The sequence below is a fragment of the Williamsia sp. z71 genome (assembly GCF_059553375.1).
The window spans coordinates 57,672-171,444 of record NZ_JCANWX010000009.1 but is presented as its reverse complement, the minus strand read 5'-3'; the positions used below and the strand labels follow the sequence as shown (position 1 = coordinate 171,444).

Below are 113,773 nucleotides of genomic sequence, written 5' to 3'. Positions count from 1 at the left end.
ATTGAGGTTCAGGGAGGGATGACGGCGCGCGAGCGACTCCTCCAGCCACTGGAGAACGCCCTGCTGTTCGACGGTCAGATTCCCGGCGACCGCACCGTCGACCAGCGGAACCTTGGTGGTCGACGGCACGTGGGCGACCGCGCCCACCAAGTCGAGTTCTGGTGCGTACCGTCCGGCGATCTCGTCGGCAGCCCACGTCACGCCGCCGCCCTGCGAGATCCCGTATGACACCCAGGTTTCCGATATATCCGAATAGACCTCACCGATCGCGCGCACCGAATCGATCATCGTCCGGGCAGCGGCATACGAGTCGAGGTAGGGATGCGGGCCGCTGTTGGTGCCCAGCCCGGAGAAATCCGGGAACGTCACCGCGAATCCGGCGTCCAGGTAGCGCCTCACCAGCCCGGACAGACCGTACAGATTGTCGGTCAGCGAAGGCGCACAGTTGGTGTTGATCCCGGTCGAACCGTGCCCGACCGCCAGGACCGGCCATCCATCGGCGGGCGCAACGCCCTCCGGCTTGAAGACCGTCCCCGAAACGATCACGCCCTGATCGTCGACATCGGTTGAGCGGTACAGGATCTTGCTGCCGGAGATCTGCCAACCGGCGGCGGCCGACGAGACCCAGTCCTCGGTCTGCACCACTTCACCGGGCATCGGGAGCTTCACCTGCCAGTGCGCCTGCGGTACCGGTTGCGCCTGCTCGGACATCGATGCCGAGAACGCATCGCCACACCCGGCCAGAACCAATACGGCACAGATGGCGGCCACACCTCGCCTCGGAAATCCCACTGCCGCAATTTACCAGCGATCGCTACCGGCGACAGCGAGGTTGGTCCCGATCGGCGAGTGTTCCGCGATACACCCTGCCGGAGGTCGATTCGACCGCACACACCACCCGATCCGGGCGCACGAGAACGGCATTGGCGCCGCACCGGCGCAACCACGCCCCGACCTCCTGTGACGCCCCACCGAAGTCGGCGGGCACCGCAGACCGGCCACCGGGTGCCAGGCGCGACACCCCATGGCCCGGCGGGCCGATATGGACCAGCGCGAAGCCGTTGCCCAGTACTTCGTCGCTGCCCTCGAACGCGCCGGCCGGGCCCGACCGGACGAACTGCGGAAAGAGTCTGCCGACCGATCGCGCTGCGGGTGTGATCCGATCCCGCAGCCGCATCGACGACCTGCCGAGCGGCGGATAGATCACCCGTGGTCCCACCTGCGCCGAACCGGGCATCCGGTGGAGTCCGCGTAGTGCCAGGTCGAGGGGGCCGCGAGCGGGTGCGCGGACCGACATCACCCGGCCGATCGTGGTGGCCGCGGCCACCGCACGCAGCACGTGCGGCCGACGTTCGGACTGATAGGTGTCGAGGAACTGCTCGTCGGCGTCTCCGCCGAGCACCGCGGCGAGTTTCCACGCCAGGTTCATCGCGTCCCGCGATCCGGCGCCGAGTCCCTGCCCGATGAAGGGCGGTGTCGTGTGCGCGGCATCCCCGAGCACGAAGAGCGGTCCGCAGCGCCACCGCCTGGCAACCCGGGCGCTGTGCCGGTACGTCGCGGTCCGGACGATCTCGATGTCCGGCGCTTCGTGCTGCACCTGCGCCCGAATGGCATCGATCGCCCAGCCGTCGTCCGGACGCCCGGTCTTCTCCTCGCCGTATCTCCCGGCCTGGTCCGGGTCGCCGTGATCGGGCAACCGGAACTCCCATCGATACCGGTCGGCGCCGATCCGCATGAAGGTGGCGGCCTGCGCGCCCGCGCAGACCTGGTGCACCCCTGCCCACATCTGCAGGTCGGTCGCCGCCCGGACATCGACGACCAGCCAGCGCTGGTCGAAGCGGAGATCGATGTCACCCCCACCGATTTCGGCACCCACCACACTCGACCTGCCATCGCACCCGAGCACGAACCCGGTGCGTATCACCCGCTCCGATCCATCATCGTCACGTACCCGGACGGCCACCGACCCGTCGGGATCCGTCCGGACCCGCGTCACCGTGCACCCCTCGACGAGTGTTGTGGACCGCTGCCGCGACGCGGTCGCCCGCAGCGCCCGCTCGAGATCGGGCTGGTCGAACATCGTGCTCTGCCGCCACCCGGAATGACCGACCGGATTCTCGCGCCGGAACTCCATCAGAGTCCTTCGACGGCCGTCGACCAGACGCATCCCCCGGGCAGCGCACTCAAATGGAGCAAAATCCGGTGCCGCACCGGCACTTTGAATGATCCGGTGGACCTCGTCGTCGATGTGGACCGCCCGCGGCAGCGGGTAGACACCGCGCCGGCGATCGAGCACCACCGATTCGACGCCGTATTCGGCAAGCAGACAGGCGGTCGTCAGACCGGTCGGTCCCGCACCGACGATGACTACCGGGGCTGCCACGGGCCCGGGGCTTCGCGTGTGTTCTTCGGTGGACGGGTGAGCGCCTCGCTGATGCCGCGGGCACCATCCATCCCGGCCAGTTCCGCTTGCAGCGCCAGCGCCCGCTCGCGGTATGAGGGGTCGTCGAGGACCGTCTGCACCGCGCGCCGGATGGCCGACGGCCTGGCGGACCGCAGGCGGACACCGCTGCCCGACCGCACCACCCGGGCGGCGACCTCGTTCTTGTCTTCCGTGGAGCCGACGATCACCATGGGGACACCGTGCGTGAGCGCGAAATGCACACCGCCCCAACCACCGTTGGTCACCAGCACGTCCGTCTTCCCGAACATCAGATCGAATGGGACGAACTCGGTGACAACCGCATTGGCGGCGGTGGTCTTCACCGATGCTGCCGCAGGACCGCCTGTCGTCGCGACGACGACCATGCCGGTATCGGCAAGTCCGGCGATGGTCGGTTCGATCAGTCGACCCAGGTCTTCATTGTCGAGCGTCCCCTGGGTCACCACCACAACGGGTTCGGGCCCCTGAACCCGATCCCACCAGGGCGGCGGTTCCGGTTCGGGACCACCACGCCCCAGGATCGGCCCGACGAAGTGGAGCACCGGGTCGAGGTCGCGGCGCGGATACTCGAATGCGGCGGCGGTCAAGACGAAGATGTCGTCCGCCAGCAACGGCCAGTCCAGGACAAACGACGCGGCGGCGCACCCGACCGTCGTGCGTACGGCGTCGTCCGCGATCCGGTTGGCCCGCCGCAACACGAGCGACATCGACGTGGCGGTGAGCACCCGATTCCGCAGCATGCCCAAAGGTGTTGTCGACGGCGGGAATCCGAGTCCGAAGGGCGCGGTGTCGGCGCTGCCGGCCATCAGCGGAGAGGTGCACACCGAACCGACCCGGGGTCGGTCGCGGTTTGCGCTCAACAGCGGCAACACTCCCAGGAACAGATTCTCCGCCAGCACCACGTCGACGGCACCGTCGTCGAGCACAGCGGTCAGGCCGTCGTGCTGGTCGATGATTGCCCGGGCAAAGAGGTGCTCGAGGTCGAAGCGGGAGCGCAGGACGCCGGGCATCCGTGCCCGACCCGGGAAGTGCCCGTCCAGGTCTCGTTCGTCGAAGTCGCAGGAGGGCGGAAGCGATACATGCTCCAGACCGGCCTCTTCCACGCGGTCACGAAACCGGCTCCCCGTCAGCATCGTGACCGCCGCACCGTCTTGGACCAGTTGCCTGCCGATCGCGATCATCGGAGTCGCGTGTCCGGTCAGTGGGGCGCTACAGAGGACCACCTTCATCGCGTCATACCTCGGCTCCCATGTTGGCCCACATCTGCTTGCCTTCTGGCAACCAACTGCTAACCCGCTGGCGGACAGGGCATTTCCATTCGACACCATCACGGCCGAAACCGCGCCGACGCAAGCCGAAGAATCAGTCATCCGACGGACACCACTGTTGCGAGGCGGGCAGGACCCGACCTACGTTGGTGACGGTATCGGACAGACCAGGGCCACCTGAGTCAGACATGGGTTGCGACGGCGCGACTCCCCCAACGCTTTCGAACAAGACTTGGACCTCCTCATGCCAACTGCCTACGTCAACCAGATCAGCACTGCGGTACCGACATTCGACTGCCACGACCTGTTCGTCCGGTACGCCCCCGAGGTGATCGAGGAACGGGGCAAGAAGCTGCTGTTCAAGCGGATGGCCGAACGGGCGCAGATCAGCCACCGGTGGTCGTCGGTGGATGATCCGGTGCGGTTCTACGGCGCGAACCCCAGCTCCGTCGACACCGGGACCCGAATGATCGAGTACGAGGACAAGGCACCCGGGCTGGCGCAGAAAGCCGTCGAAGGACTGGATCTGGGCGATGCGGCCGCCGACATCACCCATCTGGTACTGGTCACCTGTACCGGTTTCTATTCGCCGGGTATCGACTACGACCTGATCGAGAACTGCGGCATCAGCCCGAACGTCGATCGCACCCAGATCGGCTTCATGGGCTGCTTTGCCGGTATCACCGGACTCAAGACGGCCAATAACATCGTGCGGGCAAACCCCGACGCCAAGGTGCTGCTCGTGAGGGTCGAGCTCTGCTCGGTCCACCTGCAGAAGCCGAAGAGCCTGGAGTCGATGTTGTCTTTCCTCATCTTCGGTGACGGTTGCGCGGCGGCGATCATCTCCGCTGACGAGACCGGCATCGCCCTCGATTCGTTCAAGCAGGTCATGGTCCCGCAGACCCGCGAGCTGATCACCTGGCGGATCGCCAACGAGGGCTTCGACATGGTGCTCTCGGGCAAAGTGCCCGGACAGCTGGGCAAAGCCCTCAACGCGGAGAACCTCAAGTTGATCCTGGCCGGCCGCACACCCGCAGACATAGACCTCTGGGCCATCCACCCGGGTGGCCGGACCATTCTCGACGCGGTGGAAAGCGCACTCGAACTCACACCCGAGCACCTGGCGGTGTCGCGTCAGATCCTCGAGAACTACGGCAACATGTCTTCGGCGACAGTGCTTTTCGTGCTGGCCGAGATGATGAGGCAAGCCGCCGACGGTGGACCGACGGGCATGGGTAGCGCCATGGCCTTCGGCCCCGGCCTGACCGCGGAGACCATGCTCTTCCGCCTCTGATTGCGCGGTTCGGTATCGTCCGCGCTTCGGCAGGGTCGGCGCGTGGGCTTTACTACTGGCATGACCGGTCGAGTAAAAGCGATGCCCACGGACAGCACGGCCCGTCCGGCGTACGGCGTACTGGTCGCACTGACCTCGGCGATCTGCTTCGGGACGTCGGGTCCGCTGGCCAAGGCGCTCATCGACAGCGGCTGGTCGTCGGCCTCGGTCACAGTCGTCCGCCTCGGGCTGGGGTCGCTACTCCTGGCCATTCCGCTGATCCTGTTGCGCCGCCGATTGTTCGAGAATCTGCGGCGCGCCCCGGTCTTGGTGGTCGCCTACGGGGTTCTCGGTGTGGCCGTCGTGCAATTGAGCTTTTTCAACGCCGTGCGGTATCTCGACGTCCCGATCGCCCTGCTCTGCGAATACTCGGGCATCATCCTGGTCGTCGTCTACGACTGGCTCGTCCGCAGGCGACGGCAGAGCTTGCTCACCGGACTGGGCTGTGTGGTCGCGCTCGGCGGCCTGTTCCTGGTGATCCTGGGCGGGGAAGGCATCGGTGACATCGACCCGGTCGGTTTGCTGTGGGCAATCGGTGCCGCGATCGGGCTGGCCGCCTACTTCATCCTGGCCACCGACGACTTCACGAAGTCCGGCACCAGCGTCGACCCGCTGGCGCTGGCCGCCGGCGGTCTGATGGTGGGAACCGTGGTGATCGCGATCTCCGGTGCGATCGGGGTGCTGCCGATGTCCGCCGCGACCGACTCCGCGGTCCTGGCCCACACGGAGATCCCCTGGTGGCTGGTGGCCCTGGCGGTGGCAGGCATCTCGACGAGCCTGGCGTACGTCACGGGGGTGCAGGCGGTCCGCCTGCTCGGTGCAACGCCCGCCTCGTTCATCGCGTTGGTCGAGGTCGTCGCCTCGGCCCTGTTCTCGTGGTGGCTTCTCGGCCAGACGATGGCGTTCGCCCAGCTCATCGGCGCGGGTGTGTTGCTGGCCGGGCTGGTCGCCGTCAACGCGGGCGGGCGTCGAGGAATATCAAGCGGCCCTAAAGACCTTGAACCAGGCAGTGCCCTGCAGACACCGGGGTGAAGCATCGACTCCGCCATTTACGCGCAAAGGAGCACACCGTGGCAGACATACTGTTCGTCCTGACCGGAGCCAAGCACTGGACACTCGCCGACGGGACCAAACATCCAACGGGTTTCTGGGCCGAGGAATTCGTCGCGCCCTACGAGGAGTTCACCAACGCCGGTTACCGAGTGGTGGTCGCCACGCCCGGTGGTGTGGTCCCGGTCGTCGATGAGGCCAGCCTGAGCCCGGATGTCAACGGCGGCCAAGAAGGCGCCGATACCGTCGCAGCCAAGGTGCGCTCCAACCAGGCACTGCAACAACCCATCCCACTCGACACCGTGAATCTGGACGACTACGCAGCCGTCTTCTATCCAGGTGGCCACGGGCCGATGGAAGACCTCGCGGTCGATGAGGTCTCGGGCCGGCTCCTCACCGAGGCATTGGATTCGGGTCGCCCCCTCGGTGTTGTCTGCCACGCCCCGGCCGCATTCCTCGCAGCTCACCGGCCCGATGGGACCGCGACCTTCGCCGGCTACCGGGCCACCGGATTCTCCAACACCGAAGAAGAGCAGGTCGGGCTCGCCGCGAAGGCAAAGTGGTTGCTGCAGGACCGGATGATCGAACTCGGCATCGACTACGAGCACGGCTCACCCTGGGAGCCCGAGGTGGTCGTCGACCGGAATCTCTTCACCGGCCAGAACCCGGCCTCCTCCGGACCGCTGGCGAAGGAGATCCTTTCCGCCCTCTCCTGACCGAGTGATCTCCCACCCACCGGGAACCTGCTGGAAAATCTCTGCGAAAACTGGTGATCTCGTCCGGTGACGTCAACGAACAGCGGTCCTGCTGACCTGCCGAAGAAGATCCTTCACACTGTCTCCCAGTATGTTTCGCTCTTGGGGACCGGGACAGCGGACGACATCGCCGCTCTCTACGCAGTGGAGGGAACGCTCGAAGACCCGGTGGGTTCCGAGCCACGCCGAGGCCGCGAGAACATCCGGGCGTTTTACTCGAAGATGGACGGTACGAGCTCTACGGCCGACCTGATCACCGTCCGGGTCGCCGGCAACTCCGCAGCGTTTCACTTCCGGGTCGCCACCACCACGGCGGATGCGGTGATCACCATCGAGCCGATCGATGTCATGACCTTCGACGACGACGGACTCATCACCAGCATGCGCGCCTTCTGGTCACCGAACGACGTCAACACTGTTCCACTGTGACCCCTCGCGGGTCCCGCGTGGCATTCCGGCGCTGACCAGGCTCACTCAGCTCGCCAACCAAGCACTTGCTAGGTTGGTCTGAGCAGACGTCTGGCGGCCATGTCAGCAAACCGACCACCGGCACGCCCGCGATGCTCTACGCGCTCACGTTTTTCGAAGGGACTCCCCATGCCAGAAGCAGTTATCGTCGCCACCGCCCGGTCACCGATCGGCCGGGCCGTCAAAGGTTCACTCAAAGACGTCCGCCCCGACGAACTGGCCCGCCAGATGGTCGAGACCGTGTTGAGCAAGGTCCCCGAACTCGACCGCGCCGACATCGACGACCTGCACCTGGGCTCCGGACAGCCCGCAGGCAAGGCCGGCTTCAACATGGCCCGCGTCGTCGCGGTCCTGGCCGGAATGGATCACCTTCCCGGTGTCACCGTGAACCGCTACTGCTCGTCCTCGCTGCAGACCACCCGCATGGCGCTGCACGCGATCCGCGCCGGCGAAGGCGATGTGTTCATCTCCGGCGGCGTCGAAAGCGTCTCGAACTTCGCCTTCGGCAGTGCAGACCGGTGGCCCGACACCAAGAACCCCGAGTTCGCCGTGGCGATGGAGCGCACCGCCAAAGCTGCCGAGGGTGGCTCCACGTGGAGCGATCCCCGTGAGCAGGGACTGCTGCCCGACATCTACATCCCCATGGGTGAGACCGCGGAGAACGTCGCCTCCTTCTCGAAGGTCTCTCGTGAAGACCAGGACCGCTGGGCCGTTCTCAGTCAGAACCGCGCCGAAGAAGCCATCAACTCCGGGTTCTTCGCCCGCGAGATCGACCCCATCACCCTGGCCGACGGCACGCTTGTCAGCACCGACGACGGCCCCCGCGCCGGCACCACCTACGAAAAGCTGAGTGGGCTCAAGCCGGTCTTCCGCCCCGACGGCACCGTCACCGCAGGCAACGCCTGCCCCCTCAACGACGGTGCCGCCGCACTGGTCATCATGAGTGACACCAAGGCCAAAGCCCTCGGCCTGACCCCGCTCGCCCGGATCGTCGCCACCGCAGCCACCGGCCTGTCCCCCGAGATCATGGGCCTGGGCCCCATCGAAGCGGTCCGCAAAGCACTACGCCACGCCGGCATGAGCATCGACGACATCGACCTGTTCGAGATCAACGAGGCCTTCGCCGCGCAGGTCCTCGGATCGGCCAACGAACTCGGCATCGACCACGACAAGCTCAACGTCTCCGGTGGCGCGATCGCCCTGGGCCACCCGTTCGGCATGACCGGTGCCCGGATCACCACCACCCTGATCAACAACCTCAAGACCTACGACAAGACCTTCGGCATCGAAACCATGTGCGTCGGCGGCGGACAAGGCATGGCGATGGTTCTCGAGCGCCTGAGCTGAATCGTCGGCCGACACCACCACAGAAAAGCTGCAACGATATGCGCCTTGGCATTTCAACACCGGTCCTGGTCCAGCACCCGAGCACCCGTTCGGCGTGGGAAGCCACCGCAACCATCGACGATGTGGCGGAGATCGCGCAATGCGCTGATCGTTTGGGGTTTCACCATCTGACCTGCAGTGAACATGTGGCGGTGCCGGTCGATGTGGCAGCCGAGCGTGGCGGGACGTATTGGGATCCGCTGGCCACGTTCGGCTACCTGGCGGCCCGCACTCGGCAAATACGGCTGGCCACACAGGTTTTGGTGCTCGGCTACCATCATCCGCTCGAAATCGCCAAGCGTTACGGAACTCTCGATCGCATCAGCGGTGGCCGTCTGATCCTCGGCTTGGGTGTGGGAACCCTCAAAGAGGAGTTCGAACTGATCGGCGCGCCGTTCGATGACCGCGGGGCCCGTGCCGATGACGCGCTTGCCGCAATTCGGATGTCCCTGTCGACATCGCAGCCGGAATATCACGGCCAGTTCTACGACTACGAGGGTTTCGTTGTCGAGCCACATGCCGCGGCGCAGCGGGTCCCGATCTGGATCGGCGGCCGCACCAAACGGTCGCTGCGCCGGGCGTGTGAACACGGCGATGGGTGGGTTCCGTTCGGGCTCAGCGCATCCGAACTCAAGACGATGCTGGAAGCCGTAACTCTCCCCGCGTCCTTCGAGGTCGTCCTGTCGGCCGGGTTCCCCCTCGATCCGCTGGATGATCCTGACAAGACCGTTCGCACCCTGGCGCGACTGCGTGATGCGGGAGCGACCATCGTCGGCACCTCACTGGTGGCTCAAACGGCCGAACACTACTGCGAACAGGCCGAAGAGCTCCATCGACTCGCAACGGACGAGGGCGTCGAGTTCACCGTCTGACCTGGTGAACTCGACACCCGCGCCGAGTCTGAAACTGCAGCTGTCAGAAGTGGACGACTCCGCGCAGGTTCTTGCCTGCGTGCATATCCGCAAAGCCCTGAGCGATGTCGTCGAGTTTGTAGGTGTTGGTCACCAGTTTGTCGAGCTCGAGCTTGCCCGAGGTGTACAGATCGATCATCCACGGGATGTCCGCCGTGGGCGCGCAGGATCCGAATAGCGAACCCTGCAAACGCTTTTGGTAGAGGGTCAGCTCCATCGGGCTGATCGGAATGCCCACGTCGGTCATCTTGCCAAGTCCGGTGACCACGCAGATCCCGGCCTTCCGGATCGCCGAGAACGCCGCCGCGATGTGCTCGCCCGTGGTGACGCCGACGGTGACGATCGCCGCGTCGGCCCCCTGCCCATTGGTGAATGACCGCGCGATCTCCGTGGCCTCCTCCATACCCGAAACTGCATGAGTGGCACCGAACTCCAGCGCACTGCTCCGTTTGAACCCGACCGGATCAACCGCGATGATGTGCGCGGCGCCGGCATGCGCGGCCCCCTGGACGGCGTTGATCCCGATACCGCCGATGCCCTCGACGATGACGGTTTGCCCGGGGTATACCTGTGCGGAATTGACCGCGGCCCCCCAACCGGTCACCACGCCGCAGCCGAGCAGGCACAGTACCTCCAAGGGCAGATCCTTGTCGATGATCTTGACGGCTGAATCCGTACTGACGGTGGTGTATTCGCTGAAGGTGGACAGACCGCAGGTCTGCGCCACCGGCGCCCCGTCGAGGCTGAGCCGGAAGCTCGTCGGATCATCCGGCCGAGTCCCTGCCATGATCGCCGCGCCGCGGTCACACAGGTTCTGCAAACCTTTTGCACACCAACGGCATCGGCCACAAGCGGCAACGAAGGAGAACACGACGTGGTCGCCTTCTGCCCAGCCATGGGTCTCCGGGCCCACGGCCACCACCACGCCGGCCCCCTCGTGACCACCGCAGATCGGATAGGAGGCAACCGCGTGGTCTCCGCAGGCAATGTGGTCGTCGGAGTGACACAGACCCGAGGCGACCATCCGCACGGTGATCTCACCCTGCCGTGGTTCGTCGAGGTCGAGCTCGGCGACCTCATAAGTGCCCGGGGCCTGGCGGATGATCGCGCCGCGTGTCTTCATGTGATTGTTCCCTTCGAGGGTGCCGGCGACGTCCGAGACGTCGGCCGGGTCAGGTGGTCCGAACAGTGGTCAGGGCGTGATCTGAGCGGTCATCGCCGCGACAAAATGGTCACCGTAGGGCGGCAGCATCCCCCACTCGCGCCGGGGATCGGCGGCCGGAGCGATGAATACCGTTCGGGCATGGCTGAATTCGAGGAATCCCTCGCGTCCGTTGTAGTGTCCGATCCCCGAGGCGCCGACACCACCGAATGGGGCGTCCATCATGCCCGGGTGCATCATTACGTTGTCCACGGTGACGCCGCCGGAGCTGGTGCGCCCGAGCACCGTCCGACGCTCGTCCTGATCGGCGCCGAAGTAATAGAGCGCCAACGGTTTCGGTCCCGCGTTGACGGTATCGATGACGTCGACGATGTCGTCGTAGGCCGACACCACCATCGCCGAGCCGAAGATCTCCTCCGTGCGGATCCGTGATTGTGCCGGTGGATCGACCACGATGCGAAGGGGCCTGCGCCGATCAGCCCGGGACAACTCCTCGTCCGGGGCGGTGACCACGCGGGCCCCGAGGTCGGCGGCCTCTCGCACATACCCGTCGACCCGTTCGAGGTGGCGCTCGTTCACCGCCGCCACGACGTCCGGGTTTCCGGACACTGTCGGATGAAGTTCCACAAACGCATCGGCGACAGCGCCCACGAACGCCTCGACGTACTCCCGCGGGACGTACACGGTGTCGGGGCTGACGCAGATCTGCCCACCGTTGGTGGCCTTGGCAATTGCGATCTTGGTTGCCGCGTCGGTCAGGTCCGCCGACCGGCCCACGATCACCGGGGACTTCCCGCCGAGTTCGAGTGTGACCGGGACCAGATTGCGCGCCGCATTGGCCATCACGGCCCGGCCGACAGTCCCGCTCCCGGTGACCACGATGTGATCGAACGGAAGGGACGTCAGCGCCTCGGCGACGTCGACTCCCCCGGTGAACACGGTGACCACCGCGGGGTCCAGTTCGGCTTCCACCGCCCGGGCGAACACCTCGGCGGTGCGACCGGTGATCTCCGACGGCTTGAGGACCGCACGGTTGCCGGCGGCCAGCACACCGGCCAGGGGGCTCAACAGCGTGAACAGCGGCGCGTTCCAGGTCCCGATGATCAGGATCGACCCCTTGGGCTGGAACTGGACCTCCGCGACTGCGCCGAGCGCGTCGTACGGCGCGAACGCCGGCCGTCCGTCGGGTTGCATCCACGACTCGAGGTGGTCCCGGGCGTGCTTGAGGGCCCCGAGCGAACCGACGACGTCATTCATGAGGGAGAACCCCCGGTGGCGGCCACCGAAGTCGGCGTCCATCGCCTCTGCGAGTTCTTCGTGGTGCCGAACCACGAGGTCGATAACGGCCTGGAGGTTGTCCCGGCGCTGCGCAGCCGTCGCGGGTCCGCTGGCGCGCTGCGCCCGTCGCTGCAGGTGAAGTGCGTCGTCAAAAGCAACGGTGGTTGTGATGTTCGCGGTCATCGCACGAGACTAAGATCACTCTCGGTGAACGGGCCGGGCGGTCTCGGTGAGCGGGACCCCGCTGCTCAGGCCGGACATCAGGGCCCGCAGCCGCCCGTCAGCAGAGCGTTCGGCGGTGGTCGGGGCGCACCGGCGCAGTCCCGCTGAACGGGATTGATTGCACAATCGCCATTGTGGCGCATACGAATAGAATTGATTCTATTCTGGAGACCAGGTAGCCATCCGTCTCCGACGCGGTCGCCGACGCCATACCGATCCGACGGGCTCACGCGGAGGCATCGAGCACGAGGGAGTGCAATGAGACTGCAAGGTAAGACAGCAATCATCACCGGTGGGGCCGGCGGAATCGGCGGGGCGATCACCCGCGTCTTCGCCGCGGAGGGGGCCAACGTCCTGTTCGTGGACATCGACGACGAACGCGGAGTCGCGTTGGAGAGCGAACTGGGCAGTGCGTCAAGGTTTCTCAACATCAACATCTCGGAATCCGGTGCGGCGGAGAAGATACGCGACGCCGCGGTGTCGACATTCGGATCGGTGGACATCCTGGTCAACAACGCGCACGCGTCTCGCCAAGCCCTACTCGTCGACCACACGGCCGAGATGTTCGAACTGTCCTTCAACACCGGCTTCTATCCGACCGTGCATCTGATGCAGGCCTGCTACGAGCAGTTGAAGGCATCGTCGGGTTCGGTGATCAACTTCGCTTCCGGTTCCGGTCTCGAGGGCATGCCGACCCAGACCTCGTATGCAGCCGCAAAAGAAGCCATCCGCGGTATGAGCCGGGTGGCCGCCAACGAATGGGCACCCGACGGCATCCGGGTCAACATCCTCTGCCCGTTCGCAGCCACCGAAGGTGTGCTGGCCTGGCAGAAGGCTTTTCCCGAGCGTGCCGCCGAGTCCGTGGCCAAAGTTCCACTACAGCGGATCGGCGACCCCGTGACCGATATCGCGCCCGTTGCCGTCTTCCTCGCTTCCGAGGACTCCAAGTACATGACCGGACAGACCCTGATGGCCGATGGCGGCATCATCAAACTTCGCTAGGCCCCGAGCACAAACAAGGAGCAGACATCGTGACAGACGGTTTTGAAGGACAGGTCGCACTGATCACCGGCGGCGCCCGCGGACAGGGGCGCAGCCACGCGATCGCCTTCGCCGAGCGCGGCGCCGATGTGGTCATCTGCGACAGATGTGAGGACAGCCCGGCGGTGGGCTACCCGCTCGCGACGGAAGCCGACCTTGCCGAGACCGTTCGCCTCGTCACGGCCACCGGACGCAGATGTATTGCCGTCAAGGCCAACACCGCCGACCGGTCCGCGATGGATGCGCTTGTCGCAGAGGCAGAGTCCGAGTTCGGGCGGATCGACATCGCGGTCGCCAATGCCGGTGTGTCCGTTGCGGCCCCGGTCCAGGCGATGACGCAGGCGCAGTGGTCCGAGGTCATCGCATCGAATCTGACCGGCGTCTTCAACACCGTCGGCGCGGTCTCACCGGGCATGATCGAGCGCGGGTTCGGTCGCATTGTCACCATCTCGTCCATGCTCGGCCGGGCCGGCAACACCAATATGGTCGGCTACGCGGCCGCCAAGTGGGGCGTCATCGGCCTGACCAAGAGCGCGGCGCTTGACCTCGCAGGCCACGGGATCACCGTCAATGCGATTGCGCCCGGCAATATTTCGACCCCGATGATCCACAACGCCCAGCTCTACTCGATGATGCGGCCCGACCTCGAAACGCCGACTATTGACGACGTGGCGCCCATCTTCACCTCCCTTCATGCCCAGCCCGTGCCGTGGCTGGAAGCCGGAGAGATCACCCGTGTGGTGCTATTCCTGGCCGCACAGGGCAGTGCGCACATCAGCGGAACGGTCATCCCCGTCGACGCCGGCAACGCCGCACGCGTCACCGGCTGACGCCCTCCCAACCCTGCCTCCGCTGTGGCCTCTGGTGCTTCGATCACCGGAGGCCACAGCTCTCGGTCGCCTATCGGCGCGCCAGGCCGACTCCGCGGCAGGGTGGCGGTGTTGACCTAACGGCCCACCGCCACAACCGGTCTGAAGCTCGCATCTAGTTTCCACTCAGCGAGACTGAACCCCGTGTGTGCCCTGCGTCACTGTATTTGTTTAGGCACTCGGCGGTCACGTTCCGCCTCGGATACAGGTAAGGACCACACAATGCTGAACGGCACAGCACCGGCCCCACGGCTTCTGCTCCCACGGTGTTGCAGCGCGACGACCATGCCCATGACACGTCGCCTTCTTGGAGGAGTTCGATGACCACCATCCCCGATCCGATTGCTCCCCCCAAGCCGCCGCCACCGCTGCCCACCGGTGGGCGTTACAACCGGCGCCGCTCGGCGGGGTTCATCATCACCATCCTGGTGCTGGTCGAGATCATCAGCGCCTTCGAGACCTCGATGGTGTTCGCCGCGATCCCGACCATCATCGCCGACTTCGGCAGCGACGCAGCCACAGTCGGATGGGCAGTGACGGCGTTCCTTCTGGTCGCCGCCGCCTCGGCTGCGGTCTGTGGCCGGCTCGGCGACATGTTCGGACGAGAACGGGTCCTGGTGGTCATCCTGGCCATGGCCACGATCGGTTCGCTGGTCAGCGCCCTCGGCGACAGCATCACCGCGATCATCGTCGGTCGGGCGATCCAGGGCGTGGCAGGCGCGATTCTCCCACTCTGCCTCGGCCTGGCACGTGAACACCTCGCCAAAGAGAAGGTTCCCGTTGCGATCGCGATCATCTCGGGGTCGGCGGTGGCCGCAGGCGCCGCGTCCGCCTACGTCGCGGGCCTGATGATCGACCACTACAGCTGGCACATGATCTTCATCGTCGCGGCAGTCTACGCAGCGTTCACATTGTTGTTGGTGCTGTTCGCACTCCCGTGGCGCCCGCCGGTCGGCACCACCCAAAAGGTCGACTACATCGGCACCATCGTATTCGCGCCGGCCATTGCCGCGATCTTGCTGGGTATCAACAAGTCCAGCACGTGGGGGTGGTCTGATCCGAAGACGAGCGGCCTGATCATTGCCGGTGTGGTGGCCCTGGGGCTGTGGGTGGTCTGGGAACTTCGCGTGACCGACCCGATCGCCAACGTGCGGCTGTTCACCAACCGTAAGGTGGCGCTGACGATGCTTGCGACGCTGGCCGCGGCCATCGGCCCCTTCGGTGTCGGTAACATGGTCACGCCCTTGGTACTTCAGTCCCCGACCACGGCGCCCTACGGCCTCGGCATGTCGCCCACCGACGCCGGCCTGATGGCTCTGGTCGGCGCGCTGATCGGTTTCGCGTTCACGCCGCTCAGCGGCCGCCTGACGCGCACCGTGGGTTCACGCGCATCGTTGATCGTCGGTGGTCTGCTCTACGTCATCGTGGCGATCCTGCTGGTCACCGCCCACGATTCAAAGGGTGGGATGTTCGCCATGGTCACCACGGCTTCCATCGCAACCGCTTTCGCGTACACCGCTCTCCCGAACCTGATCGTGGAGGCCGTCCCGGTCAGCAACACCAGTGAGGCAACGGGATTGCAGACTGTTCTCCGTACCGCGGGCCAGGGTATCGGCACCTCGGTCGCGACGACGGTACTGGCCGCTTCAGCAGTGGCGGGCAGTGTTGCTCCCACTGTGGCCGGGCTCAATGCCATCGCCGGCATCATCTTCGGTGGGGCCATCCTCACCGTCGGCCTGGCACTGTTGCTTCGCCGTGGCAGCGTATACGCGCACTGATCTCAGCAAGGCTCCAACACAAAACAATCGAGGTTGCATCGCCTGGGCGATGCAACCTCGATTGTTTGTCTGTTCATGAAATACGCTGGAACCTCAGCCCCACCGCGACTGCCCACCATCGAGGGGAATCGTTGCGCCGGTGAGATATCCGGCGTCGTCGCCGACCAGGAAGACAACCGCACGCCCGATATCGGTCTCCGGATCTCCGACCCGGCCCAGTGGAATACCTGCGACGAACGCCGCCGACTCCTCCGGGTTGCGCTCCATCCAGCCCTCGAGCGCCGGCGTGCTGGCATGCGGCGCCACCGACAGCACCCGGATCTTGTCCACGCCCCACTCACAGGCGGCCGCTCGGGTCAGCGACCGCATGCCCTCCTTGATCGAGCCGTACGCGCCATAATTGCTCGCGTCCCAGCGCACCGCGGCCGAGGTCACCAGATTGATGATCACGCCCCCACCACGGGCTTTCATGTGCGGGTGGCAGAGCTGCATCAGGCGCAGCGTGGCCAACGGGCCGGTCGCGAACGACTTCATGTACTCGTCGTCATCGATCGACAGGATCGGTCCGGGCTTACAGTCGTTCGCGTTGTTGACCAGGATGTCCACCGAGCCGAGCACCGACACCGTCTTCTCCACGGCCGCCGCGACATTGGCGCGATCGCTGACATCACACACGACGGGCTCGGCGACCGCACCCAGGTCCGACAGAAGCGCACAGGTGTCGAGCAGCTTGGACTCCGTTCGTCCCGCGACCGCGATCGCCGCGCCCTCCTTCGCCAGCGCCAGCGATATGCCACGGCCGATTCCCTGACCGGCGCCGGTCACCAGCGCCACCTTGCCATCAAGCGTTCCCATACTTGCTTCCTCTCCGCGGGGGGTTGCCAAAAACCGAACGCCACAGTGCATCTGACCGTCAGACAGCGGCCTGCACTCGGGCGACTCACGCCATCGTCTGCCCCATGTCGACCACGATCTTCGAGCCGGTGACCGCGCGGGACAGATCCGAGGCCAGGTACACCACGGCCTCGGTGATGTCGTCGACGCTTGTGCGCTCCAGCGCGGTGAGCGGCCAGCCGTAGGACTTCATGTAGTCCGGGTGATCTGCGAACAGCCGGGCCACCTCGGGATCATTGCCCATCTCGGTGTCCACTGCGCCCGGGTGAACGGTGTTGACCCGGATGTTGTGGTCGCCCAGTTCGGTCGCGGCGGTCCGCGCCAAGCCGACCAATCCGTGTTTGGCCGCCGAATAGTGCGCGCAGCCAGGCGAGGTCGCGACTCCGGAAGCACTGCTGATGATGACGATCGAACCGCCACGACCGCCCTCGATCATCGCCGGAACAGCTGCGGCCATGGTGCGCCAGACCCCGTTGAGGTTGGTGTCCACCACAGTTGACCACTGCTCGTCGGACATCTCCCAGAATCGGTTCCAGTTCACGATCCCGGCATTGGCGATGACCACATCGAGTCGTCCGAAACGCTCGACACCGGTGGCGACGGCCGCGCGCATGGCCCCGAGGTCCCTGACGTCGGCGACCACCGTGACGATCTCGCGCCCTTCGGCCCGGACCAGCCGAGCGGTTTCATCGAGGTCTTCCACAGTGGCCGCCGCGTACCCGACATCATCTGAAATCGGTGCACACACATCGATTGCGATCACGTCTGCGCCTTCGCGCGCCAAGCGCACGGCGTGGTTACGGCCCTGCCCCCGCGCCGCGCCCGTGATCAGAACAACTTTTCCGGCAAACAATTCTGTCATCTCGGGCACGGTACCCAAGAGTTACCGAGATCACAGTGTTGTTCCCGTTGAACGAGATTCGGTCTTTTCAGAACTCCACGTTCAGGTGGTCGCTGATCGGACGCGCCTGGCAGGCCAGGATGTATCCGTCGGCGATGTCGTCGTCATCGAGGATGGAAGAATTGCCCATGTCGACCTTCCCGTCGACCAATGTGCAAGCACACGAGCCGCATTCACCTTCGCGGCAGGAGAACGGCACATCGATGCCCTTGGACAGCAGCACATCGACCAGGGTCGATGACCGCGGCCAGTTGTACTCGTGGGCTTCGCCGTCGAGGGTGACCGAGACCGTTGCCGCGTCTCCGGCTTCTTCCTCGGTGAGCTCGGGCAGGACCACGTCGGCGAACGGATCACCGGAAAGTGAGGTGAACACCTCGGCATGTACCCGGTTGCGTGGGAAGCCCGCCCGCGCGGTTGCCTCATGCACGGTGTCCATGAAGGGTTTCGGCCCACACATGAAGACTCGGCGGTCGCTGAACCCGGCGGCCAGGCAGGCCAACTGGTCCGCGGACGGCAGGCCCTGCAGGCTCTCGAGCCAGTGGATCACCGTCAACCGGCCGCCGTGTAGCGCGGTGAGTTCGGCCAGCTCGCGCGCGAAGATCACCGAGTTCTCGTCCCGGTTGGCGTACACCATGACGACCTTGCCTGCGCCCTGACTCAGCGCCGACTTCAGGATCGAGATCACCGGGGTCACGCCGCTACCGGCGGCGAACAACAGCAGATCGTCATCGAAGTTCGGTGGGGTGAAGACACCCGCGGGTGGCAACACCTCGATCACGTCACCGACCTCGACGTTGTCGCACAGCCAATGTGAGGCGTAGCCGCCCACGGTCCGCTTGATCGTCACCTTCGGCAGATCGTCGGCGAACGGCGAACTGGCCAGCGAGTAGCACCGCGCGACCGAACCGGTCTGGTCACTCGGAACTCGCAGGGTCAGGAACTGTCCCGGCTTGTAGGCGAACTCGTCCACGCGGTCGCTGGGGACCTCGAAGACCAGTGACCGTGCATCGCTGGTCTCTTCGACGACCGCCGCGACGGTCACCTTCGCAGAACGCGAGCTGTTCGACATTTCAGCAGTTGTCATCGCGAGCGCTGCCTCTCCATACGTGAACCGGACTCGACGACACTAGGGCACCAGAAGTGTCCGAGCACACCGACTTCTCGCTGAACGGGATCAACGGGTCGTGCCATGGTCATCGGGTGAAGCCGGCACGGCCACCGGAAATAGTCGCACTGCCGTCCTTGACGAGCTCGAATGCCAGGTCAGCCGCATCGCCCCACACGCGCAGGTCTGCGGTCTCGCCCGGGTGGATCGCCGAGGCGAAACGTCCCTCGAGGGTCGTCAGGTCGGCCGGATGAGCACCGGTCAGGCGCGCAGCGTCCACTGCCGCGACGGCCAGCGTGCACAGCCCGTGCATGATCGGGCGCGGTTGATTGATCTTGGCCGCGGCCTCGGGGTCGATGTGGATGTGATGACGGTCGCCGGTCAGGCGGTACAGCGCTGCCTGATTCTCCGTGGTGTGCACCACGCCTTCGAGCGCCGGATCGCCCTGCGGTCCCTTCGGACGGGCCGGTCCGCGGTCTCCCCCGAATCCGCCTGCGCCGGGGGCGAAGATCGACCAGGTTGCCACGAAGTAGTCACTGCGGACCACCACCTCGAACACCGCAGCCGCGCCCTTGTCCCAGACCTCTCCGACCGCGGCCGACAGGGTCACGTTGCCGCTACGTGGCAACGGTGCCAGGACCGTCAACTGCTGTGAACCGTGCAACGCGGTGGTCATGTCGAACGCGCCGCGTGCACCCAGTTCGTCAGGAGCCCACTGCGCCAACGTCAGTGCGAATGTCGGCAGTACCCGCAGCCGGTCCTCGAACACGAGGTCGAGTTCGGTGGCCCTGGCGCCCACGGCCAATGCGTAGAGGATGGCATCGCGCTCGTCGTAGGAGACGGTGCGGGTGCCCAGATCCTCACCGCGCCACTGCCCCGCGGTCTTGGCGGTTGTTCCGGTCATGCTGTCAGAGGTCACAGAGAAGCTCCTTGTCTCACGCGGCGCCGAGGATCAGGCCACTGGTGGGCACCGCGGTTCCTGCGGTGACGAGCACATTCTCCACACCGTCGAATTGATTCGTCGAGGTACCCCGCAACAGCCGCACGGCTTCGGCAATGCCGTTGACGCCGTGCAGATACGCCTCACCGATCTGACCACCGTGGGTGTTCGACGGGAGCCGTCCACCGATTTCCAGGTTGCCGTCGCGGATGAAATCTTTGGCCTCGCCCGGTGCGCAGAAGCCGAGTTCTTCGAGCTGCGGCAACACAAGTGGCGTGAAGTGGTCATACAGGATCGCGGCGTTGATGTCGGCCGGTGAGAGCCCACTCTGACCGTAGAGCTGTCGGCCGACCAGGCCCATCTCCGGGATCCCGGAGATGTCGGGACGGTAATAGCTGGTCATCATGTGCTGATCTTTACCGCTGCCCTGTGCGGCGCCCTTGATCAATGCCGCTGTGCCGGTGAGGGTCTTGGCCCGTTCGGCAGAGACGATCACCAGTGCCTGGCCGCCGTCGGTCTCCTGACAGCAGTCGAGCAGGTGCAGCGGTTCGGCGATCCACCGAGAGTTCTGATGGTCTTCGAGCGTGATCGGCCGCTCGTAGAACCAAGCGGCGGGGTTGTTTGCGGCGTGCTTGCGCGCCACCACGGCCACGCGCCCGAAATCTTCACTCGTGGCGCCATATTGGTGCATGTACCGCCGGGCGAACATCGCCACCCACTGCGCGGGTGTCGACAGCCCCTGCGGCGTCATCCAGGCGTATGCCGCACGGTCGGCGGTGCTGTCCATCGGCCGGTCGTGCTGGCCGAGGCCGTACCGCACACCCGAGCGTTCGTTGAAGGCGCGGTAACAGACCACGACGTCGGCGACACCGGTGGCCACCGCCATCGCAGCCTGCTGCACGGTCCCGCAGGCGGCGCCTCCGCCATAGCCGATGCGGGAGAAGAACTTCAGTTCGCCGAGCCCGCAGTTGCGGGCCACGAGCACCTCACCGTTCGTCTCGGCGGTATAGGTCGAGAGGCCATCGACCTCGGACGGATCGATTCCGGCATCGGCCAGCGCGGCGATGATCGCCTCACACGCCAGCTGGAGTTCGGTGCGTCCGGAGTTCTTGGAGAACTCGGTGGCACCGATTCCGACGATGGCTGCCGCGCCGGACAGGGGGCTGATCGCCATCTACAGACTTCCTTCCAGGTATGTGAACGTGACGGTGCCCTTGACATGGTCCCCGAGGCTGTTGGCGCCCCGGACCTGGACGGACACAAGACCGTCCTCGACGCTCGTCACCGTTCCGGTGAGCGTCATGGTGTCTCCGGGGTAGTTGGGCGCCCCGAGCCGGATCGCGACCTTGCGCAGCGATGCACGTGGTCCGGCCCAGTCGGTGACGAACCGGCCCACGAGCCCGTTCGTGGTCAGGATGTTCATGAACACGTCCTTGGAACCGCGCGAGACCGCGAGATCGGGGTCGTGATGCACATCCTGGTAGTCCCGGCTCGCGATGGCCGTGGCCACGATCATGGTCCGGGTGAGCGGGATGGCGAGTTCCGGCAGGACCTGGCCCACCACGATCGGGCCGGGAACGGTCTGCCCCACCGCGTCGTCGACGGTCATGATGCGACCCCGGCGGCGAGTTGTGCGCCGAGCCGGCTCAGGTCGGCACTCGAACCGCCCAGGGTTGCCGCGATCTGCTTGCCCCACAACAGGTGCCGGTGCACCGGGTAGTCGGTGTCCACGCCGATGCCGCCGTGCACGTGCTGGGTGCGATGCACCACGCGCTGACCACCGTCGGTGGCCCACCACTTGGCCACCAGCACTGCGGTTTCCGGGTCGTGGCCGTTCGCGAGCAACCATGCCGCCTGCCACAGGGTCACGCGCATGGCCTCGAGGTCGATGTAGCAGTCGGCGAGCTGATGGCTGACCGCCTGGAACGTGGACAGTGGACGACCGAACTGCTGACGATCGTTGAGGTAGGTCACGGCCTGCGCGACCGCACCGGTGCCGACGCCGACCTGCAGGGCGGCCAGGGCGACCTCGACCCGGTCGACGAGCCACTGCACCGCTTCGCCCTCGGCGAGCAACTCGGCCGGAGCCGAGTCGAAGGTCAGGTTCGACGCGATTGCGCGGGTCGTTGTCTCGTTGTTCTCCGATACCACCCCGGTACCGGTCGGATCGACCAGGAAAAGCCCTGTGCCCGAGGGCGTCGCGGCCGACACCACGACGCGCGTGGCGATGTGGGCGGCCGGGACCACGGCCTTGGCGCCGGTCAACGTCCAGGTTCCGTCGGCGCCGGCGTGCGCAGCCGTCGTCGGTGCGGTCGGGTCGGTGGGACCGAACTCTTCGAGACCGACGGTCAGGAAGATCTCACCGGCTGCGACCGGACCCACATATGCCTGCTTCTGTTCCTGTGTACCGAACTCCGCGATCGCCATGGCGCCCAGCGCGGTCTCCCACAGTGGCACCGGGGCGACGTTGCGGCCTTGCTGCTCGAGCAGCACACATAGTTCGGTCAAACCCATTGCACCGCCGTCGAACTCCTCGGGCAACGCGATCCCGACAAGCCCCGCCTGGGCAAGCTCGCGCCACAACTCACGGTCGATGCGTTCATCGGTGGACTCGACGGCCTTGACACGGTCGATGCCCGACTTGCCGGCGAAGATGTCCGCGGCCAGGTCACCGATCGCGGTCTGCTCTTCGTTGAAGGTGAAATCCATCAGTTCTCCTCGGGTGCGGCCGGCCGGAACGCGGGAAGCGTCAGATCCGGGTCGGCGTCGATCCAGTCCAGTACCACCGGCATGTCGACCTCCACCTGGTCCGGTTCGATACCGACCATGTTGGCGATCAAGCGGGTGCCCTCTTCGAGTTCGATGACGGCGACGATCAGCGGATAGTCGAACGCATCGATCTTGGGATGGTGGTTGACGACAAAGCTGTAGACAAACCCCTTGCCCGAGGCGTCCACGGTGTCCCAGTCCAGTGACCGGCAGTGTCCACACATAGGTCCCGTCGGATGCCGCAGCGTTCCGCATGCGGTGCACCGCTGGATGACCAGTCGGTGTTCCTTGGCGGCGTCGAACCAGAAGGCGTTGTCCTGGTTGAGTGCCGGCCGGGGCCGCAGCGCACGGGGTGCCGGCTTCTCCGCGGGACGGAAACGCAGTGTGCGCCACCGTTGGGTGGCCACGACGTCGCCCTCGGCGTTGCGGTAGGTCTTCAGCGTCGTCACGAAGTGCCCGGTACCCAGGCCGGTCTTCTTCTCCGGCGAAATCGATTCGATGACCTCGGTGACGTTGATCAGGTCGCCGGCCCGCAGCTCGGTGAAGTACTCCTGCTCCGAGTCGGTGGCGACCACCGAGGTGAACCCGGCGTCGGCCAGCAGACCGAAGAGTTCGACCGCCACCTCGGAACCGGTGCTGCCCGCCGCGGTTGCCGCATAGCCCCGCATGGTCCAGGCCTGCACCATCGTCGGAGGGGCGATCGCGCCATCGCGTCCGGTGCTGCGAGCCGCGTCGTCATCGAGATAGATGGGATTCTCGTCGGCCATGGCCTCCACCCAGTGCCGGATCATCGGTGTGTTCACCGGATCCTGTGCCCAGGTGGTGGGCACCAGCTCCTGACCGACCAGATTGCTCAGCGCCGCGTCGATCCCGCTCATTTTCCACGTCCCATGCGGGCGGTACCCAGGCCGATGGTCGCGACCATGTCCCGCAGCACCTCGTTCACGCCACCACCGAAGGTGTTGACCACACCCTGCCGGGAGATCTGCTCGATCTGGCCCGCCAGGATCGCACCCGGGTTGTCGGGCCGGATACGTCCTGCGGCACCGAGGATTCCGAGCAGGGTCCGGTAGACGTCGACGTGGGTCTCGGTGCCGAACACCTTGGTGGCACCGGCATCGGCGCCCGAGAGGGTGTCGGCGGCGACCGCGGCGGTCATCTTCCAGTTCATCAGCCGCATGGCGACCAACTTCGCATGCGTACGCCCGAAATCCTGCTGAACCCAAGGGATCTCGATGGCACCGGACTCCTTGGCCCATTCCAGCACCTGATGCCACAGGCCCTCGGTCCGCCCGCCGAGTGCGGCCAGGCCGATGCGCTCGTGATTGAGCTGCGCGGTGATCAGGCGCCAGCCGCCGTTGACCTCACCGACGAGGGCTTCGGGGCCGACCCGGATACCGGTGTAGTAGGTGGAGGTGACCATCAGACCGCCCACGGTCGGGATCGGCGACCACGAGAAGCCGGGATCGTCGGTGGGGACGATCAGGATCGAGATGCCCTTGTGCTTGGGCGCTTCGGGATCGGTTCGGCAGGCCAGCCAGACGTAGTCGGCGGTGTTCGCGCCCGAGGTGAAGATCTTGTTGCCGTCGACCACCCACTCGTCGCCCTCGCGGACCGCCCGGGTCTTGAGGGAGGCCAGATCGGTACCGGCGTCGGGTTCGGTGTAGCCGATGGCGAAAACGATGTCGCCGGAGAGGATTCCGGGTAGGAACCGGGCCTTCTGCTCCTCGGTGCCGTACTTCTGCAGCGTCGGCCCGACGGTGTTCACCGTGACGAACGGGAATGGCAGCCCGGCCCGCTGGACCTCGTCGAAGAAGACGAACTGATCCTCGATCGAACGGCCCTGGCCGCCGAACTCCACCGGCCAGCCGATGCCGAGCCAACCGTCCTTGCCGAGCATCTTGACGATCTCGCGGAAGCGGGGACCACCGACACCCTGCTCGCCGGCCGCACGGCGCTCCTCTTCGGGCAGCAGCGTGGAGAAGTATGCGCGCAACTCCCTCCTGAGCTCCTGCTGCTCGGGCGATTCAGTCAAATCCATCGTGGTTCTCCTATGACGTTTATGGCTATCGCTGCAATGTTCGCCGACGCTAACTGCGCGCCACGGATCGCGGTACCGAAGTCCCGCCTAGCGGGAGGAGGAATATCGAACCTGCAGACCGCATCGATCTGACCGCACTCGGCACTGGCACACCTGCACGCGACGTGGCATGTGACGTACCAGCAGACGGTGGCGCAGACCGGATCAGGGACAGCCGAGTTCCACCGGAATCACGATCCCGAGTTTCATCGCATCTGGCCTTTCGTCGGTCGTGGATTCACAGGAACCGGGCGCGACCGTGTTCTTCGAATTCCTTGGTGAGGGCTTCCCGATCGGCATCGGTCATCAGCGTGTATGTCGGCGCGCCGCGACCGACCCAGTGGTACACCGGTTCGTCACATCGCCAGCCTTCTGCCTGCAGTGCACGCTTGAGGACCTTGTTCGATCCGGTGACCGGGAGGGCGGTCGACACCCGGATGAACCGGGGAGCGGCCTTGGTTCCCAGGTCCGCCTGTGCGGCAAGGTAGCCCGCGAATTCTTCGGGATCGAAGTCGCTGTGGTCGGCGACCTCGAGAGCGGCCATGACCTGATCGCCCGAGCGCGGGTCGGGCACCGCGAACACACCGGTGGCGATCACCTTCGGATGACGTCGCAGGACATGTTCGATCATCAGCGCCGAGGTGTTCTCGCTGTCGACCCGGATCCAGTCCCCCTTGCGGCCGGCGAAGTAGATGAACCCGGCCTCGTCGACGTACCCGAGGTCGCCGGTCCAGTACCAGCCGTTACGAATTCGCTCGGCAACCGCCGATTCGTTCTTGTAATAGCCCTCGAAGCGTCCGGCGCCGGCCTTGTCGATCATCTCGCCGATCGCCTCGTCCGAGTTACGGACGTGGCCGTGTTCGTCCAGGATCGCCCGCGGGCATTCCTCGAGGGTCTCGGGGTTGACGATGACGATGTTCTCGTTGGCGGGCCGCCCGAGAGCGCCCGTGGGTGCGGCCGGATCGAGACGGATCGACCCGGCACCCTCACTGGAACCGTAGGCCTCGTACAGCTTTGCCCCGAAGCGGCGGATGAACTCGGCCTTGTCCCCTGGCGACGCCTCTGTCCCGAACCCGTGGGTCAGCGTGTTCTCCGCGTCATCGGGGGCCTCCGCGGTCGACATCAGGTAACCCAACGCTTTGCCGACATAGGTGAAATATGTTGCGCCGTAGTACCGCACGTCCGACATGAACCCGGATGCGGTGAACTTCGGGACCAGACAGATGGTCGCGCCCTGGGACAATGCCGGTGCCCACAGTCCCATCAGTGCGTTGCCGTGGAACAGTGGCATGCAGCAATAGCAGACGTCGTCCCGGTCGACGTCGTACTTTTCGCAGTTCGCATAGGCCAGACGGGTGATGCGACCTTGACTGCACCGCACCGCCTTTGACATCCCGGTCGTGCCGGAGGTGAACAGCAGCAGGAACAGTGTCGAGGCATCCACCCCGTCCGCCACCTGAGGCTCGGTGGCCTGGGCGGCAACCGAATCGGCGTACGAGGCGTCGTCGACCAGCACAAAGCGGTCGGCGCTGAGTCCGAGGTCGAGGCCGGAGAGCTTCTCCATACCGGCGCTGTCGGTGACGATGAGCTGACAGTCGACGTACCGGACCTCGGCTTCGAGCTCCTTGCCGCGACGGGTGGGGTTGATACCGACGATCGTCGCGCCGGTCAGCGCCGCGCCGCCCAGCCAGAAGATGAATTCAGGGGTGTTCTCGAGCAGGATCCCGATGTGAAAGGGACCCGGCTGCCGCAGTGACTGCGCGAAGGCGCCACGCGCCGCGCTCTCCCGGACGACCTCGTCCCAGGTCCAGTCCCGAGTACGGGTGCGCAGTCCGAGGTGCTCATCACCGAGCCGGTCCATCAGCATCTGCGCGACATCGTCGCGGGGAATTGTCGTGACGGGTGTGGTCGCGTTCAAAACTTCAGTCCTCATCGTGCTCGAAGCGCACAGTGTGTGCCGCCGTAAGTTGCCGTCATGGTGATACTCCTCCAACTGCGAATCTTCGCCGAACGGTATCGTCGCCAACGTCTGCATAAGAGCCCAGTCTCGCTGAGTGGTAACCGTCACCATGGATACCGCGGGTCGTGAGATTTTGTGGTGTACATCGCAGTACGTAACGAAAGGCTTTTGATGTCTGCCTCCACCGATCCGCAATTGCACATCACTGCGGTGATGACCCGTCTGACCGGCCCCGGCGGACCGTTCGAGCTGGTCGAAGAGGATGTACTCGGTGCATCCATGCAGGTGATGAAGAATCGTCGGCGCGCCGTGGCGGAGCATCTTCCACAGTCGCTGAACTGGGGCGATTCCGATTATCTCGTCACCACCGACCGTCGAATCTCGTACACCGAGCACGCCAGGTCCGTCGCCGCGCTGGCCACTGCGCTGCGCGACAAGTACGGCGTCGGCAAGGGCGATCGGGTGGGAATTCTCGCGGCCAATACGCCCGAATGGGTCATGACGTTCTGGGCCACCCAGGCCCTGGGCGCCATCACCGTCGGCCTCAACGGCTGGTGGGTGCCGCGTGAGGTCACCTATGGCCTCGAGCACAGCCGGCCCATGGTCCTCGTGGTCGACGCGAAGCGGGCCGCCTCACTCCCCGAGGTCCCCGGTACGGTCACCGTCTTGACCATGGAAGAAGACCTTCCCGCACTCATCGCCGAATACGACGGCGCCGATCTGCCAGTTCCTGACGTCGACGAGGACGACCCGTCCGTCATCCTCTACACCAGCGGCACCAGCGGGCGGCCGAAAGGTGCGCTGCATTCACAGCGCAATCTCGTGGCCGTGGTCGACTATCAGCGCTTCAGTGACGCGTTCATGGCCGAACTCGACGGCCAGACATACGATCCCAGCCGGCCCAGTCCCGCGCGTCACCTGCTGACCTCGCCGTTGTTCCACATCGCGAGCCTGCACAACCTGGTGGTGCCGCGTCTGGCGACCGGTGGCGCGGTGATCCTGAATCAGGGTGCGTTCGACGCCGACACCATCCTGGGTCTCATCGAGCGGGAACGGGTCACCAACTGGGGTGCCGTGCCGACGATGGCCACCCGACTCCTCGAGCACGACAACGTCGAGAAGTACGACCTGTCATCTCTGAAGTCGTTCGCACTCGCCTCGGCACCCTCCTCCGTCGCGTTCAAGGAGAAATTGCAGGCCAAGTTCGCGTTCGCCCGCAACGCACTGGTCGACAGCTATGGACTGACGGAGTGCAGCACGGCCATCGCCGTCGCGACCCCCGCCGACATCGAGGCGTTCCCCGGCACCCTGGGCCGCCCCATCGTCACCGTGAGCCTGCAGATCCGCGATCCGTTCGGGGAAGTGCTTCCCGAGCGCACCGAGGGTGAGATCTGCGTACGCAGTCCGTTCGTCATGCTCGGCTATTGGGAAGACGAGGCAGCCACCGCCGCCGCCATCGCGCCCGGACGATGGTTGCGCACAGGCGATTTCGGCCGCATGGACGGTGGACGGTTGCAGCTCACCGGCCGCCGCTCCGATCTGATCCTGCGCGGTGGCGAGAACGTCTACCCCACCGAGATCGAGCAGTGCCTCGACGAGCATCCCGACGTGGCCGAGTGCGCAGTGGTCGGCGTGCCTCATCCCGACCTGGGCCAAGAAGTCGCTGCCGTGATCGTCGCCCGGCCCGGAGCCTCCGTGACCGAAGACGACCTGCGCGCCTTCGCGACCGAGCGGCTCTCGTATTACAAGGTCCCGACGCAGTGGCGGATCACGGAACATCCGTTGCCCCGCAACGCAACCGGCAAGATGATGCGACGCGCGATCACGGTCTGACGAACCAAGGCTGACCACCGTGGTGTCGGCGCTCGGCATGTCCCGGCGCCGACACCACAGCCGCTCACACTGTGAAGTTGTCAAAGATGCGTGCGCGGTCCCGACACGATCTCGGGTGCGCTGGTGGGAAGCTTTGGTGAAGTGGTGGAGAGTTTGATCTGGTCAGGCGGCCAGGGTCAGGGTGCGTCGGTTGTAGGCCGGTAGAGGTTTTCGCTGCGGATCGATATCGGCCGGCGGGATCATCCACGGGTGTCCGTCCGAGCCCATGATCACGTCCCAGCCGGTGTTGTGGACCGCCATGTGGCAGGTGCGGCACAGCAAGCACCCGTTCTCCAGAGTGGTCAGACCGCCGTCGACGAAGTGCACGATGTGATGGCAGTCCGACCAGCTCGCATGTCCACCGCATTTCACACAGCAGGTGTCGCGAATGATGATGGCCTTGCGGACCAGACCGGTGAAGAGCCGTTTGGGTGGACTGAGATCGATCGGGACGTCCTGCCCGTCGAGGGTGATGGAGGTGATCGACGAATCACACGCCAACATCGCAGCGGTCGCTTCGGTGACCGGACCCATCCACGGCAGGGTGGCAGCCTCGGGATGATCGGCAGGCACGGTGACCATCACCTCGGTGCGCGGCGCTGACACCAGCGTCTGTCCACCACCGCCGCAGTCCAACAATTGATGTAGCGCGTCCGCGCGGCGTTGGGTTGGGGACCGCGGATCATCCGAACCATCTGGCTCAGGACGTGCCCGGGACCAGAGATCCAACGCCGAGTGCAACTTTTCCCCGATCACCGCATCAAGATCGAATGTGCCGACACAGCGGCCCTCGCGGACTTTGTATTCCAGACTGTTCAACGACCGGTCTTCGGCCGGCGGCGGACCACCAGTATCTGCGGCGATCTCGTTGCCCAGCGCGCGGGCTGCGGTGCTGATCTCCGCCGGCGGTGCTCCGGAGATGGCGTGGTTCAACAGTTTCCGCTCGAACCCGACCTGCTGCTCGGCGGCGACCGGATCCTCCGACCGCCCGACACATGGGCGACACCCTTGACTACCGCATCGACATGCTCAGAGGACAGAAACCCATCCTTCGAATACCCGGCCGTACGATCCAACCCGACCAAACCAAATCCGATGCGCAACCAGCGATACGCCGAACCTGGTGCCGCACCGTTGGCCTGCAACAACTTCGACGTCGTCGACCCGCCTCACGGGCAATGCCCGACTCGTCGATCACCGCCGCACACACCGCCAGCTGATGCTCGGTGGCATTACGCAGCGTGATCAGATCTTTCACCACCCCCAACACCGCGCTCGCGTCATCCGGGTATCGCCAGGTCGACCAGATCGTCGACCATCTCGAGAAGTCGCATAGCACAGCACCTTCCAAGGAGAGAACACACAAACCGGGGCGTCGACCGGGTGTCCCTGCGGGGAAGGCGTCAGATACGTGATGCTCGGGGCCGACTAATTACAGCCTAGTCGATCGAACATACGTTCGCAATGGTTTTTGTGAATCAATTCCGCTCGGACCCAACGCCTTTCGGTAGCAAGACGAAATATCTAACCTCAAGCTCGATCGAACAGCCCAATAGACAAGGTGTTGTAACTGCAGGAACCAATGCCGATTCGGCCTGCCCTGCACCAATTGCAGTAGTTTGTCGTTCTTTGGCGGAGTTCTCCAGTCGCAGCGTTTGCGTGGGCGGCCGTTGAGTTCAGGTACGACGTTGGCAAGGGTGCCGACCCCCGGATCAGCAGCGCCTTCCCCAATACCGTGGTAGCCCTCGAACCTCGACCTCACCGCACGCAGCGTGGACACCCGAGCCCGCGTTTGCCCGTTGAGGGCCGTCGCGCCAGAGATGAAAGACGCTGTTGCCGCTGGTAACCCGCCCGCAAACTACCCCGCTACTCATCCGCCAACACCTGGATCGCGTCACCCCGGACAGCCGCGTCGGCATCGATTCGCATACAGTCAGGTGTGTTCCAGCGGCACCCGCCGGGAACTCCGATGCACGCAATCTGACGTAGAGGCCGGCCGGTGGCATCATCTGACCTACTGGGTCTGACGGCGTCACTGACGTCGTCGACGCTCATCGTCGCGTTCGCTGCCGGACTGATGCCGCGACTCGTCGGTGACGAGCCGAATCCCGTCATGGGCATACGCACCAAGGCGACTTTGTCGAGCCCTGAAGCGTGGCAGTTGGCCCATCAGGTTGCGCGGCCGCTTCTGCGCCGGGCGGTCTGGACAGCCTTGGCGGGGTTATGCATACAGGTCGCGATCGGCGTCATCACAGGTTTCGGATCTGTGGTGTCAGCTGTCGCTGCAGCCGTCATGTTTCTGGTGGTGCTCGTCGTCCTGCTCTATTCAGCGGTGAAGGGCAACAACGCGGCGAAATCGCTGCGGCCGCGCAGGTAGCAACCGCAGGAGCCCGAAAAATGCCAGAGACGACCCTAATCGACCGCCGGCGCCCATTGGACACCGTTGATGTGGGCACCACCGTCGACGAAAAGGGTGTTGCCGGTGAGGTAACGGCTGTCATCACCGGCCAGGAAGACGGCAACGGGACCGATGTCGTCCAGCGGATCACCGATGCGACCCATGGGGTTCTCCGCGGCCATGCCGGCGGCCATCTCCGGGTTGGCCTCGACAACCCGCTTATAGGCCTCGCTCTGTGCACCCGGACAGATCACGTTGCAGCACACCTGATGCGGTGCCCACTCACGGGCCGCGGTCCGGGTCAGGCTGCGCAGGGCCTCTTTGGCAGCGTTGTATTGCACCGAGTACATGTGCGCGTTGACACCATTGAGCGAACACAGGTTGATGACGCGGCCGGTGCCGTGTTTCTGCAACTCGGGCAGGGCTCGTTGCATGGCCCAGAACGCGGCCATCACCGCCATGTCGAAACCACCGCGTAACTGCTCGTCGGTCATGTTCTCCAAGCGCGCATAGCCGGAGCCGCGCCAGGCGTTGTTGACCAGGATGTCGAGCCGCCCGAAACGTTCCACCGCAACGTCCACCATGGCCAGGACCTGGGCCTTGTCGGTGACGTCGGTGCGGACGAACTCTGCTGCCACGCCCCATTCGTCACGCAACCACGCAGCGGACTGTTCGCCTGCAGCGGTGTCGATTTCGGCAACGACCACCGAGGCGCCTTCGCGCGCAAACGCTCCGGCCATCCCTCGACCGATGCCCATACCAGCTCCGGTGACCACAGCCACCCTGCCGTCCAACTTGGCCATGAAGACTCCTTCGCCGGTTCCGCCTAACGAGGGCGGGGCACCGTCTTGTCGATGAACAATGCCTCAACCGACACACAGACTGTTCCGTCCGCGGTACGGATGTCACCCACTGTGGTGATCTTTCTGCCGTTCTCTTCGATCAACTTGCCGCGCACCGTCAACGGCTCGAACAGCGGGGTCGGAGCGTGATAGCGCACATTGAGCTGAGCCGTGGCACCACTGCGGCCGGACCAGGCGTTGGCCACACCGAGCGTGTGGTCGAGCAGCAACGCCGCCACGCCGCCGTGGACGTGTCCGGGCGGACCCTGGTACGGGAACGTCAGCGTCACATCACCTTCGACGTAACCGTCGTCGCGGCCGACCAGCGTCAGCGGCGGTGCGATCGCATTCTCGGGTCCGGTGGCCGGATCGTGTCGGGTGACACCTTCGCCGTGCCACATGTCGATCAGGCGGTCGGCGACCTCCGGAGCGTGTTCTTCGAGATGCTCGGCGATACTGTTCAATTCCTCGGCAACCCGCTGCAGGTTCGCGTTGCTGCGATCGGTACGCAACAGTGCATCCACAACGCGGCGCGCGGCATTGGCCGCGAGGTCGACCGGTTCACCGTTGGGCAGGGACGTCAGGACGATGCCGTCCGGCGCGTTTCCGACGGTCGGGTGCTTTGCCGGGTCCTGGCTCATCGGATGCCCATCGTCGCGTGGGTGAGGATCGGCTGCTGCTCGCGTTCGACGCAGACGGCCTGCAGGATCAACTGGTTGCCTTCCCGCCAGACGGAGGTCTCGATCGTCTCCCCCGGGCACAGCGATCCGGCGAACCGTACCGAATAGGACTGCACCGCTGCAGGATCACCGTCGAGGACGCCATCGATCACGGCCTTGCACACGACGCCGTACGAGGCGAGTCCGTGCAGGATCGGCTGATCGAAACCGGCCATCTCGGCAAACGCCGGGTCGACGTGCAGCGGATTCATGTCCCCACTGAGCCGGTACACCAGCGCCTGTTGTGCGGTCGTCGGGGTGACGAGCACCTTGTCCGCTTCCCGGTCAGGAATGGCGGTGGCCGCATCAGGACCGGCCGGTCCGCCGAAGCCGCCTTCGCCGCGGGCCCAGATCTGCATCGAGCTGGTCCACAACGGGTTTCCGTCGGCATCGGTGGCCGCCTGTTCGAGCACGATGACCGCAGCCTTGCCCTTGTCCCAGACATCGGAAACCCGCGATGAGATCTGCGCGGTGCCCGACGCCGGGATGGGCGCATGCAGTTGCAGCGATTGTCCACCGTGCAGGATCTTGCGCAGGTCGATGTCGATGCCCGGCAGGTTCATACCCGGCGCGGCAATTGCACCGGCCGAAACGCCCTGTCCGGCAACCATCGCGAATGTCGGGACCACCTGCAGGTTCTTCTCGTACACCCAGGCCAATTCGGCCGGATCCAGATTGTCCATACCCGCGCCGAGGCCCAGGTGATAGAGCAGGACGTCCCGCTCGGTCCAGGACACGTCGCGGACGGTCGGATCGGCGGACAATGCCACGTTCAGGTCGATACCCACGGCTAGGACTCCTTCTGTGTGGTCATGCCCGAACTGGTTTCGCGGGCTCCGGGTCGCGGGGCAGGCCCAGGATCCGCTCGCCGATGATGTTCAGCTGGACGTTGGTGGTACCTCCGGCGATCGACAGGCACTGCGAGTTCAGGAACTGCTGTGTAGGTGACCATCGATCCTGCTCGCCCAGGAGCGAGGACGGGCCGGACCACTCCATCGCGACCTCCCAGACCTGCTGGATGTGCTCGACACCGAGCAACTTTGCGATCGACGACTCGGCTCCCGGCTGCCCACCGGTGAGCGACCGCAACGTGGTCCGCAGACCCATCAGCCCGCCGGTCTGCGCGTCGCACAAAACCTTTCCCAGCACGGTCATCTGTTCGGAGTCCAGGCCGCCTGGCATGGTGGCCGCGAGTTCGAGCAGCGCTTCCCCACCGGAACCCAGCGACGAGTCGTTGGACAGCGAGACCCGCTCGTTGGCCAATGTGGTGCGAGCCAGCTTCCAGCCGTCACCGGGCTGCCCGACCAGCAACTCGTCGGGTACGAACACGTCGTCGAAAAAGACCTCGTTGAACAATGATTCGCCGGTGATCTCCCGCAGCGGCCGGATGTCGAGGCCTTCGCTGTTCCGGATGTCGATCAGAAAGTACGACAGGCCCTTGTGTTTTGCCACATCGCCGTCGGTGCGCGCCAGGCAGATGCCCCAGTGTGCGTCGCGAGCCATGGAGGTCCACACCTTCTGGCCCTGCAGTTTCCAGCCACCGTCGACCTTGGTCGCCTTGGTGCTGAGTCCGGCCAGGTCCGAACCCGCACCGGGTTCAGAGAACAGCTGGCACCAGACGATGTCGCCACGCAGCGACGGCGGGAGGAAACGCTGCAACTGTTCTTCGCTGCCGTGCGCGATCAGGGTGGGGACCACCCAGTTGCCGATGATCATGTCGTGCGGCTCGAGGTCGGCGGCCCTGAGCTCGTCGGCGATGACGAGCTGGGTGACGGCGTCGGCACCCTTGCCCCATGGGGCGGCCAGATGTGGTGCGGTGTAACCCTTGTCGGCCAGGAACGCCTTGCGCTCGGCGTCGTCCAACGAGACGGCTCCGGCGAGTTCGGCCCGGATGTCGGCGCGGATCTTCTCGGCCTCGGGCGGCAGTTCGATGCCCAGGACGCGACGGGCGCCATCGATGGTGAGGTTTGCGACCCGGCGACGCCAGGTGGCGGTCGAGCCCAACATGATCCGAAGCGTCTGGGCGCGACGCAGATACAGATGCGCGTCGTGTTCCCACGTGTACCCGATACCGCCGAGGATCTGAATGCAGTCCTTGGTGACGGTGAACGCGGCCTCGGGCGCCACCGCGCCGGCGACCGCCGCTGCCAGAGAACCCTCGACACGATCAGTGTCCGGGCCCATCGCACGCGCAGCGTCCCATGCCGTCACCCGCGCCTGCTCGGTGAGCCCGAGCATGCGCGCAGCCTTGTGCTTGACGCCCTGGAACTGGCCGATGACCCGGCCGAACTGCTGTCGTACCCGGGCATATTCGGCCGCGGTGGTGGTGGACCAGTCGGCCAGACCGGCCGCCTCTGCCGACAGCAGGGTTGCCGCGATGTCGAGGATTCGCTGCGAATCGAGGCCGAGTACGTCCATCTCGGACAACTCGAGACCGTCGACCCTGGCCTCGGCGTTGCGTCGAACCAGATCGTGACTCGGCAGGTCGGTGATGTCGAGGCGGTCCCGCGACACAACGACATACGCGAGGGAGCCGTTGTCGTCGGCTGCCAGCAGGAAGAGGTCTCCGACCTGTCCCCCGAGGATGTGGCTGGAGGTTCCGGACAGTGTCACGGTGCCGTTGTCCCGAGTCAGGCGAAGCGACCCCGGTTGTAGTGCAACGGCTCCGAAGATCGATCCGTCGGCGAGCCCGGCGAGTTCGGCGGTCCGGCCCGCTTCGTGCAGGACCGTCGAGACGACAACCGTCGGCAGGAACGGTCCGGGCACCATCGAGCGTCCGAGTTCCTCGGTGACGATGGCCAGCTCCACAAGTCCGACGCCGGCACCACCGAATTCTTCGGGCAGGTGGAGTCCGAGCATGCCGAGTTCGGCCAGTGACGGCCAATAGCTCGGGCGCAGTTCGGTTTTGGCTTCCACCGCATCCCGGATCACGGTCGGGGTCGCGTGACGCGCCGCCCATCCCCGCACGGAATCGCGCAGTTCGCGGTCGTCGTCGGTGAGTTCAATTCCCATGTCGTTCAATTCCCATGTTGTTCAGGCCGCTGCCGGGTCGGGCGAGTCAGGTGGGGGGGGGTGTCAGATACGTTCGATGATGGTTGCGGTCGACAACGCACCGCCGGCGCACATCGTGATCAGCGCAGTCGACTTGTCGCTGCGTTCGAGTTCGTGCAGCGCGGTGGTGATCAGCCGCGAGCCGGTCGAACCGACCGGATGTCCGAGGGCGATGGCTCCACCGTTGACGTTGACCTTGGACATGTCCGCCTGATGCACCTGCGCCCACGACAGGACCACAGACGCGAACGCCTCATTGATCTCGACGATGTCGATGTCGCCCAACGACATTCCGGTGCGCTCGAGCACCATCCGGGTGGAGTCGACCGGGCCGTCGAGGTGGTAGTACGGGTCGGAGCCGACCATCGCCGAGGAGACGATGCGTGCACGGGGGCGCAGGCCCGCCTGTGCGGCTTTCTCCTCGCTCATCAGCAGCACCGCCGCGGCGCCGTCGCTGACCTGCGACGAGTTGCCTGCGGTGTGCATGCCGTCCTCGATGACCGGCTTCAGCGCGGCCAGTCCCTCTGCGGTGGTGTCGCGCAGTCCGCCGTCACGGGTCACCGTGGCGATCTCACCACTGGGCGTGCCCTCCTTGTCGACAACCGGTGCCTGCACCGGCACGATCTCGCGGTCGAAGCGACCCTCTGCCCACGCAGCGGCGGCACGGAGCTGCGACTGCAGGCCCAGCGCATCGACGTCGCCGCGTTTGATGCCACGACGCTCGGCGATGCGCTCAGCCGAAGTGAACTGATCACGCATGTCGATGGTCCAGTCATCCGGGTACGGATTTCCGGTGCCGGGGGCATTCGCCTGGCCCAGGAACACCCGGCTCATCACCTCGACTCCACAACCGATACCGGCGTCGATCTGACCGGAGGCGATCAGGCCGGCAACCATGTGAACGGCCTGCTGCGAGGAGCTGCACGCACAGTCGATCGTGGTCGCAGCCGTCGTGTATGGCAGTCCGGCATGCAGCCATGCCTGGCGGGTGACGTTGTTCGACTGCTCCCCGGCCTGGGTGACACAGCCACCCACGAGCTGACCGACCTCGGCTGCGGGCAGGCCCGTGCGGTCGAGCACGGCCTGCTGAGCAGCACCCAGCAAGACGGCCGGATGAAGGCCTGCCAACGCGCCGCGACGACGACCGATCGGTGTGCGCGCTGCTTCCACGATGACGACATTGCTCATGTTCGCTCCTTTGGATGGCGCGAGGACTTCCAGCGCCAAGATCGATATTTCTAGAATGTATTCTATTTTTTGGTGCCGAGCAATGTGCCACCCACGGGTGCGTCGGTGAGTCTCAAATCTGGTGCGGCAACCGTTTTGGCACGGTCAACGGTGATTTCGGCACGCTCGACGGATGGGTGCTGGGGTGCGAGACGAGAATGTATTTCAGTCAGAAATCGCTGTGCGACATCCGAGCCTGGTCGCTGGGTGACATGCGCGCCAGCAGTAGGTCACACGCTGTGCGGATATCCGATTCCGCGTCAGGGATCGAGATCCGGCCGTTCAGGCACGACTGGATCACGCCGAGCCACAACTGCATCAAGAGTCGGACCGCGGTGTGGTCGTCTTCGGTGGGATGTTCGATCCCGGCCGCCGACATCACGATCTCGTGGAACAGCCGGTCCACCTTGCCCGCATCGGGCACGGTCGCCGCGTTGGCGGTGCTGCTCGACTGGATCATCGCCGTCGACAACGCCGGCCTGCGCAACAGACCTCGTGTCGACCGGACGAGCACTTCATAGATGGCGTCCTTGCCGCCGTTCGCCACCGGTGGGCGCTGCGCCAGATTGTCGCTGATCTGCTCGATCTGCTCGACCATCACGGCCACGAAAAGGTGCGTTTTCGAGGGGAAATACCGGTACAGGGTACCGATCGCCACTCCGGCGCGTTTCGCCACTTCCTGCATCTGGACGCGCGCGAATTCTTTCTCGTTCGCCAACTCCGCCGCGGCCTCGAGTATCCGGACATGGCGGGCCCGCTGATGGTCGGAACTGGGTTCCGCAGCGTCTCGCGCCTCGGCGATCCTGGGCACCGTCCAACCTCCTCATCGTGCGCTGCTGTGCGAACTGAACATCTGACTGTCTCACCAGACTAGGAAACGATCACATTCTGCCCACTCAGTGGGATCTTCGGTGTGTCTGAAGCGGGAATGCGATTGCGTGGGACACCGACTCGACCAGATGGAGGAATGACGATGCAAGACTGGACCATTCAATGCGACGTGCTCGTTGTGGGATCTGGCGGCGGCGCCCTGACCGGCGCTTATACGGCGGCAGCGAACGGCTTGGACACCATCGTATTGGAAAAGACCGGTCTGTTCGGTGGTACGTCGTCATATTCCGGTGCGTCGGTCTGGTTGCCCGGAACCGTCGTCCAGGAGCGCGCCGGACTCGATGATTCAACAGAGAAGGCCCGTACCTATCTCCGGGCCGTGGTCGGCGACAGCGAACTCGAGCGCCAGGAGGCCTACGTGACCACTGCCCCCGCGGTGGTCGATTTCCTCGAACGCAGCCCGAGCATCGAGTTCAGGTACCAGCCCTTCCCCGACTACTTCAAGGCACCGGGCCGGATGGATGCGGGCCGCTCGATCAATCCCATCGATCTGCCCAGCGACGAGATCGGCGATCTGCGGGAGCTGGTCCGGCCCGAACCACACATCGACCGGGCCGGACAGAAGCATCCGGACATGACCCTCATCGCCGGGCGTGCCCTCATCGGCCGGCTGCTGTTGGCGCTGAAGGCCACCGGCCACGCGGATCTGCGCACCGGGACTGCCGCGCGTCGGCTCTTGACCGAGGGCGACCGCGTGGTGGGGGTCGAGGCCGAGACCGCTGACGGTGAGGTCCTGCGCATCCACGCCAAGCGCGGCGTCCTGCTGGCCGCCGGCGGTATCGAAGGCAGCGCCGAACTCCGCGAGGCCAACCACACACCGGGTCGCGCGCAGTGGAGCATGGGTCCGCAGGGCGCCAACACCGGCGACCTGATCCGGGCCGCGGTCGCGGTCGGTGCCGACACCGCCCTGCTCGACGAGGCGTGGTGGTGCCCCGGCGTCGAAATGCCCGACGGGTCAGGCGCATTCATGGTCTGTGTTCGTGGCGGTGTCCTGGTCGACCAGGCCGGCAACCGGTACCTCAACGAGTCCCTGCCCTACGACCAGTTCGGCCGCGCCATGATCGCGCACGGCGCCGATACGTCCGTGCCGTCGTACCTTGTCTTCGATTCCGCCGAAGGCGGCCCGGTGCTCCCGTCGATGTCGATCCCCGCGGCCTCCGCCGACGAACACTTCGCCGCCGGCACGTGGGTGGCCGCGGACACCATCGAGGAACTCGCAGAGAAGATCGGCGCGCCCGCCGACACCCTGCGGCACACGGTCGAACGATTCAATGACCAGGCCAAGCGGGGCGTCGACGAAGACTTCCAGCGCGGCGAAGACCCTTACGACACGTTCTTCTGCCCGCCGAATCCGGAGCTTCCGAACGTGGCCCTGCGTCCCATCACGACCGGTCCGTACTACGCGGCCCGCATCATCCTGAGCGATCTGGGCACCAAGGGCGGCGTCCGTACCGACGCCGACGCCCGGGTGCTGCGCACCGATGGGACCGCGATCGACGGTCTCTATGCCGCAGGCAACACCAGTGCATCACTCAGCGGCCCGTTCTACCCGGGACCCGGTGTTCCGCTCGGTACCGCGATGACGTTCTCCTACCGCGCCGTCCAGCACATGCTGGACTGATCGCCGGGTCAGACGAGGTTGTCCTCGACCGTCAACCCGAACGCTCCCCGGCCGAACAGGGCCAGGGCGCGTTCGGGTTCGTTGGCGACATGGACGCTGCCCGCATGGGCGTCCCGCCACGCCCGTTCGATCGGATTACCCCGGGTCAGCGAGTTACCGCCGGACGTCTTGAACAACAGGTCGATGGCTTCGAGCGATCGTTCGACCGCGCGGACCTGGTCCCGACGGGCCCGTAGCCGCATCCACATCGGCAGATCCTCGCCGGCGCGGGCCAGCTCCCACATATCGCGGACGTTGCGGTCCATCTGCAGGATCGCCGCATCGATCTCCGACGCCGCACGCGCCACCGCCACCTGCGCTGCCTGATCCTCGGCGAACCGACCGCCGCCCAGACTGAGCCGCACCCGCTCGCGCATCATCGTCAGATAAGACTCGTGACATCCGGCGACGACGCCCACGATCGGGGCGGCGACGGCCGAGGTGAAGATCGTTGCGAACGGCAATCGGTACAGCGGACCTCCGTTGACCTTCTGTCCCCGACCACGCAACTGGGCGGTCTCGTAGTTCCGGATGGTGCGGTATTCGGGGACAAACGCCTTGGTGACGGTGATCTCGTTGCTGGCCGTCCCGCGCATCCCGACCGCGTCCCACACATCCTTGATGCCGTAGTCGGTCCGCGGCACCAGGACGGTCATGAAATCGACCGGTCTGCCTTCAGCACCGAACACCAGGGCACCGAGCAGCGCCCACGACGCGTGTTCGCATCCCGAGGAGAACCGCCAGCTGCCCGAGAGTTCATATCCGCCGTCGACCGGCGTCAGTTTGCCCACCGGGGCATAGGCCGATGACAACAGCTCCGACGTGCTCTCGCCCCACACGTCGTCCTGGGCCCGCTGATCGAACAGCGCGAGATGCCACGGATGTACCCCCAGCACCGATGCGACCCATCCGGTGGATCCGCAAGCCCCCGCGATGGCCCGGATCACCTCGTAGAACTCCACCGGGTCACTTTCGGAGCCGCCATATCGTTTGGGCTGCAACATTTTCAACACGCCCGCCTGCTGCAGGTCGGTGATGCTCTCGACCGGCACATGCCTCGATTCGTCGACCTCACGTGCCCGGTCGGCGATGGTCGGTAACAACGTGCGAACTGCTTGCAAGACCTCGTTGGTCATGTTCAGAAAACTCCATCGGTGTGTTGCGGGCCCTCCTGACGATGGTAGGCCGGTGCCCGGCACCGAACCTTCGGCGCGGTAGGTCTCGGTTAGTGGGACATGAGCTTTGGATGTGTGCGTGATCACCTAGCGTTTTGAGAACAGCTCTGCAGCCACAACTCTCCATGGAAAGGACGGACGCATCGTGACCACATCGCAGTCCGAATCAGTTGAGATCCGCGAGATCGAGACCGGGGCACCGCCCGCGCGGTTCGCCCGAGGCTGGCACTGCCTCGGCCTTTCCGATTCTTTCCGGGACGGCAAACCCCATGCCATCCACGCTTTCGACACCAAACTGGTGGTGTTCGCCAAGAGTGACGGAGAGCTCGCCATCCTCGACGCGTTCTGCCGGCACATGGGTGGCGACCTGAGCCAGGGCACCATCAAGGGCGACGAGGTGGCCTGCCCGTTCCACGACTGGCGCTGGGCTGCCAACGGTCGCTGTAAGAACATCCCCTACGCCCGTCGGGTACCGCCGGTGGCGAAGACACGGTCGTGGAAGGTGCTCGACCAGGACGGCATGCTGTTCGTCTGGCACGATCCCGAGGGCAATCCGCCGCCGGCCGACGTCACCATCCCCCGCATCGAGGGCGCGCTCAGCGACGAGTGGTCGGATTGGGTCTGGTACCGGATCGAGGTCGACACCAACTGCCGCGAGGTGGTCGACAACATCGTCGACATGGCTCACTTCTTCTATGTGCACTACTCGTTCCCGACGTTCTTCAAGAACGTCTTCGAGGGTCACGTCGCCAGCCAGTTCATGCGCGGACAGGCCCGCGAGGACATGCGCCCGCACGCTGCCGGTCAGCCGAGGATGCTGGGAAGCCGTTCGGAGGCAACCTATTTCGGTCCGTCCTTCATGGTCGATGACCTGGTCTACCAGTATGAGGATCACGACGTCGAGTCGGTTCTGATCAACTGCCACTATCCGGTGAGCGCCGACAAGTTCGTGTTGCAGTACGGCATGATCGTCAAGAAGTCGAGCCATCTCGAAGGCGACGCCGCCGACGAGATGGCCAAGAACTTCGGTGTCTTCATCGCCAAAGGTTTCGAGCAGGACATCGAGATCTGGAAGAACAAGACCCGCATCGAGAATCCACTGCTGTGTGAAGAAGACGGCCCCGTGTACCAGCTCCGCCGCTGGTACGAGCAGTTCTATGTCGATATTGCAGACGTGACACCGGAGATGACCGAACGCTTCGAGTTCGAACTCGACACGACCCGTGCGGTTGAATCGTGGAAGAAGGAAGTGGAAGCAAATCTCGAACGGAAGGCAACCGAGACCGATGCAACCGTTGCAGTGCACTGAGTGCGCAGCTCAGGTCCTGGTCCAGAAGAACAGCTGGGAACACACGTCGGTGCAGTGGAACCCCGCTGCCCGCAGCGCCTGCCGAGATTTCTCGGGTGAACAGTCCGGCGCAGCCCGCCGGTCCGGCGCGCCCCGCGAGCGGTGTCGTTTCCTGACCGAGGCGATCGAGGCCGCGGCGCACGCCGGTTCGGTTGCCGTGCTCGATCCCACACCGGTTCGCCCGCTCGGCTCGCTGCACTGAGTCATTCGCCGGCACAGCAGATTCGCCCGGTAACGCAGATTTGAAGGAGCATGTCTTGATCGACAAGAGTTACTACGGTCCGTGGGCGGTGATCGCCGGCGGTTCCGAAGGTGTCGGCGCATCGTTCGCCGACGAACTGAGCGCGGTGGGGATCAACCTCGTGCTGATCGCCCGCAAGCCCGGCCCGCTCGAGGAAACCGCACAGAAGGCGCGGGCCAACGGCGTCGAGGTCCGCACCCTGGCCCTCGATCTGCTGGCTCCCGACGCCTTCGACCAGATCCGTCAGGCCACCGACGATGTCGAGGTCGGACTGTTGATCTTCAACGCCGGAGCAAACAGCTACGGCCACGAGTTCGTCACCGGCGAACTGGCCGGATTCCAGGGCGTGATCGACCTGAACATCACCTCACAACTGACCCTCTCGCATCACTTCGGTGCCAAGATGAAAGACCGTGGACGCGGCGGCATCATGCTGCTGGGTTCGTTGTCGGGTTACATGGGTGCCGAACATCAGAGCATCTATGCGGCGTCAAAGGCCTTCGGCCGCATCTTCGCCGAGAGCTTGTGGCTCGAACTCGAACCGTTCGGTGTGCACGTGGTCGAACTCGTACTCGGTGTCACCCGCACGCCCGCGATGGTTCGGGCCGGATTGAACTTCGACATCCCCGGTATGAACGTCTCCGAGCCCGAAGATGTTGCGCGCGAGGGACTCGAACACCTCGCTGACGGTCCCCTATGGGTTGCCGGCGGCAACTACGAGGCTGCTCAGAAACGCAACGGCTTCCCGCGGAACAAGCTCGTCAAGGGCGCCGCCGAGAGTATGCGCAAGCTGCTCGGCCGTAGCTGAGCGGTCGGCGACAAGCCCGACCTGAAGTTCGCAGCGATGCCCGGCTCGTCTGTCAGACGAGCCGGGCACACCTGTCTCTGGAGCATGATGGATGCAGGCGGATTCTGGGAAGTCGAGAAGACCATCAACTCGGTCCGCAAGGCCTGCCCCCCCCGTCGAGCGTGCCGAAAACGCCGTTGACCGTGCCCTTATCACCGCCGACCGTGCCAAAGTTGCTCAACTATGAGCGATTTCGGCACGGTCAACGGTCATTTCGGCACCGTCAACGGGTCTGGAACGGTCGGTGATTCACCTGCGATCTCCGGCCACCTGCGTCTGTCACCTCTGCCGATCAGGCCCGCGCGGCGGCGTGAATCAGCTCTTCGCCGGTGGCGTGAACGCTGCCAGCGGTTCAGAACCGGACCAGTCGTGGCCCCAGTAGCTGTCCGCGGTGATTTCCTCGGCCGTGTAATAGCGTTCGTCGACGAGCATGCCCTCGGTACCGAATTCGAGGTCCCAGCCGCCCGGTGCGCGCACGTAGAACGAGACCATCTTGTCGTTCGTGTGACGGCCGAGTGTCGAGGACAGGCTGAAGCCGAGTTTGTTCACCCGGTCGAGGGCCTGACCGACTGCGTCGAGGGTGTCGACCTCGACCATCAGGTGCACCATGCCGGGATCCTGGCTCGCCGGCGCCGGGCACAGTGCGAGGCTGTGGTGACGCTGGTTGACGCCGAGGAACCGCACGCGCCGCGCCGGACCGGGAGCGTCGGGCCCGCCGAGCCGGATGGCCCCACGTGGTAGGAATCCGAGGACCTCGGTGTAGAAGGCGTAGGTCTCGTCGAAGGCCGGCGTGGGGAGCACCACGTGTCCCAGACCCTCTGTACCGGTGACGAATCGGCCGCCGTGCGGAGTGACGACCGGGCTGTGATCGAGCACGGCACCGAAGAAGATCTCGGTCCGGGACCCGGCGGGGTCATCGAATGCGATGACCTGCTCGGCATCGCGGTAACGCGACTCCTCTTCCGAGAGGGTCTCGACCGCGATCCCCGACTTCTCGACCGCTTCGCGTACGCGTTGCAGCGCGAACTGGTCGCGAACCTCCCAGCCGATTGCCAGCGCCTTGTCACTGTCGCCGGGCAACACGATGATGCGGGAGCGGCGCTCGTCGAGCCGCAGGTACAACCCGTCGGGTTCGGGACCCGAACCGGTCGACATGCCCAGACCATCGACGGTGAGCCGGCGCCAACGGTCGATATCGCGGGTCTGGACCCGGAGGTATCCGAGTGCTCGGATGTCAGTCATGGAAGAACCTTTCGGTGGTGCGGCCTTAGATCATCGAACGTTGGGCGCCCTGGGGTTCGCCGCCCATCTGGGTCAGGGCCGAGGCGTGGTAGATCGAGCCCGGAACGTGGATGGCGTGCGCCAGACCGGCGTGGGCGTCGCGCCAGAAGCGCTGCATCGGGGTGCCGAGCTGCAAGGCTCCACCACCCGAGCGCGCGAAGATCTCATCGACGGCACGCACTGCCCGCCAGGCCGCACTGACCTGACTGCGGCGTCCGATGGCACGCAGTTCGAACGAGATCTCCTGGCCCTTTTCTGTCATGTCCCAGAACCGGTCGACGGTATCGAGGATCGCCGCCCGCGATGCCGCGATCTCCGCCGCCGCCTCGCCGATGGCGAAGAGTACGTAGGGATCTTCCTTGATCGCGACGCCGGACACCGTGACCCGCTCACGCTGAGCGTTGATGTGGCAGGCCAGTGCGCCTTCGGCGATACCGATCAGCGATGAGGTGATGCCGAGCGGGAAGATGCACGAGAACGGGAAGTTGTACAGCGGCTGGGTGCGCCCGAACTCCTTGGGTGCCGAGCCGTCGAAGACCTTCTTGGCCGAGAGGGTGCGGTAGGCGGGGATGTACGCGTCCTTGACGATCAGGTCCTTGCTGCCCGTGCCGCGCAATCCGACGACGTTCCAGCTCTCCTGGTCGATGTCGTAGTCCGATCGCGGCAGCAGGACGTGCAGGTGCTGCGGCGGCATCAACGGCTTGCCGTCCTGGTCACCGACGGTCGCACCGATCATGACCCACCCGCAGTGATCGGTACCCGACGAGAACGACCACCGACCATTGAGGATGTAGCCACCGTCGACCGGCTTCGCCACACCCATCGGGGCGTACGGCGAGGCCATCCACATGTCGGGATCCTCGCCCCAGACCTCGTCCTGCGCCTTGCGATCGAAAAAGGCCAGTTCCCAGGGATGTACCCCGACGATGCCGCTCACCCAGCCGGTGGCGCCATCCATGGCGCCGATGCCCATTGCGGTCTCGGCGAACTCGCGCGGATGCGACTCGAAACCGCCGTACTCTTTCGGCTGCAGCATGCGGATCACACCGGCGTCACGCAGGCGCTTCGCCGCGGTATCCGACAGTTGCATCAACCTGTCGCCTTCGGCGCCCTCGGCGCGGATCTCCTCGGCGAACTGCTGAATGTTGTCCAGAACCTGGCCCATGGTCTTCTCGGCTTTCTTGTTCAGTACCCGGGCGAACGCCTGGGCAATGGTTGTGTCAGTGAGGTTTTCGTCGATACGCGGCCTCGCGTATCAGCCGGCCGCCACATCAACGGAGCTGTTGCGCTCTGCCCCGGCCACGTGCTGGGCCGCGATGTATCCGAACACCATCGACGGACCGATGGTTGCTCCGGCGCCTGCGTACTCATTGCCCATCACCGAGGCGGACGTGTTGCCGGTGGCGTACAGGCCGTCGATGACGCTGCCGTCTTCCCGAAGCACCCGACTATGGGCGTCGCAGACCAGTCCGCCCTTGGTTCCCAGATCTCCGGCCTCGCAACGGATTGCGTAGAAGGGCCCCTTGACGATCTCGTCGAGGTTGGGGTTCTTCATGGTCGGGTCACCGTAGTACCGGTCGTAGGCACTGTCGCCGCGACCGAAGTCCTCGTCTTTGCCGGTACGGGCAAATCCGTTGAATCGCTCGATGGTCTTGATCAGTTCTCCGGCCGGGATCCCCACTGCCTGGGCGAGTTCGGTCAGCGTGTCTGCCTTGTGGATGACGCCGGAATCGTAAAACCCCTGCGGGAACGGCATGTTCGGAAGCACCTGGGCAAACGGGTACCGATTCTTGGCCTTGGTGTCCATGATGAACCACGCCGGCACATGGTCGCCCTCGAGCTGATCGTGGACGAAGTTGACGTACGGTCCCGATTCGTTGGTGAACCGGCGACCGGTGCCGTCCACGATGACCGAGGCCGGAATGCAGCGCTCGGACACCAGCGGGATCACCGCACCCATGGGGTGGAACACCGACGGCATCCACCAGGCGTCATCCATCAGGTCGACAGCGGCACCGAGGCGCTGGCCGGCGATGATGCCGTCGCCCACATTCTCCTTTGCGCCCGCGCTGATGTCGGGTGCACCGTTGGCCGGCAGGTATTTCGCACGCATCTCTTTGTTGTGGTCGAACCCTCCGGTCGCCAGCAGCACACCCTTGCGGGCACCGATGCGGACGGTCTGGCCATCACGGTCGGCGACCACACCGATGACGGTGCCATGGTCGTCGGTGATCAGCTCGATCATGGACGTCTTGAGCCACAACGGAACACCGGCGTCCTTGAGTACCATGCGCAATCGGGCGACCAGCGCGCGGCCACCGGTTGCCATGTGTCGACGCCGGATGACGTTGGACGCCACGCGCCACGCGGCGACAAGCGAGGCCTTACGCCCTGCCCAGGTCCGCTTGACCATGGCCAGATCGTGGTAGTCCTTCGAGGTCACCCACAGACCCATCGGGCCCTTCATGCTGTTGGGACGCTGGAACTTCTCGTCCTCCTTCAGCGCCCGGGTGTCGAACGGCTTGCACTCGATGGTGCGCCCCAGCGCACTTCCGCCTTCGAACTCGGGATGGTAATCGGAGTAGCCCTTGACCCAGTACATTTTCATGTGCGGGCTGGCCTCGAGCAGGTCCATCAGCTCCGGGCCGTTGTCGACGTAGGCGTCGAGCCGGTCCGCGGGCACCTTGCCCTCGGTGATGACATCGAGGTAGCGGCGGATCGAACTACGGCTGTCCACTGCACCTTTGGCGCGCAAGGTCGGAGCATTGGGGATCCAGATCCCACCACCGGAGATCGCGGTCGACCCGCCGTACTTGCGGCCCTTGTCGATGATCAGGGTGTCGAGGCCACGGTGGGCTGCAGTGATACCCGCAGCCATGCCTCCGCCTCCGCTGCCGACGATGAGGAAGTCGACCAGATGGTCGAAGTCCTCGTGTGCGTTGAGGTTGTCCGTCATCTGGTTGTCCGTCATCGTGATGTCCTGTCTGTACGGGTGAGAAACGCCAGCACGGCGCTGAGCCAGGCCTCGCGGGCCTCGATCATCGTCCAGTGCCCACACTTGGGGAAAACGTGGAGTTCGGCGTTGGGGATGTCTCGCATCGGCAACATGGCCATGTCGACGGGGCTGACCCGGTCGTCGCGACCCCAGGTGAGCAGCGTCGGCGCGGTGATCTTGGCCAACCGGGCCCAGTACGGCGTGACGTCCGAGGCGGCGGCAGCGGCCATGCTGGCACCGAATGCCTTGCTGCTGTACATCCGTCGAGCGATTTCGAGTGTGGTCGGTTCGGTCGCCAGGGCCCACCGTTCCTCGATCAGTTCCGGGGTGACCAGTGCCGGGTCATGGACCATCGAGAGCAGCCAGCGGACCAGACCATCGCGGGTCGGGTTGTCGGTGAATTCCATCAACAGCTTGATGCCTTCACTCGGACCCGACGAGAAGACGTTCTTGCCCATGCCGCCGATCGTGACCAGTTTTGCGACGCGCTGCGGTTCATCGAGCGCGACCTTGGTCGCGATGATGCCGCCCATGGAATTGCCGATCATGTCGACCGCACCGAGCCCCAGGCCATCGAGGAACTGCCCGACTGCTGATTGCGCCATCATCATCGGGTGGCCCTCACCTGGGTCACTCACGCCGAACCCCGGGAATTCCAGGACCAGGCAACGGAAGTGCTCGGCCAGATCGGCGAGCACACCGCGATAGTTGCGCCAGCCGGTGACGCCCGGGCCGGATCCGTGCAGCAGCAGCAATGGAGGGCCGACGCCGGCCTCGTGATACCGCAGGACCCCGAGACTCGTCTCGAGCTCCCTGCGGGTGCCCTCGTAACTCACGTCTGTGGTCATGAAGGAGACGTTGCCAGGACGTAACGCCGCTCACAGAAATCGTCCCGTTCAGCGAGATCGGGCATCGGCGGTGAACTGACCATCTTGCCTTCTTCCACTCAGCGAGACGACGCTACGGAGTGCCCCGAGGCCGGTCATACGCTCGCAGACATCAGCTGGAGTCGAATCACCGACCACACAACGGAATCCGAGGTGGATCAGATGTCGATCGAAACGATGTCACAGGCCGAGATGCGCAGCGCGCTGGGCCAGTTCGCAAGTGGCGTGACCGTCGTGACGGGCATGGACGACGAGGGGCCGATCGGGTTCGCGTGTCAGTCGTTCGCGTCGGTGTCACTCGAACCCCCGCTGATCCTGTTCTGCGCCGACCACCGCGGCCGGTCCTGGCCCCGGATCCGCAACACCGGCCGGTTCAGCATCAACGTGTTGCACGAGGAGCAGACCGATCTCTGCGCGCGGTTCGGAGGTCGCGCCGGCCGCAAGTACGACGAGCTCGAGTGGGAACTGTCGAAGTGGGGAACCCCCTCGCTACCCGGCGTGCTGATGCGGGTGCACGCCGAGGTTCATGACGTCCACACCGCCGGAGATCACGACGTGGTCATCGGCCGCGTCCTCGAATTCGAGTCGGTGACCGAGGAGCGTCCCATGATCTTCTTCCGCGGCAAGTTCGGCATCGAGACGCCCTCGACGTTGCTCCGCGCCTGAGCCGACAGCGCCGGAACCGGTTACCGCGCTAGAGCCATTGTTCCGACTCGACGGTCAGCAATCGATCAAGAGCTTCCGACGACCACGTCTTCTCCGGCGCGGGCACGGCTTTGCGGGTGCGCCGCGGGGAGTCTGCTTCTGGGTACAGCACCTTGGACACTTCCCGGGCCGCGTGGACGACCAGCGGCGCAACCCTTTTGAGCTGTGATGTACGCGCGTCGCCGCTGAGGGAGATCGCGGCGACCGGGCCGTCATAGCTGCGGATTGCGACACCGACACACGCCACGTCACGCACCGCCTCGCCTCGTTCGAACGCCAGACCGCTGCCCTGCCGGATGCGGTTGAGTTCTTGGTGCAATGTCGGCAGATCCGTGATGGTCCGTTCGGTGCAGCGCCTCAGCAGATGCGGATACAGCGCATCGATTCTCTCCGGGTCCATCCAGGCAAGCATCGCTTTACCGCCGGCGGTGGAATACGCCGGGGCCCGGCCGCCGACCCGAGAGGGCAGCGTGGAGGCGAACCGCCCACCGACCTTGTCCAGGTAGACGCTCTCGTTGCCGTCGAGCACGGACAGGTGCACCACCATCCCGGTCTGCATGTGCAGGTCGTGCAGAAGCGGAGCTGCCGCTTCCCGAAGTTGGGCGTGCCCCCCGTCGCCGCCCCCGAGTCCGATGGCGCGACGTCCCAGGCTGTAACCGAACGAGGCATGTTCCACCCAGTTCAGGCGGACCAGCTGATCCAGGATGCGATGCACCGTGGAGCGCGGCAACTGCGTACGGCAGGCGACCTCCTCGAGCGTCAGTCGCGTCGTCGGGCCGTCGAACGCGTCCAGGATGAGTGTCATGCGCTCGACCATCGACGGCGGCAAATCGCGCCGTGGGGTCTTGGTCGGGACGGTAGTAGCCGTGTCAACTGTCATCGGGCCTCCAAACGAACCTGGCCAGCTGTAGGCCATGGCGACAAAACTGAAATGAATTCTCATTATCGTAGCAGCAGTCCCGGTGACCGGGAAGCAATTGCCGCCGGGGGGTAGCTCGCGATCCTCGGCATGCACCTTCCGGTCACTGCAGAAAAATTGCCCGAAGCACACGACAGACCCGCTCCTCTCAGGAGCGGGTCAGTCGTGCACGGATACCGAGGGTCAGGCGAAGGCGTCAGCGGCCTTCACCGGGGGTTGCAACTTCGCAGCTGCGCCGCGAAGGAGCAACACACCCATGAGACCGGCGAGGGCTCCGGCCACCGCCAGGGCCGAGAAGGCATAAACGAAACCCTTTTCCGGGTACAGCCCATACGAACCCAGCATGATCAGGCCCGGGATCGCCAGGATGCTGAGCATCACCTGACTGCCTACTGCACTGCCCATCGACCCGGAAAGATTGAGCATGCCGCCGCCGATCCCCTGATCCTCGGCAGGCACCGTGCGCATTATCAGGTTCGGCAACGACGCCGACGCAGATCCCAGGCCCAGCCCCATCACGAACTGGCCGACCAGCAACTGTGGTGTCGTATCGTGCATCACCGCAATGAGAATCGACCCCACAGCGAGAAAGAACCCACCGAACGCGAGCATCGGTGCCGGCCCGAAACGCTTACTGAGGTGCCCACTGACCGGGCCGGCGATCATCGATGCGACGCCGGTCGGCACGGTGTAGAACGCCACCCCCAGAGCGGTTGCGCCGAACCCGTAACCGAGCCCCAAGTCGGCTTTGGTCATGACCATCATCGGAATCAGCATCGAGTGGCTGATCAGGACGAACTGCACAAACGCACTACCCGCCAACGCCTTTGCAACCGGCGCGTGCAACAGCAGATCCAGGTCGATCAGCGGTTCCTGCGGCTTGCGCTCGTAGTACAGCCAGGCCGCGAGAATCACCACACCGGCCCCAATGCACAGCAGGGTCTTCGGGGAGGTGTATCCCCAGGCGTTCATCTTGCCAAGTCCGAACAGCACCACGAACGCGCCGACGGCGAGGATCGCAGCGCCGACCACATCCAGCCGAGACCTGGTGCGCAGGGTCGATTCGGGCACCAGGATCGCAAAGGCGATGCCTGCCGCGGCGACATGGATCAGCTGGGCCCAGAACACGCCGGTATAGCCGAAATGGTCGATCAGATAGCCGCCGATGATCGGGCCGAGAATTGTGCTCGCGCCCATTCCGGTCGCGACGAAGCCAACAGCGACGGGAATCATGCTGCGGGGCATGATGTCCCGGATCAAACCGTAGGCGAGTACCAGGATCGCCATGCCGATGCCCTGCATGCCGCGACCGACCAGGAACAGCGCGAAGTTCGGCGCCACCGCGGCCACGAGGGCGCCGACACCGAAGATGACCGAACAAAACAGCATCACGCGCTTCTTGCCGTAGATATCGCCGATCTTGCCGACGATCGGCGTGGCTGCACCCAGGAGCAGTGTCACGATCGTGATGACCCAGCCCACCTCCGTCGTGACGAAGTGCCGGCCGATCTCCGGCAATGCCGGGGTGACGAAGTTGTAGGCGAGCGGGATGACCTCGACCAGCAGGATGATGACCGCCAGCAGCGCCAACGATTTCCGACGGGTCAGGGGCGCACGCTCGGCCTCCCCAGATGAGAGGGGCAGCAGGTTCATATGTGTTCGACTCCGAATTAGAGGGGTAGACAAGCTGCCCAAAGGTGACAGCCGTCACGTGATACCGGCCACACGCTCCCACTGACCGAGATCCGGGTCGTGCCACTCTCACGTCGGCGCATCAGTGTGACGTCTAACCCGCAGTTCAGCATCGAAGAATTCGCCCATCGGCGACCAAAGGCCCAGGTGGGCATGGGCTCACATGCCTCGCCCCGCCGAACGAGGCGGAATGCAGCTCGCACTGGCCGGATCACCCTCGTCCCGGTCAGTGAGACCGTGAAACCCCCTCGCTCCCTTGGATAAAACTAGAATGAATACTAGTTTTGAAGCGTCACGAAATTTATGAGGAGCTCAACATGGTGGAATCACTCGATCTGTCCGGCCGCACAGCCGTCGTCACCGGCGCGGGCGCCGGGCTCGGGCGTGCAGAGGCACTCGCGCTCGCCGAGGCAGGCGCCGCTGTCGTCGTCAACGACATGGGCGAAAACGCGCACGTCGTCGCCGAGGAGATCAAGGCCGCCGGTGGTCAGGCAGTGGCCCTGACCGGCGATGTCTCCGATTGGTCGCTCGGCGGGCGTCTCGTCGACACCGCAGTTTCCACCTTCGGATCGTTCGACATCCTGGTCAACAACGCCGGGATCGTGCGCGACAAGATGATCTTCAACCTGTCCGAGTCCGACTGGGACGACGTGATCCGCGTCCACCTCAAAGGCCACGCCGCCACCTCCCGCGCAGCGGCCGTCCACTGGCGCGCTGCCAGCAAGGCGGCGGGCGCACCGGTGTTCGGTCGGGTCATCAACACCTCCTCGGAGGCATTCCTCTTCGGTGCCGCCGGTCAGCCCAACTACTCCGCGGCCAAGGCCGGGATCACCGCGCTGACGCTGTCGACCGCACAAGGCCTGTCGCGCTACGGAATCCGCGCCAATGCCATCTGCCCGCGGGCCCGTACCGCGATGACCGCCCAGGCCTTCGGAGAGAACACCGGAACCGCCGACCTCGATCCGCTCGCTCCCGAACGCGTGGCAACCCTGGTTTGTTACCTCGCCTCTCCCGCGTCCGACGAGATCAACGGACAGGTGTTCGTGGTCTACGGAAAGATGGTCGCGTTGATGGAAGCACCCAAGGTGGAGAACCGTTTCGACGCTGCGGGCTCGGCGTTCTCCGTGGAAGAACTCAATGATCAGCTCACCCCGTATTTCTCGGGACGCGGTCCGTACGAGACCTACGCCGCCTACAGCGTCGCCGGTCTGGAGAAGGTCGCGTTGGCAACCGAGCCCGCCGGCGTCTGAGCCCGAGCACCGGAGTACTTGCGGCCGGCCCGCGCCATCGACCCGGTATGCGCCCCGTTGCCACTGAGCGGGACGGCGATTGACCCTCGCCCGCTGCCGGCCGCAAGCTCTGATTCATGTCGCAGGCTTCTCCCCCACCGCACTCGTTATCGGCTGCCGAAGCTGTCCTCGCCATCGAGGAGATCAAGCGGGTCTTCGCGGCCCGGCTCCGGTGCATGGACACCAAACAGTGGCACGAGTACGCGCCGCTGCACACCGACGACGTCGTGAGCGAGACGTGGGGCGGCCTGCCGGCAGACAAACAACCCCGCACCGGCGACACCGCGAACCGCATTGTCGGCAAAGAGAAGCTGGCCGAGGCGATCCGCAACCTGCTCGACGGACCGGTCAGCGTCACGACCGCTCACCACGCTCACACCCCGGAGATCGAACTGACCTCCGACACCACCGCCCGAGGTATCTGGGCGATGGAAGACATGCTGTGGTGGCAAGACGGTGACGAAGAGCTACACCTTCACGGCTACGGCCATTACCACGAGGAATACCGCAAGGTGGACGGACGGTGGCTGATCAGCTATCGAAGCCTCACCCGCCTGCGGGTCGACTCATCACCCGGATTCTTCCGCTTCATGAAAGCACTGTGACCTCATGAAAGATCATGCCTCCGCACTCTTCGAGCCGCTGAAGATCCGCTCGCTCGAGCTCGCCAATCGGATCGCGATGTCGCCGATGACCCGATCGTCCTCGCCCGCAGGCGTTCCCGGGCCCGATGTCGCCCAGTACTACGCACGTCGCGCCGAGGGCGGCACCGGGTTGATCGTGACCGAGGGTGTCGCCATCGAACATCCGTCCGCCGTGGACAACGACAACGTGCCGCACATGTACGGTGACGACGCGCTGGCCGGCTGGCGCGCGGTGGTCGAGGGCGTGCACGCGGTCGGCGGCAAGATCATTCCGCAGCTCTGGCATGTCGGGCCGCTCTGGGGTGCCATGGGCAAGGTCGACCCGGCGATCAAGCCGATGCGCCCGTCCGGGCTGTGGGGTCCCGTCGGCGTCACGTCTTACACCGACGAATATGTCACGGGTGCAATACAACCGACCGCGCCGATGACCGAAGAAGACATCGCCGACGTCATCGACGCCTATGTTCGAGCCGCACGCAATGCCGTCGCAGCCGGGTTCGACGGGATCGCCCTGCACGGCGGCCACGGCTACCTCCTCGACTCGTTCGTCTGGCACGGCACCAACACGCGTGACGACGCGTGGGGCGGAGACCTGTTGGCCCGCAGCCGCTTCCCGGTCGAGGTCGTCACCGCGATCCGGGCGGCCATCGGTGACGAGCTCCCGATTTTCTACCGTTTCTCGCAGCACAAGCAGCAGGACTACACCGCCCGTATCGCCGAAACCCCCGACGAGCTCGGTATCGTGCTCGGGGCGCTCGCCGATGCCGGTGTGGACGCGTTCGACGCCAGCAACCGGCGTTTCGACGCACCGGTTTTCGACGGCAGCGACGTGTCGCTGGCCGGATGGGCCAAGAAGCTCACCGGCGCCCATTCGATGGCGGTCGGCAGTGTCGGTCTCGGGAAGTCGCTGCGCGACAGCCGCGTCGACGGAGCGGCCCCGGTCGTCGACAACATCGGCGACGTGGAGCAGCGCATCGGTTCGGGTGAGTTCGACATCATCGCGATCGGGCGCCTGCATCTGGCAGACCCGGCGTTGGCAACGACGCTTCGCACCGGCGCACCGTTGACCGCGTTCAACCGAGCTGTCCACGAAGGCAGCCTTCTCTGAAAGCTTTACCGCCGATCCCGTGTCGTCTCCGGGATCGGCGGTAATACCCAACCGCTCAGTTCGCCGCAGCGGCGATACCCGCACGCCTGCCGAAGTAGCTGCCATCGCCGAGTGAGGCACCGCTGGCGTACCCACCGGCACACACCCCGGCGGTGGACCGACCCGCTGCGAACAGGCCCGGGATCGGGTCACCGGATACGTGCAGCACCTCGGAATCGAGGCCGGTGCGCAGGCCACCCAACGTGAATCCGCCGGTCATGCCCCGCAGATCGATGGCCGCAATCGGCGACCCGATCGGCTTGACCCATTCGGCCTTCTTGCCGAACGACGGGTCCTCACCCTCTGCCGCATGCCGGTTGTACAGTTCGACCGTTGCCTGCAGAGCCCCTGCCGGAAAGCCGATTTCGGCTTCGAGTTCTTCAACGGACTCGGCAACCCAGGTCGGCTGCCGCCGCAACTGGGGACTCGACGTCGGTCGCGTCAGTGCTTCCTCATAAGCCGCCTCGTCGATGACGAGGAACGCCTCATTCTGGTTCTCGATCAGAACTGCCTGACCGACCCGTCCCGGATAGGTGTCTTCGTTGATGAATCGCTGGCCGCGCCCGTTCACCAGGATGCCCCGGATGAACAATTGCGGGTCGCAGAAGAAGGCGACCTCGGTGGCGTCCATGTGTGCCAGGTCGGCACCGAGCGATTGCGCCATGCGGATCGCGCGGCCATCGTGTTCCTCGATCGAGGCGGCCGGGCGATTGATCAGCCGAGGCGCGAACGACTCGACCATCGTGGTGTTGTAGGCGAAGCTGCCGGTGGCGAGCACCACGCCCTTTCGGGCGCGCACCGCGACACTGCGGCCATACTGTTTGGCCTGCACACCGACCACACGTCCGGCGTCGTCGATGATCAAAGCCTCTACGCGCATGTCGTATTCGGCCCGAACCCCGAGATCGGTGGCCTTGTCGGTGAGCGGCTTCATCAACATGTAACCGCCGCCCTTCTCGGCACTGACGTGCTTGTCTTTCATCTGCGGTACATGACCGCGGGGCGCCGGTGGGATGGTCGCGTTGAACGGCGCCGCATTCTCCCCTCCGGTGTACTGCAGACCGTCATCACCCGGTGGCTCCCAACCGGGTTCACCCCAGAAGCTCTCCTTGAACGGAACACCGCATTCGTCGACGAGCCAGTGATAGTGGTCGACACTGCCCTCGCAGTAGAGGTCGATCTTTGCCTCATCGACACCAGGTCCCAACGCGGCTTTCATGAAGGCCTTCATGTTGTCGACGGTGTCGTCGAATCCGCAGGCCTTCTGCAACGGGGTGCCGCCACCCATGTAGATGAACCCGCCGGACATCGCCGCGGCACCGCCCCATCCCCCGGTCCGTTCGAGCACCAGGACCTCGGCACCGGCCTGCGCCGCGCCCACCGCCGCTGCCGCCCCGGCCACGCCGAAACCGGCGATGACCACGTCGGCCTCAAAGCCCCACTCGGTGATCTCGCCCGCCGGGATGGGCTTGATGGATGAACTGTCGGCCATATGCTATCTCCTCACGAAAAACGCTGTAACACCTATGTGTTACGCACTTTCCGAGCCGCCGACAGCCGAGATCCCGGCCAACGGGAACCCCGCCCGCTCCCAAACGCGCCATCTTTACGAAGACGCGCCACCTACAACCGGCGCGTCTTCGTAAAGGTGGATCGTTTGAAGTTGACGGGGGCGGGAGGACTCAGGACAGCCGCATCGAGCCCGTCTCGAGATACCGCTGCTGGAATGCGAAGGCCTCTCCCAGGAGGTGCGGTGTCTGTCCCGCACCGGGCACCGCTTCGGCCCGGTTCAGGTAGTCGTGCAGCAGCGGACGGAAGTCCGGGTGCGCGCAGTTGTCGATGATCACGCGGGCCCGGCGCCGCGGCGACAAGCCGCGCAGGTCGGCCAGACCCTGCTCGGTGACGATCACCTGGGTGTCGTGTTCGGTGTGGTCGACATGCGGCACCATCGGAACGATGGCAGAGATGGCACCGCCGCGGGCGGTCGACGGGCTCAGGAACATGGAGACGTAGCCGTTGCGGGTGAAGTCTCCCGAGCCGCCGATGCCGTTCATGATCTTCGTGCCCATGACGTGCGTCGAGTTGACGTTGCCGTAGATGTCGGCTTCGAGCATGCCGTTCATCGCGATGATCCCGAGCCGGCGGATCACCTCGGGGTGGTTGCTGATCTCCTGCGACCGCAAGGTGATGCGGGTGCGGTAGAAGTCGACGTTGGCAGTCAGCTCTTCCATACCGGCTTCGCTGAGCACCAGGGCGGTCGACGACGCGTGGGCGACCGTTCCGTCCTTGATCAGGCGGAGCATGCCGTCTTGAAGGACTTCGGAGTAGCAGTTCAGACCCTTGTACGGTCCGCGGTCCAGTCCACCGAGCACGGCGTTGGCGACGTTTCCGATACCGGCCTGGAGCGGCAGGAGTGTGTCGGCGGGCAGGCGGCCCGCGCGCACCTCGTAATCGAGGAAGTCCAGGACGTGGCCGGCGATGGCCTCACTGACGGCGTCCGGCGCGGTCACCGGGCTGGCGCTGTCCCGGCAGTTGGTTTCCACGACGGCGACAACCTTGGCCGGATCGACCCGGAAGGTGGTCTGGCCGATGCGGTCCTCGACATGGGTGATCTGGAGGGGTTTGCGATTCGGCGGGAGCGCGGTGCCGTAGTAGACGTCGTGCATGCCCTCCATCGCCTCGGGCACCCAGGAGTTGACCTCGAGGATGATCCTGTCTGCGACGTCGAGCCAGGTCTTGTTGTTGCCGATCGAGGCGGCGGGGATCAGTTCACCGGACTCGGTGATGCCGGCGATTTCGACGATGGCCACGTCGACGTTGCCGTAGTAGCCCTCCCACACCTGTTGCGCGACGTGCGAAAGGTGGATGTCGACGTAGTCCATCCGGCCGTCGTTGATGCGCTGACGGGCCGTCGGCTCCGCCTGGTACGGCATCCGCAGAGCGATTCCGTCGACCTCGCAGAGAATCCGCTCGGCCTCGGACGCCACCGAGGCGCCGGTCAGGAGATTGATCGTGAAGTCCGATCCATTCTCGCGGGTGTGCTCAATGCGTTCAGCCAGGGCCGGGATGGTGGCCTTGGGCGTGCCTGCGCTGCCGAAGCCACTGATGGCGACGGTCTCACCTGGGTGAACGAACGACACGGCGTCGGCAGCGGACATCACTTTCGAAGCAAACGCAGCACTTCGAATACGACCCGAGGTCGTGGGCTCACCTGATGTGGTCACGGCAACAGGATAAGCACCACACTTCGCGAGGATCTGGCCACATTCCGTGCGAACGAACCACAGTGGCGTGGTATAAGCAACCGGCGATCCGCAATCCACAATACGCTCCACTTGCCCGTGATCGCTTCGGGGTACACGCCGATCAGACGCAGTAAATCAAGCGAATTGTGGACGCGGTGACATCCCCGACGTCTTCCCAACTGTGCCCGTGGTCACACTCCGGACAACATTCGGGTTCGAACCCGGCCGCTTGGGGAACCCACCCATCGACGGACGCCTGACCAGGGGTTCAACAGGAGCATTCGGATCGTCACATGGAGGGAGTGAGCATGACTGAGGACAACAGGGCCGACCAGGCCCGCAAAGGTCTTTTCGATTCCGTGAAGGGCAAGGCCAAGGAAGTGGCCGGCGCCGTGACCGGGAACGATTCACTGACAGCCGAGGGGCAACTGGAACAGACCCAGGCCCAAAAACGCAAGGAAGCCAACGCCCAGGAGGCCGTCGCCGCGGCGGAGGCCAAGCAGGCTCAGCGCGAGGCCGCCGAGGCCCGTGTCGAGAGTGCACAGGAACGGGCTGAGGTGGAAGCACAGGCTGCGAGCACCGAGCGCGTGGCCGACACGATGAAGCAGGCCCAGAAGGGCGCGGCTGCCCAGCAGGCGGAGCACATGCGCGAGGTCGAACAGGCACAGGCGGAGCGTGACGCCAAGGCCAAAGAACATCAAGCCCGAGCCGAAGAGCAGGCCGAGGTCGCCGAGGCGACCAATGAAGTTGTCGATGCAGTCGACGAACACAAGGAAGCGACCGACGAAGCGAAGCTGGCCAATGCCGAGGCCGAGCGGCTACGACGCCAGGCGGAAAACCTCACCGATCAAGCCGATCTTCCGTAGACCGACCGACCCCCCCACCGATATCGAGGAGAGTGCAGATGAACATCATCGAACTACCGTTGGTTGTGCTACGAACCCAGTATCGAATCGCCCGAATCCCGTTGCAGCTCTTCGAGAACAGAGTCGTCTCGCGACTGGACTCCGATGCCGCCGCCCGGCTCCTGTATGAACGTTCGCTGGGCGTTCTCGACTCGACCGTCGGGAATCTCCTGGGGGACAAATCAATCGAGATGCGCGGATCGGCGCTGACCGAACGCAGTGAGGCCCTCGGACGCGCGTCACAATTGGAAGCCGAAGCCGAACGTACGCGCCAGCAGGCCACCGCCACGCTGAAAGCCAAGGCCGACAACGCCATCGAAGACCGGAAGGTGGCGCGCGAAAACAAGCAGGCGGAGATCCAGGAGGCCGAACAGCAGGCGGCGGAAGACAAACGAGCCGCTGCGGCGAAAGCGCGAGAACGCACCACCGAAGCCCACCAGGAGGCCGACGAACTCGCCGCCAAGCGCAAACAAGAGGTCGAAGCCGCCAAGCGGGATGAGCAGGCCAAGATCAATGCGGCTGAACTGAAAGCGACCGCCGCCGCTGCCGCAAAAGCAAGGGAAGCAGCAGCCAAGCGGAACGCCGCGGAAACCGATCGCGACCAGGCCGACCACATCGAGAAACTCGCCGACGCCGAAAAGGAAAAACGTCAGGCGGACCGCGCCAACAACAAAGGCTGACGCCCGACGTTTGGAAGGATCAGGCCTTCGTCTGGAAGAGGGCTTCGGCGCCCAGTGTCCGCCGCAGTTCGCGCAATAAGTCCTCTTCCTCTGCACAAACGAGCTCGGTCGAACTCACGAAGGCTCCTTCTCACGAAAGAGCACCAGGTGCTCGTGATACAGCACGCCATCGCGGATATCCCCGGTCGCGGTGAACCCGGTGTCGTCGCGGTAGTCCAGATGTGCGCCGGTCACGGTATACGCACCGGTGTAGGCGCCGGCGGTATTTCCTCGTGCCTCTTCATAGCGTCCGTTCGGAAGCAATTCCTGTCGTATGTATCCGTCTGCCGTGACCCACATTCCGACGACGTCGAGGTTTGCGGTCGATGCGTTGCTCATGCCACTCCCATCCCTGAATCCATATGTTTCCACTCCTTCTCACCAGCTGACACGGAGTTGAGATGATTCGAGAGTATGGCGAATCCGAAGATTGAACATGGGTGCATTGCACCCATGTTCAACCCAATCCGCCTCAGCCAGAGGAGGGTCAACCCGCAACGACGCCGGCCGACTGTGGTCGATACGTGACCGTGGGATATCCGCTGGTCGGGTCGATGGTCACGTCCGCCCGGACCTGATACACCTGCTCCACCAACTCCGCGGTGATCACCTCGGTGGGGGTGCCCACAGCAACCACCCGGCCCTGGGCAAGGACCATCACCCGATCACAGAACATCGCCGCCAGATTGAGGTCGTGCAGTGCGATGTAGCTGGTGACGGGCAGTTCGGCCACCAACGCCAGGATGTCGAGCTGATGCCGGATGTCGAGATGATTGGTCGGCTCGTCCAACAACAACTCATCCGGTTCCTGCGCAAGAGCCCGCGCGATCTGCGCGCGCTGACGTTCACCGCCGGAAAGGCTGTGCCACAGCCGGTTCGACTTCGACGTCATACCGGTACGCTCGAGCGCCAGCTCGACGGCCGCATCGTCCGTGGACTCGTCGCCACCGAAAACTCCCCGGTGCGGAATGCGGCCGAGCCGGACTATGTCGAGAACAGTTATGTCGACCTCGGTGTCGGAATGCTGATCGACCATTGCCACCCGGCGGGCGACCTGACGTCGTCGCATACTTCTGATCTCGAGGTCGTCGAGCAGAACACGACCCGCATCCGGTTGCGCGATGCCGCTCAGTACCCGCAGCAGCGACGACTTTCCGGAGCCGTTCGGACCGAGCAGTCCGATGGTCTCACCCTTGACGGTCTCGACGGACACCCCGTCGAGAACGATCCGACCGCCGCGGCTCCATCCGATATCTCTGGCGCACAGGGTCATTGGCTCGACCTCATCCGGAAGAGGATCAGCGCGAACGCCGGGACACCGATCAGGGCCGTGACCACTCCGACCGGAACCTCCTGCGGCGCAAAGACCGTACGGGCCAGGGCATCGACCCACACCATGAAGATCGCGCCGGCCACCGCAGCAGTAGGAAGCAGACGGTCGTGTCGGGGTCCGACGAGGAAGCGGGCGGCGTGCGGCAGGACGAGGCCGACGAACCCGATCGCCCCGGCGGCGCTCACCAGGGTCGCGGTGACGAGTGCCGTGATGCCGAGCAACAGAATCCGGATCCAACGGACCGAGATGCCAAGGGACGCAGCAGCAGTATTGCCGAAGGTGAAGGCGTCGAGCGCGGCCGACTGCGTCAGGCACACCAGTAGGCCCACCACCGTGACCGTGCCGCAGAGCAGGACGCTCGCCCAGTCGGCCCCCGACAGCGAACCGAGTAGCCAGAACAGCACACCGCGGGTCTGTTCGGCGTCCGCCGAGGAGATCACGATGAACGACGTCAGCGCCGAGAACAGCTGTGTGCAGGCCACTCCCGCCAGTACCACCCGCGACATTCCACCGCCCGCGCCGGCGGCCAGCAACATCACCAGAGCGAATGACAGGACTGCCCCGAGAAACGCACCCACCGACAGCGACACCGCGCCGGCGCCGAGTCCGAGGACGACGATCACCACCGCGCCCGTGGACGCCCCGGACGAGATACCCAGGACAAACGGGTCAGCGAGCGGATTGCGCAGCAGCGACTGCATGATCGTTCCGCACAGCGCCAGACCGGCACCGCAGATGGCCGCGAGCAGGGTGCGCGGCAGCCGCAGCTCCCACACGATGCCGTCCTTGATCCTGCTCACCCCGGAGTCACCGAACCCGAGATGGTCCAGAACCACCCGATAGACGTCGCCCATCGACAGGCCGGCCGGACCGATGGTGATGACGATGGCAATGGACACCGCCAGCACCGCCAGGCCGACCAGCAGCAGAATCCCGAGAACGGGGGCCGAATCTGTCGGTGCCGGTCGGACCCCGCGGTGGGTGCCGGCCGCGGTCAGCGCGCCAGTCCCCACTGCTCGAGTGCGGCCGCGGTCTTCTCCACGCCGTCGATGGTGCGGATCGAGGGATTCAGGTCGGCTCCGTTGACCACGATGTATCGCTTGTCGCGGACGGCGCTGAGCCGCTGGGTAACCGGGTTCGATTCGAGGAACGCGATCTTGCTGTCGAGTGCGTCGCCATCGACACTACGCCGGCTGAGGTCGGCGAGCACGAGGGCGGTGGGATCGCGATCGAGGATGCTCTCCCAGCTGACCTGCGGCCATTCGTTGGTGGTGTCGGCGAAGATGTTCTCGGCGCCAATGGAATTGGTGATGATGCCCGACGAACCGCAGCAACCGGCCATGTACGGGGTTTTGGTGTCGGCGAACCAGTAGGCCAGCGACACACCGGCGGCGTCCACCGATCCCGTGGCCTTCTCGAAACGTTGCTGCAGTTCGGCGACAAACGCCTCACCGCGCTCGCGGACGTCGAAGATGGCCGCTAGGTCTCGGATTTCCTTGTAGACGGTCTCGATCCGCAACGGATCGGTGCGGGCGCCGTCCGCGTTGACGCTGGCGGCGGTCTTACCGTCGCAGTCCGTGGGCGAGAGGTAGGTGGGCACGCCGAGCTGTTCGAACTGGTCGCGGTCGGCAACACCACCGGGTCCGAGTGTGCCGCCGAAAGATGCTGAGACGAAGTCGGGTTCGGTGTCGAGGACCACTTCGAAGGACGGATTGTTGTCCGCCAGACGCGGCACGTGGGCGTTGTCGGCGGCGAGGTTCTCACGGACGGGATCGGTCCAGGTGGCCGTGCCGACCATTCGATCCGCGAGTCCGAGCGAGAGAAGGATCTCGCTGGAGCCCTGGTTCAGCGACACCGCGCGCTGCGGCGGCGCATCGATGGTGACGGTATGACCGCAGTTCTCGATGGTCAACGGGAAGTCGAACCCGCCCGAAATCGTCTCCGACGCTTGCTCATCCGCCGTGGACGAACATGCCGAGAGCAGCAGGATCGAGGTGATGGTGAAGGTGGTGGCAGCAATGTGCCGCCAAGACTTGCGCATGAAACGGTAACTCCTACATCAGGGCCCAGTCGCGGAGCCGAGGAACTTCTGACCGATCGATGAGTAACCGGACTTCGGCCCGTCAAGGCCGTCACCGTTGCGCGTCAGTCCCGGATTCACACCGGGTTCCCTCGCCGATCGTGGCCGCATGGGCGGCCTCGGCAACCATATACGGCGCTCACCCGTCAGTGGTCATGCGGCCTACTCCCCCGGCCGGGCTATTCAGTGGAGGCGTGTACGACCATGACCGGGCAGGGCGCGGTGTGAAGAACGGCCTGGCTGACCGAGCCGAGGAGCAGCCCGCGGAATCCGCCGCGGCCCCGGCTTCCGACCACGACGAGTTGGGCGTCGCGGGCCGTGTCGATGATGTAGGGCGCCGGCGCCTGGACCGCGATGCGGGTTTCGACAGGGACGTCGGGGTAGTCCTCGCGATGGCCGGCCAGCAACACTGCGAGTCCCTCGACGGCCTCGTCGTGGAGCCGTTGAACGGCGTCGGTGTGGCCGGGGAACACGTCGCTGGAGAATCCCGGATAGGTGTGCACCGCGATCACCGAGGTGTCCAGTTCGTCGGCTTGGATGAATGCCTGCTTCACCGCCGCCTGCGACGTCGGCGAGCCGTCGACGCCGACCACCACCGCACCCGCTGCGGGAGGTTGACCGGGGACCACGACGACCGGGCAATCGGCGTGGGCGGAAACATCGGTGCTGACCGACCCGAGAAGCAGACCGGCGACCCCACCAATGCCGCGGCTGCCGACGACCAGCATGTGCGCCCGGCCGGAGATCTCGCGCAACACCAGCGCCGGTTTGCCGTCGAACAACTGTCCGCTGACCTCGACATCGGCGTTGATCGCCTTGACCGTGCCGACCGCGGCGTCCACGATCCGGTGGGCGTCGTCGCGGACGGCGTCGATGACGTCTTGGGTCATCACGACCCCGGGGGCGTAACCGGCCGCGATGGTTCCCACTGCCGTCACCACCCGCAACATCCGACCCTCCCGTGCTGCGGCGGCAACGGCCCAGCGCAGAGCGTTCTGCGCGTGCTCGGAACCATCGACGGCCACCACGATCGGCGCGTTCAACGTAACCATTGCCTGCTCCTTTGCAGCTGAGATCGTCCAACTCGTGCGGTGACTCCACGATTGCCGATCTGCTCGCCGGTTGCAGGCGAACCGCAAACCACACATCGAAACGTGCCCGGCACCTTCTGACCCAAGGAAGCGGTCCCGACGTCACTCACCCGGACGGGTCCACGGACCGGGTGCGCCCGGTTCTCCGAATCCGCCGACAACGAGGCTGGTGCGCAGTCAGGTTTGATATCGACAACATCCGGTCCATAAGAGTGCAATCATGTTGTGGAGCCGCGACGCGAACCCGGCCCGCGATCTCTCGCCGTGGCAAGGGAATACCCGCCCGTACGTGTCCAGATGCGCTCGTGCCGATCCGACATGTGTCCGGTGGTTGCGTAACCACTCCGCCATTGAAGCGTTGCCCGGTCGTCGCCCGAAAGGTCTTGACGATGAACAACATCGGACCGTCTCCGGTTCATCTACGGGGTGGGATCCTTGGCTGATCGTGAGCGCCCGGCCGATCACATCGACCCGCAGGAGGCGATCACCGGACTCCTTCGCGACCTCGAGACCGATATCACCGGCTTATCCGAGCGGGAAGTGGCCCGGCGGGCAATCGTCTACGGTCCCAACCAACTGGTGAGAAGGCGACGTACCCACTGGTCGCGGCAGGTGATCCGGCAACTGACCCACCCACTGGCATTGCTGCTGTGGGTGGCTGCGGTTTTGGCCTGGATCAGCGACTCACAGCCACTGGCGATCGCGATCGTGGTGGTGATCATCATCAACGCCGGGTTCGCATTCATACAGGAACGTCACGCCGAGCAGGCCGTCGAGGCGCTGTCGGCGATCATTCCCGAGAACGCACGCGTGATCCGGCAGGGGCCGGAACACACCGTCGCCGTCGCTGCTCTGGTGCCGGGTGACGTGATCGCACTCTCCGAAGGCGACAAAGTCCCTGCCGACGCGCGGCTCATCGAAGGCGCAGTCCAGGTTGATCTCTCGACGCTGACCGGTGAGTCCGACTCTGTCCACGTCGAGACGCGATCCGAGCCGCAATCGGGTCCACTCCTCGAAGCGACCGACATCGTCTTCAGCGGCACCAATGTGGTCGGCGGAGAGGCGCGGGCCGTTGTCTTCGCAACCGCGATGGGGACCGAACTCGGCCGCATCGCGGCACTTTCTCAGCGCGTCACCCATGAGGAGAGCCCACTCGAAACCCAGGTGAAACGTGTCGCCTGGCTGATCGCGGCGGTCGCGGTGGTGATGGGCGCGGCGTTCATCCCGATGGGAACGTTGTTGGCCGGCCTGTCCCTGCAAGACTCGGTCAATTTCGCCATCGGCCTGCTCGTCGCGAACGTCCCGGAAGGCTTGCTGCCGACCATCACGCTGGCGCTGGCGCTCGGCGTCCGGATACTCGCCCGCAGCGGAGCTCTCGTCAAGCGGATCTCGGCAGTGGAAACCCTCGGCTCGACCACCGTGATCTGCACGGACAAAACCGGCACCCTGACACAGAACGAGATGCAGGCAACCAGGCTGTGGACTCCGCAGGGCGAGCTCACGTTGCCCACCGCCGGTGCCGATGCGGCCGTCCGGCGGGCCGCTCAGGTGATGGTCGACTGTTGCACCGCGACGATCACCACCGACGACTCGGGGGCCCTTGTCGAACGCGGGGATCCGACCGAAGTGGCCATCTTGCGCGCGGGCACCCAGCTGCTCGATGGTTCGCCGCCAGAGCACGCCGAACAAATAGAGCAATTCCATTTCGAATCCGCGCTGCGCCGAATGTCCACCGTGACCCGCTCGACACGTGGGACGAGAGTGAACGTCAAGGGTGCCCCGGAGGAAATCCTGGAGCGCTGCACCCGAATCGTGGAGAACGACGGCACCGACCGAGAACTGACGGATGCTGAGCGGCAACCAATTTCGGAGATGCTCAAGCAGTGGGCAGCGGAAGGGCTCCGACTCTTGGCAATCGCCGACCGCCAGATCGACGACACCGCTGCGGCGACTCTCGATCGAGACCAAGCAGAAAGCAACCTCACCCTCCTTGCGGTCGTCGCATTGCTCGATCCTCCGCGACCGCAAGTGAATGAGGCTGTGGCGAAGTGTCATTCGGCGGGAATTCGAATCCTGGTGGTCACCGGTGATCACGGGCTCACCGCCCGCGGCATCGCCGAAAAGGTCGGCATCGGCGCGGGCACCGGACTGCGGGTGGTCTCCGGTGCCGAACTCGAAGCCATGCCCGAGACCGAGCTCGATGAACTGTTGGCCGCACCCGGAGAGATCGTATTCGCACGCAGCTCCCCCGAGGCAAAACTTCGGATCACCGATGCACTGCGCAGTCAGGGCAACGTCGTGGCGATGACCGGAGACGGCGTCAACGACGCGCCGGCACTTCGCCGCTCCGATATCGGCGTCGCCATGGGCAAATCAGGCACCGACGTGGCCCGCGAAGCAGCCACCATGGTTCTGACCGACGATGACTTCGCCACCATCGTGACCGCGGTGGAGGCCGGGCGGCGGGTGTACGACAACGTCCGCAAGTTCATCGTCTACATCTTCGCGCATGCCACACCCGAAGTGATCCCGTTCTTGCTGTACGCACTTTCGGGCGGTCAGATACCGCTGCCATTGACAGTAATGCAGATACTCGCGATCGATCTGGGCACCGAAACCCTTCCCGCACTCGCACTCGGTCGTGAGCGCGCCGAACCCGGCGTGATGGATCGTCCGCCACGGAAGCGCAACGAGAACGTCGTCGGCCGAGAGATTCTCCTGCGTTCCTGGGGAATCCTCGGTGGCGTGTCGGCACTGATGGTCATGGGATTGTTTGTGCACACTCTGCTCGATGGTGGTTGGCAGTTCGGGGATTCCGTCTCCTCGGGGCCCCTGCACGAGACCTGGCAACTTGCGACCACCATGAGTTTCCTGGCGATCGTGGCGTGTCAGATCGGGACGGCCATGGCCTCCCGAACTCAACGGACTTCACTACGTCGGATTGGGATCGGGACGAATCCGTTGCTGTTGTGGGGCTTCGCCTTCGAGATCGTCTTCGTCGTCCTCGTGGTCACCGTGCCTGTACTGCAGCGCATATTCGGAACCGTCAGCCCGCCATGGGATCTCGTCGTATGGCTGATTCCCATGCCGATCATCGTCTGGGGCACCGACGAAATCTACCGATGGCTACGTCGTCGCAACAGTGCCCCGGGAGCTGGGTTGGCATCACGCAGTCGAACACATTGACCACGTCCCCGTCGCGACCTCGACGAGTGACCGGCCGATTCGGTTCTGCGCGTGGAGAACAGCCACGCCGTTTCTTCAGTAGCCTCGACTCACCACCTCATCAAGGGAGACATCACGTGACGATCGCTGACACCGCCACCGGGACGATCACCGGATTCATCGCGGGCGCCCTGCTCGTCAACACCGTCCCGCACACGGTCAAAGGAATATCCGGCGAAAAGTTTCCCACGCCGTTCGCAAAACCACCGGGAGTCGGACTGTCCTCCCCCACCACGAATGTCGGATGGGGCGCGATCAACTTCGCGATGGGCAGCGCGCTGCTGCTCCGGCGTCGGGGAAAGGCACGCGATCAGATTGCCGTGGCCGTCGGCGGCGTTGCAACGGCCTTCTTCCTCGCGCACTATTTCGGTGGCCTGGACCTCGACTGAGGCCCCACCGAGTGGACAGCTCAGCGGGTTCGATAGTGCGCGTAGATCAGACCGCTGTTGCCGAAAGCACGTTCGGTGACCAAATCCAGATCAAGGCGCACACCGTCGGGGAAGAACCGTTTGCCACCACCGACCACACTCGAGGTGATGAACAGGTGGTACTCATCCACCAGGCCGGCCATAATCGCCTGGGCCGCAAGGTTCGGGCCGTCGACCGTGAGGTCGCGGTCGGTCTCGGCCTTGAGCTTGCGCACCGCGTCCGGGTCGAAAGTCCGCTCGATCCTGGTCTTCTCACTCGACACCGACTCCAGCGTCGTGGAATACACGACTTTCTCCACCGCCTGCCAGTCGCGGGCGTACTGCAAGGCGTGCGGAGGAATGTCGGGCTCGGTGTGCGCGGTCTCCCAGTAGACCATCGTCTCGTACATCCGCCGGCCGTAGAGATACGTCCCGACCGGACGGAACAGATCGTTGATGAAGGTATGCACCTCTTCGTCCTCGGCGGCGCCGGTGCCCAGGTCGCCCTCCGCCGCCTCGACGTAACCGTCGAGCGAGGTGATCATCGAGTAGATGAGCTTGCCCATGACTCTCCTTCGCGTATCACCGACCGCACCGGTCTGTGCCTGTCCTACAGGCTTTGACCTCCACACCACCAGGAACTCATCGAGTGCACCCTCCGGCAACGCAAAGACCCCTTTCGGCAACCTCGGAAGCGGGTCTTCGACTGCGATTTGCTGTGGCGCCGACTCAAGGACGGAAGACAGCCCGCACACACCCGTCAGATTTGTTCTTGAACAGCTCGTATCCGTGGGCCGCGTCGATCAGCGGCATTTCGTGGGTGATCAGGTGGCTGGTGTCCAGGCGGCCGGACTCGAGCAGTGACAACAGAGCCGGTGCATAGCGTTGTCCGGGCTGCTGCGCCGTGCGCAAGGTCAAGCCTTTGTTCATGAGTGCACCGGTGGGGAATTTGTCGGTGACGCCGTACACCCCGAGCATCGCGACCGTCCCGCCTTTGCCGCACGCCACGATCGCCTCCCGCAGCGCCGCCGCACGATCGGTTTCCAGGCGAAGGGCTTGTTTGGCCTTGTCGTACAGGTGTTTGACTCCGTCGGTAACACCTTCCATACCCACCGCCTCGATGACGGCGTCCGGGCCTCTTCCCCCCGTCATCTCACGCACCGCGTCGACCACGCTGTCCGTCGACGAGAAGTCCACGGTTTCGGCACCGACCACCTGTTCGGCCAGTTGCAGTCTTTCCGGGATCTGGTCGATCACGATCACCCGCTCGGCACCGAGCAGGCGCGCACTGGCGGCCGCCATCAGGCCGACGCCGCCGGCACCCCACACCGCCACGGTTTCGCCGCCGGACAGGTCACAGAAGTCGGCTCCCATATACCCGGTGGGCAGAGCGTCGGAGACGAACAACGACTGCTCGTCGGTGACACCGTCGGGTATCGCGAAGCAATTGGTATCTGCGAAGGGCACCCGGATGTACTGCGCGTGTGACCCCTGATATCCACCGAAAGGGTGTGTGTAGCCGTAGATTCCGCCCGTCGGGTAACCCAGGAGCGGTCGCTGCAGTTCGGCGTTCGGATTCGTGGTGTCGCAGAGTGAGTACAGGTCGTCTTCGCAGTACCGACACGCGCCACAGCCGATGAAGGAAGGAACCACCACCCGGGTGCCCACCTGCGTCCGCGACACCTCGGGACCGGTCTCGACGACACGGCCCATGAACTCGTGGCCGATGACGTCGCCTTCGCGCATCCCGGGAAGGTAACCGGACAGAAAGTGGAGATCCGACCCGCAGGTCGTGCTCAAACCCACCTCGATGATCGCATCATGGGGATTGACGATGGTGGGATCGGCAACGGTTTCGACGCTCAACTCGTTGACGCCCATCCAACATAGTGCCTTCATTTTGCAGGTCCTTTCAGGAGGCGCCGGGACGGGCGGATGGAAGCGGCGTCAAAGTGGGGATTTCGCCGGTCTGAACCAGCGCCCGCGCGCGATATAGGACCTTGAAAGCCGCTGTGCGAGAAACGAACCCCGGTACCGGCAGCGTCAACTGCAACGAGACGACAGTGCCGAGATCGCCGGGTGCGGCAACCGTGCGGATCTGTGCCAGAGGCGACGCATCGGGATCGTCGGTTCGCTCGAACACGATCTCGTGTTCTGTCTCGGTGACGGTGGTGTTCACCTCTGTCGACTCCCCGGCGACGTCGAAGGTCCAGATGACCACGTCGTCCGACGCCTTGACCGATGCCACATCACCGACAATTCGGGAGAGCTTGTCGGGGTCCTGCCACACCGCCCTCACCAGCGCCTCGGGAGCGGCAATGGTGAGGCTGACCGGCGTCGACAGGCTGTCAGGATCCTGGCCGACACCTGCTTTCGCGGCGACCCGGCTTGCGGTTGCCACCGCCTGTTGCGCGATTCTCCTGGCTGGTCCGCTTGCGTCCATGGTCGACGACTACCCGACTGCGCCGGCTGACAAACGACATTCTCCCAGTTGTTCCGGGAACTCTCCAAGCCGTTACGGCTGAAGCGCCCTCGAGTGCCGGTGTCAAGACAGACACACGTGGGTACCCGGTCGCCATGAACAAAGACGGGTTGACTGTGGTCGTCACGGGCGCGACGGGCAACGTCGGAACCAGCGTCATCGCAGCACTGAGCAGGCGCCCCGAGGTCGGGGTCATTCGCGGGGTGGCGCGCCGACGAACCACCCTGGACCATCCGAAAACCGAGTTCATCGTCGCAGACACCGCCGTCGACGACATGCGAGGAATAGTCCGGGGCGCCGACGTCGTCGTCCACCTGTCTTGGATTTTTCAACCAACCCACAATCCGGCGGTGACCTGGCAGAACAATGTCGGCGGGGCGATGCGGGTGTTCGAAGCGGCCGCGCAGGAGAATGTCTCTGCAGTGGTCTATTCATCGTCGGTCGGCGCGTATTCACCGGGTCCGAAAGACACCACGGTCGACGAGAGTTGGCCCACCCATGGTTGGCCCGGAGCCGCCTATCCCCGGGAAAAGGCCTACCTCGAGCGATGGCTCGACGATTTCGAGCACCGGACCCCGCAGCTGCGCCTCGTCCGGATGCGACCGGGCTTCATCTTCAAACGCGAGTCCTCGACGTCGCAACGACGCCTGTTCCTCGGACCCTTCGTGCCCCGCCGGTTGCTCCGAGGCTCGTTGATACCCGTCGTGCCTCAGACACCCGGACTGGCGTTTCAAGTACTCCATAGCTTTGATGTCGCAGAGGCCTTCGCCGAAGCCGTCATCCGACCGGTCAGTGGTGCATTCAACGTATGCACCGACGAGGTCGTCGATGGAAGTTTTCTGGGCGACATGCTCGGCGCCCGGGTGGTTCCCGTCCCTGCCGGTGTGCTTCGTGCCGGCATCTGGGCCGGATGGCATGCCCATCTTGTGCCCGCCTCGCCCGGCCTGTTCGACACCGTCTTGCGCATACCACTGATGGACACCGGCCGGGCTCGCCGCGAACTCGACTGGAAACCACGATTCACCGCGCGGGACGCACTGGAGGAGGTGTTGACCGGTATGCGCACAGGTGCCGGGCTGGACACCGAACCATTGGCCCCCGACAGCGCCCGTCGTCGCCTCAGCGAAATCGCTCAGGGTGTCGGACGGCGCGATCGGTGAAAGTCACGCCCCGAACCCGGTATGGAAGCGGGTTTGAGCAACGAAGCGAACCGGTATCCATACTTTGAGCAACTAACCGAATCGGTATCCATACGGAGCCACCGTCCCCTCTGGCGCAGATTGCAGTTACCTGCCGGTCGACTGCACTCGTCGGATTCACACGTCAAGGAATCGCCGTGATCAAGCAACTACGCACTCGGTATGTTCTGGCAATTGCAGTCGCAGCAGCCTTCGCACTGGGCGCTGCAAGTCCTGCGCATGCCGATACCCCCTTACCGCTACCGGTCCCCGACACAGCGCTCAGCGGACTGGCGAACGCGATCGCCGCTCCGGATACGGACCCACCCGGATCCAACGATTGGAACTGCACACCGAGCGCCCGGCATCCGAATCCGGTCATCCTCACCCACGGCACCTTGGAGAACATGACCATCTACTGGGCAGCGTTGGCACCACTGCTCAAGAACAATGGATACTGCGTCTTTGCCCTCAACTACGGCCAACAACCCAACAAGGCAACGCCTCTCACCTTGGGCATCCCCGGTTCGGCGGTCGCCGGGGGAACCGCCCCGATCGAGCAATCGGCACACCAGCTCGCCGCGTTCGTCGATCGCGTCAAAGCCTCCACGGGGGCCGCGAAAGTCGACATCGTCGGGCACTCCCAGGGCGGATCGATGCCCCGCTACTACCTCAAATACCTCGACGGCGCCCGATCGGTCGACAAACTCATCGGACTGTCCCCCACCAACCACGGCACGCTGTGGACCGGAGGACTCATCCCGCACGGTCAACCGTTGACGGAAGCACTGGCCTCACTGAGCCAGGCATCCCGCCAGCAGACACTCGGCTCGGAGTTCCTCGCCGAACTCAACGAGGGAGGCGACACGGTCGACGGTGTCACCTACACGGTGATCACCACCCGCTACGACGAGGTCGTCACGCCTTATACGTCGTCATTCCTGAACGGGCCGGGCGCCACGAACATCACCCTCCAGGACACGTGCCCGCAGAACTACGCAGACCACTTCTCGCTGGCCTACGACGACCTCGCACAGAGCTACGTCCTCAACGCACTTGACCCCTCGTATCCCATTGCCCCCTGCAGCTTCTCCCCGCCACTGCTCGGAAACTGACCAACACCAAGGAGACCATGATGACCGATGTAGCTTCCCAAGGATCCGGAGCCGCCGACGACCGCGACATCCTCACCGATCGCCAGGGCCATCCCATCTACGACAACCAGAACCAGCGAACCGTCGGCGAGCGCGGACCGGCCACACTCGAGAACTACCACTTTTTGGAGAAGGTCAGTCACTTCGACCGCGAGCGCATCCCGGAGCGCGTGGTGCATGCCCGCGGCGCGGTGGCGTATGGATATTTCGAGGCGACCGGTAAGTGGGGCGATGAACCGATCGAGCGGTACACCCGGGCCAAGCTGTTCAACGAACCGGGCAAACGCACCGATCTGGCCATTCGCCTCTCCAGTGTCATCGGTGGCCGCGACTCCTCGGAAACCGCCCGCGACCCACGTGGTTTCGCGGTGAAGTTCTACACCGAGGACGGCAACTGGGATCTCGTCGGGAACAACCTCGGCGTCTTCTTCATCCGCGACGCCGTCAAGTTCCCCGACGTCATCCACGCTCTCAAACCGGATCCGGTCACCTTCCGGCAGGAGCCGGCCCGGATCTTCGACTTCATGTCACAGACGCCTGAGGCGACGCACATGCTTGTCAATTTGTTCTCGCCGCGGGGCATTCCGGCCAACTACCGCACGATGCAGGGCTTCGGGGTCAACACCTACAAGTGGGTGAATGCCGAGGGCGAGACGGTCCTGGTGAAGTACCACTGGATGCCGAAGATCGGGGTCAAGAGCCTGACCGAAGCGGACGCAGCCGTCATCCAGTCCCAGGACCTCGGCCACGCGACCAAGGATCTCTACGACTCCATCGAGGCCGGCGACTACCCGGAGTGGGAACTGCTGGTGCAGATGATGAGCGATGACGAGCATCCTGAGCTCAACTTCGATCCGCTCGACGACACAAAGCTGTGGCCCGAGAACGAATTCCCGCCGAAGCTGGTCGGACGCATGGTGCTCGACCGCAACATCAGCAACCACTTCAACGAGAACGAGCAGATTGCGTTCGGCACGGGTGTCCTCGTCAACGGCCTGGACTTCTCCGATGACAAGATGCTCGTCGGCCGCACGTTCTCGTACTCCGACACCCAGCGTTACCGCGTCGGGCCGAACTACCTTCAGTTGCCGGTCAACAGGCCCAAGAACGCCAAGGTCGCCACCAATCAACAGGGCGGCCAGATGCAGTACGGTCTCGACAACAGCGGAGCAAACCCGCACGTCAACTACGAGCCTTCCATCACCGGCGGGCTACGCGAAGCCGAGTACCCGACCCATGACGAGCAGGGCCCGGTGATCGAAGGTCGGTTGACCCGAAAGCGGATCAACCGCACCAACGACTACGAGCAGGCCGGCCAGCGGTATCAGTTGCTCGAACAGTGGGAGAAGGACGACCTGGTCAACAACCTCGTCACCAACATCTCCGAAGCCGTCCGTGCAGTCCAGGAACGCATGGTGTGGCACTTCTTCATGGCCGACGACGAACTCGGCAACCGGGTCGGCGAAGGTCTGGGTATCTCTGCCGACGATGTACGTCACCTCGAACCCCTTGCATCTCAGACGTTGTCCGAGGACGAAGAGAAGCGCCGCACGAACCTCGGCAAGAACGGCCCGCGGAACGTCGAAGGCCTGACGATGACGCACTGTGTACCCAACGAACACGTCTCGTTGACGTAATCGGATCGGCTGGTGGGGCACCCTGATGGGAAACCGTCCAGACGGGTCGGCATTCAAGTCGCTACAGGTCGCTCCACCATCTCTGTCCGGCGCCGGATGCCAAACTTGTCTTTGCACGACAACGCCAGCACACTGTGATCCATGGCCGTCCTGACGCGGGGCTCGCTGATCTCTCGAGCAGACGAGCTCATCACCGAACTCGGCGGTGATGCCCACGCTCTGCTGCGGGCCCACGGCATCGACCCGCTTACCACAGGCGACTTCGACCGGTATGTCCGCTACGAAGACGCGGCCGCCGTACTTGGGCACGCAGCTCGCGAATTCGACTGTCCCGACTTCGGATTGCGACTCGGTGGAATGCAGAGCATCGCATCGCTGGGACCGCTGAGCGTCATCCTGCGCAATGCCGCGACAGTGGGCGAATCGATCACGAACTTCTGCCGCTTCCTCGGAAACCTTGCCCCTGCCGACACCGCGCGGCTGACCACGTCGCCGGGATCGGCGGTCTACTCGTACTCGACGATCCTCCACAACGACTTCGACCGGCGCCAGATGGTGGAGAAGAACCAGGCGCTGGCCATGAACGCCATCAACGTCATGATCGGCGACAGAGTCGGGCCGATAAAGGTCACGTTCCAGCACGAGCGGCTCGCACCACTGGAGTCCTACTTCGACGTGTTCGCTTGTCCAGCCGAGTTCGGGCAGAGCCAGAACACCATTCAGCTGTCGCCGGCACATCTCGCCCGCCCCATCGAGGATCGCGACGAAGCCGCACTCACACTTGCGCAGGAGTACCTGTCCCGGGTCCATTCCGGCGTGGCGCTGGCCGAGCACGTCCGCGACGTCACGCGGCGCTTGCTCCTGGTTGGCGAGGCGGGTCTGAGCCAGGCGGCCCGAGCGGTGTCGCTGCACGAGCGCACGCTGCAACGCGAACTTGCGGCCGAAGGCACCACCTTCGAGAAAATTCTCGACGATGTTCGCCGGGCGACAGCCTGGGAGCTCGCCGCCACCGGCTTGCAGGCCTCGCAGATCGCCTCGGCCCTGGGTTATGCCGAGCAGAGCAGCTTCACCCGTGCCTGCCGCCGCTGGTATGGCGAATCGCCGCGCGCGCTGCTGCAACAGCGCCGCGGTAGCCGACCGGAGGATCCGATCTTCTAGCGGCGATCTACGCCGGCGCCTCCACCCCCACACGCCACTGTCGCCAAATGACAACTCTATGTCGCCTGAGGGCAAGTTTTTTGCGACCCCCGCTTGCGACGCTTGTAGGCAACGTCACACAAACGCTCAACTACGGGAGTTGACATGCCTTCAGCCTCGGCGCCTGATTCAGGCGGCGCATTCGATCACGTCGATGTCCTCGTTGTCGGCGCCGGCCTGGCGGGGATCGCGATGGGATACCACCTCAAGCGTTCACAGCCCGGCCGAACCTTCGCTGTCGTCGATGCGCGAATCGATTGGCGGCACGTGGGATCTGTTCCGCTACCCAGGGATTCGCTCCGACTCGGACCTTCGGGCCCATGGCAGGCTCCGCAGGACTTCAACCGCGACCGGATCGTCGCCGGCAAGGACCCGATCGCCGACCCCGAACTTCGCTTCATGTCGGCCACCTCACCTGCCGACATCTCGGACGACACCACCCGACAAGTCAAGGAGACCGTCCAGTGACGAATACACCGACCACACATGGGAACCCGATACTCACCGCCAACAATGCCGCCCGGCCAGGTGATCCGACGCGATTCGCCGACGCCACCGACGGCGTCAAACTCGCGGTCTACGAGTACGGCGACAGCACGCGGCCCAGCGTCCTACTCGTTCATGGATTTCCCGACGACCACACGGTCTGGGATCCGGCAATCGCCCTCCTTTCCAACGACTTCCACGTGGTCACGTATGACGTGCGTGGCACGGGCGCCTCAGGTCAGCCAATTAAACGAACCGGGTACGCGATGTCCCAGTTGCGCGACGACCTGGCTGCCATCATCTCCCTGACCAGCCCGGACGCACCTGTCCATCTGATCGCCCACGATTGGGGATCGATCCAGAGCTGGGCCGCTGCAACCGATCCAGAGTTTGCCGACAAGGTCGCCTCGTTCACGTCCATTTCGGGACCGAGCCTCGACATGGCCGGCGCCTGGTTGCGCCGCGGGTACCGCCATCCACGCGAGTTGGTTCGTCAACTCGCCGATTCCTGGTACATCTTCGCATTTCAATTGCCATTCCTCCCAGAGACGTTGGTGCGGCTCGGTGTCGTCGAGAAATTGGTCTCCCGATCCGAGAGCATCGGTGTGCCCGTCGATCGGCGAACTCCGGCCGGACGTCGATCGCGGCGCGATGCCATCAACGGAATCCAGTTGTACCGCGAGAACTTTCGTTGCCTTCTCTCGCCGCGACCCGCCCGCGCGGTGTGCCCGGTACAGGTCCTTGCTCCGACGGACGACGCGCACGTCACTGTCCCACTCGGACTCGAGGCACCGAAACCCTTCGTCGACGACCTGCGTACGCGCGAGATCCCCGGCAATCACTGGGTGGTGGAGCAGAATCCCACGCTGATCATCAGCCTCGTCACCGAATTCATCAGCACCGCAGTGCAGCAGAAGAACGGAGATCCGAGATGACCATGACACCTCAGCGCCAGAGCGACCCCGGCAAGGTCGCACTTCACGCCCGCAACGTGCAATTCGACTGGACGGGTTTGCCGTTCGAGTGGATTCCGGGTGAGCCCTTCTCCTCGCATTACATCAATGTCCTCAACCTCTTGCTCCCCGAGGGTGAGCGGTGGTTCGTGAAGGTGTTCAGTGAAGTTCTGCCGATGATCCAGGACGACCAGCTGCATGAAGACGTCGTCGGGTTCATCGGTCAAGAAGGTGTCCACGCAGCCTCCCATCAAGGGGTGCAGGACTACTACACCGCCAACGGCCTCGATGTCAGGCCTTACGTCGCGGAGATCGAGGCCATGTTCCGCAAGGTGCTCGGTGACCGTGACCTCGCGGGGCCGGCCAGAGAAGAATGGCTGATCGAGCGTGCCGCGATGGTGGCCGGGGTGGAGCATCTGACTGCGGTGCTGGGCAATTGGAGCCTCAACTCCCCCAAGCTCGATGCACTCGACGCGAACGCGACGATGCTGGACCTGCTCCGGTGGCATGGAGCCGAGGAAGTCGAACATCGCAATGTGGCGTACGACGTCTACCAGCACATCGACGGCAGATACTGGCGCCGAATCCGCACCTATGCGGTAGGAGGCATGCTGCTGTTCTCTCTGTGGTGGCGCGGCGTGAAGTTCATGATGGCCAACGACCCCACCATCAAAGCCGATGTAAAGCGCCCCCGCGCCAAAATCGTCAAGCTCATCTGGGCCGAGGCCCGTCACGTCGTACCCGGACTGGGCACCTTCGCGAAGGCCTCGTGGAAGTATTTCCTGCCGACCTACCATCCGTCCCATGAGGGCTCGACATCGCAAGCCGTCGCCTACCTGGCGAAGTCGCCGGCAGCCATGCGGGCGGATGCTCTTGCCACCTCTCAGACATCATGAGAAGCACTGCACACCGGGTGGATCGGGGTCGCGCGAGTAGTCGCACCGTTCGCTACAGACCGGGGACCGATATCCCGGATGCATTCGTCTTCCGGTTCTTCGAGACGGTGACCGGAAGATGGTGGACCCGGGCGGCAGCACGTTCGGCCGGTGGCCGTCCGCCAGTGGACGCCGTCGACCGCGACCTATGTGTTCGGGTCACGCGTGTCAGCGACGAGGCCGATGATGTTCGGGCCTTGTGGTTCACCCGCACCGACGGTCAGCCGTTGCCGGAGTGGGACCCGGGCGCCCACGTCGACATCGTGCTGCCCAGCGGCCGCGTCCGCCAGTACAGCCTCAACAGCGACCCCGACGATCGACGCACCTATCGCATCGCGGTCCGCCGCATCGACGAAACCCGCGGTGGCGGCGGAGGTTCGGCAGAGGTCCACACCCTTGAGGTCGGCCAGGAACTGACGTTGAAGGGACCGCGCAACGCATTCCCCTTCATCAGTTCCCCGCGCGGGTACGTATTCGTCGCCGGCGGCATCGGGATCACACCCATCCTGCCGATGCTGCGCGATGTGGCTCGCCGCGGCGATCCGTACGTCCTCATCTACACCGGCCGCGATCGCGCATCGATGCCCTTCCTCGACGAGATCGCTCAGATCGTGGGAGACCATGACGTCCATATCTGGCCGGACGACGAGTGCGGCATACCCGAAGCCACCAAGATCATCGACCTCGCACCAGCCGGCGCCGCGCTCTACACATGCGGTCCGACACCGATGATCGACGCGATCCGCGCGCAGATCCCGGACCCGCAGATCGACACCCTGCACTACGAACGGTTCAGCCCACCACCAGTTCTCGGCGGCGAGGCGTTCACCATCCGGCTCGCGAACACCGGTGTAGAGGTACAGGTCAAATCCGACGAATCCGCTCTGACGGCGATTCGGCGGACCAAGCCAGGGCAGCCCTACTCCTGCCAACAAGGCTTCTGCGGAACGTGCAAGGTCCGATTGCTGGACGGCCACGTCGAGCACCGCGACCACGTTCTGACCGACGACGAACGCGACGACCACATGATCCTGTGCGTATCTCGCGCTCAGGGTTCGATTTCCATCGATGCATAGGAGAAGGACGCGATGAAGGCAGTTGTCTGCACGCAGGGCGAGCTCACGGTTCGGGACGTGGACAGACCCAAACCAGGTGCGGGCCAAATCCTGATCAAAGTACTGCGGACCGGGATCTGCGGATCGGATCTGCACGCCACCAAGGACGCCTCCGAGCTGAACGAGTTGATGCTCGAGTCGGGCTACACAACTGCGATCCTTCCGGACCAGGAGGTGATTCTCGGTCACGAGATCCTCGGAGAGGTGGTGTCCTACGGCCCGAAGACCCGGGGCCGATGGTCTGCGGGTACGCCGGTGACGGCGCTGCCCATCCTCCACACCGAGGTGGGAATGCACCTGACCGGCTTCGATATTCATGCGCCGGGTGGTTACGCCGAATACACCCTGGTCGAGGAAGCGCTGACATTTCCTGTCCCCGAGGGGGTCTCCCCCGACAAGGCAGCGTTCACCGAACCGCTCACCGTCGCACGTCATGCAGTACGTCGATCGGGAATCAGCAAGAGGCGCCCCGCCGTCGTGATCGGCTGCGGTCCCATCGGCCTGGCTGTGATCTTGATGCTCAAGGCCGCGGGCGTCACGAAGGTCATCGCCTCCGATCCCTCATCCGGCCGACGGAAGCTCGCCACGCAGTGCGGTGCCGATGTGGTCGTCGACCCCACGGTCCGATCGCCCTGGGACACCCTCACCATCAAGGATCCGGTCAACTCGACGCCGGAGCTCCTTGCGTTCGCACTCAAGATGACCAAGGCCGTGCGCCGGATCCCATTTGCCTCGGTGGAGAAGATCTTCTTCGGAGCCGACCGACTAGGCCAATCCCCCAGCGGTCCGGTGATCTTTGAATGCGCCGGCGTCCCCGGCATCATCGACCACATAGTCGCCCATGCGCCGCTTCGGTCGCTGGTGACGGTGGTCGGAATGTGCACCGAGGTCGATGAGTTCCGACCTGCCGTTGCACTCAGCAAGGAGATCGACCTGCGCTTCGTGTTCGGTTACGACCCGGCCGAATTCAGCCAGACGCTGGGCATGATCGCTTCCGGCAAGGTCGACCCATCGCCGCTGCACACGGCGACGGTCGGCCTCGACGGCGTCGCACAGGCATTCAACGACCTCGGCGATCCCGAGCGCCACGCGAAAATCCTCATCGATCCATCCCGGTGAGAGGAAGCGTGCAGCGGCGGTTCGGCTCAGATCTCGATACGGTTGCCGGTGCATAGCGTCCAATCTCCCGTCGGGCACGCAAACGCTCCATCTATGCAAAGACGCTCCACATGTACGTGGAGCGTCTTCGTATAGATGGAGCGTTTGTGAACTCTGTGGAGCTAAGGGGAATCGAACCCCTGACCTTCTCGATGCGAACGCGATCAACTGGGCGTTTGCCGGAGTTGGTTGGCGCGGAGGAGTGGAATCGTCGCAGTTGGGGGCGGTTTCGGTGTTAGCGGTCTACGACAAGCCTCGGAGCTTCTGCGGACAAACTGCGGACAAACTCTTAGCTTCGTGCCACGACCACAATCCATCATCTACACTCACACTTCCCCAACGCCACCTTCGCCACCTTCGCCACGGGATGGACGCACAGGACTTCGCGATCAGACCTTCCGAGACGGACAATCACCCAGCATTGCGAGTCAATTCGTGACTAGAGCGACCGTACCAACTCGCCGCAGCAGCGGCGGGTCGGAACCGGTACGGTCGTTCCAATCTGCGATGTTGACGGTGCGCGTGTAGCGGCTTACCCGGCATTGCCAGGAATGCTTCTCCGAGCGCTTCGTTTTGGGTCGGGTGGCGTGGACGTCCGGGGCCACGTCGTCGGCTTCGGCTTCCCAGTTGTAGAGCAGCTGCGCCTCGCCGATGAGCTCACCGCCCCGCGATCCGACGATGTGAATCCCGACGACCGGCCCCTGCTCACCCTCCGCAATGGCCTTGAAGACTTGATCACGCCGGATGTCCGCAGCAGCACCTGAGACTTACCGTTGCCGGCAAGGTCGTAGGCCACGGTTTTCACGTCGCCGAACTTCTCGCGCGCAGCGGTCTCGGTCAGACCGATCGAAAACTCGACGGCAGTTTCGTCAGCCGCCGCGCGAGTCGTAGGCATCTCGATGCGCGGCGACGTCGTCATTGTTCTCGATGGCCCAGTTCGCCAATGCCACCGCATGGGGAATCAATGTGGTTGCGAGCGGGCTTGGTTCGTATTCCACGCGGGGCGGGACCTCCGCATGGGCGGTCCGGATGATCAATCCGTCCCGTTCGAGTTTGCGCAAGGTGACGGACAACATGCGCTGTGAGATTCCCGGAATCGTGTTGAGCAATTCGGTGAATCGCAGTCGGCGATCGTGCAGCGTTGCCAGGATCAGCAGCGCCCACTTGTCGCCGAGTCGGTCGACCAGGGACCGAACCGCCTGACCATGGTCACCGCGGATCAGACACACGTTCGGACCCTGGTCGACATCTTTCTCAGGCATTGGACGGTCCTATCGACGGTTACGCACACGGATGTTCCTTTTGTACGCCCTTCGAAACTGATCAACAATCTGGGTACTTACTACGACCGACCGGGAGTGTCCCAAAAATGACTGTGACGTATTGGATTGTGGCGGCCCTACTGGCGTTGTTCTATCTGTATTCCGGCGCGATCAAGGTGGTGCAGTCACCAGAGCAACTGCGTCCGATGATGGCCTGGGTCGACACGGTGCCTCTGAGCCTCGTTCGGACGATCGGGGTACTCGAAGTCCTCGGGGCGGTCGGCCTGATCTTGCCCCCGCTCGTCGGAATGGCAGAGTTCCTCGCAGTCGCCGCGGCGATCGGACTCGTCCTGATCCAAATCAGCGGGATCACACTACATCTGATCCGCCGGGAGTTCCGCGAGATCGGCCTCAACATCGTCCTGTTGGTGTCGGCCATTGTTGCGGCCTGGCTGGCCACCGCCTGGGTTTGACGCGGTAACTGGTCGCGCGCGAAGGGAAAGACCGCCACCGCAGGTGATTCGGCGGTGTCGGCCTGGCGGCGTTCTAGACGACTCTCACACTTATCGTTCGCCGCAGCCCTCTCACGCATCGAGCAGGAACCCGCCGAGCAAAACCAATAGTGGTTGCGTCGCAGAACAATATGGACAGGGACGCAGTCGCTGCTAGGGACAAGGCTGAAGTCTGCGGCACATGTGCCGAGGACGATTTGAACAGGCTCGGACGAGCTCGACCCGACCACTCAGACGGAACCAGCATCAGACCAGTTGCGCCGGTGCTGCTATATAGACTCCGGCGGGGGCTGCGAAGACCGGTCCAGGTCGTCGGCCTCGACTTCGGCATATCGCCGCGCACGCAAGGCGGGCACCGGCAACGACTGCGCGCGAGTTGTGCCGTAAAGCAACTCCTTTCGGAGAAGTAGGGCCGGCCGAATCACACACCGTCACGCTCACCTGGCGTCGCTATACGCACCGCACGGCACATGAACGGACAAGTACCTCATGAAGCGTCCCACGGAATGCCTTTGGCAGAGCGCATCAAGTCTCTTGAGTACATCGGGTTGTTGACTCTCGATGAGAGAGTGGCGGTGCCCTACCACCGTGACAAGCACCGACAGCAAGGCAGCCAGCGCAAGAGCGAGACCAATCGAACTGACTGCCAGAAGCAGTGCACCAATCACAGCTCCCACGAAGATAGCCGCGGTAGCCCCGATTCGGCGGTTCCACAGCGCGGTTCGTCCCCCACCGGTCCAGGTCTCCGCTGCCAGCGAAGTCAGTGTCGAGGTCACCACCACAGTAGTCATGTCGGCAATCGCCACTTCCGCGCCACACAGGCCTGCACACCCATTGCCCCGGCTGTTGCCGCGGCGATACAGACCTGGGCCGACATGTTCTGCTCTACATCGACGAAGACCGCGGCAACGCATGCACCAACTAGGATCGCCGAACCAGTTCCCAGACAACAGGTCACAGCCGCAGTCCAACCCTTGGGTTGCCGGCGCAAGACCGTACCCGCGGCAAACGCACCGATCACGAAAGTACCGAGCGCGACGATCGGCCCCCAGACCGAGAGTTCATCGGAGCCCGCGACACCCATACCAAGGATGACAATATTGCCGGTCATGTTCCCCACAAAGACACGGTCGAGCCCGAGATAGCCGCCGGCGTCGACCGCGCCTGTAACAAAAGTCAGCACGCTCATCAACATCAGCCCGCGGAACTCTGTCCGATCCCCGATGGGAACAAGCCGAATGGGTACCCATCAAATCCTCCATAGATGTGGTTGGTAGCGGGTCCGAACAACGTGGACGCGTCAGACGTTACTGAATCCCATTCGCGCGCTGTGATCCTCGAATGAGGTGTCAAACGCGATCGAGGGTGATTCGGACGGCCGAGGTCGCGATGATGCCCTGCCGACGCCAGTGTTCTTTGCGTATCGCGACGCTGGTGCCGGCTTGGGTTTCGTAAGAGATCAATGCCGCGATCGAATCGATGACCGATTGTGCGCGCTCGACCTCCCCGGTCCGGAAGTACCGGACAGCTGAACGATCTGGCCCGGACGTGAAATACAGGCGGCAGCCGTTTCTGCATCGGCAAGTAGGTCGTCGACCAAACCGATGCCACCATTGCCCGCCATGATCATCGTCCGAAGCGCCTGTCGGATACGTCGGATTATCCAAAAGGTAGGTGGACATTCACATTTCACCGCGAAAGGGATCGATGCAAGCCCCTCCAGCGCGGCGATCAGTTCGTCGACGTCGATGCGTACGCCAGTTGCGGTCAGCAGGTCCTGCACGAGCACGGGAAGCCCACTCAACTGGTGCGTCTTCACAATCGACCGCCCGACAACGACCGAGAACGCCCACGGCGTCCTCCGCATGGTCTTGGCTTCGGCAGTCGAAGCACGCCGCCTGCCGGGCAACCCCTGCAAAGGCGTCAAACTCCCGTCACAAGCATTCAGACCGGAGCTACCTCAGCCACGAACAGGTACGACAACTCGCAGACGCCATCGAGTGGATGCCGATCGTGGTCCTGTTCCTCTCGTACACCGGACTTCGGTGGGGCGAGATGGCCGCGCTACGCCCACGCGACTTCGACATTATCCGTCGACGCGTCGGCATCAACCGCGCGGTGACCGAGGCCAACGGCTTGGTGTGGGGCGACCCGAAGGATCACGAGCGCCGCTCGGTGCCCTTCCCCGCAGCCCTCATCGACGACCTTGAGACGCTCATGGAGCACAAGGGCCGGGACGACCTCGTGTTCACCAACAGCCGCGGCGGACTGCTTCGTGTGTCCAACTATCGCCCCCGCCACTTTGCTGTCGCCGTCACCGCGTGCCAGAAGGACGATCCGACATTTCCGACGATCACGCCACACGACCTCAGACACACCGCTGCAAGTCTGGCGGTGTCCGCCGGCGCCAATGTTCTCGGCGTCCAGCGCATGCTCGGGCACGCGAAAGCCTCCATGACTTTGGACGTCTACAGCGACCTGTTCGACTCAGGTCTCGACGCTGTGGCAGGGGCTCTGGACGTCGCAAGCCAGCGTTCCGCCTTTCCCGCAAACGAGCCACCTATACGAAGACGAGCCACAAATATGTGGCTCGTCTTCGTATAGGTGGCTCGTTTGTGATTTTTGTGGAGCTAAGGGGAATCGAACCCCTGACCTTCTCGATGCGAACGGGGAGGTAAGCCCGTGACCTGCGCGTTTATCATTGTTTGAACTGTTGATCGATGTCGAGTGCGCAAGGTCAGGGCGTTTGTCGCGCTGCTTACGGCCGGGTGTTTGCGAACCTACTGCGGAACCACTGCGGAACCGCCCCGACGACGTGCAGAGACCCCGAATCGTTGATCCGATGGCGCGATCAAGTCGTCTGCGAGGCCATACACGTCCACCTGCTTCAACCACTCGAACCCTGCCGCATCCGTGGCTCGGATGACTGCCGCACGGCCTTCCTTTGCCTTCCGAAACTCGACCTCGTCGCGCATGTTCTTAATCTGGTCGTCAATTGGTGCATCTGGATCCAGGTCCGGCGGGCGGTCAATGAAGCTACCCGCGAGAGGCATCTCTATTGATTCCCCTGGCCGCAACACATGTTGTCCGCCGATTGGCACCGGTAGTGTCTCGATCTGCCCAAACCTCAATGGCGTGGCGTCGGACGGATGCAGCAGGGGCCGGATTGTGACCTTGAAGAATGGCAACTCGCTGTGGTTGACCACACGAACAGTCGCCAGCTCTACGAACGACTCACCCATCCCAGACCAGTCTTTCGGTATGCGAATCTCGCCCGGCTCGGCGGCGAGCAACCGAATCTGAGCCATGCGTTGGCGTTCATCGTCGTCGCGTTGCCTGCGGTCATCCTCACGCCGTTCCCGCGTGCTACCGATCGCAACCCAGAGCGCAACCGAGACGGCACCTGCCGTCAGGATTGACCCGACCCAGGCGGGCACATTCCCCCAGTCGATTCGCTCATCCCAGGCGGGCCACTTGATCCATGCGCATACTGCAGCTGTGATGCCCGAGATCGCGAACAGCGAGGCGATGGCGGGCCACAGCCCACGGACGTAGTTCATGGCAGAAATGTAGCGGCCGCCCCTTGCATCCTCTGCGCCTCCTCCTGCGGACCGCGACTGGTGCGCATCACTGCGGTATCCCGTTGTGATTGTCGCCAGTCGATGCGAGCACAACGTTCACGACGATTCGTTCAGCTGATGTAGGTTCTTGGGCGATCTCCGCAGCCTCGGCAATACTCGGATCAGCAGCAAGCTCGGCAGCTAGCCGCGTGGTTAGAGGGGTCAGCCGAGACTCAAAAAGTGCGTTCCGAAGACGTTCGACATGTTTTTGGAATGCGACGGCGAAGTCTGAGTTGTTAGCGGGTCCGGTGGAACTACCGACGATATATCGAATGGATCGAACGTGTTCGGGCGAAGACTCGTAGTAGGCAGCTGCCACAAAGCTAGTCTCGAACTCATCATCGCGACGGTGGGCTACGTGCCCGTGGCGCCAATCCATAACACGTTCGTGGACGTCGATTCCGGCGCCACCTTCAACCTCCACGATGAACTCGGTGAACGACACCTTTCGGTACCACAGACTCATCGGCACCCGCCCGTATGCGATCACGGCGGACTCCCACAGCGACCGCCGAAGAAACACCGACGACGGTTGGTCCGGCAGTTGCTGACGCTCGCGCAACGCCATGTCGGCATGCAACAGATCAGCCCAAACCGAACCCCAATCGCGAATCTCTCGTGCCGTGTCGCCGGTGAGTGTTGCCCATAACTCCTGTTGCGTCATAGTCGTAAGTATCGGGCGAACACAGCCGCATCAGGGTCCAACATCGCCCGTTTCGTCGGATTTTTCGCCAAAAATTCGGCTGGTTTGACCCCCGCGGCGAGTCCCTGACCTGCGCACACGACAGTGTCATGGGAGAAGTTCAGGTGCCTCGCACTGTCAGCACCAGTGCGTTGCGGGCGGGCGCCCGCGCACGCGAGGGGGTCCTCCCCCAGGGGTGTCGCGTGTCGCGTACTCCGAAAGATGTTGCTGCAGAATGATTCTCGGAGCCAGATCGTTTGACGGCGCGCCTCACTAGGTCTAGGTTTGAGGCAGACAGTCAGACTCCAGCCGTTTCCGAATTCCTCTCCCCCGCAGCGCTAATCAGGAGGCACCGCTATGCACACACATCCACCGGTCACGGCCACAGTCGAGGAGATCCCGTGCGGTGCGCCGGTCGCAGTTATCGAACGGGGTGGCGTCGTGCTCGTCGACCTCGAACGGGCCGATGCGGAGCGTCTGCACGCCGAGCTGGCTATGGCCATCGCTGCGATGGCGGCGACCCGATGACAATCGCATACGTGGTCTTCGGCGGGCTATTCGTCCTCGCCCTGATCGGTGGCATGTTGGGCGGCGACCGGCCTGCGTCCTCAGCGGTGCGCCCGGGCCGGGGCGTCACGCCGGCACAGCGCCGGGAGGACTACGAGATGAAGATGCTGGAGCGCCTCTATGCGTCGCGGTATGAAGAAGCTGAGGAACGGCTTCGTGCGGCCCGGGACGCGTGTGCCGAGGCACTTAACGACCCGGATCCTCGGGATCGACTGTATGCCCGGCGCAATGAGATGGCGGCCGCGCTGCAGGACTTCCAGTACGTGAAGGCCGCTCAGGCGAACCTGGCTGCGATCTCACGGTGACCTGAGACTTAGAACCAGCACCAACAAAGCCACCCCGGCCATCGGTTCGGGGTGGCTTTCGTGGGCCGGGCTCACGGCCAGTACGGTCGGCGGTTCGCTCGACCGATCCGGTGTCGGACTTCCTCATGGTCGAGACCCTGATCGTCAGCATATTTTCTGACGTAGACCCACCAGGTTCGTCGGGCGCGGAGCATGATGTCGAATGCTTCGGCCGGGTCTGTTGGTTCGTGACCGCGATGGGCGGCGTAGTCGTCGGGTGCGAACACTGCGACGTTTGGGCCGTGGCACAGCGGTTCGGGCAAGCGTGATCCGACGGCGGTCTCGACCGGGGTTTGTTGCCGTTGGCGAACCCTAGCCATTGCCTACGAGGCGCAACATCACGTCGCCTTTCGGGTCACCGGCTGGCGAGTAGGTCCCTCGGCTTCCTGTTCGCTTCTGAGCCTGTTTACCGGCGGTCCTGGTGCCGTCTGCCGCTTCAGCGATCTCGGGCAGTCGCAGCGAGCCGACCAGCTTGGCGATGAGGCCGCCGACCTGGCGAAGCTCGACCACATAGGGATGGTTCACCAGCTCACCGAAGCGGTTCGTGACTGCCAGCGGTTCGCTGTGCATAGCGAGCGTGAGCGCGTCTTCGCGGGTGATCGCCCTTGCCAGGGACACGATTACAATCTCTTCGCCGTGGCTAAGGGCGTAGTCGACTTCGACGGCCTTCACGTACTCTCGGGCGCGCTTGGACCACGTGGATCGTTCTTGGCGTGCAATGCTCATTTCGCTTCTCTCGCAATATTTTCGATGCTTGAACCAACTCGACCCTCTACCGGGAAAGCGGTCGGTAGAGGGTCGCGTCAGTGAAAGGGAACGCGGGTCATCACGCCGCGCCTCGCAGCGCTGACTAGGCGCTGTGAAGATGTGTCCCGGCCGGGCATCGTCACTTGGATCGCCTGAGTTGGTCGGCGATGCTCGGCCGGAAGTGTTTACGCTGCTGCGTCGTAGGTAGCGACGGCGATTGCCTTTGGGTCGACCCATCCAATGCCGACTCGCAGGGTGGCCTTCACGGCGACGCGGTCGGAGCTGAAGTACACGCTAGCGTCGGTTGAAAGAGTGGCTTCCTGGCGGACAGCGAGCACAATGCGCGAGGCATCCACGACGTAGAGGGTGTCAGCCTTCACCGCCGGGTCTGCAACGACCGGCAGGCCTTGGATGGTTGCCGCCACGGGCTGACTGGCGTCGGGGCCGTAGAGCTGCTGCGCCGACCCGGTCGAGACCTTGGTCTTGGCAGCAGTCGCGGCCAACTCAGGACTCACCACGACGTGGGTCGCGGTGTTGCCGTTGGCCTTCAGTGCCGCGATGCCGTCGACGACGATGTCGGCGTCGGTCAATGCGGTATCGCCCAGGTCGATGGTTCCGGTGACCGACTGAATGCCATTAGGCCCCTCGGCGACGGTGTTGCCGAACGCGGCCAAGTCGAGCTTGTTAGCGAGCTGGCGCACGAGCGAGTTGCCGACCAGGGCCAACACACCGCCGCCCTCGGTGTGGGCGTCCGCGATCAACTCGGCAGTCACCGGAACAATCGCGGCGAGCTTCTTGAAGACCACCGGAACCTCGGTGATTGCAAGATTGTCGACGTTGATCTCGTTACCTTCGGCGACCCATCCGGCGTTGGTGCCGTCGGTCACCTTGGGAATGCGCAGAGAGCTACCCTTGACCGGTACGAAGGTCGAGACCTGTCCGAACGCGGCCTCGGTGATGAGCGGCTCGACAATGAGGGAGCTAACTTCGGCGGACGACACTGCGCCGGTGCCGCCGATGGTCTTGGAAATGGTCATGAGTGGTTGAATCCTTCGAGAAGCGAAGTGGATTCACGTTCGGCGTTCGGCCGGTAGTGGTGCCGCGAACCTGCGGCGATTCCTAGCAATCCGGCGAATCGAACGGACTCAAACCTTGATGCTCATTCCATTATCTGTCGGTCTTTTCTACTAATCCAGGCCATTCGGAGTGCTTACCCAGAGATGCCGAAAACCGTCGATGCGAAGGACGGCGGCCGCTTGCCGCCGGGCGTTGCGCCGCGTTGGAATTGGCCAGCGTTGGCATAGGTTCCGGGAACCGGCTTCTTCAGCTCTGCCCTGGCCAGACCTGGTCGTTGTTCGAGGAGTTCGGCCTGTGCGCGGGCGACGGCTTCTGGGTCGACGTGGCCGGTCGCGTCGTCGGTCACCTCGGCCAGGTCGAGATTGCCGTACTCGAACAAGTCGGATGGGTCCGCGAGGTCTGTTGCCAGTCGAGTGACCTCGGCGCGCTGCACGGCGGCGAGCTTGACGGCCAAGGCATCCCGATCGCTCTCGGCCACCTGAGCGCGCTTGCGGTACTTACGCGATTCGATGGGGTCGGTGTCGTCGTCCTGGTCGTCGGTCTCGATGTCAGGGGTGCCGGGGTTCGGGTCGAGCGTCGTCGCGTCGTCTGCATCGATCTGGGCGGCGGGGTCGGTGGTCGTGGTGTCAGTCATGTGTGGCGTTGTCCTCTGTGGTGAGTCGGGTGTCGATGAGTGGTTGCCGGCCGGCGGCGTACGTGTAGCCGGCGAGGGGGCCGTACCAGTGGATCGCTGTGGTTACAGTGCGGTTGTCGTCGTCAACCAACAGACCGACGTGGCGAAGTAGCGCGACTTCGAGGTCGGTAGATGTTCGCCGCACCACGTGGTTGCTGCGGTCAGCTTCGAGGCGCGAATCGTAGCGGTCCTGGTGAATGCCCAGATCGCGGAATGCGATCGGCCCGCGCAGGTCACCGGTCGGAAGACGTTCGCCGATCGTGGAAAAGTCGTATTCACTCATCGGCGGCCACGAGTTCGTTGATCCGGTTGTTCAAGCAGATCAGTTGTCTTTGCTGAGTTTCGTACGCTGCGACCACGCCTGCGACTAGGTCGGTCAAATTGTCGACCTGCAATGCAAGGTTCTGGACTGCGACGGCGTGTAGGCGGTCGAACGATGTTGGTTCTTTCATCGTGAGCCGCCGCCTGTCTTGACGTCAGCTTCGGCGAGCAGTGCCAGGGTGGCAATGTGATTGACCACGAGCTGCTCGACCTGCTTGTGTAGCGAGTGGATCTGCACGCCTTGATCTTGGATCTGTCCGGCAAGTGCGTCGAGGGTGGCGAGCGCTTGCCGGTGTTCTCGGCGGTTGGCGTTCCTGTCACGGTATCGGTGGGTTGACTTCATCCTGTGTCTTGGATCCTGTTCGTAGAAGGTGTGTTTGGCGCGTGAGATTTCAGAATCCGGGTCCGTCGTCGTACTCGGGAGACTCCCAGGCGTACCCGGTGCCTGCGTTGGCGAGCAGTCTCCGCAAATCTTCCGAGCCGTCAGATCGGCGGTTCGCGGTTTCGGGGACCACAGTGTGGGTCTGGGCAGGCCGTGGCGCACTGGGGACTACTTGGTGTTCTCTGGTGCGATACTCGGCCGCGAGGTACCAGTCATCCGACAGATCCAGGCACGCGGCGATGCTGTCGACATGCTCGCTCGCTTCGAATACGTGATCGACGCGTTCACCAGCGGTCATTCCAGCGATGGCGTGCAGGATATTCGTAAACGTCCCGTCCCACCCCTTGCGCACGATGCATTCATGGCGTGCCCAGCGTTTAAATCGGTCGGCGATGGCACCGGCGTGGAGTCCGTATCCCGTGGCGGTCTTGACGTGAATTCCGTTTACGTGCCACCCGGCGGGGATCGTCGTTCCGACCTCGGCCACGTCTCCACCGGCCATCGGAGTGTGTTCGTGCGCGGGGTGCGCGGTAGCGGACCCAGTCTCTAGATCTCTAACCTGATCTTCTTTAACCTGATCTAGAACCTGATAGGGGTCCATCAGTGGACCTCGGTTGTCGCCCAATTGAACCCCGGTTCGATCCGAGTTGGACCCCGGTTTGGGTGTGCGGAGGGTCTCGGGAAACCCTCGCGCATGAGGGCTCACTGAGGACTCAGTGAGTGATTCGGCGGTCAGCTCACTGCAAGTGCAGCGCTGTTTGTGGGACCTCTTCCACGCGTCTCGGTTTCGGAGGAATGATGCGTAGCAAGGGGTCACCGGTACGTCGGCGAGCTGGTAGGTGTTCGCATCGCCTCCCGACCCGCCGCCACCGGCTCGCGTGAGTTCAATGCAGCCCTTAGCCTCCAGAGACTTGAGGTGCCGCTTGACTGAGGAGCGGCTGTGGCCGGTCGCCGTTATCAGATGGTCGACGCCGGGATGTGCGTTGCCGCCTCCACCGCCACTGAAGGTGGCGAGTATGGCGAGGACGCGAAACTCACCGTCGGTAATGTCCGCGCCTCGGGTCGCCGTAAGCCACGTCAATTTCTGGAACTTTTTCTGTCCGGTGGAGCGGTCTTGCTCAATGTCATCTGATATGATTGTCGTATCCTTTTAGAAAAGAAATGCGTCGACTTCGCCGGTCGGCGCATTTCGCGTTGATAGGGTCGAGTCACTCACGTCATGTATGTGCCCGGTGCCCACTCGCGAACAGGGATCTCGCGCAGATTGTCTGCAATGTAATGGAACTCTTCGGCCAGCCACGGGTAATTGCAGTTCTCATCATCGCGGGTGGTATCGAGTTCGGCCGCTCGGAGCATCACGCCGAAAGCGTCGATACCAGATGACTGGCAGACGTCACCGCCATCGATGGTCCGCCGTGAGTGTTTACGCACCGTGAAATCCGAGTTAATGCGGACATCTTTGCCGCAAGCATTGCAATGCAACTTGCCCATTGCCGAATTGACTTCAGAGATTGACACGGCGGATAGCCTTTCGGGGTTATTGATTGATTGCCTGGCGATCACGCTGTGCGAGCCACCACCGAACAGCCTCGGAGCTATTCAGTAGCACGAGCGAACCGGTTAGCTTGGCGTCGAGGTCACCGGCACGGATGGCCGTTTGCACCTCGGCGGCGTCGACGCGCAACGACCGGCAGAAGTCGGTCAGTAGGATCGGTCTCATACCCGCCGCGTTTCGACATACGTCGCAAGGTCGGTTCGTGATATTCGTCGGTGGCCGCCGGGTCCGGCCGGCCGCATGACGGTGATTTGTGGATTTTGGGTGAGAATCCGGTTGAGCACCGGCCGCGAGACTCCTAGATAGTCTTGCGCATCGGCAGGCCGTAGCCATTCAGAGAGTTGCAACATAAGCCCTTCGAGTGAATTGGTCTAACTCAATTCTTCTCGAACATTGATAGAATGCAAGGGCTCTCGGTTACACGCGAATTCCGCCGCGAGCGGTGGCTACCTCTTGCGCAGCAATCCATTCCTCGATTGCCGACCGGCGGTAGACAATATTCCGACCCAGCCGAAAGCACTTCGGGCCTTCATTCCGGTGCCTCCAGAAACGCAGCGTTCCCTGTGCGATTCCGTATGCCTGCGAAACTTGCGGCGTGGTCAACATTTCGTTTATGGGCATGGTTAATAGACCCTTCCGTGGGCGTTTGTTCGGACCTGGTGCTGTTTAAACAATAAAGTAGTCACCTGACTCAGAGCGGGTCGCCGACCCTGAATGCGTCAGCAACGGGCCGTGACCTGTGTCGCTACACCTGTCTCGCCAGTACCGCGAGAAGGGTCTCCTCTGGTCCGTCTGGTGTGCAAAAATTTCCCAATGAGCACCCACGGCACCGGCCAGAGACGGAATCAGCGCGCCGCAACGGTAGTGGATCGCTGGTTCACCAAGCGCCGGGACGACAGCGGCAAGCGCATTCCGTCGGCCTACAACGGCAAGGGCAAGCGCTGGCACGTGCGCTACGTCGACCCTGACGGGCTTGAGCAATTCGGTGGCAGCTTCGCGACGAAGCCCGACGCCGAGGCGAAGGTTGCCGAAATCAACACAGCCATGGCGACTGGCAACTACGTCACTCCACAAGCGGGCAAGGTCAGCGTCGAGACGGTCTACACCGGTTGGGCCAAGGCCCAGGGCCATATCTCGGCCAAGACTGAAGGAACACGCAAGAGCGTGTGGAGCTGCCACGTTCGGGACCATTGGGGACACCGCAACGTAGTCGACCTCAAGACTTCGGAGATCCGTCTATGGGTCGCTGGCTTGGCCGCCGATGAGGCAATCGGAACCACCACCATTGAGAATGCGTTCGGGCTGCTTCGGCAAGTCCTCGGCGCCGCCGTGGAAGACCGGCGACTCCCCCGCAATCCCTGCGATGGCGTAAAGCTGCCCAAGCGTGAGCATGCCGACCGTGGCTACCTGTCGCACGTGCAAGTGGCCGCTCTGACAGAGGCCGTCGAGCGCAATCCCGAGGTGGTTCGATTCCTGGCGTATACCGGGCTGCGATGGGGAGAGATGGCCGCGCTACGAGTCCAGGACTTCGACATGTTGCGACGCCGGGTCAACATCTCCCGAAGCGTGACGGAGGCGAAGGGCCTCACCTGGTCGACCCCGAAGACGCACGAACGCCGGTCGGTGCCGTTCCCGAAATCTCTGAGCGCCGAACTGTCAGCCCTGATGGTCGGGAGGTCTCGTGACGACCTCGTGTTCACAGACTCGCGAGGAAGCGTCCTTCGCGTGAGCAACTACCGGTCTCGCGTGTTCGCGGCGGCCGTGAAGATGTGCCAGACCCGCGATGAGACCTTCCCGACGATCACACCGCACGATTTGCGGCATACAGCGGCCAGCTTGGCGGTGTCAGCCGGGGCGAACGTGAAGGCAGTTCAGAGGATGCTCGGCCACGCTAAGGCAAGCATGACCCTCGACACCTATGCAGACCTATTCGACGATGACCTTGAGGCCGTGGCAGACGCCCTCGATATTGCCATCGGAAACGTTGCCGACGCCGGTAATAAACGGAACCAAAGTGTTTCTACTGCGGAACCTCTGCGGAACGCTTAGAGATTGCTAACGGATCGGCCTCGAATCCGAGGCTCTGACCTGGCACTTTAAGTGGAGCTAAGGGGAATCGAACCCCTGACCTTCTCGATGCGAACGAGACGCGCTACCAACTGCGCTATAGCCCCTTCGTTGCTCTCGCGAGCAACTTGAACAGGTTAACACTGGGTCGTTATTGGCCCACAACCCGACGGTACGAATCGTGATGATCGACGTCGTCGATGCGTGAAGCGGGCACGTAACGGGGCAAGTGGTCGAAGACCGGGTCTTCGTCGTCGATCTCCAGAACGATCGCTCCGGGACGGCGCAGGCGTGCGGGAATAGCGGCCCGGGGGTCGACCTCGGGATGTGCGCGGCGCGCTTCTTCCTCACGACGGGTACGGGCCAGACGACGCATCCGCTGCTGATAGATCCGCTGCTCGTTGCGCACCGCGCGACGCAGGAAGAACATGTAGCCCACCAGTGCAGTGAGCAGCAGACCGGCAGCGACCCAACCGGCCGTCCCGACGACGACACCCGCGAACATGCTGACCAGAGCCAGAGCACCCAACAGTGCCATCACCCGCTGGCGGAAGCGGTAGCGCTTGTCGCTGCGTTCGCGATCGGCTTCCGGATCGAAGCCGCCTCGGCGCGCACGGGGAGCCGAATTGTCTTCGGCCACTTCCTCGTCGGCGTCATCCTCGTCGTGGTCGGCGTATTCGGCGTCGTCCTCGAACTCGTCTTCTTCGTCGTCATGCTCAGCGTCTTCGAGCTCGGCCTCGTCGAGCTCACCGTCTTCGAGTTCGGCTTCTTCGAGTTCAGCTTCTTCGGAGTCCTCGTCGACCTCGGCCTCGAGGTCCTCTTCTACCTCAGCGACGGAATCGTCCTCGTCGGTTTCGGCGGCCTCGTCGACCGCGTCAGCATCAACCTCTGCCGCGTCGTCGGCTTCGGCCTCGATGTCGTCCTCAACCTCGGCCTCGACGGCATCAGCCTCGGCGACAACCTTTTTCAACACCGGAGTCTTTTCGACCTCCGGCGCTTCGGTGGCGACTGCGTCCTCGTCGACCTCGGTCACATCGACCTCGGGCTCCTTGACGGCCGTGGCAGTTCCTGATTTGGCGACCACCTTGCGGTATTCGCGAACCGGCGGTTCCCAGTCGGCGTCGTGCGGGTGCCGGCCAGAGGCCATCCGTCGTTTGGTCTTCGCAATGGTCCGGCCACCGCGGTGGAGCACGCGGGTTGCCAGCGCAGCATCAGATGTCTTGCGCACAGTCGGCCGCGACTTCACGACCATCGGCACCAGTACGAACAGCCAGATCGCCACCAGACACACCCACAACAGCGAGTTCGGCATGGGTAGCTCCTCCCTTCGGCAACCTTGCTCGACCAGTCAGCCGAGTGCACGTCTGTCACACCAGTAACAAGCGCTCCAAGCCAGGCTATGGCCATAGCGTCTTCGAGCAGCGATGACGCGCCGACAAACCCCCGATTTGTCGAGAGCAAATACACAGCAGTGGGCAACATCAGATCGACTGGTGTCAGCCATCGCTGAACTCCGTCGAACAAACCTTGACCGCGTCCCACGGCCTGGGCAGTTGGAGCGCGCCGTGCAAAGGTGGAGCGTATGCCAAAACTTGTGTACTACATCGGGATTTCGATCGACGGCTGCATCGCCGGGCCCGATGACGAGGTCGACTTTTATCCGATCACCGACGACTACATGCAGTGGATGCTGGACGAGTTCGGCGACGCCTTGCCCGGTCATATCCGCGCGCAGGTCGGCATTGCCGAGCGACCGCTGACCAAGTTCGGCCGCATCATCATGGGTCGTCGCACCTACGATCCAGCGCTGGCGCAGAACATCACGAGCCCGTACCCCCACCTCGACCAGTACGTCGTGTCCCGGGAACTGCGCGTCGACGATCCGGCGATCACGGTGATCCGAAACGAGCCCGCCGTCGCCGTCGACATGCTCAAAAAAGAGAACTCCGATCTGGACATCTACCTGGCCGGTGGCGGACAACTCGCCGGTCAGCTACTCCCCCAGATCGACGTGCTGGTGGTCAAGACCTACCCCGTCGTCGCCGGGGCCGGGCGGCCCGCTTTCGACACCCGGTTCAACCCGACGCAGTTCACCCTCGAGAACGTCGAGACCTTCTCCGGCGGCCACATCGTGTCGACCTACAGTCAGGAAACGACCAACTCCCTCGACTGACCAGTCCGCCATCTGATCTGGTCAGCGCGTTGCGCGACCGGAGCGCACCAGTGTTTCCACAGCGCCGCCGGGCAATTCTTCGATCGTCAACGCCAGGAGAAGATGGTCGCGCCACGCTCCGTTGACATCCATGTAGCGCTTGAGCAAACCCTCGTCCCGAAATCCCACCTTGTGGAGAACGGACAGCGACGCGGCGTTCTCGGGCTGAACGGTCGCTTCGAGCCGGTGCATCCCCACCGTCGAAAAGCAGTGGTCGACGCCCAGTGCCAGCGCGCCGGTGGCCACACCACGACTGGTGACGGCGGCATCGACCCAGTAACCGATCCAGGCATTGCGCAGCGCACCGCGCTGAATGTTGCCCACGGTGAGCTGTCCGCAATATTCGCCATTGAGCTCGATGACCATCGGCAGCATGTTCCCGGCCCGCGCCTCGGCGCGGAGCACCGAATGCAATCCGGGCCAGGCCGCCGGGTTGTGCCGGGCCGACCACAGTCCGCTGCCGGTGGGTTCCCATGGCATCAACGAGTTCTGATTCTCGATCCGCAGGCGGCTCCACGCCCGCGCATCACGCAGCCGGACCGGGCGGACCGTGACGCTGCCCCCTGCGACCCCGATCGGACCCAACTTGGCCGGCCACCCGCGCCGCGAGGTTTCCCCTCTGCTCCAGGCAAACACAGTGCAGTCTTACCCGCGCTGCGCCAGGAAAGCCACATCGACCTCGTCGCCGGGCCGCAACTCCACATCCTCGGGTTCGATGATCACGAGGCAGTTGGCCTCGGCGAGCCCGGCCAGCAGGTGCGAGCCGCCGTCGGGCGCGGAGATCACCTGGGCCAGATATTCACCGGTCTGTTCGTCTCGCATCAGCTGTCCCCGCAGATATCCGCGACGACCTTCGACCGACGTGATCGCACCCACGGTCCGGGCGCGCACCACGCGACGCATCGGCTGGCGCTTGCCCATCGCGATCCGGATCAGCGGCCGCACCATGACCTCGAAGGCCACCAGTGCACTGACCGGATTCGCGGGCAGCAAGAAGGTGGGGACCTCGTCCCGTCCGAGCTGACCGAAACCCTGGACCGACGCCGGGTACATCGCGATCCGGGTGATCTCGAGCTCGCCGAGTTCGGCGAGGGCTTCTTTGATCGACTCGGACGCGGCACCACCGACCGGGCCGGTGATGACGACGATCTCGGACCGAATCAGTTGTCCCTCAACAATTTCGCGCAGTTGGGTCGGCTCGCTGTCGGCAATGCCGACCCGGTTCACGTCGGCGCCGGCATCACGTGCGGCCGCGGCCAGGGCATAGCTGTTGACGTCGTAGACCTGTCCGCCGCCGGCGGTGCGATCGATGTCGACCAGCTCGCCACCGATCGAGATCACCGACAGTCGCGGCCGGGGGTGGACCAGAACCCGCTCACATCCGACCGCGGCCAGCAACCCGACCTGCGCCGGACCGATGATCGTCCCGGCCCGCACGGCCACATCACCGGGCTGCACATCGGCACCCTCGTGACGGACGTACTGACCGCTGCGCACCGCATGCCCGACGCGCACCTTCGGCAGACCGCCGTCGGTCCAGCGACGCGGGACCACGGCGTCCGCGAGCGTCGGCAGCGGGGCGCCGGTTTCCACCCGGACCGCCTGCCGCGGTTGCAGCCGCGTCGGTGTTCGGGAGCCCGCCTTGAGTTCTCCGACCACCGGAAGGACCACGATCACATGGTCCCCCGGCGACTCGGAGTCATCGCCGGCGATACTGCCCGCTTCGGCGACATCGACACTGCGCACCGCGTAGCCATCGATGGCCGACTGATCAAATCCGGGAAGCGGCCGGTCGGCCGTCACATCCTCGGCACAGAGCAGACCTTGCGATTCGGAGATCGCCACCCGTACCGGCCGAGGTGCCACCGCTGCAGCGGTCACCCGACTCAGCTGATCCTCCACCGAACGCACCGATCATCTCCTCTCACCCCGCCCTGACCACGTGAGCCGATATGGCACGGGAGTCTGCACACACGCAAGACATGACGTTAGCGGGTTTCGACGACCGAACCGGTCCACCGGCCCGGCAGTTCGGGCGCGTTGTCGAAAATTCTCAGGTAGCCCTTAGACACCGAGGCGCTGAACGAGCCACTCCCGAAGTTCGGGACCGTAGTCGTCGCGGTCGAGCGCGAGGTCGACCGACGCCTTCAGGTACCCGCCCGGGTTGCCCAGATCGTGTCGGGTGCCGCGGTGCACGACCACGTGGACCGGATGTCCTTCTTCGATCAGCAGGGCGATGGCGTCGGTGAGCTGCAATTCGCCGCCGGCACCGGGCTTGATGCGGCGCAGGGCGTCGAAGATGGCCCGGTCGAGGATGTACCGACCGGCAGCCGCGTAGTTCGAGGGCGCATCTTCGGCCTTCGGCTTCTCGACCATGCCTTTGAGCTTCATCACGTTCGGGTTGATCGCGTCGGGCAGTTCCTCGACGTCGAAGACGCCGTACGCGCTGAGCTTGTTGGTGGGGACCTCGATCGCGCACAGGACGGTGCCGCCACGCCGCGCGCGGGTCCGCGCCATCACTTCGAGCACGCCGGAGGGCATCACGAGGTCGTCGGGCAGCAACACCGCGACCGCGTCCTCATCGTCGTCGAGCTGTGCCTCGACGCAGCCGACCGCGTGGCCCAGACCGAGCGGCTTCTCCTGGATCACCGAGGCGACCTCCAGCAACGACGGCGCGTTGCGGACCTTCGCCAGCATCTTGTCCTTGCCGCGCGACTCCAGCGTGTGCTCGAGCACGAGGTCCTCGACGAAGTGGGCGACGACGCCGTCCTTGCCGGGCGAGGTGATGATCAGCAGGCGCTCGGCACCGGCGGCCTTGGCCTCTTCTGCCACCAGTTCGATGCCCGGGGTATCGACAACCGGGAGAAGCTCTTTCGGGACCGTTTTGGTCGCAGGAAGAAAGCGTGTTCCCAAACCCGCGGCAGGAACTATTGCGGTCCGCGGAATAGGGGGTGTTCCGGGGACCGATTCGTATTCCATCTCATCGGTCGGGCTCATCTTCGCATCAATCATTTTCCACCCTACTTTGCTTAATGACGGCATCCAGGGATAAACCTATCGGCAGATCGCTTCGGATGAGAGGCTGCACCCCATCAAATACACGAAGATTACTTTGCGTAAACACCTACAGAGGGCTCGCGCGAATATGTCACCGCAGGTTAAAGCGGCGGCGGACACCCGCCTTGTGACATGGATCGCCCACCTGGAAGATACCGAGCAGTTGGCAGGCGACACCGCCACGATCGCCGCCTACGTGCCGGTCGGTACCGAACCCGGATCGGTCGCCATGCTCGACGCGCTGCGCGATCGTGGTCACCGCGTGTTGCTCCCGGTGGTCGGCCCCGGTCCCCCCGCCCCGCTGAGCTGGTCGGATTACGACGGACCCGAGTCGCTGGCAACGGGCCGGTTCGGCCTGCTGGAACCGACGGGCGCGATCCTGACGAGCGACGCGATCACCACCGCCGACCTGGTCCTGGTCCCGGCGCTGGCCGTCGATCGCAACGGGGTCCGGCTCGGTCGAGGCGCGGGCTATTACGACCGCACCATCGCCGCGGTCGACACAAAACGCCTGGTGGCCGTCGTGTACGACGACGAGGTGCTCGACGCGATCCCCGCAGACGAGCTGGACGTGCCGATGGGATGGAGTCTGACACCCGCAGGCGGCTTCACCGCCCTGGAACAACCCGACCCTGGCACTCGTTAACGTAGAGTGCCAACTGCGCTGTAGAATCCACAAAGTTCTCGGCTAAATACTTCCGGAGGTCCTCGGTGCCCACTTATTCGTATGCTTGTACACAGTGCGATAACCGCTTCGACATCGTGCAGTCGTTCAGCGACGATTCGCTGACCGAATGCCCACAATGTGCCGGTAAGCTGCGCAAACTGTTCAACAGCGTCGGCATCGTCTTCAAGGGCAGCGGCTTCTACCGCAACGACAGCCGGTCGACCTCGACCAGCAGCGAGGCGAGCTCCAGCGACTCCTCGAGCAAGAAGGAGTCGAGCTCCTCGTCGTCGTCGAGCGATTCGAGCAGCAGCTCGTCGACCAGCTCTTCAACCCCCAGCGCGCCGGCCGCAACAGCGTCCTGAACCGGCGTTGGTCCACAGTGGCAGCGCCTGCCCACAGCTCGGCCGGGTAGGCGCCTGTCCACCGGATTTTGCAGTGCTGCTGACCTAGCGTTCGGCCATGCCCGAACGCAATCCACTTCAACCCACCGCCCTCGACCGCTTGAGGCACGCACTGCGCCCCGGCTGGACGCGCGCGCTTCTGCTTCGACGGATCTGCGCTGCGGCATTGCTGGTGACGGCGCTGGTCGCGGCCGTGGCGGCCCAGCGCGACCACGAGCTGCGGTCCGTCGTTGTCGCCGCCCGTGACATCGCCCCCGGGATCCATCTGACCTCTGATGACCTCGAGGTCCGCCAGATCGACGCCGCCGCCATCCCGGCGGGCGCGGTCACCGACCCCTCGAATCTGGTCGAACAAACGGTCACGGGCCCGGTCCACCCGGGTGAGATCTTCACCGACACCCGGGTGCTGTCCAGCCGCCTGCCCGCTGCCCTGTTGGGGCGCGAGGACGCGCGCCTGGTCCCGGTGACCCTGTCCGACTCGTCCATCGTCGACCTTCTCCGGGAAGGCGACGTGGTGGACGTGCTGAGCATCGACGACTCACCCGATGGCGAAGCACCGTCGGCGTCAACCGTTTTGGTGAAGAACGCCGTGGTGGCACTCGTATTCGCCCCCGGCCCAGCGGGATCAGGCCGCGATGCCCGACCGACCGTCTTGGCCATGCCCGAACGGGATGCGCACCGTGTCGCCGTCGCAACCCTCGCCGGGCCGATCACCGTGGTCTTTCACTGAATCCGCATGTTCCATCCACTATCGGGGTCGATAGATGGTTAAGATCGAAAAATGTTCCCCAGCATATGCGCGTTTTCCCAGGTGGGAAGGACCACGACATGTTAAAGGGCTTCAAAGACTTCCTCATGCGAGGGAACGTCGTCGACCTGGCCACCGCCGTTGTGGTCGGTGCTGCATTCACCGCCATTGTCACGGCGTTCACCACCAACATCATTGAACCTCTGATCAATTCACTCGGAGGAACAGATGCGGCAGAGGGCCTCGGTTTCACAATTCTCGACGGCAACCCCGAGACGTTTGTAGATATCGGTGGATTGATCACCGCGATCATCAACTTCGTGATAATTGCCGCAATTGTGTATTTCGTAATTGTGATGCCTTACGAAAAATTGAAGGCATTTGCCGCCCAGGACGGTGACGACGCGGTCGCGTTGTCTGAATCCGAATTGCTCACCGAGATCCGCGACATTCTGCAAGGTAAAGATCCGTCGGAGGAGAAGGCCAAGATCGCGGCGGCCAAGAGCACACAGACCGATAAGGACGAGGCGTACATCGAGCGGGCCAACGAGGGCCGCTCGTCCGCACCGATGGCGGGGGCCGCCGGCGCTGCCGGCGCCTACGGCGCGTCCGAGGCAGGCACCCAGCAGTTCTCCGCCCAGACCGAACAACCCGGGCGCCGGCCCGAACAGCCGGGCCGCCCGCCGTCGTACCCACAGAGCCCCCCGTCGGGCTTCCAGCCGCCGACAGGCCCGCCGCCCCATAACGATCCACTCAGCGGCCCACCGCAGGGCTACCAGCCACCGGCAGGCCCCCCTCCCGGCTACAACCCGAATCAGCCGCCGCAGCGTTCAGGACCGCCTCAATACGGGCCCCCGGACTACGGTCCACAGAACCCCGGGTACCGACCCGATCCGTTGAGCGGCCCGCCCCCGGGTTACGTTCCGCCCCCGGAGCGCCCCGACGACGGCCCCGGACGACACAGCCAGTAATTCGAACCGCATATCCACAAACCGGCTGCCCGCACATTCTTTGTGCGGGCAGCTGGCATTTCGTGACCACTGGACCCGCCGGTTGAACGACTTTCCGGTCGCCGGGGGTGCTGCACAGCAGCAATGCGCGGTCCGGCCTCGCGCAGTTCAAGAGGTTTACTCCCACGGCACGAATTGATCCGTGGCCCTTCCCATTCAGCCGTGGCGCAGCAATTCGAAATCGGATCACCAACACCGGGTGCGGAAACAACAAAAGCCGGGACACCTTGTGGCGTCCCGGCTTTCGTTGATATTCAGTTGTCGAGCAGGCTTGCTATCAGCCGATGCTGAACGGCTTGCCGTACAGGGTCACAATGCCGGTGGTCGATTCGGTCTCGACGGTCACCTTCACGTAGGCCTTGGCCTCAGCGAAACCGGCGCAGCCGTGGACTGCGAAGGTTTCCTGGCTGTAGGCGATGCCACCGGTCGCGCCCTCGAAATCGAAGCCGCTGTTGTTGCCGTCGGAATCAGAGAAGAAGGCAACGTACTTGGCTTCACCGGGAGAAAGCGTGAAACTTGCTTCACCACCGGCGTTGTATGCCGGTTCGATCATCGAACCGGAGTCTTCGCCGGTCGGCAATGTCGCCTCTACACCGCCGCCGGCACCGGCGCCGGCACCGAAGTTCAGCTGGCAACCAACGATGTAACCGGCTTCGACGTTGCCGCCTTCAGCGCCACCGGAGATGTTGACGGCGATTTTGCCGTCCATCCATACGTTGCGGCTGGTCGGGATGGCAGACATCGCCGGGCTGATGGTCGACTTCTCGCCGAACAGGCTGACCGTCACCGAGGTGCCGTCGTCGAGGGTCTGGGTTACTTTGCCACCGGGGAGCGGTCCGGCGCCTGCGGCACCGACGCCCATCGTGGCGAGCGCCACTGCGGATACACCGGCGATACCGGCGGCCGCCGCGAGACGACGCGAGGTTGTGTTCTTCATGATTCCCCTTACGGAAATATCAATCTGCTTGCGGCAGATAAAAGTGTTTCAAGACTTGGGCGGGATTATCTGCCGACGATCAGTTGAGGCTGAACGGCTGGCCGTAGAGGGTCGACTTCACAACGAAGTCACCGGTGGTGACGACGGTCGAGAAGGCGCGAGCCTGGGCGTATCCGCCACACTGCTGCACGTCGATGCCCTGGTTCTTGTACTGGATCGACGCGTCATTTCCGTCGAAGTCCTTGCTGCCCAGGGAAACAAAGACAGCCTGACCCGGGCTCAGCGGGATAGACAGCGAACCGGAGAGTCCACCGGTGAGACTGAGGACGTCAAGGCTGGCGCCCAGTCCACCGGAGAAGCCGGTGATGTCGATCTGGCAGCCAACGATGTAACCGGTGGTCAGCGTTCCCGCCGAACCGCCCGAGTAGACCTTGACCTTGCCGTTGACCTCGGCGGAGCGGCCTGCACCGTTGTTGGCGAGCGACGGAACCGGGTAAGCACTCTCGCCGGTGCGCTCGATCTTGATCACGGTGCCATCGATGCCTTCAGTGACCTTGCTGCCCGAAGCCAGCGGGCCTGCGGCGGCGTTTCCGGCGCCCATGCTGGCCAAGCCGATGGCAGCAACCGCGGTAATGGCTCCAGCGCCGACAACGCGGCGCAGACCGAACATGCTGAACTTGCTCATTCGTTCCCTCTCACAGGATTGCTGTGTAATCCAAACTCAACCAAATCGTGAGCCTGAAGTGACCTGACGGTTGGTCGGAATACTCCATGGAACGCGTTAACAGGCGGCAAGCCCGACGTTTCCCTGACGTTAATTCCAGCCGTACGTTCATGTCCTTCCACGAACACCCTCGGGGGCGCATCGCGGGACACTTCCAGCCCCCGCACTGGTACTGGACGTATCGAGCGGAACGTTAGTGTGCTGGGCGAATGCAAGCAACAGTTAGCAGTAAGCCTGACCTAAATACCGAGATCCGCTGTCCTGCACCGACAATTGTCGATGATGCATATAATTTGGTTAACAACTCGTTAAACCGCAGGACCCGGGCTGTGACGAAAACGGTATTCACTCGTGATGTGGTGGCCGGTTAACGATAAACCATTCGTCAGACTGCATATCCACACGTGTGTGATCTTCGTCACACTGGCCGTTTGGGCGCTCATCACGGGTGGTCGCCGGCAGTTCGTCGCCGAATATTTTGTCCAGCTCCGCTCGCGACAACTTGCGTTTGCCCACCGATTTCTCCGCCACGACAACCAGATTCAGAACTCTGAGATCGACGCGATGAGGTGCTTGGCCATGGGCGTGATGGTGGCCATCCCGTCGCGTACGGCCGCCCGCGAGTTGGCGAGGTTGACAACGATCGTCTGTCCCGAGATACCGGCCAGGCCCCGCGACAAACCGGCGTCCATCGCACCGGCCGCCAAACCCGAACTCCGCAGGGCTTCTTCGATGCCAGGCAACTTGCGGTCGAGCAGATCTTCGGTCGCCTCCGGGGCAACGTCACGTCCACCGACACCGACAGCACCGACCGAGATCACCAGGTCGACGCCACCGATCACCGCGGTGTTGAGGGCGTTACGAATCTCGACCTCGTCAGATTCCACGGCGACGACCGCATCGACGTGAAAACCTGCCTCTTCGAGCAACTCCCCGACCAGGGGCCCGATCAGCGCCTGATCTTCGCCATGCGCGGCACGATCGTCGACAATGACCACCAGAGCCCGTCCCAGAACCTCTTCGGCCAAGTTCAACGACCTCATCTGATTTCCTTCCGCCTCGACCTCTCCCACCTGGGCGGCAAGCCGGGCTGCCGCGGCATCTGCCGCAACCGCATCGGCCTCGCGGATCTCCAGGCCGGAGATGACACCATCTCCGAGTGGAACTCTATCTGTCGGGATGACCGACACCGAGCGCAGTGGTCCACCCGCTGCGGCGTCGGTCGATTTCGGATCAGCAATTGTCAGGTCTGGGAATTTCACGATCTATCGGCCTCCGGTATCCAGGGTGTCGAGGGTTACCTCGGCTGTTTTGCTTTGTCCGTTCACCTCGTAGGTGATTTCGACCTTGTCGCCGGGTGCGTATGACCGAACAGCGGCGATCAGGGCATCGCCCGAGGAGATCACCCGGTCGTTGACCCTGGTGACCAACGCCCCGTTCGGGATACCGGCGTCTGCGGCCGCGCCACCCGGTTGTACGTCACTGATCAGCGCACCGGGTTGGTCGGCCGACGGTGAACCCGAACGGACCGACACACCCAAGCCCGCCTGGGTGGCCTTGCCCGTCGTCTCGAGTTCGTTCGCGACGCGGATCGCCTGGTCTACGGGGATGGCGAACCCGAGCCCGATGCTGCCGCCCGACTCGCCCTCGGAAAGGCTGGCGATGGCGGTGTTGATCCCGATCAGTGCCCCGTTGGCATTCACCAGCGCACCGCCGGAGTTACCGGGGTTGATCGCGGCGTCGGTCTGGATCGCATCCATCACCGAGGCCTGGCCGCTCTGGGCGCCCTGCGTCGAGACCGGCCGGTTGAGCGCACTGATGATGCCCGTGGTCACCGTGCCGTCAAGGCCCAACGGGGCGCCGATCGCGATCACTTCCTGACCGACCACCAAATTGTCCGACGTGCCGATCTGAATCGGGGTCAACCCGGTCTTGTCGACCTTGATCACCGCGATGTCGGAGATGGTGTCGGCTCCGACAATCGTTGCAGTGGCGGTGCTTTCGTCGTTGAAGACCACGATCACCTCGGCGTTGGAACCAGCCCCGGAGACCACGTGGTTGTTGGTCATGATCGTGCCGTCCTCGGTGAGGACCACACCGGACCCCGACCCCGCCGATTGACTGCCGATGACCTTGATCGACACGACCGACGGGAGCACCTTCTGCGCCACCGCCTGCACGGACCCTTCGGGGGCGGCGACCGGTTGCGTATTGTCGCGGTCCCCACCGAGAACTCCGCTGCTGTTACCGGGAGAGCCCGACGAATCATCTGCGACGTTCGCCCCGATGACGCCACCCACACCGCCGGCGACCAGGGCCACGACCAGGGCCCCGATGGCGATCCCGGCCTTGAGACCACCCGAGCGTCCGGCCGGCTGCGATGCCGGGGCGGTCCCCGGCGGGTATGACTGAGGACCTGCCGACCGGGCGTCACCGGCGCCGAATTGGCTTGTCGGATTGGCTGATCCATAGCCGGGGTACGGCGACTGCTGACCGGGGTGGGCACCCGGTGACTGCGGATCAGCTTGTGGGCCATAGGGATTGCCGGGCTGCTGCCCGTAAGACGAAGGCTGCTGGGCAGATCGGGGATCAAACGACGCGGGACGAGAAATGGGCTCGCCGCCCTGACCCCATCCCGCCGGTCCGGCAGGACCACCGGCACCTGGTTGGTTCGAGAATCCGCCACCCCCGGGGGTGCTCGATCCCCGTTCGTTGTCGTCGTTGCCGCCCATATCCCACGCGCTTTCTGCCAGGCGCACCAATGCGCTCTCGTTGCCGGCCGAAATCCCGGCACTGCTACATACCCTGCTACGTCGGCCTGAGATGTCGCTGAGACGCCGCTGTTGGTTTGCCCCTCAATTCTCGCACTCACGGGGGCCGCCAACGAGCGGTTCGGCCCGTTCAGATGACACGGACGGTCAAAGAGGCGACGAGCGCACCGAACACACCGTCCGCAACGGACTACTGCTGAACGACGCGCGGCGCGATCTCGGCAGGGGTGGGCGAGCCTGGCAATGTAATGGTCAGCAGCGCACCACCGGCATCGGATTGACCGGCGACCACGGTCCCGCCATGGCGAACCACCACTTGCCGGACGATCGCCAGACCGAGGCCCGAACCCGGCATCGAACGGGCTGCGGTCGACCGGTAGAACCGTTCGAAGATCAGTTGCCGGTCCTCCGGCGGAATGCCCGGTCCGGCATCGGCGACGGTCAATTCCGCGCGGTTGGGCTCGACCTGGGTCAGTTTCACCACCACGGGACATCCCGGCGGACTCCATTTGGCCGCGTTGTCGAGCACGTTGAGCACAGCCCGCGACAGGCCCGCACTCTCCCCGAACACGAACCACGGGTTGACATGGACATCGAAATCCACGTCGCTGCGGCGTCGACGCACCCGTTCCAGGCTGCGGTCGATCACCTCCGCGAGATCGATCTCCTCGTGCACCACCTCGGGGGCATCCTCCCGGGCGAGGTCGACGAGGTCGCCGACCAACGTCGACAACTCCTCGATCTGCGCCATCAGATCGGCGCGCAACTCGGCCATGTCGGACTCGGGAACCTCCCGGGCGCCGGGCTCGGACGAGGCGATCAGCAATTCAAGGTTGGTCCGCAACGACGTCAGTGGCGTCCGCAGCTCGTGACCGGCGTCGGCGACCAACCGGGACTGGCGGTCCCGCGATTCGGCCAGCGCCCGCAGCATGAGGTTGAAACTCTCTGTCAGTCTTGCCAACTCGTCGTTGCCGACCACCGGGATCGGTGTCAGGTCGTCGGTTCTGGCCACCCGTTCGGCAGCGCGGGTCAACCGCGCCACCGGCCGCAAACCCGCTCTGGCGACGGTTGTTCCGGCCACCGCTGCCAGGATGATGCCACAGCCGCCGATCACCCCGAGCACCCACGCCAACCGCCCGAGCACGTCGTCGGTGTCCCCGAGGCTCTGCGAGATGATCAGCGTATTGCCGTCGACGAGCTTGCGCGCCAACACCCGCTGATTGTTCGAGGTCCGCAACGACGACTCCGACTCGCCGTCGACGACCTCCTGCTCGGCATCACCGTAGGGCACACTGCCGATCTGAAAACCCCGCCCGCCGGGCATGACCAGCGCCACGGACATGTCGGTGGAGTACACCGTGCCGGCGACCAGGGACTCCGGCGAATCATCGAGGACGCCCATCCGGGCCAGCTCGGTCATCCCGTTGGCCCGGTTGGTCAGCTGTGAATCGACATCGGCGTACATCGCTCGGTACACCACCGCGAAGGCGGCGGCGGCCATGACGGCCACCGCGATACCGACCACGGTGGCGGCCAGGATGGTGATCCGCCAACGCAGAGAGATGGTGCGGGTCAGCGGCGTCGGCTTACGCATCTGACGCGGCAGTTGATCGGCCGGGACGAGGTTCGTCGGACGTTGTGGAGTGATCGGCCCGGTCGGGGTCGACTGCCGATGGTAAAAACTCACAGTTCACAGCTCACGATCTACGGCGGGGTCTCCCGCAGGACGTAACCGACGCCCCGCACGGTGTGGATGAGTCGGATCTCGCCCTCGGCTTCGGTCTTACGACGCAGATAGCCCACGTAGACCTCCAGCGCGTTGCCCGACGTCGGAAAGTCGTAGCCCCACACCTCTTCCAGGATGCGGCTACGGGTCAGGACGCGACGCGGGTTGGCCATCAGCATCTCCAGCAGCGCAAACTCGGTGCGCGTCAAGCTGATCGGCCGGCCGTTACGGGTGACGTCCCGGGTGACCGGATCCATCGTGAGATCTTCGAAGGTCATCGCCTCCGAGTCCGGCGGCGCTTCGGTTGCCGCACGGCGCATCAACGCCCGCAGTCGCGCCAGGAGTTCTTCGAGGGCAAAGGGCTTGGGCAGATAGTCGTCGGCACCGGCGTCGAGGCCCGCCACCCGCTCGGACACCGAGTCGCGTGCGGTCAGGACCAGGATCGGCAGATCGTCGCCGGTGCTGCGGAGTCGACGGCAGACCTCCAACCCGTCCAGGCGCGGCATCATCACATCGAGCACGACCGCATCGGGCCGCTCGCTGGTGATTTTCTCCAGAGCTTCCACACCGTCTCCGGCAGTGACCACCGTGTACCCGTTGAACGTCAGGGACCGGCGCAGAGATTCGCGAACGGCGCGATCGTCGTCCACAACAAGAATGCGCATGACAACAGTCTTACGTGACCTGCTGAGAGAGCGCTGAGTAATCCCCCGGCGCGCCGCGCCTCACCGCATCGGTATCGGGCTTCGGACCCGGCCGGCCAGGTGCCCGTCGACAGGTCAGGCCGACCGCCGCGGGGCCATCGGCAGATGCCAGTTGAACTGCAGGCTCGCCATCCGCAACGCGGTTGCCAGGACGGCGCCGCCGACCATGCCCCACGCCGGCCAGCCCTGCCCGGCTGCGATCACCACGAGCAGCGCCCCGCACATCGCCGGGACCGCGTAGAGGTCGGTCGGGCGCAACAGCAACGGCACCTCCCCGGCGAGGACATCGCGCAGGACGCCGCCACCGATCGCCGTGGTGATACCGATGAGGACGGCAGCCATCGCACTCGCGTCGTGGTCGAGGGCAAGTGACGCGCCGGTGACCGCGAACACGGCCATGCCGACCGCGTCGAGGACCAGGATCGCCCGAAACAACTTGTTGAACGCCGGATGGAAGAAGAACGTGATCAGCCCGGAGATCAATGCAATGGTCAGGTTGGGCCAATGCTGCACCGAGGTGGGCGGCGTGATGCCGAGCAGGAGGTCGCGGACGATGCCACCACCGACACCGGTGACCGCACCCATCGACAGGATCCCGAAGAGGTCGAAGTCCTTGCGGATGCCGACCAGGGCGCCCGAGCATGCGAAGACCGCGATGCCCGCGTAATTCAGTACGTCCTGCAACACCGCAGGCCTTCCCTGCCTCAGGTTCCGGGCACAACAAAAGGCTGACCGTCAGTTCGACGGCCAGCCTCTGCGTTGAGCCTTGGGGGCTAGATCAGCGGCGATCGAGATCGACGAGGCCCAGCTTCACGGCCTTGACCAGGCGACGGGGCACGCGATGAGCGACGCCACCAACCTTGACCTCTTGCAAGACCGGGTTGTCGGCCTTCCACTGCGAGCGGCGGCTACGAGTATTCGACCGCGACATCCGGCGCTTCGGTACAGCCATGATTCAGCCCTTCATTTCTTCGTTTACGTATCGGGGTTTGTGCGTGTCCGTTCGCCATCTCGGCATTCGGACTTCTGCACTCGTCCTGCGGTGCCTGGTACCCGATGCGCACCCCAGTGGAAAGGAGTGCGAGTCGGAGCTGACATCGACAACCTCTAGAGGGTACCGGTTACCCCCCTCTCAATCCAAAGCGAGTCCGAATCCAGGGCCCGACCAGGGCATCAAGCCCGTCGACGGTCACTATACTTGCAGTGTTGGAAAGTTATTCCTATGCTTTCCAACATGGAAAGTTATGAGGCGCGTGAACTCCTGAAAATCGCCGAACGCGCCGAAGCCTCGCCCTATGTCGACCACCCACCGACACCGTGGTGGTACTACCCCGCAGTCGGCGGCTGGGCGGCGGCGATGATCGGCGCCTTCGCCTGGTGGCGCGAGAGCATCGGGCTCTTCGTTGGATCGATGGCCGCACTGATCGTCGTCGAGTTCGTCTTCCTCGGCTGGATGAGCAGGCGGCACGGCGCGTTTCCCATGCCAGGCAAGGGCGCGCCGCCTGCCGAGATCCGGGTGGAATGGAATCGCTACTTCCTGGCACTGCCGATTGTCGCCGGGCTGATCGCCTCGGCGTGGTGGCTCGGTGGCGTTGCGCCGGCAGCGGTGGTCGCCTTCGTCCTCATCACCTGCGGGCTGATGATCTACGAACGGCGCTACGCCAAGGCAGCGGCGGCGGTTCGGGTGCGGCTGGCATGATCGACGGCCTCGACCCGGTGATCCATGCCCCAAAACGCCTCGCCGCCATGGCGATTCTGGCCAACAGCACCACGGCGTCGTTCAAGTTCCTCAAGGAACACCTGGACCTGACCGATTCGGACTTGTCCAAGCAGATGTCGGCCCTCGAGTCGGCCGGGTACCTGACGGCGTCAAAAGCCGGCCACGGCCGGGGCAGCAGCACCACCTACCGGATCACCGCATCCGGCAAACGGGCCTACCTCGCGTACAGAACTGCACTACAGATCCTGCTCAACGGCGCCCCCGCCCCCCGATGATGTGCCGTTTTGGCGACAGAATGCCCAGGTCGGCTCCGCCAAAACGGCACATCATCGGGATTTACACTGGCCTGACCGGGCCGAAGCCCACTACGGTGAGCGGGTGAGCGATCTGACACCCACCGGAGATTCCGAACCCGCCGCCAGTCTGAGCAACGTCCGAGCCGGCGACGCCGACCGGCGTCTGGCTCTCGACATCCTTTCCTTGGCGATGACCAAGGGACACCTGAGCCCGGTGGAGTACGAGGAGCGCGCCGACAGGGCGATCGCGGCCAAGACCTTCGGCGAACTCGACGCCCTCACCGACGATCTGCCCACCAATCAACTACGGCCGCCGACGGCCCAGGCCACCCGGCCCACCTACGCCGCCGATGTCGAACCGACCACCCATCGGATCGCCGTGATGAGCGGTTCCGAACTCAAGGGCCGCCGGGCCGCGGTCGGCGAGACGCTCACCGCGTTCGCCCTCATGGGTGGAGTGGAGATCGACCTGCGTGAGGTGACCTTCACGTCTCCGACGCTGACGATCCGGGCCAACGCGATCATGGGCGGCATCGAGATCGTGGTCCCCCAGGACGCCAACGTCCGGATCAACGGCATCGGGATCATGGGCGGCTTCGACGGCGAGGCCGACGCCGAAGGTTCCGGCACCCCGGGCGCACCGACCATCACCGTCGCCGGCCTGGCGCTGATGGGCGGCGTCAGTGTGGTTCGCCGGCCACTGGAACATCACACCCAACCGTCGCTGAAGAAGCGCTGACGGTTATCGGCCCGGTCAACGGGTGTTGCGACGTCGCTTTCCGCCGAGGTAGTCGCCCACCACGGCTGCACCGAGACCGTCGAGATCGGGCGCCACGACCCGGCCCGACACCCTGCGCGCCATCTGATCCACGAAGTGCACCAGACCGGGGTCGTCGCCGAGCCGGAAAAAGCTGACCTGGGCGCCCATTCGCCCGACATTGTCGAGTTCACGGACGGTGGCCCCGAGCGTCGCCGGATGCGGCGGGTAGTAGAAGAACGGTTCGCCCCCGGGCAGCAGATGTGCGGTCGGCTCCCCGTCGGTGACGATCAGGACCACCGGCTGGGCATTGGGGTGGCGACGAAAGTGCCGCTGCGCGAGCAGAAGCGCGTGGTGCAGGTTCGTACCCTGTTGACGCATACCGTCCAGGCCGATGAGTTCGCTCATCTCGAGCGTCCGGGCGTAGTGACCGAACGAGATCAGCTGCAGTTCGTCGCTGCGGAACCGGGTGGAGATCAGATGATTCAGCGCCATCGCCGTGCGCTTCATCGGCGTCCAGCGATTCTCCAGCCACATCGAGAACGATGTGTCGACCAGCAGCGCGACCGCGGCCTGGCTGCGTGCCTCGGTTTCGGCGACCTCGACATCGCGGACGTCGATCCGCACACCATCGCGGATCATCGCGTTGCCGGCGTGTCGTTTGTCGCGGTCCTCGGTCATGGTGCGCAGCACCGCATTCGACACCGTACGGGTGACATCCCATGGTTCGGTGTCGCCGAACTCCCATTCCCGTGACGATCCGGTCGGCTCGCCGGCCAGTCCGGCGCGGCGGGTCTGCCGGTCGCCGTGACGTCCCGAGAGTTGCTCGGCCACATCCCGGAAGATGGACTGCCCCAGTTGCCGCATCGCCTTGGGTGAGAGCTTCAGCTGACCGTCGCTGCCGCGTTCGAGGAGGCCTTCCTCCTTGAGTGCCTTCTCGAGTTCGGCAAGTGTCCGGGCATCGACAGCCGCGTCTTCGCCGAGCTGGCGGGCCAGTGCATCGAGGTCGACGTCGTCGAGTTGTGCACCCGAATACTGCTGGGAGAGTTGATCCGACAACGACTCGAGTTCGGCAAGATCCTGCAGGGCCCCGGCACCTTCGCCCATGCCCATCCCCTGCTGGCCTTCGAAGCTCTGGCCCTCGTCCCAGCCCATCCCCGGACGCGCCTGCCGCAGCTGCGAATCCATCTGCGAGAGCTGTCCCATCAGGTCCGGTGAACCGAAAGCCTGCTGCGCCAGCTGATCGAGCTCGGCCCGCTGCTCCGGCGACAACGAGTTGTAGAACTGCTGGGCAGCGGCACTGCGGGCTGCCAGCGAATCGATCAGCTCTTCGGTGTTGGCGGGGTTCTCGGGAAAGAAATCGCCGTGCTCGTCCATGAACTCATCGAACTGCTCGGTGGTGTCCTCGCCACGGTTGTGCGCGGCGAGGAGTTCGTTGAGGTCCTTGAGCATGTCCGTGATGCGTTGCCGGTCTTCCTCGGTCGCCCCTTCGAGGGCTTCCTTCATCCCCGCGAAACGCTGATCGAGGAGCTCCCGGCCCAGCAGATCTTTGATCTTGTCGTACTTCTCCTTCGCCTGCGGACTGCGCCAGTTGTAGTCGGAGAGGTCCTGGACCGCCTGCGCGGTCGACGGCGGGAGGTTCTCGATCTGCATCTCGGCGAACCGCGCATCGTCATCGAGGTCGCGCGCGAGTTGCTTGCGCTCGTCGAGCACGGCCTCGTCGAGCAGCTTGCGGATCTCCTCGAATGTCCCGTTCAGATTGCGGGACTTGAGGATCTGCTCGCGACGCTTGTTCGCCATCTCCCGCAGTTCATCGAGTCCCCGCATGTTCTTGCTGCCGCGACGCAAGAACTCGCGCATCGCGGACTGCGGGGACCCGCCGGCCATCACGTCGTCGCCAATGGCATCGAGCGCTTCGCGCAGGTCCACCGGCGGCGCCAGCGGATCGGGGCCACCGGTGTACCGCAGATAGCGGGAGCGGTGAAAATTGTTGCGGGGCATGTGGGTTTCTCTCGGTTCAGCCGTACACGGTCTGGCCGGTGCCGTCGGCTTCTTTGCCGATCCGGCGGGCCAGGAACAGACCTTCGAGCGCCAACTCGAGGGCACTGGCACGTTCTCCGTCGTCGATGACATCGAGTCGCTCGGCGATCTTGTTCACCACCGGTTCGGTGCCCTCGGGCATCGACGTCAGCAGGTCGTTGGCGGAGACCCGGTCACCGGTCACCACCGGTTCGCTGGCCTCGAGCGCGGTGACCAGCGTCGCCAGATCGACACCGCCGAGATGCTCGCGCACCGTGTCGGCCGTCGACTTGCGCAGCAGGTGCTCGAGGATCTCGATCTCGCGGCCTTCTTCACCCGACTCGAACTCGACCTTGCCTCGGAGCACCTCGATCACCGACGAGAGGTCGACGACGCGTGCCACCGCAAGGTCCTCCCCGAGGACTGCGGCCCGGTGCAGTGCCGCGGCGGCAACGGTTTCAGCGCCCGCGAT

At 64.3% G+C, this 113,773-nt stretch carries 113 protein-coding genes, 1 tRNA gene, 3 pseudogenes and 1 riboswitch (2 of these 118 only partly in view); of the genes and pseudogenes, 46 read left to right on the top strand and 71 right to left on the bottom strand.

The genetic code is table 11. The features are described 5' to 3' along the window. The 3 genes in view from AC51GR_RS21510 to AC51GR_RS21500 are tightly spaced (at most 22 nt apart) and all read right to left on the bottom strand, a layout consistent with a single transcriptional unit that may run on beyond the window. Positions 1–792: the 5' portion of a lipase family protein gene (locus tag AC51GR_RS21510; RefSeq protein ID WP_496326687.1), read on the bottom strand. Its footprint begins 396 nt before the window's first position; the window shows 792 of its 1,188 coding nt (coding positions 1–792); it begins with the start codon at positions 790–792; its stop codon lies beyond the left edge, outside the window. Between the two features lie 22 nt (positions 793–814). Then, entirely contained in the window at positions 815–2,383 is a 1,569-nt protein-coding gene (locus AC51GR_RS21505) for a bifunctional 3-(3-hydroxy-phenyl)propionate/3-hydroxycinnamic acid hydroxylase (protein WP_496326686.1), read from the bottom strand. Further along, positions 2,368–3,672 (bottom strand): glycosyltransferase, encoded by a 1,305-nt coding sequence (locus tag AC51GR_RS21500; protein WP_496326685.1) that lies wholly within the window; start codon positions 3,670–3,672, stop codon positions 2,368–2,370. The genes AC51GR_RS21505 and AC51GR_RS21500 overlap by 16 nt, the downstream gene beginning before the upstream one ends. Before the next feature lie 283 nt (positions 3,673–3,955). Here AC51GR_RS21500 and AC51GR_RS21495 point away from each other — a divergent pair, with 283 nt between their 5' ends. The 6 genes from AC51GR_RS21495 to AC51GR_RS21470 all read left to right on the top strand — a co-directional run bounded on the left by AC51GR_RS21495 (position 3,956) and on the right by AC51GR_RS21470 (position 9,575). Beyond that, a complete protein-coding gene (locus tag AC51GR_RS21495; RefSeq protein WP_496326684.1) occupies positions 3,956–5,005 on the top strand; it encodes a type III polyketide synthase in 1,050 nt (349 codons plus the stop codon). 81 nt (positions 5,006–5,086) lie between these two features. Then, positions 5,087–6,076 carry an EamA family transporter gene (locus AC51GR_RS21490; protein ID WP_496326683.1) on the top strand — a complete coding sequence of 330 codons (990 nt, stop codon included), beginning with the start codon at positions 5,087–5,089 and terminating at the stop codon, positions 6,074–6,076. Positions 6,077–6,114: 38 nt separating this feature from the next. Then, positions 6,115–6,810 carry a type 1 glutamine amidotransferase domain-containing protein gene (locus AC51GR_RS21485; RefSeq protein ID WP_496326682.1) on the top strand — a complete coding sequence of 232 codons (696 nt, stop codon included), beginning with the start codon at positions 6,115–6,117 and terminating at the stop codon, positions 6,808–6,810. Between the two features lie 66 nt (positions 6,811–6,876). Then, complete coding sequence (locus AC51GR_RS21480; protein WP_496326681.1) at positions 6,877–7,278, top strand: nuclear transport factor 2 family protein; 402 nt, start codon at positions 6,877–6,879, stop codon at positions 7,276–7,278. Positions 7,279–7,446: 168 nt separating this feature from the next. After that, positions 7,447–8,664, top strand: coding sequence for an acetyl-CoA C-acetyltransferase (locus tag AC51GR_RS21475; RefSeq protein ID WP_496326680.1), 1,218 nt, complete (start codon positions 7,447–7,449; stop codon positions 8,662–8,664). A 38-nt stretch (positions 8,665–8,702) separates the two neighbouring features. Beyond that, positions 8,703–9,575 carry an LLM class F420-dependent oxidoreductase gene (locus AC51GR_RS21470; protein ID WP_496326679.1) on the top strand — a complete coding sequence of 291 codons (873 nt, stop codon included), beginning with the start codon at positions 8,703–8,705 and terminating at the stop codon, positions 9,573–9,575. A gap of 43 nt (positions 9,576–9,618) precedes the next feature. On the opposite strand, the gene AC51GR_RS21465 is transcribed toward AC51GR_RS21470, so the two are convergent. Both AC51GR_RS21465 and AC51GR_RS21460 read right to left on the bottom strand, forming a co-directional pair. Further along, positions 9,619–10,737: an NDMA-dependent alcohol dehydrogenase gene (locus AC51GR_RS21465; RefSeq protein WP_496326678.1), complete on the bottom strand. Its 1,119-nt coding sequence runs from the start codon at positions 10,735–10,737 to the stop codon at positions 9,619–9,621. Between the two features lie 69 nt (positions 10,738–10,806). Then, a complete protein-coding gene (locus AC51GR_RS21460) occupies positions 10,807–12,237 on the bottom strand; it encodes an aldehyde dehydrogenase family protein (RefSeq protein WP_496326677.1) in 1,431 nt (476 codons plus the stop codon). A gap of 297 nt (positions 12,238–12,534) precedes the next feature. Between AC51GR_RS21460 and AC51GR_RS21455 the strand changes: the two genes are divergently transcribed. The 3 genes from AC51GR_RS21455 to AC51GR_RS21445 all read left to right on the top strand — a co-directional run bounded on the left by AC51GR_RS21455 (position 12,535) and on the right by AC51GR_RS21445 (position 15,964). Further along, positions 12,535–13,278, top strand: a complete 744-nt coding sequence (locus AC51GR_RS21455; protein WP_496326676.1) for an SDR family NAD(P)-dependent oxidoreductase — start codon at positions 12,535–12,537, stop codon at positions 13,276–13,278. Between the two features lie 29 nt (positions 13,279–13,307). Continuing rightward, on the top strand, positions 13,308–14,147 hold the full coding sequence (locus AC51GR_RS21450; RefSeq protein ID WP_496326675.1) for a mycofactocin-coupled SDR family oxidoreductase: 840 nt from the start codon (positions 13,308–13,310) through the stop codon (positions 14,145–14,147). Positions 14,148–14,506: 359 nt separating this feature from the next. Beyond that, a complete protein-coding gene (locus AC51GR_RS21445) occupies positions 14,507–15,964 on the top strand; it encodes an MFS transporter (RefSeq protein ID WP_496326674.1) in 1,458 nt (485 codons plus the stop codon). A gap of 93 nt (positions 15,965–16,057) precedes the next feature. Here AC51GR_RS21445 and AC51GR_RS21440 read toward each other — a convergent pair whose 3' ends face one another. From AC51GR_RS21440 to casI, 10 genes are all read right to left on the bottom strand, one after another. After that, complete coding sequence (locus tag AC51GR_RS21440; RefSeq protein WP_496326673.1) at positions 16,058–16,819, bottom strand: SDR family NAD(P)-dependent oxidoreductase; 762 nt, start codon at positions 16,817–16,819, stop codon at positions 16,058–16,060. Between the two features lie 85 nt (positions 16,820–16,904). Next, on the bottom strand, positions 16,905–17,720 hold the full coding sequence (locus AC51GR_RS21435; protein ID WP_496326672.1) for a mycofactocin-coupled SDR family oxidoreductase: 816 nt from the start codon (positions 17,718–17,720) through the stop codon (positions 16,905–16,907). 67 nt (positions 17,721–17,787) lie between these two features. Continuing rightward, positions 17,788–18,843, bottom strand: coding sequence for a 2Fe-2S iron-sulfur cluster-binding protein (locus AC51GR_RS21430; RefSeq protein ID WP_496326671.1), 1,056 nt, complete (start codon positions 18,841–18,843; stop codon positions 17,788–17,790). Positions 18,844–18,952: 109 nt separating this feature from the next. Then, positions 18,953–19,768, bottom strand: coding sequence for a MaoC/PaaZ C-terminal domain-containing protein (locus AC51GR_RS21425; RefSeq protein WP_496326762.1), 816 nt, complete (start codon positions 19,766–19,768; stop codon positions 18,953–18,955). Between the two features lie 31 nt (positions 19,769–19,799). Beyond that, positions 19,800–20,978, bottom strand: a complete 1,179-nt coding sequence (locus AC51GR_RS21420; RefSeq protein ID WP_496326670.1) for a lipid-transfer protein — start codon at positions 20,976–20,978, stop codon at positions 19,800–19,802. Continuing rightward, positions 20,979–21,413 carry a MaoC family dehydratase gene (locus tag AC51GR_RS21415; protein WP_496326669.1) on the bottom strand — a complete coding sequence of 145 codons (435 nt, stop codon included), beginning with the start codon at positions 21,411–21,413 and terminating at the stop codon, positions 20,979–20,981. Continuing rightward, on the bottom strand, positions 21,410–22,513 hold the full coding sequence (locus tag AC51GR_RS21410) for an acyl-CoA dehydrogenase family protein (RefSeq protein WP_496326668.1): 1,104 nt from the start codon (positions 22,511–22,513) through the stop codon (positions 21,410–21,412). Before AC51GR_RS21410 ends, AC51GR_RS21415 begins: the two co-directional genes overlap by 4 nt. Further along, the gene (locus AC51GR_RS21405) at positions 22,513–23,451 is read right to left on the bottom strand and encodes a bifunctional MaoC family dehydratase N-terminal/OB-fold nucleic acid binding domain-containing protein (RefSeq protein WP_496326667.1); all 939 of its coding nucleotides are present in this window, start codon (positions 23,449–23,451) and stop codon (positions 22,513–22,515) included. Before AC51GR_RS21405 ends, AC51GR_RS21410 begins: the two co-directional genes overlap by 1 nt. Continuing rightward, positions 23,448–24,614 (bottom strand): acyl-CoA dehydrogenase family protein, encoded by a 1,167-nt coding sequence (locus AC51GR_RS21400; RefSeq protein WP_496326666.1) that lies wholly within the window; start codon positions 24,612–24,614, stop codon positions 23,448–23,450. Before AC51GR_RS21400 ends, AC51GR_RS21405 begins: the two co-directional genes overlap by 4 nt. Positions 24,615–24,891: 277 nt before the next feature. Continuing rightward, complete coding sequence (casI, locus tag AC51GR_RS21395; protein ID WP_496326665.1) at positions 24,892–26,571, bottom strand: steroid-22-oyl-CoA synthetase; 1,680 nt, start codon at positions 26,569–26,571, stop codon at positions 24,892–24,894. Positions 26,572–26,784: 213 nt separating this feature from the next. Between casI and casG the strand changes: the two genes are divergently transcribed. Further along, positions 26,785–28,446 (top strand): steroid-24-oyl-CoA synthetase, encoded by a 1,662-nt coding sequence (gene casG, locus AC51GR_RS21390; protein WP_496326664.1) that lies wholly within the window; start codon positions 26,785–26,787, stop codon positions 28,444–28,446. A gap of 162 nt (positions 28,447–28,608) precedes the next feature. On the opposite strand, the gene AC51GR_RS21385 is transcribed toward casG, so the two are convergent. After that, positions 28,609–29,418 carry an HNH endonuclease gene (locus AC51GR_RS21385; protein WP_496326663.1) on the bottom strand — a complete coding sequence of 270 codons (810 nt, stop codon included), beginning with the start codon at positions 29,416–29,418 and terminating at the stop codon, positions 28,609–28,611. Positions 29,419–30,484: 1,066 nt separating this feature from the next. On the opposite strand from AC51GR_RS21385, the gene AC51GR_RS21380 reads away from it, so the two are divergent. Continuing rightward, entirely contained in the window at positions 30,485–30,862 is a 378-nt protein-coding gene (locus tag AC51GR_RS21380) for an SdpI family protein (RefSeq protein WP_496326662.1), read from the top strand. Positions 30,863–30,897: 35 nt separating this feature from the next. On the opposite strand, the gene AC51GR_RS21375 is transcribed toward AC51GR_RS21380, so the two are convergent. From AC51GR_RS21375 to AC51GR_RS21350, 6 genes are all read right to left on the bottom strand, one after another. Continuing rightward, positions 30,898–31,686: an SDR family NAD(P)-dependent oxidoreductase gene (locus AC51GR_RS21375; protein WP_496326661.1), complete on the bottom strand. Its 789-nt coding sequence runs from the start codon at positions 31,684–31,686 to the stop codon at positions 30,898–30,900. A 23-nt stretch (positions 31,687–31,709) separates the two neighbouring features. Next, on the bottom strand, positions 31,710–32,366 hold the full coding sequence (locus AC51GR_RS21370) for a PaaI family thioesterase (RefSeq protein ID WP_496326660.1): 657 nt from the start codon (positions 32,364–32,366) through the stop codon (positions 31,710–31,712). Continuing rightward, positions 32,363–33,232, bottom strand: a complete 870-nt coding sequence (locus AC51GR_RS21365) for a MaoC/PaaZ C-terminal domain-containing protein (protein WP_496326659.1) — start codon at positions 33,230–33,232, stop codon at positions 32,363–32,365. Before AC51GR_RS21365 ends, AC51GR_RS21370 begins: the two co-directional genes overlap by 4 nt. 22 nt (positions 33,233–33,254) lie before the next feature. Then, a complete protein-coding gene (locus AC51GR_RS21360) occupies positions 33,255–35,456 on the bottom strand; it encodes an acyl-CoA dehydrogenase family protein (protein WP_496326658.1) in 2,202 nt (733 codons plus the stop codon). Positions 35,457–35,519: 63 nt separating this feature from the next. Further along, positions 35,520–36,683 (bottom strand): steroid 3-ketoacyl-CoA thiolase, encoded by a 1,164-nt coding sequence (locus AC51GR_RS21355; RefSeq protein ID WP_496326657.1) that lies wholly within the window; start codon positions 36,681–36,683, stop codon positions 35,520–35,522. A gap of 208 nt (positions 36,684–36,891) precedes the next feature. Beyond that, complete coding sequence (locus AC51GR_RS21350; protein ID WP_496326656.1) at positions 36,892–37,533, bottom strand: TetR/AcrR family transcriptional regulator; 642 nt, start codon at positions 37,531–37,533, stop codon at positions 36,892–36,894. Positions 37,534–37,695: 162 nt separating this feature from the next. Here AC51GR_RS21350 and AC51GR_RS21345 point away from each other — a divergent pair, with 162 nt between their 5' ends. Continuing rightward, positions 37,696–39,234 (top strand): FAD-dependent oxidoreductase, encoded by a 1,539-nt coding sequence (locus AC51GR_RS21345; RefSeq protein WP_496326761.1) that lies wholly within the window; start codon positions 37,696–37,698, stop codon positions 39,232–39,234. Positions 39,235–39,242: 8 nt separating this feature from the next. On the opposite strand, the gene hsaA is transcribed toward AC51GR_RS21345, so the two are convergent. Continuing rightward, positions 39,243–40,409, bottom strand: a complete 1,167-nt coding sequence (gene hsaA / locus AC51GR_RS21340; RefSeq protein ID WP_496326655.1) for a 3-hydroxy-9,10-secoandrosta-1,3,5(10)-triene-9,17-dione monooxygenase oxygenase subunit — start codon at positions 40,407–40,409, stop codon at positions 39,243–39,245. 184 nt (positions 40,410–40,593) lie between these two features. On the opposite strand from hsaA, the gene AC51GR_RS21335 reads away from it, so the two are divergent. Genes AC51GR_RS21335 through AC51GR_RS21325 form a run of 3 tightly spaced genes read left to right on the top strand, consistent with a single transcriptional unit; the run spans position 40,594 to position 42,845 of the window. Then, the gene (locus tag AC51GR_RS21335; protein ID WP_496326654.1) at positions 40,594–41,757 is read left to right on the top strand and encodes a 3-ketosteroid-9-alpha-monooxygenase, oxygenase component; all 1,164 of its coding nucleotides are present in this window, start codon (positions 40,594–40,596) and stop codon (positions 41,755–41,757) included. Beyond that, positions 41,735–41,998 carry a hypothetical protein gene (locus AC51GR_RS21330; RefSeq protein WP_496326653.1) on the top strand — a complete coding sequence of 88 codons (264 nt, stop codon included), beginning with the start codon at positions 41,735–41,737 and terminating at the stop codon, positions 41,996–41,998. Before AC51GR_RS21335 ends, AC51GR_RS21330 begins: the two co-directional genes overlap by 23 nt. 55 nt (positions 41,999–42,053) lie before the next feature. Next, on the top strand, positions 42,054–42,845 hold the full coding sequence (locus tag AC51GR_RS21325; protein ID WP_496326652.1) for an SDR family NAD(P)-dependent oxidoreductase: 792 nt from the start codon (positions 42,054–42,056) through the stop codon (positions 42,843–42,845). A 354-nt stretch (positions 42,846–43,199) separates the two neighbouring features. Here the strand turns inward: AC51GR_RS21325 and bphC are convergent, their stop codons facing one another. The 4 genes from bphC to AC51GR_RS21305 all read right to left on the bottom strand — a co-directional run bounded on the left by bphC (position 43,200) and on the right by AC51GR_RS21305 (position 48,008). Beyond that, on the bottom strand, positions 43,200–44,126 hold the full coding sequence (gene bphC, locus AC51GR_RS21320; RefSeq protein ID WP_496326651.1) for a biphenyl-2,3-diol 1,2-dioxygenase: 927 nt from the start codon (positions 44,124–44,126) through the stop codon (positions 43,200–43,202). 25 nt (positions 44,127–44,151) lie between these two features. After that, complete coding sequence (locus tag AC51GR_RS21315) at positions 44,152–45,330, bottom strand: acyl-CoA dehydrogenase family protein (protein WP_496326650.1); 1,179 nt, start codon at positions 45,328–45,330, stop codon at positions 44,152–44,154. 90 nt (positions 45,331–45,420) lie between these two features. Beyond that, on the bottom strand, positions 45,421–47,136 hold the full coding sequence (locus AC51GR_RS21310) for an FAD-binding protein (RefSeq protein ID WP_496326649.1): 1,716 nt from the start codon (positions 47,134–47,136) through the stop codon (positions 45,421–45,423). Further along, positions 47,133–48,008, bottom strand: a complete 876-nt coding sequence (locus AC51GR_RS21305) for an alpha/beta fold hydrolase (protein ID WP_496326648.1) — start codon at positions 48,006–48,008, stop codon at positions 47,133–47,135. Before AC51GR_RS21305 ends, AC51GR_RS21310 begins: the two co-directional genes overlap by 4 nt. Before the next feature lie 201 nt (positions 48,009–48,209). Between AC51GR_RS21305 and AC51GR_RS21300 the strand changes: the two genes are divergently transcribed. Continuing rightward, positions 48,210–48,713: a flavin reductase family protein gene (locus AC51GR_RS21300; RefSeq protein WP_496326647.1), complete on the top strand. Its 504-nt coding sequence runs from the start codon at positions 48,210–48,212 to the stop codon at positions 48,711–48,713. Positions 48,714–48,741: 28 nt separating this feature from the next. On the opposite strand, the gene AC51GR_RS21295 is transcribed toward AC51GR_RS21300, so the two are convergent. Together AC51GR_RS21295 and AC51GR_RS21290 are read right to left on the bottom strand one after the other, a co-directional pair. Continuing rightward, entirely contained in the window at positions 48,742–49,632 is an 891-nt protein-coding gene (locus AC51GR_RS21295; RefSeq protein WP_496326646.1) for an IclR family transcriptional regulator, read from the bottom strand. A 222-nt stretch (positions 49,633–49,854) separates the two neighbouring features. Beyond that, the gene (locus tag AC51GR_RS21290) at positions 49,855–51,324 is read right to left on the bottom strand and encodes an MFS transporter (protein ID WP_496326645.1); all 1,470 of its coding nucleotides are present in this window, start codon (positions 51,322–51,324) and stop codon (positions 49,855–49,857) included. A gap of 356 nt (positions 51,325–51,680) precedes the next feature. On the opposite strand from AC51GR_RS21290, the gene AC51GR_RS21285 reads away from it, so the two are divergent. The 3 genes from AC51GR_RS21285 (at position 51,681) to AC51GR_RS21275 (ending at position 54,404) form a co-directional block, all read left to right on the top strand. After that, positions 51,681–52,613 (top strand): 3-oxoacyl-ACP reductase, encoded by a 933-nt coding sequence (locus AC51GR_RS21285; RefSeq protein ID WP_496326644.1) that lies wholly within the window; start codon positions 51,681–51,683, stop codon positions 52,611–52,613. Between the two features lie 116 nt (positions 52,614–52,729). Continuing rightward, on the top strand, positions 52,730–53,257 hold the full coding sequence (locus AC51GR_RS21280; protein ID WP_496326643.1) for a nuclear transport factor 2 family protein: 528 nt from the start codon (positions 52,730–52,732) through the stop codon (positions 53,255–53,257). A 4-nt stretch (positions 53,258–53,261) separates the two neighbouring features. Next, entirely contained in the window at positions 53,262–54,404 is a 1,143-nt protein-coding gene (locus tag AC51GR_RS21275; RefSeq protein ID WP_496326642.1) for an oxidoreductase, read from the top strand. A 55-nt stretch (positions 54,405–54,459) separates the two neighbouring features. Here the strand turns inward: AC51GR_RS21275 and AC51GR_RS21270 are convergent, their stop codons facing one another. Both AC51GR_RS21270 and scpC read right to left on the bottom strand, forming a co-directional pair. Further along, positions 54,460–55,935, bottom strand: a complete 1,476-nt coding sequence (locus AC51GR_RS21270) for an FAD-dependent oxidoreductase (RefSeq protein ID WP_496326641.1) — start codon at positions 55,933–55,935, stop codon at positions 54,460–54,462. Positions 55,936–56,125: 190 nt separating this feature from the next. Further along, positions 56,126–57,667 (bottom strand): succinyl-CoA:acetate CoA-transferase ScpC, encoded by a 1,542-nt coding sequence (gene scpC / locus AC51GR_RS21265; protein WP_496326640.1) that lies wholly within the window; start codon positions 57,665–57,667, stop codon positions 56,126–56,128. Between the two features lie 329 nt (positions 57,668–57,996). Here scpC and AC51GR_RS21260 point away from each other — a divergent pair, with 329 nt between their 5' ends. Together AC51GR_RS21260 and AC51GR_RS21255 are read left to right on the top strand one after the other, a co-directional pair. Beyond that, positions 57,997–58,554, top strand: coding sequence for a CsbD family protein (locus tag AC51GR_RS21260; protein WP_496326639.1), 558 nt, complete (start codon positions 57,997–57,999; stop codon positions 58,552–58,554). Positions 58,555–58,592: 38 nt separating this feature from the next. Continuing rightward, positions 58,593–59,273 (top strand): IF2 family translation initiation factor, encoded by a 681-nt coding sequence (locus tag AC51GR_RS21255; protein WP_496326638.1) that lies wholly within the window; start codon positions 58,593–58,595, stop codon positions 59,271–59,273. 114 nt (positions 59,274–59,387) lie between these two features. Here the strand turns inward: AC51GR_RS21255 and AC51GR_RS21250 are convergent, their stop codons facing one another. From AC51GR_RS21250 to AC51GR_RS21230, 5 genes are all read right to left on the bottom strand, one after another. Beyond that, positions 59,388–59,651, bottom strand: a complete 264-nt coding sequence (locus AC51GR_RS21250) for an Atu4866 domain-containing protein (protein WP_496326637.1) — start codon at positions 59,649–59,651, stop codon at positions 59,388–59,390. 148 nt (positions 59,652–59,799) lie between these two features. Further along, positions 59,800–60,585 carry an ABC transporter ATP-binding protein gene (locus tag AC51GR_RS21245; RefSeq protein ID WP_496326636.1) on the bottom strand — a complete coding sequence of 262 codons (786 nt, stop codon included), beginning with the start codon at positions 60,583–60,585 and terminating at the stop codon, positions 59,800–59,802. Further along, the gene (locus tag AC51GR_RS21240; protein ID WP_496326760.1) at positions 60,582–61,577 is read right to left on the bottom strand and encodes a FecCD family ABC transporter permease; all 996 of its coding nucleotides are present in this window, start codon (positions 61,575–61,577) and stop codon (positions 60,582–60,584) included. Before AC51GR_RS21240 ends, AC51GR_RS21245 begins: the two co-directional genes overlap by 4 nt. 62 nt (positions 61,578–61,639) lie before the next feature. Continuing rightward, the gene (locus tag AC51GR_RS21235; RefSeq protein WP_496326635.1) at positions 61,640–62,686 is read right to left on the bottom strand and encodes an ABC transporter substrate-binding protein; all 1,047 of its coding nucleotides are present in this window, start codon (positions 62,684–62,686) and stop codon (positions 61,640–61,642) included. Positions 62,687–62,694: 8 nt separating this feature from the next. Beyond that, positions 62,695–62,844: riboswitch (adenosylcobalamin (AdoCbl) riboswitch) on the bottom strand. A gap of 60 nt (positions 62,845–62,904) precedes the next feature. Continuing rightward, positions 62,905–63,777, bottom strand: a complete 873-nt coding sequence (locus AC51GR_RS21230; RefSeq protein WP_496326634.1) for a universal stress protein — start codon at positions 63,775–63,777, stop codon at positions 62,905–62,907. Between the two features lie 474 nt (positions 63,778–64,251). On the opposite strand from AC51GR_RS21230, the gene AC51GR_RS21225 reads away from it, so the two are divergent. Together AC51GR_RS21225 and AC51GR_RS21220 are read left to right on the top strand one after the other, a co-directional pair. Continuing rightward, the gene (locus tag AC51GR_RS21225; RefSeq protein ID WP_496326633.1) at positions 64,252–67,002 is read left to right on the top strand and encodes a cation-translocating P-type ATPase; all 2,751 of its coding nucleotides are present in this window, start codon (positions 64,252–64,254) and stop codon (positions 67,000–67,002) included. A 116-nt stretch (positions 67,003–67,118) separates the two neighbouring features. Continuing rightward, entirely contained in the window at positions 67,119–67,430 is a 312-nt protein-coding gene (locus AC51GR_RS21220; protein WP_496326632.1) for a hypothetical protein, read from the top strand. 20 nt (positions 67,431–67,450) lie between these two features. Here AC51GR_RS21220 and AC51GR_RS21215 read toward each other — a convergent pair whose 3' ends face one another. The 3 genes from AC51GR_RS21215 to AC51GR_RS21205 all read right to left on the bottom strand — a co-directional run bounded on the left by AC51GR_RS21215 (position 67,451) and on the right by AC51GR_RS21205 (position 69,891). Further along, entirely contained in the window at positions 67,451–68,014 is a 564-nt protein-coding gene (locus AC51GR_RS21215) for a dihydrofolate reductase family protein (protein ID WP_496326631.1), read from the bottom strand. 163 nt (positions 68,015–68,177) lie between these two features. Beyond that, a complete protein-coding gene (locus AC51GR_RS21210; protein WP_496326630.1) occupies positions 68,178–69,347 on the bottom strand; it encodes a zinc-dependent alcohol dehydrogenase in 1,170 nt (389 codons plus the stop codon). Positions 69,348–69,360: 13 nt separating this feature from the next. Next, positions 69,361–69,891, bottom strand: coding sequence for a hypothetical protein (locus AC51GR_RS21205; RefSeq protein WP_496326629.1), 531 nt, complete (start codon positions 69,889–69,891; stop codon positions 69,361–69,363). Between the two features lie 134 nt (positions 69,892–70,025). Between AC51GR_RS21205 and AC51GR_RS21200 the strand changes: the two genes are divergently transcribed. From AC51GR_RS21200 to AC51GR_RS21160, 9 genes and pseudogenes are all read left to right on the top strand, one after another. Continuing rightward, positions 70,026–71,090, top strand: a complete 1,065-nt coding sequence (locus AC51GR_RS21200; protein ID WP_496326628.1) for an NAD-dependent epimerase/dehydratase family protein — start codon at positions 70,026–70,028, stop codon at positions 71,088–71,090. A 176-nt stretch (positions 71,091–71,266) separates the two neighbouring features. Continuing rightward, positions 71,267–72,223 (top strand): esterase/lipase family protein, encoded by a 957-nt coding sequence (locus AC51GR_RS21195; protein ID WP_496326627.1) that lies wholly within the window; start codon positions 71,267–71,269, stop codon positions 72,221–72,223. Positions 72,224–72,243: 20 nt separating this feature from the next. Next, positions 72,244–73,899, top strand: coding sequence for a catalase (locus AC51GR_RS21190; protein WP_496326626.1), 1,656 nt, complete (start codon positions 72,244–72,246; stop codon positions 73,897–73,899). A gap of 141 nt (positions 73,900–74,040) precedes the next feature. Then, a complete protein-coding gene (locus AC51GR_RS21185) occupies positions 74,041–75,057 on the top strand; it encodes an AraC family transcriptional regulator (RefSeq protein WP_496326625.1) in 1,017 nt (338 codons plus the stop codon). A gap of 144 nt (positions 75,058–75,201) precedes the next feature. After that, positions 75,202–75,421 (top strand): annotated as a pseudogene (locus AC51GR_RS21180) (NAD(P)-binding protein); the annotation flags it as partial. A 139-nt stretch (positions 75,422–75,560) separates the two neighbouring features. Then, positions 75,561–76,517, top strand: a complete 957-nt coding sequence (locus AC51GR_RS21175; protein WP_496326624.1) for an alpha/beta fold hydrolase — start codon at positions 75,561–75,563, stop codon at positions 76,515–76,517. Continuing rightward, positions 76,514–77,431, top strand: coding sequence for a metal-dependent hydrolase (locus AC51GR_RS21170; RefSeq protein ID WP_496326623.1), 918 nt, complete (start codon positions 76,514–76,516; stop codon positions 77,429–77,431). Before AC51GR_RS21175 ends, AC51GR_RS21170 begins: the two co-directional genes overlap by 4 nt. Further along, positions 77,428–78,546 carry a PDR/VanB family oxidoreductase gene (locus tag AC51GR_RS21165; protein WP_496326622.1) on the top strand — a complete coding sequence of 373 codons (1,119 nt, stop codon included), beginning with the start codon at positions 77,428–77,430 and terminating at the stop codon, positions 78,544–78,546. Before AC51GR_RS21170 ends, AC51GR_RS21165 begins: the two co-directional genes overlap by 4 nt. Positions 78,547–78,558: 12 nt before the next feature. Beyond that, a complete protein-coding gene (locus AC51GR_RS21160) occupies positions 78,559–79,704 on the top strand; it encodes a zinc-binding dehydrogenase (RefSeq protein ID WP_496326621.1) in 1,146 nt (381 codons plus the stop codon). 555 nt (positions 79,705–80,259) lie between these two features. Here the strand turns inward: AC51GR_RS21160 and AC51GR_RS21155 are convergent. Both AC51GR_RS21155 and AC51GR_RS21150 read right to left on the bottom strand, forming a co-directional pair. Beyond that, a pseudogene (locus AC51GR_RS21155) lies at positions 80,260–80,593 on the bottom strand (oxidoreductase dimerization domain-containing protein); the annotation flags it as partial. Positions 80,594–80,612: 19 nt separating this feature from the next. Continuing rightward, on the bottom strand, positions 80,613–81,005 hold the full coding sequence (locus AC51GR_RS21150; RefSeq protein ID WP_496326620.1) for a winged helix-turn-helix transcriptional regulator: 393 nt from the start codon (positions 81,003–81,005) through the stop codon (positions 80,613–80,615). A 107-nt stretch (positions 81,006–81,112) separates the two neighbouring features. Here AC51GR_RS21150 and AC51GR_RS21145 point away from each other — a divergent pair, with 107 nt between their 5' ends. Continuing rightward, positions 81,113–81,478 carry a DoxX family protein gene (locus AC51GR_RS21145; protein WP_496326619.1) on the top strand — a complete coding sequence of 122 codons (366 nt, stop codon included), beginning with the start codon at positions 81,113–81,115 and terminating at the stop codon, positions 81,476–81,478. A 476-nt stretch (positions 81,479–81,954) separates the two neighbouring features. Here AC51GR_RS21145 and AC51GR_RS21140 read toward each other — a convergent pair. Further along, a pseudogene (locus tag AC51GR_RS21140) lies at positions 81,955–82,706 on the bottom strand (YoaK family protein). A gap of 270 nt (positions 82,707–82,976) precedes the next feature. Next, positions 82,977–83,336, bottom strand: a complete 360-nt coding sequence (locus AC51GR_RS21135; protein ID WP_496326618.1) for a hypothetical protein — start codon at positions 83,334–83,336, stop codon at positions 82,977–82,979. 185 nt (positions 83,337–83,521) lie between these two features. Between AC51GR_RS21135 and AC51GR_RS21130 the strand changes: the two genes are divergently transcribed. Further along, positions 83,522–84,121 (top strand): site-specific integrase, encoded by a 600-nt coding sequence (locus tag AC51GR_RS21130; protein WP_496326617.1) that lies wholly within the window; start codon positions 83,522–83,524, stop codon positions 84,119–84,121. Between the two features lie 176 nt (positions 84,122–84,297). Here the strand turns inward: AC51GR_RS21130 and AC51GR_RS21125 are convergent, their stop codons facing one another. Both AC51GR_RS21125 and AC51GR_RS21120 read right to left on the bottom strand, forming a co-directional pair. Next, positions 84,298–85,077 (bottom strand): hypothetical protein, encoded by a 780-nt coding sequence (locus tag AC51GR_RS21125; RefSeq protein ID WP_496326616.1) that lies wholly within the window; start codon positions 85,075–85,077, stop codon positions 84,298–84,300. A 67-nt stretch (positions 85,078–85,144) separates the two neighbouring features. After that, positions 85,145–85,801, bottom strand: coding sequence for a hypothetical protein (locus tag AC51GR_RS21120; protein WP_496326615.1), 657 nt, complete (start codon positions 85,799–85,801; stop codon positions 85,145–85,147). A gap of 375 nt (positions 85,802–86,176) precedes the next feature. On the opposite strand from AC51GR_RS21120, the gene AC51GR_RS21115 reads away from it, so the two are divergent. Both AC51GR_RS21115 and AC51GR_RS21110 read left to right on the top strand, forming a co-directional pair. Then, positions 86,177–86,347, top strand: coding sequence for a hypothetical protein (locus AC51GR_RS21115; RefSeq protein ID WP_496326614.1), 171 nt, complete (start codon positions 86,177–86,179; stop codon positions 86,345–86,347). Next, positions 86,344–86,691 (top strand): hypothetical protein, encoded by a 348-nt coding sequence (locus AC51GR_RS21110; protein WP_496326613.1) that lies wholly within the window; start codon positions 86,344–86,346, stop codon positions 86,689–86,691. The genes AC51GR_RS21115 and AC51GR_RS21110 overlap by 4 nt, the downstream gene beginning before the upstream one ends. A 351-nt stretch (positions 86,692–87,042) precedes the next feature. On the opposite strand, the gene AC51GR_RS21105 is transcribed toward AC51GR_RS21110, so the two are convergent. From AC51GR_RS21105 to AC51GR_RS21075, 7 genes are all read right to left on the bottom strand, one after another. Further along, on the bottom strand, positions 87,043–87,456 hold the full coding sequence (locus AC51GR_RS21105) for a hypothetical protein (protein WP_496326612.1): 414 nt from the start codon (positions 87,454–87,456) through the stop codon (positions 87,043–87,045). A gap of 206 nt (positions 87,457–87,662) precedes the next feature. After that, entirely contained in the window at positions 87,663–88,514 is an 852-nt protein-coding gene (locus AC51GR_RS21100; protein WP_496326611.1) for a phage major capsid protein, read from the bottom strand. A 173-nt stretch (positions 88,515–88,687) separates the two neighbouring features. Further along, positions 88,688–89,188 (bottom strand): hypothetical protein, encoded by a 501-nt coding sequence (locus AC51GR_RS21095; RefSeq protein ID WP_496326610.1) that lies wholly within the window; start codon positions 89,186–89,188, stop codon positions 88,688–88,690. After that, entirely contained in the window at positions 89,181–89,510 is a 330-nt protein-coding gene (locus tag AC51GR_RS21090) for a hypothetical protein (protein WP_496326609.1), read from the bottom strand. The genes AC51GR_RS21095 and AC51GR_RS21090 overlap by 8 nt, the downstream gene beginning before the upstream one ends. Next, positions 89,503–89,679 (bottom strand): hypothetical protein, encoded by a 177-nt coding sequence (locus AC51GR_RS21085; protein WP_496326608.1) that lies wholly within the window; start codon positions 89,677–89,679, stop codon positions 89,503–89,505. The genes AC51GR_RS21090 and AC51GR_RS21085 overlap by 8 nt, the downstream gene beginning before the upstream one ends. Then, positions 89,676–89,891 carry a hypothetical protein gene (locus AC51GR_RS21080; protein WP_496326607.1) on the bottom strand — a complete coding sequence of 72 codons (216 nt, stop codon included), beginning with the start codon at positions 89,889–89,891 and terminating at the stop codon, positions 89,676–89,678. Before AC51GR_RS21080 ends, AC51GR_RS21085 begins: the two co-directional genes overlap by 4 nt. A 49-nt stretch (positions 89,892–89,940) precedes the next feature. Next, the gene (locus AC51GR_RS21075) at positions 89,941–90,948 is read right to left on the bottom strand and encodes a hypothetical protein (protein ID WP_496326759.1); all 1,008 of its coding nucleotides are present in this window, start codon (positions 90,946–90,948) and stop codon (positions 89,941–89,943) included. Here AC51GR_RS21075 and AC51GR_RS21070 point away from each other — a divergent pair. Next, positions 90,871–91,062, top strand: coding sequence for a hypothetical protein (locus AC51GR_RS21070; RefSeq protein WP_496326768.1), 192 nt, complete (start codon positions 90,871–90,873; stop codon positions 91,060–91,062). The genes AC51GR_RS21075 and AC51GR_RS21070 overlap by 78 nt on opposite strands. An 80-nt stretch (positions 91,063–91,142) precedes the next feature. Here the strand turns inward: AC51GR_RS21070 and AC51GR_RS21065 are convergent, their stop codons facing one another. From AC51GR_RS21065 to AC51GR_RS21055, 3 genes are all read right to left on the bottom strand, one after another. Beyond that, complete coding sequence (locus AC51GR_RS21065) at positions 91,143–91,448, bottom strand: hypothetical protein (RefSeq protein ID WP_496326606.1); 306 nt, start codon at positions 91,446–91,448, stop codon at positions 91,143–91,145. A gap of 198 nt (positions 91,449–91,646) precedes the next feature. After that, on the bottom strand, positions 91,647–91,835 hold the full coding sequence (locus AC51GR_RS21060) for a helix-turn-helix domain-containing protein (RefSeq protein WP_496326605.1): 189 nt from the start codon (positions 91,833–91,835) through the stop codon (positions 91,647–91,649). A gap of 67 nt (positions 91,836–91,902) precedes the next feature. Next, complete coding sequence (locus tag AC51GR_RS21055; RefSeq protein WP_496326758.1) at positions 91,903–92,091, bottom strand: helix-turn-helix transcriptional regulator; 189 nt, start codon at positions 92,089–92,091, stop codon at positions 91,903–91,905. 207 nt (positions 92,092–92,298) lie between these two features. Here AC51GR_RS21055 and AC51GR_RS21050 point away from each other — a divergent pair, with 207 nt between their 5' ends. Next, positions 92,299–93,534 carry a tyrosine-type recombinase/integrase gene (locus tag AC51GR_RS21050; protein WP_496326604.1) on the top strand — a complete coding sequence of 412 codons (1,236 nt, stop codon included), beginning with the start codon at positions 92,299–92,301 and terminating at the stop codon, positions 93,532–93,534. Between the two features lie 52 nt (positions 93,535–93,586). On the opposite strand, the gene AC51GR_RS21045 is transcribed toward AC51GR_RS21050, so the two are convergent. Continuing rightward, positions 93,587–93,659, bottom strand: a tRNA-Ala gene (locus AC51GR_RS21045). 44 nt (positions 93,660–93,703) lie between these two features. Beyond that, the gene (gene sepX / locus AC51GR_RS21040) at positions 93,704–94,864 is read right to left on the bottom strand and encodes a divisome protein SepX/GlpR (RefSeq protein WP_496326603.1); all 1,161 of its coding nucleotides are present in this window, start codon (positions 94,862–94,864) and stop codon (positions 93,704–93,706) included. A 270-nt stretch (positions 94,865–95,134) separates the two neighbouring features. Here sepX and AC51GR_RS21035 point away from each other — a divergent pair, with 270 nt between their 5' ends. Beyond that, the gene (locus tag AC51GR_RS21035; protein ID WP_496326602.1) at positions 95,135–95,725 is read left to right on the top strand and encodes a dihydrofolate reductase family protein; all 591 of its coding nucleotides are present in this window, start codon (positions 95,135–95,137) and stop codon (positions 95,723–95,725) included. A gap of 21 nt (positions 95,726–95,746) precedes the next feature. Here the strand turns inward: AC51GR_RS21035 and AC51GR_RS21030 are convergent, their stop codons facing one another. The 3 genes from AC51GR_RS21030 to AC51GR_RS21020 all read right to left on the bottom strand — a co-directional run bounded on the left by AC51GR_RS21030 (position 95,747) and on the right by AC51GR_RS21020 (position 98,776). Continuing rightward, a complete protein-coding gene (locus AC51GR_RS21030) occupies positions 95,747–96,400 on the bottom strand; it encodes a GNAT family N-acetyltransferase (protein WP_496326601.1) in 654 nt (217 codons plus the stop codon). 9 nt (positions 96,401–96,409) lie between these two features. Continuing rightward, a complete protein-coding gene (gene glp, locus AC51GR_RS21025; RefSeq protein ID WP_496326600.1) occupies positions 96,410–97,675 on the bottom strand; it encodes a molybdotransferase-like divisome protein Glp in 1,266 nt (421 codons plus the stop codon). 153 nt (positions 97,676–97,828) lie between these two features. After that, a complete protein-coding gene (locus tag AC51GR_RS21020) occupies positions 97,829–98,776 on the bottom strand; it encodes a UTP--glucose-1-phosphate uridylyltransferase (RefSeq protein ID WP_496326599.1) in 948 nt (315 codons plus the stop codon). 133 nt (positions 98,777–98,909) lie between these two features. Here AC51GR_RS21020 and AC51GR_RS21015 point away from each other — a divergent pair, with 133 nt between their 5' ends. The 4 genes from AC51GR_RS21015 to mscL all read left to right on the top strand — a co-directional run bounded on the left by AC51GR_RS21015 (position 98,910) and on the right by mscL (position 101,608). Beyond that, positions 98,910–99,467, top strand: coding sequence for a 5-formyltetrahydrofolate cyclo-ligase (locus tag AC51GR_RS21015; RefSeq protein ID WP_496326598.1), 558 nt, complete (start codon positions 98,910–98,912; stop codon positions 99,465–99,467). Between the two features lie 65 nt (positions 99,468–99,532). Further along, complete coding sequence (locus tag AC51GR_RS21010) at positions 99,533–99,850, top strand: FmdB family zinc ribbon protein (protein WP_496326597.1); 318 nt, start codon at positions 99,533–99,535, stop codon at positions 99,848–99,850. Between the two features lie 97 nt (positions 99,851–99,947). After that, positions 99,948–100,619 (top strand): SAF domain-containing protein, encoded by a 672-nt coding sequence (locus AC51GR_RS21005; protein WP_496326596.1) that lies wholly within the window; start codon positions 99,948–99,950, stop codon positions 100,617–100,619. 98 nt (positions 100,620–100,717) lie between these two features. Further along, a complete protein-coding gene (gene mscL, locus AC51GR_RS21000; RefSeq protein ID WP_496326595.1) occupies positions 100,718–101,608 on the top strand; it encodes a large conductance mechanosensitive channel protein MscL in 891 nt (296 codons plus the stop codon). A 316-nt stretch (positions 101,609–101,924) separates the two neighbouring features. Here mscL and AC51GR_RS20995 read toward each other — a convergent pair whose 3' ends face one another. The 9 genes from AC51GR_RS20995 to rpmF form a co-directional block, all read right to left on the bottom strand. Beyond that, positions 101,925–102,584: an MspA family porin gene (locus AC51GR_RS20995; RefSeq protein WP_496326594.1), complete on the bottom strand. Its 660-nt coding sequence runs from the start codon at positions 102,582–102,584 to the stop codon at positions 101,925–101,927. A 79-nt stretch (positions 102,585–102,663) separates the two neighbouring features. After that, positions 102,664–103,269, bottom strand: coding sequence for an MspA family porin (locus tag AC51GR_RS20990; RefSeq protein WP_496326593.1), 606 nt, complete (start codon positions 103,267–103,269; stop codon positions 102,664–102,666). A 384-nt stretch (positions 103,270–103,653) separates the two neighbouring features. Further along, positions 103,654–103,839, bottom strand: a complete 186-nt coding sequence (locus tag AC51GR_RS20985; RefSeq protein ID WP_496326592.1) for a hypothetical protein — start codon at positions 103,837–103,839, stop codon at positions 103,654–103,656. Between the two features lie 11 nt (positions 103,840–103,850). After that, positions 103,851–104,498, bottom strand: coding sequence for a MogA/MoaB family molybdenum cofactor biosynthesis protein (locus AC51GR_RS20980; protein ID WP_496326757.1), 648 nt, complete (start codon positions 104,496–104,498; stop codon positions 103,851–103,853). Between the two features lie 75 nt (positions 104,499–104,573). Next, positions 104,574–106,040, bottom strand: a complete 1,467-nt coding sequence (locus AC51GR_RS20975; protein ID WP_496326756.1) for a S1C family serine protease — start codon at positions 106,038–106,040, stop codon at positions 104,574–104,576. A 229-nt stretch (positions 106,041–106,269) separates the two neighbouring features. Continuing rightward, positions 106,270–107,673: an ATP-binding protein gene (locus AC51GR_RS20970; protein ID WP_496326755.1), complete on the bottom strand. Its 1,404-nt coding sequence runs from the start codon at positions 107,671–107,673 to the stop codon at positions 106,270–106,272. 110 nt (positions 107,674–107,783) lie between these two features. Next, complete coding sequence (locus AC51GR_RS20965) at positions 107,784–108,470, bottom strand: response regulator transcription factor (RefSeq protein WP_496326591.1); 687 nt, start codon at positions 108,468–108,470, stop codon at positions 107,784–107,786. A gap of 114 nt (positions 108,471–108,584) precedes the next feature. Beyond that, a complete protein-coding gene (locus AC51GR_RS20960; RefSeq protein ID WP_496326590.1) occupies positions 108,585–109,196 on the bottom strand; it encodes a trimeric intracellular cation channel family protein in 612 nt (203 codons plus the stop codon). A 91-nt stretch (positions 109,197–109,287) separates the two neighbouring features. Next, positions 109,288–109,461, bottom strand: a complete 174-nt coding sequence (rpmF, locus tag AC51GR_RS20955) for a 50S ribosomal protein L32 (protein ID WP_482137664.1) — start codon at positions 109,459–109,461, stop codon at positions 109,288–109,290. Positions 109,462–109,743: 282 nt separating this feature from the next. Between rpmF and AC51GR_RS20950 the strand changes: the two genes are divergently transcribed. From AC51GR_RS20950 to AC51GR_RS20940, 3 genes are all read left to right on the top strand, one after another. Continuing rightward, positions 109,744–110,208, top strand: coding sequence for a hypothetical protein (locus tag AC51GR_RS20950; RefSeq protein ID WP_496326589.1), 465 nt, complete (start codon positions 109,744–109,746; stop codon positions 110,206–110,208). Beyond that, the gene (locus tag AC51GR_RS20945) at positions 110,205–110,504 is read left to right on the top strand and encodes a transcriptional regulator (RefSeq protein WP_496326588.1); all 300 of its coding nucleotides are present in this window, start codon (positions 110,205–110,207) and stop codon (positions 110,502–110,504) included. The genes AC51GR_RS20950 and AC51GR_RS20945 overlap by 4 nt, the downstream gene beginning before the upstream one ends. Before the next feature lie 103 nt (positions 110,505–110,607). Next, positions 110,608–111,264 (top strand): DUF1707 SHOCT-like domain-containing protein, encoded by a 657-nt coding sequence (locus AC51GR_RS20940; protein ID WP_496326587.1) that lies wholly within the window; start codon positions 110,608–110,610, stop codon positions 111,262–111,264. A gap of 15 nt (positions 111,265–111,279) precedes the next feature. Here AC51GR_RS20940 and AC51GR_RS20935 read toward each other — a convergent pair whose 3' ends face one another. Further along, positions 111,280–113,283 (bottom strand): vWA domain-containing protein, encoded by a 2,004-nt coding sequence (locus AC51GR_RS20935; protein WP_496326586.1) that lies wholly within the window; start codon positions 113,281–113,283, stop codon positions 111,280–111,282. Between the two features lie 16 nt (positions 113,284–113,299). Further along, positions 113,300–113,773, bottom strand: the final stretch of a protein-coding gene (locus AC51GR_RS20930) for a sigma 54-interacting transcriptional regulator (RefSeq protein WP_496326585.1). 942 nt of this gene lie beyond the right edge of the window; the window shows 474 of its 1,416 coding nt (coding positions 943–1,416); its start codon lies beyond the right edge, outside the window — the gene reads right to left on this strand; it ends in the stop codon at positions 113,300–113,302.

Coding starts and splice junctions, on each gene's coding strand:
- AC51GR_RS21150 (WP_496326620.1), bottom strand. CDS start 81,005: ATGCCTGAGAAAGATGTCGACCAGGGTCCGAACGTGTGTCTGATCCGC.
- AC51GR_RS20975 (WP_496326756.1), bottom strand. CDS start 106,040: ATGGGCGGCAACGACGACAACGAACGGGGATCGAGCACCCCCGGGGGT.
- AC51GR_RS21280 (WP_496326643.1), top strand. CDS start 52,730: ATGTCGCAGGCTTCTCCCCCACCGCACTCGTTATCGGCTGCCGAAGCT.
- AC51GR_RS21145 (WP_496326619.1), top strand. CDS start 81,113: ATGACTGTGACGTATTGGATTGTGGCGGCCCTACTGGCGTTGTTCTAT.
- AC51GR_RS21260 (WP_496326639.1), top strand. CDS start 57,997: ATGACTGAGGACAACAGGGCCGACCAGGCCCGCAAAGGTCTTTTCGAT.
- AC51GR_RS21110 (WP_496326613.1), top strand. CDS start 86,344: ATGACAATCGCATACGTGGTCTTCGGCGGGCTATTCGTCCTCGCCCTG.
- hsaA (WP_496326655.1), bottom strand. CDS start 40,409: ATGACCAACGAGGTCTTGCAAGCAGTTCGCACGTTGTTACCGACCATC.
- AC51GR_RS21460 (WP_496326677.1), bottom strand. CDS start 12,237: ATGACCGCGAACATCACAACCACCGTTGCTTTTGACGACGCACTTCAC.
- AC51GR_RS21355 (WP_496326657.1), bottom strand. CDS start 36,683: ATGAGCAATGTCGTCATCGTGGAAGCAGCGCGCACACCGATCGGTCGT.
- AC51GR_RS21035 (WP_496326602.1), top strand. CDS start 95,135: ATGCCAAAACTTGTGTACTACATCGGGATTTCGATCGACGGCTGCATC.
- AC51GR_RS21310 (WP_496326649.1), bottom strand. CDS start 47,136: ATGACGGACAACCAGATGACGGACAACCTCAACGCACACGAGGACTTC.
- AC51GR_RS21185 (WP_496326625.1), top strand. CDS start 74,041: ATGGCCGTCCTGACGCGGGGCTCGCTGATCTCTCGAGCAGACGAGCTC.
- AC51GR_RS21005 (WP_496326596.1), top strand. CDS start 99,948: ATGCCCGAACGCAATCCACTTCAACCCACCGCCCTCGACCGCTTGAGG.
- AC51GR_RS21490 (WP_496326683.1), top strand. CDS start 5,087: ATGCCCACGGACAGCACGGCCCGTCCGGCGTACGGCGTACTGGTCGCA.
- AC51GR_RS21275 (WP_496326642.1), top strand. CDS start 53,262: ATGAAAGATCATGCCTCCGCACTCTTCGAGCCGCTGAAGATCCGCTCG.
- AC51GR_RS21470 (WP_496326679.1), top strand. CDS start 8,703: ATGCGCCTTGGCATTTCAACACCGGTCCTGGTCCAGCACCCGAGCACC.
- AC51GR_RS21495 (WP_496326684.1), top strand. CDS start 3,956: ATGCCAACTGCCTACGTCAACCAGATCAGCACTGCGGTACCGACATTC.
- bphC (WP_496326651.1), bottom strand. CDS start 44,126: ATGACTGACATCCGAGCACTCGGATACCTCCGGGTCCAGACCCGCGAT.
- sepX (WP_496326603.1), bottom strand. CDS start 94,864: ATGCCGAACTCGCTGTTGTGGGTGTGTCTGGTGGCGATCTGGCTGTTC.
- AC51GR_RS21270 (WP_496326641.1), bottom strand. CDS start 55,935: ATGGCCGACAGTTCATCCATCAAGCCCATCCCGGCGGGCGAGATCACC.
- AC51GR_RS21015 (WP_496326598.1), top strand. CDS start 98,910: ATGTCACCGCAGGTTAAAGCGGCGGCGGACACCCGCCTTGTGACATGG.
- AC51GR_RS20970 (WP_496326755.1), bottom strand. CDS start 107,673: ATGCGTAAGCCGACGCCGCTGACCCGCACCATCTCTCTGCGTTGGCGG.
- AC51GR_RS21090 (WP_496326609.1), bottom strand. CDS start 89,510: ATGAGTGAATACGACTTTTCCACGATCGGCGAACGTCTTCCGACCGGT.
- AC51GR_RS21115 (WP_496326614.1), top strand. CDS start 86,177: ATGCACACACATCCACCGGTCACGGCCACAGTCGAGGAGATCCCGTGC.
- AC51GR_RS21405 (WP_496326667.1), bottom strand. CDS start 23,451: ATGAGCGGGATCGACGCGGCGCTGAGCAATCTGGTCGGTCAGGAGCTG.
- AC51GR_RS21285 (WP_496326644.1), top strand. CDS start 51,681: ATGGTGGAATCACTCGATCTGTCCGGCCGCACAGCCGTCGTCACCGGC.
- AC51GR_RS21125 (WP_496326616.1), bottom strand. CDS start 85,077: ATGAACTACGTCCGTGGGCTGTGGCCCGCCATCGCCTCGCTGTTCGCG.
- AC51GR_RS21415 (WP_496326669.1), bottom strand. CDS start 21,413: ATGACCGTCGACGACGCGGTGGGGCAGACCGTTCCCGGCCCGATCGTG.
- AC51GR_RS21200 (WP_496326628.1), top strand. CDS start 70,026: ATGAACAAAGACGGGTTGACTGTGGTCGTCACGGGCGCGACGGGCAAC.
- AC51GR_RS21060 (WP_496326605.1), bottom strand. CDS start 91,835: ATGTTGCAACTCTCTGAATGGCTACGGCCTGCCGATGCGCAAGACTAT.
- AC51GR_RS21345 (WP_496326761.1), top strand. CDS start 37,696: ATGCAAGACTGGACCATTCAATGCGACGTGCTCGTTGTGGGATCTGGC.
- AC51GR_RS21315 (WP_496326650.1), bottom strand. CDS start 45,330: ATGGGCCAGGTTCTGGACAACATTCAGCAGTTCGCCGAGGAGATCCGC.
- AC51GR_RS21360 (WP_496326658.1), bottom strand. CDS start 35,456: ATGGGAATTGAACTCACCGACGACGACCGCGAACTGCGCGATTCCGTG.
- AC51GR_RS21100 (WP_496326611.1), bottom strand. CDS start 88,514: ATGACCATTTCCAAGACCATCGGCGGCACCGGCGCAGTGTCGTCCGCC.
- AC51GR_RS21370 (WP_496326660.1), bottom strand. CDS start 32,366: ATGAGCCAGGACCCGGCAAAGCACCCGACCGTCGGAAACGCGCCGGAC.
- AC51GR_RS21095 (WP_496326610.1), bottom strand. CDS start 89,188: ATGACTGACACCACGACCACCGACCCCGCCGCCCAGATCGATGCAGAC.
- AC51GR_RS21170 (WP_496326623.1), top strand. CDS start 76,514: ATGACCATGACACCTCAGCGCCAGAGCGACCCCGGCAAGGTCGCACTT.
- AC51GR_RS21190 (WP_496326626.1), top strand. CDS start 72,244: ATGACCGATGTAGCTTCCCAAGGATCCGGAGCCGCCGACGACCGCGAC.
- rpmF (WP_482137664.1), bottom strand. CDS start 109,461: ATGGCTGTACCGAAGCGCCGGATGTCGCGGTCGAATACTCGTAGCCGC.
- casG (WP_496326664.1), top strand. CDS start 26,785: ATGTCTGCCTCCACCGATCCGCAATTGCACATCACTGCGGTGATGACC.
- AC51GR_RS21330 (WP_496326653.1), top strand. CDS start 41,735: ATGCAACCGTTGCAGTGCACTGAGTGCGCAGCTCAGGTCCTGGTCCAG.
- AC51GR_RS20935 (WP_496326586.1), bottom strand. CDS start 113,283: ATGCCCCGCAACAATTTTCACCGCTCCCGCTATCTGCGGTACACCGGT.
- AC51GR_RS21120 (WP_496326615.1), bottom strand. CDS start 85,801: ATGACGCAACAGGAGTTATGGGCAACACTCACCGGCGACACGGCACGA.
- AC51GR_RS21230 (WP_496326634.1), bottom strand. CDS start 63,777: ATGGTTACGTTGAACGCGCCGATCGTGGTGGCCGTCGATGGTTCCGAG.
- AC51GR_RS21050 (WP_496326604.1), top strand. CDS start 92,299: ATGAGCACCCACGGCACCGGCCAGAGACGGAATCAGCGCGCCGCAACG.
- AC51GR_RS21245 (WP_496326636.1), bottom strand. CDS start 60,585: ATGACCCTGTGCGCCAGAGATATCGGATGGAGCCGCGGCGGTCGGATC.
- AC51GR_RS21055 (WP_496326758.1), bottom strand. CDS start 92,091: ATGTTGACCACGCCGCAAGTTTCGCAGGCATACGGAATCGCACAGGGA.
- AC51GR_RS21410 (WP_496326668.1), bottom strand. CDS start 22,513: ATGGATTTCACCTTCAACGAAGAGCAGACCGCGATCGGTGACCTGGCC.
- AC51GR_RS21475 (WP_496326680.1), top strand. CDS start 7,447: ATGCCAGAAGCAGTTATCGTCGCCACCGCCCGGTCACCGATCGGCCGG.
- AC51GR_RS21130 (WP_496326617.1), top strand. CDS start 83,522: ATGCCGATCGTGGTCCTGTTCCTCTCGTACACCGGACTTCGGTGGGGC.
- AC51GR_RS21295 (WP_496326646.1), bottom strand. CDS start 49,632: ATGACAGTTGACACGGCTACTACCGTCCCGACCAAGACCCCACGGCGC.
- AC51GR_RS21435 (WP_496326672.1), bottom strand. CDS start 17,720: ATGACAGAATTGTTTGCCGGAAAAGTTGTTCTGATCACGGGCGCGGCG.
- AC51GR_RS21425 (WP_496326762.1), bottom strand. CDS start 19,768: ATGACCGGAACAACCGCCAAGACCGCGGGGCAGTGGCGCGGTGAGGAT.
- AC51GR_RS21210 (WP_496326630.1), bottom strand. CDS start 69,347: ATGAAGGCACTATGTTGGATGGGCGTCAACGAGTTGAGCGTCGAAACC.
- AC51GR_RS21105 (WP_496326612.1), bottom strand. CDS start 87,456: ATGAGCATTGCACGCCAAGAACGATCCACGTGGTCCAAGCGCGCCCGA.
- AC51GR_RS21020 (WP_496326599.1), bottom strand. CDS start 98,776: ATGATTGATGCGAAGATGAGCCCGACCGATGAGATGGAATACGAATCG.
- AC51GR_RS20965 (WP_496326591.1), bottom strand. CDS start 108,470: ATGCGCATTCTTGTTGTGGACGACGATCGCGCCGTTCGCGAATCTCTG.
- AC51GR_RS21250 (WP_496326637.1), bottom strand. CDS start 59,651: ATGAGCAACGCATCGACCGCAAACCTCGACGTCGTCGGAATGTGGGTC.
- AC51GR_RS21255 (WP_496326638.1), top strand. CDS start 58,593: ATGAACATCATCGAACTACCGTTGGTTGTGCTACGAACCCAGTATCGA.
- AC51GR_RS21290 (WP_496326645.1), bottom strand. CDS start 51,324: ATGAACCTGCTGCCCCTCTCATCTGGGGAGGCCGAGCGTGCGCCCCTG.
- mscL (WP_496326595.1), top strand. CDS start 100,718: ATGTTAAAGGGCTTCAAAGACTTCCTCATGCGAGGGAACGTCGTCGAC.
- AC51GR_RS20945 (WP_496326588.1), top strand. CDS start 110,205: ATGATCGACGGCCTCGACCCGGTGATCCATGCCCCAAAACGCCTCGCC.
- AC51GR_RS21085 (WP_496326608.1), bottom strand. CDS start 89,679: ATGAAAGAACCAACATCGTTCGACCGCCTACACGCCGTCGCAGTCCAG.
- AC51GR_RS21165 (WP_496326622.1), top strand. CDS start 77,428: ATGAGAAGCACTGCACACCGGGTGGATCGGGGTCGCGCGAGTAGTCGC.
- AC51GR_RS21080 (WP_496326607.1), bottom strand. CDS start 89,891: ATGAAGTCAACCCACCGATACCGTGACAGGAACGCCAACCGCCGAGAA.
- AC51GR_RS21455 (WP_496326676.1), top strand. CDS start 12,535: ATGAGACTGCAAGGTAAGACAGCAATCATCACCGGTGGGGCCGGCGGA.
- AC51GR_RS21445 (WP_496326674.1), top strand. CDS start 14,507: ATGACCACCATCCCCGATCCGATTGCTCCCCCCAAGCCGCCGCCACCG.
- AC51GR_RS21430 (WP_496326671.1), bottom strand. CDS start 18,843: ATGACAACTGCTGAAATGTCGAACAGCTCGCGTTCTGCGAAGGTGACC.
- AC51GR_RS21215 (WP_496326631.1), bottom strand. CDS start 68,014: ATGGGCAAGCTCATCTACTCGATGATCACCTCGCTCGACGGTTACGTC.
- AC51GR_RS21205 (WP_496326629.1), bottom strand. CDS start 69,891: ATGGACGCAAGCGGACCAGCCAGGAGAATCGCGCAACAGGCGGTGGCA.
- AC51GR_RS21300 (WP_496326647.1), top strand. CDS start 48,210: ATGTCGATCGAAACGATGTCACAGGCCGAGATGCGCAGCGCGCTGGGC.
- AC51GR_RS20990 (WP_496326593.1), bottom strand. CDS start 103,269: ATGAGCAAGTTCAGCATGTTCGGTCTGCGCCGCGTTGTCGGCGCTGGA.
- AC51GR_RS20950 (WP_496326589.1), top strand. CDS start 109,744: ATGGAAAGTTATGAGGCGCGTGAACTCCTGAAAATCGCCGAACGCGCC.
- AC51GR_RS21235 (WP_496326635.1), bottom strand. CDS start 62,686: ATGCGCAAGTCTTGGCGGCACATTGCTGCCACCACCTTCACCATCACC.
- AC51GR_RS21375 (WP_496326661.1), bottom strand. CDS start 31,686: ATGGCCAAGTTGGACGGCAGGGTGGCTGTGGTCACCGGAGCTGGTATG.
- AC51GR_RS21160 (WP_496326621.1), top strand. CDS start 78,559: ATGAAGGCAGTTGTCTGCACGCAGGGCGAGCTCACGGTTCGGGACGTG.
- AC51GR_RS21440 (WP_496326673.1), bottom strand. CDS start 16,819: ATGGGAACGCTTGATGGCAAGGTGGCGCTGGTGACCGGCGCCGGTCAG.
- AC51GR_RS21500 (WP_496326685.1), bottom strand. CDS start 3,672: ATGAAGGTGGTCCTCTGTAGCGCCCCACTGACCGGACACGCGACTCCG.
- AC51GR_RS21400 (WP_496326666.1), bottom strand. CDS start 24,614: ATGGATTTGACTGAATCGCCCGAGCAGCAGGAGCTCAGGAGGGAGTTG.
- AC51GR_RS21420 (WP_496326670.1), bottom strand. CDS start 20,978: ATGGCGATCAGCCCCCTGTCCGGCGCGGCAGCCATCGTCGGAATCGGT.
- AC51GR_RS21465 (WP_496326678.1), bottom strand. CDS start 10,737: ATGAAGACACGCGGCGCGATCATCCGCCAGGCCCCGGGCACTTATGAG.
- AC51GR_RS21305 (WP_496326648.1), bottom strand. CDS start 48,008: ATGACCACAGACGTGAGTTACGAGGGCACCCGCAGGGAGCTCGAGACG.
- AC51GR_RS20995 (WP_496326594.1), bottom strand. CDS start 102,584: ATGAAGAACACAACCTCGCGTCGTCTCGCGGCGGCCGCCGGTATCGCC.